Source organism: Nitrosomonas sp. Nm132 (assembly GCF_900100485.1).
Classification (GTDB): Bacteria; Pseudomonadota; Gammaproteobacteria; order Burkholderiales; family Nitrosomonadaceae; genus Nitrosomonas.
The window spans coordinates 1-108,162 of the sequence record NZ_FNDH01000008.1 but is presented as its reverse complement, the minus strand read 5'-3'; the positions used below and the strand labels follow the sequence as shown (position 1 = coordinate 108,162).

At 43.2% G+C, this 108,162-nt stretch carries 104 protein-coding genes, 1 tRNA gene, 5 pseudogenes and 1 riboswitch; of the genes and pseudogenes, 43 read left to right on the top strand and 67 right to left on the bottom strand.

Annotation, left to right across the window (positions count from 1 at the left end; genetic code table 11):
• On the top strand, positions 1 to 277 hold a 277-nt coding region (locus BLP80_RS15590), incomplete at its 5' end, for a hypothetical protein (RefSeq protein WP_218120387.1).
• Positions 278 to 478: 201 nt separating this feature from the next.
• Here BLP80_RS15590 and BLP80_RS05195 read toward each other — a convergent pair.
• The 16 genes from BLP80_RS05195 to BLP80_RS05120 all read right to left on the bottom strand — a co-directional run bounded on the left by BLP80_RS05195 (position 479) and on the right by BLP80_RS05120 (position 18,513).
• Positions 479 to 1,837, bottom strand: a complete 1,359-nt coding sequence (locus BLP80_RS05195; RefSeq protein WP_090540811.1) for a porin — start codon at positions 1,835 to 1,837, stop codon at positions 479 to 481.
• Between the two features lie 443 nt (positions 1,838 to 2,280).
• Positions 2,281 to 2,775, bottom strand: a complete 495-nt coding sequence (locus tag BLP80_RS05190; RefSeq protein ID WP_090540809.1) for a low molecular weight protein-tyrosine-phosphatase — start codon at positions 2,773 to 2,775, stop codon at positions 2,281 to 2,283.
• Positions 2,776 to 2,878: 103 nt separating this feature from the next.
• Entirely contained in the window at positions 2,879 to 3,076 is a 198-nt protein-coding gene (locus BLP80_RS16585) for a hypothetical protein (protein WP_143002228.1), read from the bottom strand.
• Positions 3,077 to 3,184: 108 nt separating this feature from the next.
• A complete protein-coding gene (locus tag BLP80_RS05180) occupies positions 3,185 to 3,949 on the bottom strand; it encodes a hypothetical protein (protein ID WP_371128810.1) in 765 nt (254 codons plus the stop codon).
• Between the two features lie 434 nt (positions 3,950 to 4,383).
• Complete coding sequence (locus BLP80_RS05175) at positions 4,384 to 4,641, bottom strand: class I SAM-dependent methyltransferase (RefSeq protein WP_090540803.1); 258 nt, start codon at positions 4,639 to 4,641, stop codon at positions 4,384 to 4,386.
• A gap of 133 nt (positions 4,642 to 4,774) precedes the next feature.
• The gene (locus tag BLP80_RS05170; protein WP_090540839.1) at positions 4,775 to 6,709 is read right to left on the bottom strand and encodes an XrtA/PEP-CTERM system amidotransferase; all 1,935 of its coding nucleotides are present in this window, start codon (positions 6,707 to 6,709) and stop codon (positions 4,775 to 4,777) included.
• A 66-nt stretch (positions 6,710 to 6,775) separates the two neighbouring features.
• On the bottom strand, positions 6,776 to 7,921 hold the full coding sequence (locus tag BLP80_RS05165) for a TIGR03088 family PEP-CTERM/XrtA system glycosyltransferase (protein ID WP_090540801.1): 1,146 nt from the start codon (positions 7,919 to 7,921) through the stop codon (positions 6,776 to 6,778).
• Positions 7,922 to 8,010: 89 nt separating this feature from the next.
• The gene (xrtA, locus tag BLP80_RS05160) at positions 8,011 to 9,582 is read right to left on the bottom strand and encodes an exosortase A (RefSeq protein ID WP_090540799.1); all 1,572 of its coding nucleotides are present in this window, start codon (positions 9,580 to 9,582) and stop codon (positions 8,011 to 8,013) included.
• Positions 9,583 to 9,621: 39 nt separating this feature from the next.
• Entirely contained in the window at positions 9,622 to 10,854 is a 1,233-nt protein-coding gene (locus BLP80_RS05155) for a TIGR03087 family PEP-CTERM/XrtA system glycosyltransferase (RefSeq protein ID WP_090540797.1), read from the bottom strand.
• 4 nt (positions 10,855 to 10,858) lie between these two features.
• A complete protein-coding gene (locus tag BLP80_RS05150) occupies positions 10,859 to 11,941 on the bottom strand; it encodes a FemAB family XrtA/PEP-CTERM system-associated protein (protein ID WP_090540795.1) in 1,083 nt (360 codons plus the stop codon).
• Positions 11,938 to 12,777 carry an XrtA system polysaccharide deacetylase gene (locus BLP80_RS05145; RefSeq protein ID WP_090540793.1) on the bottom strand — a complete coding sequence of 280 codons (840 nt, stop codon included), beginning with the start codon at positions 12,775 to 12,777 and terminating at the stop codon, positions 11,938 to 11,940. Before BLP80_RS05145 ends, BLP80_RS05150 begins: the two co-directional genes overlap by 4 nt.
• 110 nt (positions 12,778 to 12,887) lie before the next feature.
• Positions 12,888 to 13,754 (bottom strand): XrtA/PEP-CTERM system-associated ATPase, encoded by an 867-nt coding sequence (locus tag BLP80_RS05140; protein ID WP_090540790.1) that lies wholly within the window; start codon positions 13,752 to 13,754, stop codon positions 12,888 to 12,890.
• A 28-nt stretch (positions 13,755 to 13,782) separates the two neighbouring features.
• Positions 13,783 to 15,312 (bottom strand): TIGR03016 family PEP-CTERM system-associated outer membrane protein, encoded by a 1,530-nt coding sequence (locus BLP80_RS05135; RefSeq protein WP_256324966.1) that lies wholly within the window; start codon positions 15,310 to 15,312, stop codon positions 13,783 to 13,785.
• Complete coding sequence (locus BLP80_RS05130) at positions 15,312 to 16,214, bottom strand: XrtA-associated tyrosine autokinase (protein ID WP_090540787.1); 903 nt, start codon at positions 16,212 to 16,214, stop codon at positions 15,312 to 15,314. The genes BLP80_RS05135 and BLP80_RS05130 overlap by 1 nt, the downstream gene beginning before the upstream one ends.
• Positions 16,215 to 16,305: 91 nt before the next feature.
• Positions 16,306 to 17,856: an XrtA system polysaccharide chain length determinant gene (locus BLP80_RS05125; protein ID WP_090540785.1), complete on the bottom strand. Its 1,551-nt coding sequence runs from the start codon at positions 17,854 to 17,856 to the stop codon at positions 16,306 to 16,308.
• Positions 17,857 to 17,910: 54 nt separating this feature from the next.
• A complete protein-coding gene (locus BLP80_RS05120) occupies positions 17,911 to 18,513 on the bottom strand; it encodes an XrtA/PEP-CTERM system exopolysaccharide export protein (RefSeq protein ID WP_371128811.1) in 603 nt (200 codons plus the stop codon).
• A 1,007-nt stretch (positions 18,514 to 19,520) separates the two neighbouring features.
• Here BLP80_RS05120 and BLP80_RS05115 point away from each other — a divergent pair.
• Positions 19,521 to 20,132, top strand: coding sequence for an exopolysaccharide biosynthesis protein (locus BLP80_RS05115; RefSeq protein ID WP_090540782.1), 612 nt, complete (start codon positions 19,521 to 19,523; stop codon positions 20,130 to 20,132).
• A gap of 246 nt (positions 20,133 to 20,378) precedes the next feature.
• Here the strand turns inward: BLP80_RS05115 and BLP80_RS05110 are convergent, their stop codons facing one another.
• Positions 20,379 to 21,533 carry an NAD(P)/FAD-dependent oxidoreductase gene (locus BLP80_RS05110; protein WP_090540780.1) on the bottom strand — a complete coding sequence of 385 codons (1,155 nt, stop codon included), beginning with the start codon at positions 21,531 to 21,533 and terminating at the stop codon, positions 20,379 to 20,381.
• Positions 21,530 to 21,697, bottom strand: coding sequence for a rubredoxin (locus BLP80_RS05105; RefSeq protein ID WP_090540778.1), 168 nt, complete (start codon positions 21,695 to 21,697; stop codon positions 21,530 to 21,532). Before BLP80_RS05105 ends, BLP80_RS05110 begins: the two co-directional genes overlap by 4 nt.
• 238 nt (positions 21,698 to 21,935) lie before the next feature.
• Between BLP80_RS05105 and htpX the strand changes: the two genes are divergently transcribed.
• A complete protein-coding gene (gene htpX, locus BLP80_RS05100; RefSeq protein WP_090540776.1) occupies positions 21,936 to 22,820 on the top strand; it encodes a protease HtpX in 885 nt (294 codons plus the stop codon).
• A gap of 104 nt (positions 22,821 to 22,924) precedes the next feature.
• On the opposite strand, the gene BLP80_RS05095 is transcribed toward htpX, so the two are convergent.
• Positions 22,925 to 23,722: an MlaA family lipoprotein gene (locus tag BLP80_RS05095; RefSeq protein ID WP_176754270.1), complete on the bottom strand. Its 798-nt coding sequence runs from the start codon at positions 23,720 to 23,722 to the stop codon at positions 22,925 to 22,927.
• Positions 23,723 to 23,933: 211 nt separating this feature from the next.
• Positions 23,934 to 24,015, top strand: a riboswitch (cyclic di-GMP riboswitch).
• A 95-nt stretch (positions 24,016 to 24,110) separates the two neighbouring features.
• Between BLP80_RS05095 and BLP80_RS05090 the strand changes: the two genes are divergently transcribed.
• Both BLP80_RS05090 and BLP80_RS05085 read left to right on the top strand, forming a co-directional pair.
• Complete coding sequence (locus BLP80_RS05090; protein WP_090540774.1) at positions 24,111 to 25,955, top strand: S8 family serine peptidase; 1,845 nt, start codon at positions 24,111 to 24,113, stop codon at positions 25,953 to 25,955.
• Between the two features lie 227 nt (positions 25,956 to 26,182).
• Entirely contained in the window at positions 26,183 to 26,773 is a 591-nt protein-coding gene (locus tag BLP80_RS05085; protein ID WP_090540772.1) for a PEP-CTERM sorting domain-containing protein, read from the top strand.
• Positions 26,774 to 26,853: 80 nt separating this feature from the next.
• Here BLP80_RS05085 and BLP80_RS05080 read toward each other — a convergent pair whose 3' ends face one another.
• The 9 genes and pseudogenes from BLP80_RS05080 to BLP80_RS16145 all read right to left on the bottom strand — a co-directional run.
• Positions 26,854 to 28,956: a M3 family metallopeptidase gene (locus BLP80_RS05080; RefSeq protein ID WP_176754269.1), complete on the bottom strand. Its 2,103-nt coding sequence runs from the start codon at positions 28,954 to 28,956 to the stop codon at positions 26,854 to 26,856.
• A 197-nt stretch (positions 28,957 to 29,153) separates the two neighbouring features.
• Entirely contained in the window at positions 29,154 to 30,428 is a 1,275-nt protein-coding gene (locus BLP80_RS05075; RefSeq protein ID WP_090540833.1) for a dihydroorotase, read from the bottom strand.
• A gap of 68 nt (positions 30,429 to 30,496) precedes the next feature.
• Positions 30,497 to 31,447 (bottom strand): aspartate carbamoyltransferase catalytic subunit, encoded by a 951-nt coding sequence (locus BLP80_RS05070; protein WP_090540768.1) that lies wholly within the window; start codon positions 31,445 to 31,447, stop codon positions 30,497 to 30,499.
• Entirely contained in the window at positions 31,444 to 31,953 is a 510-nt protein-coding gene (gene pyrR / locus BLP80_RS05065; RefSeq protein ID WP_090540767.1) for a bifunctional pyr operon transcriptional regulator/uracil phosphoribosyltransferase PyrR, read from the bottom strand. Before pyrR ends, BLP80_RS05070 begins: the two co-directional genes overlap by 4 nt.
• Positions 31,940 to 32,458 carry a Holliday junction resolvase RuvX gene (gene ruvX / locus BLP80_RS05060; protein WP_090540765.1) on the bottom strand — a complete coding sequence of 173 codons (519 nt, stop codon included), beginning with the start codon at positions 32,456 to 32,458 and terminating at the stop codon, positions 31,940 to 31,942. The genes pyrR and ruvX overlap by 14 nt, the downstream gene beginning before the upstream one ends.
• Positions 32,451 to 33,011, bottom strand: coding sequence for a YqgE/AlgH family protein (locus BLP80_RS05055; protein WP_090540763.1), 561 nt, complete (start codon positions 33,009 to 33,011; stop codon positions 32,451 to 32,453). The genes ruvX and BLP80_RS05055 overlap by 8 nt, the downstream gene beginning before the upstream one ends.
• 104 nt (positions 33,012 to 33,115) lie before the next feature.
• Positions 33,116 to 33,742, bottom strand: a complete 627-nt coding sequence (coq7, locus tag BLP80_RS05050; protein WP_090540831.1) for a 2-polyprenyl-3-methyl-6-methoxy-1,4-benzoquinone monooxygenase — start codon at positions 33,740 to 33,742, stop codon at positions 33,116 to 33,118.
• A gap of 41 nt (positions 33,743 to 33,783) precedes the next feature.
• On the bottom strand, positions 33,784 to 34,776 hold the full coding sequence (locus BLP80_RS05045) for a (Fe-S)-binding protein (RefSeq protein ID WP_256324964.1): 993 nt from the start codon (positions 34,774 to 34,776) through the stop codon (positions 33,784 to 33,786).
• Between the two features lie 45 nt (positions 34,777 to 34,821).
• Positions 34,822 to 35,073, bottom strand: a pseudogene (locus tag BLP80_RS16145) (4Fe-4S dicluster domain-containing protein); the annotation flags it as partial.
• A gap of 197 nt (positions 35,074 to 35,270) precedes the next feature.
• Here BLP80_RS16145 and rpsP point away from each other — a divergent pair.
• From rpsP to rplS, 4 genes are read left to right on the top strand one after another with little or no spacing between them, the layout of a single operon-like run.
• Positions 35,271 to 35,540 carry a 30S ribosomal protein S16 gene (rpsP, locus tag BLP80_RS05040; protein WP_090540759.1) on the top strand — a complete coding sequence of 90 codons (270 nt, stop codon included), beginning with the start codon at positions 35,271 to 35,273 and terminating at the stop codon, positions 35,538 to 35,540.
• Entirely contained in the window at positions 35,503 to 36,078 is a 576-nt protein-coding gene (gene rimM, locus BLP80_RS05035) for a ribosome maturation factor RimM (RefSeq protein WP_256324963.1), read from the top strand. Before rpsP ends, rimM begins: the two co-directional genes overlap by 38 nt.
• A 15-nt stretch (positions 36,079 to 36,093) precedes the next feature.
• Complete coding sequence (gene trmD, locus BLP80_RS05030) at positions 36,094 to 36,870, top strand: tRNA (guanosine(37)-N1)-methyltransferase TrmD (protein WP_090540755.1); 777 nt, start codon at positions 36,094 to 36,096, stop codon at positions 36,868 to 36,870.
• 26 nt (positions 36,871 to 36,896) lie between these two features.
• Positions 36,897 to 37,283 (top strand): 50S ribosomal protein L19, encoded by a 387-nt coding sequence (rplS, locus tag BLP80_RS05025; RefSeq protein WP_090540753.1) that lies wholly within the window; start codon positions 36,897 to 36,899, stop codon positions 37,281 to 37,283.
• Positions 37,284 to 37,365: 82 nt separating this feature from the next.
• On the opposite strand, the gene BLP80_RS05020 is transcribed toward rplS, so the two are convergent.
• The 8 genes from BLP80_RS05020 to BLP80_RS04985 all read right to left on the bottom strand — a co-directional run bounded on the left by BLP80_RS05020 (position 37,366) and on the right by BLP80_RS04985 (position 44,258).
• On the bottom strand, positions 37,366 to 37,710 hold the full coding sequence (locus BLP80_RS05020) for an arsenate reductase family protein (protein ID WP_090540752.1): 345 nt from the start codon (positions 37,708 to 37,710) through the stop codon (positions 37,366 to 37,368).
• A gap of 79 nt (positions 37,711 to 37,789) precedes the next feature.
• A complete protein-coding gene (locus BLP80_RS05015; protein ID WP_090540750.1) occupies positions 37,790 to 38,305 on the bottom strand; it encodes an invasion associated locus B family protein in 516 nt (171 codons plus the stop codon).
• Between the two features lie 49 nt (positions 38,306 to 38,354).
• The gene (locus BLP80_RS05010) at positions 38,355 to 38,612 is read right to left on the bottom strand and encodes a DUF2024 family protein (protein ID WP_090540748.1); all 258 of its coding nucleotides are present in this window, start codon (positions 38,610 to 38,612) and stop codon (positions 38,355 to 38,357) included.
• Between the two features lie 101 nt (positions 38,613 to 38,713).
• Positions 38,714 to 39,403, bottom strand: a complete 690-nt coding sequence (locus BLP80_RS05005; RefSeq protein ID WP_090540829.1) for an O-methyltransferase — start codon at positions 39,401 to 39,403, stop codon at positions 38,714 to 38,716.
• A gap of 65 nt (positions 39,404 to 39,468) precedes the next feature.
• Complete coding sequence (locus tag BLP80_RS05000) at positions 39,469 to 40,716, bottom strand: O-antigen ligase family protein (protein ID WP_090540746.1); 1,248 nt, start codon at positions 40,714 to 40,716, stop codon at positions 39,469 to 39,471.
• A 122-nt stretch (positions 40,717 to 40,838) separates the two neighbouring features.
• On the bottom strand, positions 40,839 to 42,107 hold the full coding sequence (locus BLP80_RS04995) for a hypothetical protein (RefSeq protein WP_090540744.1): 1,269 nt from the start codon (positions 42,105 to 42,107) through the stop codon (positions 40,839 to 40,841).
• Between the two features lie 38 nt (positions 42,108 to 42,145).
• Positions 42,146 to 42,961, bottom strand: coding sequence for an FkbM family methyltransferase (locus BLP80_RS04990; RefSeq protein WP_256324962.1), 816 nt, complete (start codon positions 42,959 to 42,961; stop codon positions 42,146 to 42,148).
• 31 nt (positions 42,962 to 42,992) lie between these two features.
• Positions 42,993 to 44,258: a hypothetical protein gene (locus BLP80_RS04985; RefSeq protein WP_090540739.1), complete on the bottom strand. Its 1,266-nt coding sequence runs from the start codon at positions 44,256 to 44,258 to the stop codon at positions 42,993 to 42,995.
• A 295-nt stretch (positions 44,259 to 44,553) separates the two neighbouring features.
• Here BLP80_RS04985 and BLP80_RS04980 point away from each other — a divergent pair, with 295 nt between their 5' ends.
• The 8 genes from BLP80_RS04980 to BLP80_RS04945 all read left to right on the top strand — a co-directional run bounded on the left by BLP80_RS04980 (position 44,554) and on the right by BLP80_RS04945 (position 51,519).
• Positions 44,554 to 45,303, top strand: a complete 750-nt coding sequence (locus tag BLP80_RS04980; RefSeq protein WP_090540737.1) for a 3-deoxy-manno-octulosonate cytidylyltransferase — start codon at positions 44,554 to 44,556, stop codon at positions 45,301 to 45,303.
• A 19-nt stretch (positions 45,304 to 45,322) separates the two neighbouring features.
• Positions 45,323 to 46,084, top strand: a complete 762-nt coding sequence (locus BLP80_RS04975; RefSeq protein WP_090540827.1) for an HpcH/HpaI aldolase family protein — start codon at positions 45,323 to 45,325, stop codon at positions 46,082 to 46,084.
• Entirely contained in the window at positions 46,081 to 47,019 is a 939-nt protein-coding gene (locus BLP80_RS04970) for a phosphoglycerate dehydrogenase (RefSeq protein WP_090540735.1), read from the top strand. The genes BLP80_RS04975 and BLP80_RS04970 overlap by 4 nt, the downstream gene beginning before the upstream one ends.
• The gene (locus BLP80_RS04965; protein WP_090540733.1) at positions 47,009 to 47,953 is read left to right on the top strand and encodes an NAD-dependent epimerase/dehydratase family protein; all 945 of its coding nucleotides are present in this window, start codon (positions 47,009 to 47,011) and stop codon (positions 47,951 to 47,953) included. The genes BLP80_RS04970 and BLP80_RS04965 overlap by 11 nt, the downstream gene beginning before the upstream one ends.
• A 2-nt stretch (positions 47,954 to 47,955) precedes the next feature.
• Entirely contained in the window at positions 47,956 to 48,597 is a 642-nt protein-coding gene (locus BLP80_RS04960; protein ID WP_090540731.1) for an HAD family hydrolase, read from the top strand.
• A complete protein-coding gene (gene pgl, locus BLP80_RS04955; protein ID WP_256324961.1) occupies positions 48,579 to 49,271 on the top strand; it encodes a 6-phosphogluconolactonase in 693 nt (230 codons plus the stop codon). Before BLP80_RS04960 ends, pgl begins: the two co-directional genes overlap by 19 nt.
• Positions 49,272 to 49,283: 12 nt before the next feature.
• Positions 49,284 to 50,456, top strand: coding sequence for an alkaline phosphatase PhoX (locus BLP80_RS04950; RefSeq protein WP_090540728.1), 1,173 nt, complete (start codon positions 49,284 to 49,286; stop codon positions 50,454 to 50,456).
• 145 nt (positions 50,457 to 50,601) lie between these two features.
• A complete protein-coding gene (locus BLP80_RS04945; RefSeq protein WP_090540726.1) occupies positions 50,602 to 51,519 on the top strand; it encodes a restriction endonuclease in 918 nt (305 codons plus the stop codon).
• 151 nt (positions 51,520 to 51,670) lie between these two features.
• On the opposite strand, the gene BLP80_RS04940 is transcribed toward BLP80_RS04945, so the two are convergent.
• Together BLP80_RS04940 and lysS are read right to left on the bottom strand one after the other, a co-directional pair.
• A complete protein-coding gene (locus BLP80_RS04940; RefSeq protein ID WP_176754268.1) occupies positions 51,671 to 52,027 on the bottom strand; it encodes a helix-turn-helix domain-containing protein in 357 nt (118 codons plus the stop codon).
• Between the two features lie 160 nt (positions 52,028 to 52,187).
• Complete coding sequence (lysS, locus tag BLP80_RS04935; protein WP_090540724.1) at positions 52,188 to 53,702, bottom strand: lysine--tRNA ligase; 1,515 nt, start codon at positions 53,700 to 53,702, stop codon at positions 52,188 to 52,190.
• A 175-nt stretch (positions 53,703 to 53,877) separates the two neighbouring features.
• Here lysS and BLP80_RS04930 point away from each other — a divergent pair, with 175 nt between their 5' ends.
• A complete protein-coding gene (locus BLP80_RS04930; protein WP_090540723.1) occupies positions 53,878 to 55,572 on the top strand; it encodes a glutamine--tRNA ligase/YqeY domain fusion protein in 1,695 nt (564 codons plus the stop codon).
• Positions 55,573 to 55,731: 159 nt separating this feature from the next.
• Positions 55,732 to 56,094, top strand: a complete 363-nt coding sequence (locus BLP80_RS04925) for an exosortase system-associated protein, TIGR04073 family (RefSeq protein ID WP_090540721.1) — start codon at positions 55,732 to 55,734, stop codon at positions 56,092 to 56,094.
• A gap of 100 nt (positions 56,095 to 56,194) precedes the next feature.
• On the opposite strand, the gene queG is transcribed toward BLP80_RS04925, so the two are convergent.
• The gene (queG, locus tag BLP80_RS04920) at positions 56,195 to 57,277 is read right to left on the bottom strand and encodes a tRNA epoxyqueuosine(34) reductase QueG (protein ID WP_090540720.1); all 1,083 of its coding nucleotides are present in this window, start codon (positions 57,275 to 57,277) and stop codon (positions 56,195 to 56,197) included.
• Here queG and tsaE point away from each other — a divergent pair.
• A complete protein-coding gene (tsaE, locus tag BLP80_RS04915; protein ID WP_256203609.1) occupies positions 57,272 to 57,760 on the top strand; it encodes a tRNA (adenosine(37)-N6)-threonylcarbamoyltransferase complex ATPase subunit type 1 TsaE in 489 nt (162 codons plus the stop codon). The two genes, queG and tsaE, sit on opposite strands and share 6 nt — an antisense overlap.
• Positions 57,742 to 59,079, top strand: a complete 1,338-nt coding sequence (locus tag BLP80_RS04910; protein WP_090540718.1) for an N-acetylmuramoyl-L-alanine amidase — start codon at positions 57,742 to 57,744, stop codon at positions 59,077 to 59,079. Before tsaE ends, BLP80_RS04910 begins: the two co-directional genes overlap by 19 nt.
• 316 nt (positions 59,080 to 59,395) lie before the next feature.
• On the opposite strand, the gene rpmG is transcribed toward BLP80_RS04910, so the two are convergent.
• The 3 genes from rpmG to radC form a co-directional block, all read right to left on the bottom strand.
• On the bottom strand, positions 59,396 to 59,551 hold the full coding sequence (rpmG, locus tag BLP80_RS04905) for a 50S ribosomal protein L33 (RefSeq protein ID WP_090540716.1): 156 nt from the start codon (positions 59,549 to 59,551) through the stop codon (positions 59,396 to 59,398).
• Positions 59,552 to 59,596: 45 nt separating this feature from the next.
• The gene (gene rpmB / locus BLP80_RS04900; RefSeq protein ID WP_090540713.1) at positions 59,597 to 59,833 is read right to left on the bottom strand and encodes a 50S ribosomal protein L28; all 237 of its coding nucleotides are present in this window, start codon (positions 59,831 to 59,833) and stop codon (positions 59,597 to 59,599) included.
• Positions 59,834 to 59,896: 63 nt separating this feature from the next.
• Positions 59,897 to 60,571 (bottom strand): RadC family protein, encoded by a 675-nt coding sequence (gene radC / locus BLP80_RS04895; RefSeq protein ID WP_090540711.1) that lies wholly within the window; start codon positions 60,569 to 60,571, stop codon positions 59,897 to 59,899.
• A 150-nt stretch (positions 60,572 to 60,721) separates the two neighbouring features.
• Here radC and coaBC point away from each other — a divergent pair, with 150 nt between their 5' ends.
• From coaBC to BLP80_RS04880, 3 genes are read left to right on the top strand one after another with little or no spacing between them, the layout of a single operon-like run.
• Positions 60,722 to 61,927: a bifunctional phosphopantothenoylcysteine decarboxylase/phosphopantothenate--cysteine ligase CoaBC gene (coaBC, locus tag BLP80_RS04890; RefSeq protein ID WP_090540708.1), complete on the top strand. Its 1,206-nt coding sequence runs from the start codon at positions 60,722 to 60,724 to the stop codon at positions 61,925 to 61,927.
• A 10-nt stretch (positions 61,928 to 61,937) separates the two neighbouring features.
• The gene (gene dut, locus BLP80_RS04885; RefSeq protein WP_090540704.1) at positions 61,938 to 62,387 is read left to right on the top strand and encodes a dUTP diphosphatase; all 450 of its coding nucleotides are present in this window, start codon (positions 61,938 to 61,940) and stop codon (positions 62,385 to 62,387) included.
• Positions 62,381 to 62,830 carry a DUF192 domain-containing protein gene (locus tag BLP80_RS04880; RefSeq protein WP_090540702.1) on the top strand — a complete coding sequence of 150 codons (450 nt, stop codon included), beginning with the start codon at positions 62,381 to 62,383 and terminating at the stop codon, positions 62,828 to 62,830. The genes dut and BLP80_RS04880 overlap by 7 nt, the downstream gene beginning before the upstream one ends.
• Before the next feature lie 41 nt (positions 62,831 to 62,871).
• Here the strand turns inward: BLP80_RS04880 and ffh are convergent, their stop codons facing one another.
• Positions 62,872 to 64,221 (bottom strand): signal recognition particle protein, encoded by a 1,350-nt coding sequence (gene ffh / locus BLP80_RS04875; RefSeq protein WP_090540700.1) that lies wholly within the window; start codon positions 64,219 to 64,221, stop codon positions 62,872 to 62,874.
• A gap of 122 nt (positions 64,222 to 64,343) precedes the next feature.
• Here ffh and BLP80_RS04870 point away from each other — a divergent pair, with 122 nt between their 5' ends.
• The 5 genes and pseudogenes from BLP80_RS04870 to BLP80_RS04850 all read left to right on the top strand — a co-directional run bounded on the left by BLP80_RS04870 (position 64,344) and on the right by BLP80_RS04850 (position 69,415).
• Positions 64,344 to 65,189: a cytochrome C assembly family protein gene (locus BLP80_RS04870; RefSeq protein ID WP_090540823.1), complete on the top strand. Its 846-nt coding sequence runs from the start codon at positions 64,344 to 64,346 to the stop codon at positions 65,187 to 65,189.
• A gap of 159 nt (positions 65,190 to 65,348) precedes the next feature.
• Positions 65,349 to 66,063, top strand: a pseudogene (locus BLP80_RS04865) (IS5 family transposase).
• A gap of 576 nt (positions 66,064 to 66,639) precedes the next feature.
• Positions 66,640 to 67,476 (top strand): GNAT family N-acetyltransferase, encoded by an 837-nt coding sequence (locus BLP80_RS04860; protein WP_090540698.1) that lies wholly within the window; start codon positions 66,640 to 66,642, stop codon positions 67,474 to 67,476.
• A 2-nt stretch (positions 67,477 to 67,478) separates the two neighbouring features.
• Entirely contained in the window at positions 67,479 to 68,402 is a 924-nt protein-coding gene (locus BLP80_RS04855; RefSeq protein WP_090540696.1) for a UDP-2,3-diacylglucosamine diphosphatase, read from the top strand.
• Positions 68,399 to 69,415 (top strand): glycosyltransferase family 4 protein, encoded by a 1,017-nt coding sequence (locus BLP80_RS04850; protein ID WP_090540693.1) that lies wholly within the window; start codon positions 68,399 to 68,401, stop codon positions 69,413 to 69,415. The genes BLP80_RS04855 and BLP80_RS04850 overlap by 4 nt, the downstream gene beginning before the upstream one ends.
• Before the next feature lie 64 nt (positions 69,416 to 69,479).
• On the opposite strand, the pseudogene BLP80_RS04845 reads toward BLP80_RS04850, so the two are convergent.
• The 9 genes and pseudogenes from BLP80_RS04845 to BLP80_RS04805 all read right to left on the bottom strand — a co-directional run.
• Positions 69,480 to 69,806 (bottom strand): annotated as a pseudogene (locus tag BLP80_RS04845) (IS5/IS1182 family transposase); the annotation flags it as partial.
• A 381-nt stretch (positions 69,807 to 70,187) separates the two neighbouring features.
• A complete protein-coding gene (locus BLP80_RS04840; protein ID WP_090540690.1) occupies positions 70,188 to 71,789 on the bottom strand; it encodes a hypothetical protein in 1,602 nt (533 codons plus the stop codon).
• 371 nt (positions 71,790 to 72,160) lie between these two features.
• Complete coding sequence (locus BLP80_RS04835) at positions 72,161 to 75,364, bottom strand: TonB-dependent receptor (protein ID WP_256324960.1); 3,204 nt, start codon at positions 75,362 to 75,364, stop codon at positions 72,161 to 72,163.
• Between the two features lie 317 nt (positions 75,365 to 75,681).
• Positions 75,682 to 76,851: a tetratricopeptide repeat protein gene (locus BLP80_RS04830; protein WP_090540688.1), complete on the bottom strand. Its 1,170-nt coding sequence runs from the start codon at positions 76,849 to 76,851 to the stop codon at positions 75,682 to 75,684.
• A gap of 27 nt (positions 76,852 to 76,878) precedes the next feature.
• Positions 76,879 to 77,472: an energy transducer TonB gene (locus BLP80_RS04825; RefSeq protein WP_256324959.1), complete on the bottom strand. Its 594-nt coding sequence runs from the start codon at positions 77,470 to 77,472 to the stop codon at positions 76,879 to 76,881.
• A gap of 52 nt (positions 77,473 to 77,524) precedes the next feature.
• Positions 77,525 to 77,929, bottom strand: coding sequence for an ExbD/TolR family protein (locus tag BLP80_RS04820; RefSeq protein ID WP_090540684.1), 405 nt, complete (start codon positions 77,927 to 77,929; stop codon positions 77,525 to 77,527).
• 6 nt (positions 77,930 to 77,935) lie between these two features.
• Positions 77,936 to 78,553, bottom strand: a complete 618-nt coding sequence (locus BLP80_RS04815; protein ID WP_090540819.1) for a MotA/TolQ/ExbB proton channel family protein — start codon at positions 78,551 to 78,553, stop codon at positions 77,936 to 77,938.
• Between the two features lie 26 nt (positions 78,554 to 78,579).
• Entirely contained in the window at positions 78,580 to 80,097 is a 1,518-nt protein-coding gene (locus BLP80_RS04810) for a MotA/TolQ/ExbB proton channel family protein (RefSeq protein ID WP_090540681.1), read from the bottom strand.
• On the bottom strand, positions 80,094 to 80,861 hold the full coding sequence (locus BLP80_RS04805) for a DUF3450 domain-containing protein (RefSeq protein ID WP_090540817.1): 768 nt from the start codon (positions 80,859 to 80,861) through the stop codon (positions 80,094 to 80,096). Before BLP80_RS04805 ends, BLP80_RS04810 begins: the two co-directional genes overlap by 4 nt.
• Positions 80,862 to 81,130: 269 nt before the next feature.
• On the opposite strand from BLP80_RS04805, the gene BLP80_RS04800 reads away from it, so the two are divergent.
• Together BLP80_RS04800 and BLP80_RS04795 are read left to right on the top strand one after the other, a co-directional pair.
• Complete coding sequence (locus tag BLP80_RS04800) at positions 81,131 to 81,577, top strand: phosphate-starvation-inducible PsiE family protein (protein WP_090540679.1); 447 nt, start codon at positions 81,131 to 81,133, stop codon at positions 81,575 to 81,577.
• Positions 81,578 to 81,660: 83 nt separating this feature from the next.
• A pseudogene (locus BLP80_RS04795) lies at positions 81,661 to 82,143 on the top strand (winged helix-turn-helix domain-containing protein); the annotation flags it as partial.
• A 163-nt stretch (positions 82,144 to 82,306) separates the two neighbouring features.
• Here the strand turns inward: BLP80_RS04795 and BLP80_RS04790 are convergent.
• From BLP80_RS04790 to BLP80_RS04770, 5 genes are all read right to left on the bottom strand, one after another.
• A tRNA-Ser gene (locus tag BLP80_RS04790) sits at positions 82,307 to 82,394 on the bottom strand.
• A gap of 158 nt (positions 82,395 to 82,552) precedes the next feature.
• Positions 82,553 to 83,005 (bottom strand): PAS domain-containing protein, encoded by a 453-nt coding sequence (locus BLP80_RS04785; RefSeq protein ID WP_090540678.1) that lies wholly within the window; start codon positions 83,003 to 83,005, stop codon positions 82,553 to 82,555.
• A 93-nt stretch (positions 83,006 to 83,098) separates the two neighbouring features.
• Positions 83,099 to 83,569, bottom strand: coding sequence for an SRPBCC family protein (locus tag BLP80_RS04780; RefSeq protein ID WP_090540676.1), 471 nt, complete (start codon positions 83,567 to 83,569; stop codon positions 83,099 to 83,101).
• A 26-nt stretch (positions 83,570 to 83,595) separates the two neighbouring features.
• A complete protein-coding gene (locus tag BLP80_RS04775; protein WP_090540674.1) occupies positions 83,596 to 84,756 on the bottom strand; it encodes an NAD(P)/FAD-dependent oxidoreductase in 1,161 nt (386 codons plus the stop codon).
• Between the two features lie 167 nt (positions 84,757 to 84,923).
• Positions 84,924 to 85,130 (bottom strand): glutamate--tRNA ligase family protein, encoded by a 207-nt coding sequence (locus tag BLP80_RS04770; protein ID WP_090540672.1) that lies wholly within the window; start codon positions 85,128 to 85,130, stop codon positions 84,924 to 84,926.
• Positions 85,131 to 85,309: 179 nt separating this feature from the next.
• Between BLP80_RS04770 and mpl the strand changes: the two genes are divergently transcribed.
• From mpl to BLP80_RS04755, 3 genes are all read left to right on the top strand, one after another.
• On the top strand, positions 85,310 to 86,692 hold the full coding sequence (gene mpl, locus BLP80_RS04765; RefSeq protein WP_090540670.1) for a UDP-N-acetylmuramate:L-alanyl-gamma-D-glutamyl-meso-diaminopimelate ligase: 1,383 nt from the start codon (positions 85,310 to 85,312) through the stop codon (positions 86,690 to 86,692).
• A 321-nt stretch (positions 86,693 to 87,013) separates the two neighbouring features.
• The gene (locus BLP80_RS04760) at positions 87,014 to 88,141 is read left to right on the top strand and encodes an ATP-binding protein (protein ID WP_256324958.1); all 1,128 of its coding nucleotides are present in this window, start codon (positions 87,014 to 87,016) and stop codon (positions 88,139 to 88,141) included.
• 44 nt (positions 88,142 to 88,185) lie between these two features.
• A complete protein-coding gene (locus BLP80_RS04755) occupies positions 88,186 to 88,725 on the top strand; it encodes a response regulator transcription factor (protein WP_090540665.1) in 540 nt (179 codons plus the stop codon).
• On the opposite strand, the gene ribD is transcribed toward BLP80_RS04755, so the two are convergent.
• The 5 genes from ribD to clpS form a co-directional block, all read right to left on the bottom strand.
• Entirely contained in the window at positions 88,722 to 89,849 is a 1,128-nt protein-coding gene (gene ribD, locus BLP80_RS04750; RefSeq protein ID WP_371128809.1) for a bifunctional diaminohydroxyphosphoribosylaminopyrimidine deaminase/5-amino-6-(5-phosphoribosylamino)uracil reductase RibD, read from the bottom strand. The genes BLP80_RS04755 and ribD overlap by 4 nt on opposite strands.
• An 87-nt stretch (positions 89,850 to 89,936) precedes the next feature.
• Positions 89,937 to 90,392 carry a transcriptional regulator NrdR gene (gene nrdR / locus BLP80_RS04745; protein ID WP_090540663.1) on the bottom strand — a complete coding sequence of 152 codons (456 nt, stop codon included), beginning with the start codon at positions 90,390 to 90,392 and terminating at the stop codon, positions 89,937 to 89,939.
• A 114-nt stretch (positions 90,393 to 90,506) separates the two neighbouring features.
• The gene (gene glyA, locus BLP80_RS04740) at positions 90,507 to 91,757 is read right to left on the bottom strand and encodes a serine hydroxymethyltransferase (RefSeq protein WP_090540661.1); all 1,251 of its coding nucleotides are present in this window, start codon (positions 91,755 to 91,757) and stop codon (positions 90,507 to 90,509) included.
• Between the two features lie 416 nt (positions 91,758 to 92,173).
• Entirely contained in the window at positions 92,174 to 94,438 is a 2,265-nt protein-coding gene (gene clpA, locus BLP80_RS04735) for an ATP-dependent Clp protease ATP-binding subunit ClpA (protein ID WP_090540659.1), read from the bottom strand.
• Between the two features lies 1 nt (position 94,439).
• On the bottom strand, positions 94,440 to 94,748 hold the full coding sequence (gene clpS / locus BLP80_RS04730) for an ATP-dependent Clp protease adapter ClpS (RefSeq protein ID WP_090540655.1): 309 nt from the start codon (positions 94,746 to 94,748) through the stop codon (positions 94,440 to 94,442).
• A 297-nt stretch (positions 94,749 to 95,045) separates the two neighbouring features.
• On the opposite strand from clpS, the gene BLP80_RS04725 reads away from it, so the two are divergent.
• Positions 95,046 to 95,249, top strand: coding sequence for a cold-shock protein (locus BLP80_RS04725; protein WP_011112285.1), 204 nt, complete (start codon positions 95,046 to 95,048; stop codon positions 95,247 to 95,249).
• A 150-nt stretch (positions 95,250 to 95,399) separates the two neighbouring features.
• Here BLP80_RS04725 and icd read toward each other — a convergent pair whose 3' ends face one another.
• Positions 95,400 to 96,650 carry an NADP-dependent isocitrate dehydrogenase gene (gene icd, locus BLP80_RS04720; protein ID WP_090540652.1) on the bottom strand — a complete coding sequence of 417 codons (1,251 nt, stop codon included), beginning with the start codon at positions 96,648 to 96,650 and terminating at the stop codon, positions 95,400 to 95,402.
• Positions 96,651 to 96,740: 90 nt separating this feature from the next.
• Positions 96,741 to 97,259: a retropepsin-like aspartic protease family protein gene (locus BLP80_RS04715; RefSeq protein WP_256203604.1), complete on the bottom strand. Its 519-nt coding sequence runs from the start codon at positions 97,257 to 97,259 to the stop codon at positions 96,741 to 96,743.
• 361 nt (positions 97,260 to 97,620) lie between these two features.
• Here BLP80_RS04715 and BLP80_RS04710 point away from each other — a divergent pair, with 361 nt between their 5' ends.
• The 7 genes from BLP80_RS04710 (at position 97,621) to BLP80_RS04680 (ending at position 105,378) form a co-directional block, all read left to right on the top strand.
• Positions 97,621 to 98,541 carry a branched-chain amino acid transaminase gene (locus tag BLP80_RS04710; RefSeq protein ID WP_090540650.1) on the top strand — a complete coding sequence of 307 codons (921 nt, stop codon included), beginning with the start codon at positions 97,621 to 97,623 and terminating at the stop codon, positions 98,539 to 98,541.
• Between the two features lie 21 nt (positions 98,542 to 98,562).
• Entirely contained in the window at positions 98,563 to 98,766 is a 204-nt protein-coding gene (locus BLP80_RS04705) for a zinc-finger domain-containing protein (RefSeq protein ID WP_090540648.1), read from the top strand.
• A gap of 120 nt (positions 98,767 to 98,886) precedes the next feature.
• Positions 98,887 to 100,263: a phosphomannomutase/phosphoglucomutase gene (locus BLP80_RS04700; protein WP_090540646.1), complete on the top strand. Its 1,377-nt coding sequence runs from the start codon at positions 98,887 to 98,889 to the stop codon at positions 100,261 to 100,263.
• A gap of 330 nt (positions 100,264 to 100,593) precedes the next feature.
• Entirely contained in the window at positions 100,594 to 102,129 is a 1,536-nt protein-coding gene (locus BLP80_RS04695) for a M48 family metalloprotease (protein ID WP_371128808.1), read from the top strand.
• A 95-nt stretch (positions 102,130 to 102,224) separates the two neighbouring features.
• Positions 102,225 to 103,382: an efflux RND transporter periplasmic adaptor subunit gene (locus BLP80_RS04690; protein WP_090540642.1), complete on the top strand. Its 1,158-nt coding sequence runs from the start codon at positions 102,225 to 102,227 to the stop codon at positions 103,380 to 103,382.
• A complete protein-coding gene (locus BLP80_RS04685) occupies positions 103,382 to 104,116 on the top strand; it encodes an ABC transporter ATP-binding protein (RefSeq protein WP_090540640.1) in 735 nt (244 codons plus the stop codon). Before BLP80_RS04690 ends, BLP80_RS04685 begins: the two co-directional genes overlap by 1 nt.
• A gap of 38 nt (positions 104,117 to 104,154) precedes the next feature.
• Entirely contained in the window at positions 104,155 to 105,378 is a 1,224-nt protein-coding gene (locus tag BLP80_RS04680; protein WP_090540638.1) for an ABC transporter permease, read from the top strand.
• A 282-nt stretch (positions 105,379 to 105,660) separates the two neighbouring features.
• On the opposite strand, the gene BLP80_RS16140 is transcribed toward BLP80_RS04680, so the two are convergent.
• The 3 genes and pseudogenes from BLP80_RS16140 to BLP80_RS04665 form a co-directional block, all read right to left on the bottom strand.
• Positions 105,661 to 106,368: a GIY-YIG nuclease family protein gene (locus BLP80_RS16140; protein ID WP_256324957.1), complete on the bottom strand. Its 708-nt coding sequence runs from the start codon at positions 106,366 to 106,368 to the stop codon at positions 105,661 to 105,663.
• Between the two features lie 61 nt (positions 106,369 to 106,429).
• Positions 106,430 to 106,855 (bottom strand): hypothetical protein, encoded by a 426-nt coding sequence (locus BLP80_RS16135; RefSeq protein WP_256324956.1) that lies wholly within the window; start codon positions 106,853 to 106,855, stop codon positions 106,430 to 106,432.
• A pseudogene (locus tag BLP80_RS04665) lies at positions 106,848 to 107,645 on the bottom strand (DEAD/DEAH box helicase); the annotation flags it as partial. The gene BLP80_RS16135 and the pseudogene BLP80_RS04665, both read right to left, overlap by 8 nt.
• A gap of 105 nt (positions 107,646 to 107,750) precedes the next feature.
• Between BLP80_RS04665 and BLP80_RS04660 the strand changes: the two are divergent.
• Positions 107,751 to 107,990, top strand: coding sequence for a hypothetical protein (locus BLP80_RS04660; protein WP_090540636.1), 240 nt, complete (start codon positions 107,751 to 107,753; stop codon positions 107,988 to 107,990).
• Positions 107,991 to 108,162: the final 172 nt, after the last annotated feature.

Below are 108,162 nucleotides of genomic sequence, written 5' to 3'. Positions count from 1 at the left end.
ACACCGGGTTGACGGCCATCTCTTCATCACGGTCTTAGCTTACCAGTTGGTGCAAATCATTCGTCGGCAATTGCAGGCACAAGGCATCAAGGCGCGCTGGCGCAGTTTGCGTGATATTTTGTCCGTACAACAGCGGGTGACTGCCTCTTTCCGGTGTGCCGATGGCCGCACTTTGCATGTGCGCAAGGCTACACGTACGGAGCCGGAACTGGCCGCTATCTACCAGGCGCTAAACTTAGATCCGCTAGCAGGAGGAGTTATCAAGACATACGTATAAGCTTGATGTAACAGAAAAAATCAAATGTAGTGCCTTACGATCATTTTTTGACTTGTAACATCATGATTGTTATGATTTTTTAAAATATGATGTTAAAGATGGGTTAGGGTATCCCAAAAACAGTAGCGGATAAAAGAAATGCACCTGAAGGTGCATTTCTTGAATATTTTAACAATTCGCTCTCTCCTTAAGACTGCTGATTTAAAAGGGCAATATTGCATCAAGTGACAACAAGACCTGATCGTTATTACCGCCAAATGGTCTATAGGCTGACCCATGAAGTGGGTCTGCCACATCGTAGCGAAAGTTTGGACGAATGTTCAACTGCCGCAGGCTATTGGTAAAATTGAACATGCTTGCCGGCTTCCAATTCAAACCCAGTGTTACTGCATAATAATCAGCAGGTGTGCTCGTAGCAAGTTGGGTTGCGCCGCCCAAAGCGTAGCTCTGGCCCAGGTGATTAGTCGCAGCGGCAACCCTACCTGGTGAAAATACACGGAAGCCATCCCTGTCGCGGAACCACTCACCCCGCACACCCACTGATAAGTTAGATGTCACATCATAATATAAGTGCAGATTAATTCCATACCACTCGGCATTTTTGTTTACATTAGTATAGTGGAGGTTATTGAGCAGGACGTTATCAGCAAAACCATGATCATGTTGCAAAATAAAATGGGTTCTTTCGGTAATCATATGTTTCAGCACGATACTGAACATTCCCCAGAAGCTACTGTTCCGGGTGGAAGTTGTACTCCCAGTACCGCTAATATCAAGAGAGGTATTGCCATCATCGCTCGTCCAACTTACACCACCTATCCCGCCCCAGTTGGCCAATTGTTTATCAAAATTACCATCCCAGCCACCTGTAGCACTCCCCGTAAGCGCTCCAGCCTTCACAGACCAATTATCGGTAATGGCATATTCACTCAATATCCCGGTATGCGTAAAAGGTTCACCATATTGCATGGTGTAAGCGTGGGTATAGAAGAAGTTATTAGGCGCCGGAACCGATTCATAACCAATCGATGTATAAAAGTGACCAACTTTTACGTTCAGACCTTTGCTGTCTGTAATTGGTGCATATACTTCTACAAAGGCTTGTGGAAAAGCGATACCATAGGTACGACTAGAGTTACAACAAATATCAAGATCCCAGTTGCCCCTGTCACTTAAAGGTCTCCCATTATTTACATCAAATGCGGGGCTCCCAAAAGCTTGCGCGAAAATAGCATCCGTACCGAACAGAAAATCAGCCCGGAAACCTATATCCCATGAACTCCCTTCTGACACTACAGGCCGTTCAATGAACAAATTAAGCTGGTTTAACTGGAACCGGTTAGCTTGATCTGCAAAGGTAACAGGACCGTTAAATCCATCGGTCTGATACGGATTAAAAGTTGCTCCGCCATGAATCCAGCCACCAACTTTAAGACCATATTGATCAAGAAAATTCATGACGGTATTTGCTTGAACAGCCGTTGAATTCATACCAAATAATAACAATCCCCCAACCGCAGTAAGGATTATCTGATTCTTGTATTTAGAATTAATCCTCATTCTCCCCCTCTTTCCCTGAATTTATTAGTTAGAAACACAAAAAATAAAAAGTTAATAACCTTATTTCGCGCAAGGATTTGACTTTACACATAACACAAGGTCGGGTCAATGTGGAATCTCTCTGACATAAACCAGCTTGAACTACCGAGGCCCGGAATCAGTAGGATAGACAGCGTAACAGTCAATATAAAGACGAAATTGGAACTTTAATTCTTATGTAAATTGAGAAGCCTTAGGATAAGACAGCAGGAAAAGAAGCGCAAAGAAAGAGAAATTACATCAAAGATGTAATCTTAAAATGCAGAAGTACTTGGTATGATCGATTTTTAAGGAGTAAGTGGGTGAGAAATGTCTTATTTATAGAAAATTATCACTATGCATGATATCAAAATTTTTCTCCGATTGTTACCGGAAAAAAGTTTAAGACTTTGATGCTGGATACATCACCCCTGACCCTGACTAAGAATATGCTTTAGCAGCCCCTCATTAGCATCTTCCACTAAATCAAGCACCATTTCAAATCCATGACTTCCACCATAATAAGGATCCGCTATTTCCTGATAACTGTCCCATTGACTGCTGTATCGCATTAGTAAATCAAGCTTGTGGCTATATTGTTGCGGGCAGCGATCGTGAAGTACAGCAAGATTGTTTTTATCCATTGCCAGGATGTAGTGAAACTCTTCAAAATCATTCGGTTCTACGGTGCGAGCACGCAACTCCCGCATGTTATACCCTCTTGTCAGTGCCACTTTTTGTGCACGCTTATCAGGGGGCTCATCGATATGGTAAGCGTGCGTGCCAGCCGAATCGACGTAAATCTGCTTCTCCAAACCGGCAGCTCTGACTTGATGCTTAAACACCGCATCTGCAGTAGGTGATCTGCAAATATTACCCATACAAACAAAGAGAACTTTAATTTTTTCGTTTTGATTCATTTTTTCTGCTACTTGTTTTAATAATATAAAATCTTTTCTTATTATACTCATCGCACATGAAATTTCTGCACTCAGACGCTACCGATAATTTGGAAATTATCAATTAACAAATACGCGCAATTCTAGTTTGTAATGATCTGATGCTATCCGATGCTGTAAAAAAGCTTCTATTGGTCTGCGTAGGATGTAAACCATAACGGGGATGTAGTTGCGAAACTGTTTCATCTTCACGAATTGCTGCCAGTGCTACTTTTGCCTTGAATTCACTGAAATATTGTTTGCGTTTCTTGCCCATGCTCATCGCTCTCCCCTATGAGTATCACCAAAGTTTGACGGCCTGTCCAGTTTTGGGGTATCACTTCAATCTGCCGTATGTTTTCCCAATTTCTTCTAGACACAACATGATGAATTACTGGTAATCCAAGTTATTGCTACAGAATGCCATGATATCCGCCAAGATTGACATGTAATAACGATTGACAAGAAACTTAGGTTTATGGCTTCTTAGCTCATTCTTCCAATGGGAAAACAGAAAGTAGAGTAACCACCATGTGATTGGGTACTTATTTTTTTGACTAAGATTCCCATAATAAGCTTTTAAAAAAATATCAAAAATATCCGCTATACCTATATCGCGAGTAAGTACCTTTATTTGATGTCGTTTAAGTAACAGGTCAACAACAAACTGAGCGATGTCCATAGCACTGGGATTATTGAATCGAGGACTAAAATCAATTCCATACACTCGTCCATCTGATGTAATGATTAAATTTGATGCTTTAAAATCACCATGAAGTGGCACATGTCTCTCTGTAAGTTTATTGATTTTATTTAAAGTAGATTGCATAAACCCTAATGCTAAAACTACAGTTGGGGTGCTATTGATTAGAAAACCGAGGTCTAATTCCAATTGCCGCAGCATTGTTAAGTAATCGCTTCCCTGACTACACAAATGCGCAATAGGCGCCTCATGCAGGCCTCGCAGCCAAGTCGCCGAGGCACTTAGACAATCCTCAAAAGATTGCCTGTTTTCTGAGCGAAGTAGTCGCTCATCTATAGACTCTCCTTCAACAAATTCTCTAGAGAATGAATAGTTTTCAGCAGAATAATTATAAGCGCGGGGTAGCAAAAAAGGGTACCCAACTCTAATACCCCCATCTAACTTTCTGAGCATTTGATACTCAGATAAAACAGCATTAGACTCAGTCTTAAGTGAACGATTTCTTTTGAGAAACTGTTTAGCATTACACTTTAGACAAATTACATTAGCTATAAATGAATTGCTACGCTTACTGCAGGATAGAATTCGCCATCCTAGACAACTGCCGCACGCGTAGCAAGGGAGGTTCCAGAAAGAATAATTTTTACAGCTCCAACGTAATAACGTTGTTCTCATTTAATCGATTCTCTCAGCAATAAATATAAACTACTTCACATTAAAAGATTGAGACGCTTGCGCGCTCTATTAGTAATGGGAAATAAACAGACTCGGGGTGGCCGAATATTATCTTCTTATCCAGCGCCTAAGATACTGACAGGGTGAACCCAGCAAATGATTAATCACGATTCTTTTTCGTACAACTGACGTGATCTCACGTCAAAATGCCATCAGCTCCTTAGGAGAAAATGCATTAAAACACGCGTACAAATAGCAGCTTTAAATTGTTGATCATTCCTGGTTAATTCGAATACATCCATAACTTCAGTATTACCGCGGCCACCATAACCGAAGAGCCGCTCTTTTGCTACCTCAAGCATCTCTGCAGAAATATCTGCCCCATGAATTCTTAATCCTGATTTTAAAAGTTCTTTAGCTAAACGAGCGGTGCCACAGAGAAAATCCAAAACGACCGCATCACGCAGCAAATCCCGTAAACAATCCGATTAATTCTTACATCTAAGGTTCTGTACTTTGTGCGCTTCTGGCTGCATCCCTCTCATTCATTCTTCATACCTTCTCTAAAAAGAATAGAAAAATTAGCATTTTAAAAAATATTAGTTATACAACCTTAAAAACCAACGCGTCAGAGAATGCTTTTTCTAGATGAAACGTATTACGCAGAAAAGATTCAAACATAAGCAGTGTCCACAACGGCGCACTGTAATCCCTCCTTCCCGATTGATGCTGATCAAGCATTTCCTCAATAAAATTCATATTAAAGATACCTGTTTCTGCCAAAGTTTTACTGAGCAAGGATTTGCGCACCCTCTCGCGTAGCTCGCCCCTGAACCATTTCGCCAGCGGCACTGCAAATCCCATTTTATTACGATAAAGCACGTCATCAGGAAGATAATCTTCCAATGCCTTCTTAAGAATGTATTTTCCTTCATGATTATGTAACTTCAAGGAGGCTGGAATCCCAGAAATCCATTCAACCAGTTTGTGATCTAATAGTGGCACGCGCACCTCTAAAGAATGCGCCATGCTAGCACGATCAACTTTAGTCAGAATGTCACCAACGAGATAGGTTTTCATATCCAGGTACTGGATGAGTGATAGCGGATCCTGCGTCGGGCTTTTATCCGCATAACCACGTAATATTTCAACAGCCCGATAGTCTTGCAGACTATTCTTAAAAGATGGACTGAACAAACGCTGACGCATTTTATCGTCCATAATGGATACACTATGAAAATAGCCTTCTACTGAATCACGCGCCAAGGTTTCAAAAGTAGCCTTGGCACGCAAAAATCTTGGTGCCCAATCTGCCTTGGGATAAAGGTACCCTAACAAGCCAAACAAAGGTTTACGCAACCCAATAGGTAATCTGGATCTCAATTGTTCTTCGTACATATGCCAACGATAACGGCGATATCCAGCGAAATTTTCATCCCCTCCATCACCAGATAACGCAACAGTTACTCGCTTTCTGGCAAGCGCACAGACTCGGTAAGTTGGCATAGCCGAACTATCGGCAAAAGGCTCATCATATAATGACGCCAATTTGTCAATAAGATCAAAGTCATCCTGTTCTACTTGATCAACATAATGGCAAGTATGATAGCGCTCAGCCACTTTCTGGGCATAGTCTGATTCATCGAAGGCTGGATCAGAAAAAGAAATCGAGCAGGTATTAACGGGATCCTTCATTAACCCTCCCATCATGGCGACGACAGCGCTGGAATCCACTCCTCCCGAAAGAAAAGCCCCCAAGGGTACTTCGCTCATGAGATGACTACCGACAGCTTCGCGCAGTCGGATAATCAGCTCATCCTGAATTTCTCGTTCTTCCATCGCGCCATGTAACTGAAATGGAATATCCCAATATTGGCGAGGTTGCAACGACTGCTGGCCACTTTGTAGCGTCAAGATATGACCCGGTAGAAGCTTATGCGCATGCCTAAAAATGGTTTTGGGTTCAGGGATATATCCATAGGCAAAGTAATCTTCAATTGCCCGTGCATCCATTTCTCTTACGAAGTCAGGATGAGCAAGTAGCGCTTTAAGCTCGGATGCGAAAATGAATAATCCGTTGGCTAGTAATGCATAATAGAGCGGCTTGATGCCCAGCCTATCACGGGCCACAAAAAGCGTATCTCGATTACGATCCCACAAACCAAAAGCAAACATACCACGAAATCGATTGACACATTGCTCGCCCCATTCTTCCCAGCCATGCACAATTACCTCAGTATCACAATGTGTGCGAAAATGATGGCCTAGTTCGGCAAGCTCTTTAGCCAGCTCTTGATAATTGTATATTTCACCATTAAAAACCACGACAACACTACCATCTTCGTTAAAAAGAGGTTGCTGCCCACTGGAAACATCCATTATGGATAAGCGACGATGACCCAGACCAATACCCGGCTCGGTATATAATTCTCCCTCATCTGGTCCACGATGAACCTGGGTCTGATTCATGCCATTAAGCAGTTGCCGGCTGATTTCATTTTTACTGTGCGTATCAAATATGCCCACGATTCCGCACATGATCATTTCCCCTTCATATTTATTCTCTCTTTACCGACCCCTTCTACCAGCCAGCAAATCTTTGTTTCATAATCCAAGAACTCTATCATAGACCTTAAGATAACTGTTGGTCATCGCATCCATACTAAAACCACACTCAATCAGCTGACGTGCAGCATATCCATGTCTTGTAAGCAGATCCTGGTTTCTATAATATTCAAATATCGCCTCAGCCAGTATTTCAGGATCTCCTGGCGGTATGAGCTTTCCAGTTTGATCCTCTTTTACCAGCTCGATATTTCCCCCAACTTTGGTTGCTACTACTGGCAGACTGCTAGACATTGCCTCGAGAATAGTATTGGAAATTCCTTCACCCAACGATGGCAGCACAAATAGATCCATAACGCGCATTAATTCAGGGATATCGGTACGCTCGCCAGGAAGCCAGGCTAAATCCTCAGCCTTTGCACTACGTAGCATTGTAATGCATTTTTCTCGCGCTTCTCCCTCCCCCACAATGAGAAGTCGCAACCGCTTGCTTGCTTCTGGAATCCTGTTCAACATTAGCAAGAAGGCCTGAACCAAATTAGGATAGTCCTTTACCTCGGCCATTCTCCCAACACTCCCAATGACAAAAGAATTCTTATTGATAAAGCCATGAGGAGTAGCTATAGGAGGGAGATCGAAGTTTGGGCAGAAGCGTAAGCTATCCACACCGTTATAAATTTGATCAATGTCGCTTGGATTTACTTTTACCGTATTAATTAACCATTTTTCCAGATCTTTACTGACAGCAATAAAATGATTGATAAAAGGACAAATTGCTTTTCTCAATAAATTATATTTACGACTCTTACCCTCAAGATCAAAGATATCCCGACCATGCTCTCCGTGCACACGGGCTTTTACTCCTGCCAAAGCAGCAAGGATCTGCCCTTCCATCGTGGCAAGATTACGAGTATGCACAATATCCGGCTTAAGTTGCTTGAATAACTTAAAAAGATTGGAGTAAACCTTAAAATCACTCCCCTCACGCTTATTCAGCGCAATAATTACCACATCTCTTCTTTTGATTCGCCGATGAAAATCAGAATATCCTTTGAGGCATATAATGGCATGTCGGTAGCGCTCTGGAGGGATAGTATTAATCAGATTCACCAAACCATTTTCTAACCCGCCGACACCGAGATGATGAATAACATGTGCAATAAGAGGCGGATTACTGGTATTCATAAGAATCTAACTAGGCATAAAAACATGGGTATAGTTAGCAATTACTCGTTATTAATGAAATATTATGGTAGTAATACTGACCATTATATTCACTCCTCATTGGAGAGCTGTGCAGTTTGAAGTCCCCTAACTATTACTGGCAGCATGTCATCAAGAAAATCTTGGAGCACTACCGCTGCCTCCTCTAGATGATCATTGTAAGAAGTCGTAATAATGACTTCAGCCCCATCATCGCCATTTCCCAGGAATTTATTCATGGCAAGAATAGCTTTCGCAAAATAGGGATTGGCTGTTTGCTTATTACCCAACCAGTACCATCTCCATACCAATAAATTTGTAGTATACGACTGCAATTGACTCTGATTGATCGTTAACGCATTGGAGTCAAGCGATATATGACGTTTAGTATTGCCAATATTACGCCAGCCTGAATATTTATCAGAGACAAGTACGTTCCCATAATTAATTAGCTCTGCCCCCTGATTCTGTTTATGGTAATAGGTAATATGGACGCTTACTGATTGATCTGCATGCTTAAAATGATAAAGAAATTTACGAGGCTCACCAATATAGCTAGGAGTCCAATCAAAAGACAGATCTTGATTAACCTCCCATTTTCCCAATGGATCTATAATCCCAACCTCAGGAATCAAGTTGTTCTCAGTAGTAGTATTCAGATAACTCGCATAAGCTGGCCAAATTAGTATAGTGACCCCCACCAGGCTTGCTGCAAACCACATGCTGTTAAGTGAAATATTATCAGCTTGAGGATTAGCAACTTGATTCTCATTTTTAGTCTTATTCTCCAACCCGTCTTCCCGCCAAAACGAACCAATCCAGAATAACAGCATCATGACTAAACCAAAGAATACCCAGCCATAGACCAAATGATCAACACCAACAGCCAATTGCATATTACTGAGATGCCCTGTCATCACAATCAAATACGCCCGCATTCCATTGGCAACAATCGGCACAACAATAGAAAGTACAATAAAAAATATGCGTTTTACTAAACTCCGATAAGTAAGATAAGCATAGAGCGTGCCCAGTGTTACCGATGCAATCAAATAACGCAAACCACTACAAGCCTCTACTACAGACCAATTACCACTAGAAAGACTAAAAAAACTCCCTTCACGATAAACAGGAATTCCTGTCATCTGCAATGCAGTGACTGTAAAATCTGCTGTGAAATCGATTAATGGCGGAATGAGCGCTTCACCAAATGGAACAGCAAAAAAAAGATAAGCGAGCGGAAAAGCGATAGCCCAAGCTAATCGATGCCCCATAATGATGCATACTGCGACAGGAATCATCGCTATCAAAGCATACTGTTCAACTACTAGCACACTCGCCAGCGTGGCCAATAGCCAACCAAATCCGAGTATTCCCAGTACGAATAACCATCCAAAACTTGGTTGATATTTCAATAGACTAAGATTATCACGCTGCTTCCAGATCATATAAACGCTAAAAGGAAGAATCAAGAAGCCATGCGCATAAGTATCCGATCTGATCCAGGTTGAAATGATCGACCACGTCACCTCGTGATACACACTCAGTATCAGAATAATCACGAGAGATGTAACAAAAGCAGAGATCTTCTGTTTTTTTACTAAAGTGCTCACTGCAATTTCTGATGGAAGTTGCACGCTCATAGTATTCTGAATATTATTAATATCGATATTAACAAGAAATTAACGAACTAATATCTCATCCCTTAAGTCGTTTCTTCTATTCCCAGTAAACAAAGCATCTATTCTGGCCAAGCTCTCTGCCCAATTATAATCTTTCAATACCCTTGACCTTGCAGCTCCACCAGTATCTTTACTCACGTTATTTTGGAATAGCAGAATAATCTGATCAATAAATTGACCTGCATCACTAGCGACGAATAACTCTATCTCAGGAACAGCATAGATACCTTCCATTGCTTGAGGAGAAACAATGACAATTTTCTCCATTGCCATTGCTTCTAGCACTTTATTCTGGATGCCCCGCGCTACACGTAAAGGCGCTACCGCCATCGACGCATAAGCCATATAAGGTCGAATATCCTCTACAGCACCCGTTACAGTAATGCCAGGTAAGCTAGCCAGCGCCATAACCTCTCGGGATGGTCTGGCACCCACAACATAAAATTCCACTTGAGGCAACTGCGCGCGAACTGCAGGAAAAACAGCATGTGAAAACCAGCTTACAGCGTCAACATTTGGCCAATAATCCATGGCGCCAGTAAATACAAGTACTCTCGCTCCTTCTGAGTATGGATTGTCATAACGAAGATAAGGTGAAAAAAAGTCAGTATCTACTCCATTATTAAAGAAGACTGTTTTATCAGTGACTTCCGGCACAAGTTGCTTGAATAAATCCGCCTCTTTCTCAGAAACAAAAGTGACATAATCACAATCTTTGGCAACCTGCTTCTCGTAAGCAAGTAATAATTTAGCTTCTCGTCGGTAGATCCAGTTCTGAGGCCAAGATTTAGCTGATGCATACTGACGCCATTTATCTGAATCAACATCAACGAAATCAACGATGTGATCACAATCTTTAGCGTGATCAATATATTGCGCCATTGCCGAAGAAAAAATTAAGATATGATCAATGGATTCTTTACTAAGCCGCTCATTTACCCAAGCCTGGAGATGCTGATTATAATAATAAGTTAAGGTAAGGGGTGTATTTGAAAACAAGGTGAAGAGGCTGCGTATACGAGCAGTAAATGGGTCAAGTTTAATAAAGCAGGTATCTTCACAGAAAGATTTGACCTGATCTACATATTGCCAGTCCTGCTCATCATCTATAAATGTCCCTAAGTAAACTCGGTAACGTTCACTGAGATGCTGCAACAGATGATAGGAACGTATTTTATCTCCCTTGTTTGGTGGATAAGGAATTCGGTGTGTTAGATAAAGCAATGCTTGCATTAATCTAGCCCAAGTTCCTCACGATATACGGCCCAATCAGATTCGCTAATGATAAAGGAAGCTTTTGCCAAGCTTTAATGAAAAGGTGATATTTGGGATTTAATGGATTATGGTTAGGCAGCGCTTTTGTCTGATGAAGCTGGCACTCGTAATAAAGTGATTGTGGCTCAAACCCCCAATTTTTCTTAAAGCTGAAAGAACCTGTGCCACGCTTACTGCGTCCGAAATCGAAAATCTTATAACCATGTTCACAAGCACGTCGCATTAACTCCCAATACATAAAGTCATTTGCTGCCAAATCTCGTGCTTCATCAGTTCCTCCTCCGTAATAGGGCAAAACCTCATCACGAAAATAAAAGCTCATGACAGCGCTCACTACTTTATTCTCATGGGTGATAATCATTAATTCACAATCTTCAGCAAAAATTGCTTTGAGTAAGCGAAAATAATTCTTTGAGAATACTGGCGTTCCCAACCGATGCACACTCACAGAATAAGCATGAAAAAATTGTTCGATATCCTCATCAATGCAACTTTGTAATCCATTTTTAGCACCCTTTCGTACCATTGCACGCTGCTTACGAGGAATAGCCAGCATGTTTTTTTCCACGTCAGGATCAATTTCTTTACGGAAAGTTACGTAAAGATCTTTGGCTGGCCAATCTGTGTGAAATGGCTTGAGATTTCTATACTCGAGATAATCTACCTTCAATCGGGCAGCTAGCCTTTGAGCAGTCTGATCAAGCACCAGTCTCGCTGCTTCGGAGCTAGCCGCTATTCCACCATAAACACAAAATGGTAATGAACTAAGCGAATGCCCAAAAAGGTAGCTATTAATTTCTACCAAAGGTAGTACGCCATCTATTTCTCCGTTGATTTCCGCATAGAGGAACCACGTCTTATGCCCAAAAGCTTTTTCAATAACCTGTTGCCAGCCCGCTCGATGAAAGAAAGTGGCCTCTGAACAGGTTATTACGAATGTATCCCATGCTATTACAACATCTGCCTGTAATAAATAGACACTGGGAATATCAGCAAATAATGGGGCTTTAATCTGTTGAGGAAATACAACATCCGCTGTACTCATTCTGCCTCATCCAGAAAAATTTGATCCATACGTCCCCAGTTAAAATCATTGATTAGCAATTTGATCCGCTTTTCCATGCAATCAAGATTCAGATAATGACGAAAACGGGTTTTGGCACTAATACCCTTCTGACGGGGTTGCTCAGGATCCATCTCCCATGGATGAAAATAAAAGATCGCAGGGCGATGATCATGATTGTTCACTTTATGAATAAACCAGCGTGAAACAGAATAAGGCCATAATCGGAAATACCCCCCACCCCCCGCAGGAAAGTTACGTCCGAACAGACTAACAGTCGTCACTGGTAACTCCAGTAATTTCTTGGTTGGACTAGGATAAAAGGCAAAACGGGGTGCATCTGGCATACCATAGTGATCATGATACACGGGATAGATACTGGAGCTATATCGATAGCCCGCTTCTTCAAGTAAATCAAATGCCCAGAGATTTTGGCTATTTATTGAGAAACTAGGTGCGCGATAGCCCCATACTGGGCTACCTCCAATATCCTCGAGCAATTTTTTACTATGAATAATATCCTTACGAAATTGAGCAAATCCTAGTTCTGAAACCCGATGATGCTCACAACCATGGCTAGCAAGCTCATGGCCATTCTCAGTGATGCGCCTAACCATGCTCACATAGCGTTTGGCAATCCAACCCAAAGTAAAGAAAGTAGCTTTTATTTGTTTTTCATCCAATAGCATGAGAATACAGTCAATATTCCTCTCTACCCTGCACGGCAAATTTTCCCAGGCTTCTCTCGGTATATGAGAAGCAAATGCAGAAACATGGAAATAATCTTCCACATCGATTGTCATGGCATTACGTATCATTCTAATTTGCCACCCTATGAGACCCGAAACCAAGAAAAACCAAATTAGTAAAAATAATAATAGCTTACTGAAATAGATTTAGCGTTATTTGCTGATATCTTTATCTTTTGTCATGCAGTAGCGGGTTTAAACTCATCTGATTCATCATCAGAGAGAATTGACAGATCAAACTCTTGCTGAATGTCACGAATAACTTCATTTACTTCCACACTACTCAAGGTATGTAATTCTTCTAAGCAACCCATTATCAATAAACGATCACAAAGTGTATTGATTCTGCGGGGAATACCCTTTGTGAAGTTGTAAATTGCGTTAAAAGCATCATCGCGTAGAAAAGGATCGCCAGACCAACCCGCTGTAGTCAAACGATGTTCAATATAAGATTTGGTTTCATCAGTATCCAAAGGACCGAGATGATAGGTCGCGATAACTCTTTGGCGTAATTGCTGCATACTGTTACCAAGCAGAATCTTTCTAAATTCAGGTTGCCCAAGTAAAAATGTTTGCAACAAGAGCTTATCGTCTGTCTGAAAGTTTGAGAGCATTCTCAATTCCTCGAGTGCGCTAGGAGAAAGATTTTGTGCTTCATCTACAAGCAGCAATACTCGTTTTCCCTCTCTATCAGACTGCCGAAAAAATTGCTCAAGTTCAAGCAGAAGAGTCGCTTTAGTAGAATTCAAGTGCGCCAATCCAAAAGCAGCCGCCACCATTCTTAAGATATCTTCCGAGTCCAGATGTGTATTCACTAATTGCACAGCAATAAATTTTTCCCGCTCTAGCTTCTGGAAAAGATGGCGCATCAAAGTTGTTTTACCCGCACCTATCTCGCCTGTAACAATAATAAAGCCATCTTCTTGCGATAACCCATATTCAAGATAGGCCATTGCCCGTTTATGCCCTTTACTGCTGAAAAAGAAATTTGGATCGGGCTTCAGTTGAAATGGCTTGATCTTAAGACCGTAATAAGATAAATACATATAATTTAGATTTGCTTTATGCTATTGATTAGAAATTCATATTCAATGAAGCTGTAACATTATTTGAATTAAAATCGCTATTGCTCTGATTAGAGTTACGCCAATTATGAAAATAGCTAATCATTCCGTTCATATTAGGAGTGATTCGCTTATTCAGGCTAAACATGATGAGTTGATTATCATCTATTCGATCAGATACAAGAAAATCAATTCTAGTAAAGCTATAGTTAATATTGGCACTGGTTTGAGGAGTTAACCTATGGTTCCAGGAGATATTACCGCCTGTTTGGTCTGTATCTCTTGTTAATAGCGCATTTCCTAATCCGATTAATGATACATCCTCCAGAGCTGCTGTGTATGCCCGCCGCTGCAAATTAAATCCCCTCAACAGAAGAGTATTTTTACTGCCCTTGATAGCTAAGAATGCTTGCAGACGTCTCTGTAGAAATAGGCGATTGGTAAGAAAATTATTCGGATCAGAAAAAGTAAAAGGAACACCTTGATTAAGCAAAGCCTCACTATTCTGCGTACTCGAAAGAAGCTGATCCAGCGCACTTGCTGTAGTAATCGCCGACCCAAACAAAGATTGTTGACCAAAAGTAGTAATGTCTTGGTTATAACTCAGGTTCCAGGTAGTTAATCGCGTTCGATGATTCACTGTAGCCAAATAGGTATCACCAAAGAATCTTTGCCCTCCTGAAAGATTAATCTCTGTTCTTTCAGTAGGCGCCCATGCAAAACCAACTGTCCAGGTTGGACCAGATGATTTTCCCCGGACAGAAACAAAACTATTTCGTTCGTAACCACCTGTTGCAATAAGATCAAATTGTGGTGTAACAACATACCTGAGAAGTGCTATAGATCGCTCTAAATCAATTGTTCGAAGCTGATCTCGACGTATTTCTGTATGATTATAGTTAAGCCCCCATTTTAATACCCTAAAATCAGCTCCACTAGCTAAGCGAGCAATCCCGGAATCTGACGAACTACTAAAAGAACCTTGCCCACTTGTATTGACTTCACCATGCACATAACGCAATTCCGCTGATGCGAAATCCTTAAACCGGTGTTTAAAATAAGGACTAACACTATAAGAATTAACATTTCTTCTATTAACCGGATTGGCGTTATCAACTGATTGTGGTCCAAATAAAAAAGCATTTTGCTGAGTCATCCTAGCGAATCCATCAACAAAAAAGCGATCCTCAATTAACTCAGCAGTCGCATTAGCATTGAGTTGATGTCTTATCCTGGAAAACTCACCATGCTCTGCGTAGATGAGGTTATTCATCATGTAGTTAATATTGGTATTAAAGCGACGCCCCTCACCAGTCAATAGAATACCCGGATTAATTTGAGTAATGAAATCACCACCACCCCCTCCTCCTCCCCCCCCTAAGCCTAATCTCAAATTATCAGTGTAGGTCTCCCTCAAATTTAATCGTGGTTTGACCTCCCAGTCAGCTGCAACTGCATGAGAAACCAATAGACTCGCTATAATTAAGTAGATGATCCAGTAAAAAATTCTACAAAAATAGCTATTACTACTGAATAACATCATGAATAATAATAACCATAATAGCCAGTACCAGCCCCGGAAAATGCTCTAGCTTTGTTATAGATTAGATTAACGACATCGCATGATTCGATCTGTCGTAAAGCTTCTTTAACCGTTTGCTGCGTTGTTCTCTCAGCTTCTACCACTAGTACAATTTGACCCATCTGACTCGCGAGAACCCGTGCCTCACTGGTCAATAACAACGGTGGAGAGTCAAAGATAACAATACGGTCTCGATATCGCTGCGCGAGCTCTGTCAAGATGTTTCTCATATTTTGGCTAGCCAATAATTCAGTCGCATGAGGATGTCGTGTGCCTGCAGAAATAATTGTTAGCTTCTCAATGCTCGTTTTTATTAAAATATCTGATACATCGAGATAATCATCGAGAATAATATCCAGTAATCCTTTTTTCTCCGGACTAAAATCCAGTATTCTGGGAATAGAAGGACGTGCCACATCAGCATCTATCAATAAAACTCTGTGATCCCTTTCCATTGCGATGCTCATTGCTAAATTAATGGAGCAAAAACTTTTTCCTTCTCCAGCAAGAGAGCTGGTAACCATGATCAGGTTGCCATTTTTTATTCCGGTATTTTGATTGAAAGCATTTATTAATAATGGTCGCTTGATAAGACGAAACTGCTCAGCAATCTGAGTTTTCCCATGCTGAGGTGTTACAATCCCTAATTGATGTAGTCTATCAAGATTAATAGATATTTGTTTTTGAACGGCCGACACAGCATGAAAATTAACTGGCTCATTCTCATTTCCAGGCATATTTTCATCAGCCTTAGCCGAGCTGTTCGCCTGATCGAGATGAGCACTTGCTGGTGTTTGCGGCGCACGCTCTGTTACAGTCTTCTTTCCAAGCCTATCTGCAGCTCTTTCAATGATGCTCATATTTCCCTCCGTTCACCTCTGTTCTAAGCATAATTCTGTCTCAAAATATATGCTTCACAAGTCCTGATACTACTATTCAAAATTAAAAGAGTTACATGCGTGAAAAGAATGAAAATTTCACATACACCATCAATGCCGTGTATAACACCATCAACAACAATAAGAAAAAGCCAAAAGCGTAGAGGCGATTTCTGCGCTTTAATTTTTCCTGATCTGTCCAGATCATAGGAACAGTTCCTAGTATTGCCAGACCAGTAACCTGTCGCAAATCAGTTTGACTATGAAAAGTAGGGCGAATTTGGCTTACTACAAAAGAAATTCCTATACCAGCAAGTAATGATCCAATAAAAACAAAGGAAAATAGTTTTCTGCGATCAGGACCTGAGGGTGTTTCAGGAACAGTAGGTGGATCAATAATCCTAAATGACATCAAACCTGTAGCAGAGGTCAGTTCACCAGATATCTCAGCAGATGCTCGACGTTCAAGAAGCTTCTCATAATTGGCCTTGTTGACATTGTAGTCACGATTTAGCTGTGTTAATTCTGCTTCAACCGCGGGAACCATTGTACTCATTGATTTAAGCCGCTCAAAACGTCCAGTATATTCAGCAACACGCGCCTCCATTGAAGCAACTACAGCCTCAGCCTCTGTCAATGCAATATTCAGTTGCTGCAACATTGGACTATAGTTTCGACCATGATCACCTCCAGCTCCCATTAGCTCCGCTTCCTCCTTTTTACGTTCTTCAAGTTGAGCGATCAAGCGCTGAGTTGAGACAACATCAGGATGTAGCTCAGTAAAACTTAATCTTAAATTATCCAAATTAAGATGAAGCGCCTGGATTCGCGCATCGATTTCTGGATTTATTATTTTTTCAGATACCACATTATCCGTTTCCAGCAAAAGTACCGTCTCATCCCCACTAATCTGTTTTCTAACAGCATCTCGTGCGCGTTCAGCTTCTTTTAAAGCAAGCTTTGCTTTTTCAAGATCTTCTAAAGCTATCGTTAGTTGTGAATAATAATCTCCACCCTGCCCAGGTAATAATCCAATATTTCTTTGCTTAAAGGCTGTCAATGCGTTTTCTGAAGTGATCAATTTCTCTTCAAATGCCGCAATCTGCTGATCAATAAAGCGTAGCGCCGAAGTGGAATCTTGTTTTTTACCTTCGAGACCACCTTCCACAAAGATAGTGAGAAGTGATTGCACAATTTCCTTTGCGAGTTTTGGATCTTTATTGCTATACGAAATAGTAAAAATATTATCCCGCCCAGCCGCAGCAAGTGTAATTTCCTTCATCAACGCAGTAACGAGTTTGTCATACGCAGCATCATCTGTAATTTTTATGTCAAGATCAACCATACGTGTGATTCTTTCTACATTCGGACGGCTTATAAGAGTACGACTCATTATCGACACTTGTTGCTCTGGATTGGGAGAAACAGTCATACCCGCCATTAGTGGCCTAAGAATATTCTGCGTATCAACGTAAATTCGAGCTGAAGCTTCATAATTATCAGGTAACTGATAGACAACAATCCAACCAAGAATGGCAATAGTCCAAGCAACTGCAATAGAAACCCAACGGTACTTCCATGTCCCTTTAATATAAACTAACAACTGAGCAATTAACTCATCCATGCTGGATCACACTCCATTTTGTACGATTCAATTGAGTCAGAATTTCCTTGGCAATCAAAAGAAACTTTCCGGTATGACTAAGACATCACCTTGATATACAGGAACATTTGCAGTGATATCCCCATCCCGGATTAAATCATTTAACCGAACTCTAAACTGTTGCTGTTTTCCATCAATCATTCGAATGATTCTGGCCCTGTTTCCATCAGCAAAATCGGTAATTCCTCCGACCGCAATGAGAACATCCATTAGCGACATATGTTCACGATAGGGAAGTGATTGTGGATTAGCAGCTTCACCTATCACTCGAATTTGTTCGCTAAAGGGGCCAACAAACCCAGTTATTACAACTGTTACAACAGGCTGTTGAAGATATTTAGATAAAGTTACCTCAATATCGCGAGCCAATTGCGTGGATGTTTTTCCACTTGCAGGCAAATCTTCCACTAATGGTGTAGTAATTTTCCCATCAGGGCGAACTGGAATAGACATAGAAATTTCAGGATTACGCCATACGATAATATCCAAGGTATCACCTGGTCCTATCAGATAATCATGAGGCACCTTCTCTCCTTGAGTACTGAGAAGTGGGTAGGTAGTACAGCCAGTAAGTATAAGTATCGAAAGTAACCCCAAAAAACTAGCTAACCAACTCACAATACAAGTATGCAGAGTATTCACTTGAATTCCTCGTTCTAAAAAATTAAAGACATGCAGATATACAAAATTTTATCGAATATTAATATATAAAATTAAATTCATATCTTATAAATTAAGCATATATACGGAAGTATTTAAAGAAATAAGTATTAATGCTTTTTCCATCTACAGGATATTCTTCAAAATTTTTTATATACATTTAAATCAAACACAAACACTATTTCGCATTCAATAAAATTCAAGAGAATATTGAAAAAAACACTTAAATGCTATATACGTCGGTAATAACATAATGAGCAATTTTTGTCTCATCGCCTAGTAGATTTGAGTTACCTCTCATGTTTCTTCTCTGATCCGATGTATTTTTCCTATCTTTCCATGAATTTCAGGGGATTATGAAAGCAATCATCTATCTTCTGCGGAAACATTGTCATCCAAATAAATTAGATGTTGTAAAAACATAGGCATCGTTTAGGCTTAGCGAACCTGGATAGTATCGAAGTCTACTCTACACAGAATAATTGAGCTTAACCCGAATATTTCATAAATTGGCACGTGCCCTCACTTGCCTTTTGATTAATAAGAAAGATTTTGCTCAGTCGGGTGTATGAATCACTACACCCCTCCTTCTCAAAACTTCCCTATTAATCAAAATCCTGCGTGATCATCACGCGAATTTATGAAATATTCGGATTAAGCCTATCATTTATCACAACTATGCTTTTTTAACTATACCAGATGCTTGCGCAAGAAGTACATTCTGAGCCTCTCTCTTTCAACATGAAACCAATCCGAAGAGGTTTATGGCGCCCTTCTTCACTTTCCTGGAAGAAAAATTCCTTCTTCTGTCTTTGAATACCTATTGTTTATAAAGCGGGTTATAACCGAATTAGGGAATCGGTTACCTACTCAAGCCTATTTGCTTTACGGAAAATACTAAAATCCTTCCTGCAACATCGCTTATCTATATAAAATTACCCTGGTTTCATCATAAGGAAACATTAATGGAGAACAAAGAACGCAACACATCTGAATTGCTCCAGTTAGTAGTCGTACAAACTACTAATGACAAAATGAGCATCGGTGAAATCAAAAATTCTCTCCGTGAGAGAGGATTTGGTATTTTACTTGCCATTGCCGCTTCACCCATTTGCCTTCCTATTCCTGTCCCACCTGGCTATACTACTTTTTTTTCTATTCCACTTTTTATTTTCTCAGTACAAATGATGTGGGGAATGAAATCCCCTTGGCTGCCTGAATGGATAAGTAAAAAGGAGATTAACAAAAAAAATCTGGAAAAATTAATTGAAAAAGCAACACCGTGGCTACGTAAGATTGAAAGTTATCTGCATCCAAGACTTACCTATATCAGCGTACATGCCTGGGAACGAATCATAGGTATATTCTCCTTTATATTTACCATTTCTATCGCTCTTCCCATTCCTTTGGCAAATTTCCCTCCTGGGTGGGGAATTCTTATCATGTCACTAGGTTTACTTAATAAAGATGGATTAACTATTATTGTAGGTATGATAGTTGGCACTATCGGTATAGGAATAACACTTGTGGTTCTTGCACTTATATGGATGGGAGTGTCATTGCCATCTTTTTATTAGCTGTCAATTAATACGTACCGAACGCAAATTTCAAATATGAAGAATCCCTAAAAGCATATTCAGCTTAACCTCCTAATACTATCAGCCACAAATAGCTAATGCGCAAGCTATTTCACGGGATGCGTTCGGTTCTAGTCAAGTAATTGATGTATGGCAGGTATTTTTATTTTCTCCCTATCCAAAACAAAACCCAGTAGTTGCTCTTACAAAATTCACTACTTGAATCTGTTACGATAATGGCCAAGCTCACGCTAGCACAGGTAATAATCGAGAAGTAATTGCGTTTTTCTCCTTTGTTGCTGCACCCAATAAAGCAAAACCATGAAGATTGCCTGTCATATCCTGAAATAAAGCTTTAATACCATCTTGATTGGCCTCAATCTGCCACTCGCCTATCACAGCAGGATCTGGCGGGGATACCACGGAGGGACAGGCCGGTGTTTTAACCAATACTGGCATAGGAGGATAGTGAACAGCTGTTGGAGTACCTGTCACAGTTGCTGCCAAGGCGCGAGCTGCGTGAGTAATAGGCATCACGAATGGCAATACCTTACCTTCTACCTCAGCACAGTCACCCAGTGCGAAGATATTTGTATTCTGAGTCTGTAAATATCGATTCGTTATCACACCACGATTAACATGAATGCCCGCCGCTTCGGCCAGCTTTGTACGTGAACGCAGACCTACTGCTGACAAGACAAGATCCGCTTCGACTGTTCGATTTTCATCAAAGACCAAACGATAACCACTTCCGGTTCGTTCAATTCGCTGTATCTTGGTACTTAAATGAAACCTAATCCCTACCGCTGTTAGCTTATCCTGTAGAAACTTCCCTCCCTCCTCGGGAAGTAATCTACCTAGAGGTCGCGAATTGATATCAATTACATGCACCTGATAACCAGCCACAGCAAGATCATTGGCAAATTCACAGCCGATCAATCCTGCACCTAAAATTGCAATTTCTTTTTTACCATCCAGCGCATCACGGAAGCGGCGGTAATCATCGAAATCATTCACAGATAAAACTTCATCTACCGCGTCACCTGACAACGGCAAGCGGATCGGATCAGCCCCCACAGCCAGCACAAGCCGGCCATAAGACAAATTCTCTCCATTTTCAAGGAACACGGCACCGCCGGATTGATCAATGGTATTGACGCGAGTATACGGCCGTATCGTTATATTTAGCTGACTGGACATCTGTACTACATCCGAGTTCAAGAGCGATGCAGGTGTTTTACCTGTCGCCAGCGCGTTGGACAACATCGGCTTGGAATAAAACCCTCCATGATCGGCAGATAACATAGTAATTGGAATTTCTGCATTCAGTTTGCGCAGCTCTCTTGCTACCGCGTAACCTGCCAGACCACTACCGATGATCACGACTGATTGCTGATTCATATGATTTCTACCATTTCAAAATCAGCCTTGACGACCCCACAATCAGGGCATACCCAGCTTTCTGGAATATCTTCCCAGCGCGTACCCGCCTGAATGCCATGCTCCGGATCGCCTATTGATTCGTCATAAATAAAACCACACACCTTGCACTGAAATTTCCTCATTGTCCTCATTGTTTTATCTAACTCCAATTTTCTGCCCCTATTCTATTCTCTGGATGTTACCAAATAACTTTTAATTGTACCTCAACGAGAAGCTATTTTTGATATTGCTACTGCCTCCCATTCCTTTTCCATGCTTGATAAAATATAGTCTCCATTTAAACTATACAGGTAGAAATTGAACCATTGTCTTGTAGGTTATTCAAATTATTCGTTAACAAAACCTGATAGGTAGCTATTTATGAAACGTATTCTTTTATTCATTGCAACCAACCTAGCCATTTTATTGGTACTAAGTATCACACTGAGGGTATTGGGCATTGATCGTATACTGGATGCAGAAGGCGGTGGATTAAATTACAATTCCTTACTTGTGTTTGCAGCAGTCATTGGCTTTGGAGGCTCACTCATTTCGCTTGCCATGTCTAAATGGAGTGCAAAACATATGACAGGAGCCATCGTTATCGACATCCCTTCCAATGCCACGGAAGGCTGGCTAGTTGAAACTGTGCGCCGACAAGCTAAGGCTTCTGGTATCGGCATGCCGGAAATAGCCATCTATGATTCACCTGATGTCAATGCTTTTGCTACTGGCATGAATCGAAATGAGGCGCTGGTGGCAGTGAGCACGGGGTTGCTGCAAAAGATGCAACAAGACGAAATCGAAGCCGTTCTTGCACACGAAGTAAGCCACATAGCCAATGGGGATATGGTAACGCTTGCTCTAATTCAAGGAGTGGTAAATACCTTTGTAATTTTCTTGTCTCGAATTATTGGTCATGCAGTAGATCGCATTGTCTTCAAAACAGAAGAAGAACACGGACCCGCGTACATGATCACGAGTATCATTGCAGAAATCATGCTGGGTATTCTAGCGAGCATCATCGTAATGTGGTTTAGCAGACAGCGTGAATTTCGTGCAGATGCAGGGAGCGCAAAGTTGGTCGGACGCAACAAAATGATTGCCGCACTGGAGCGCTTGAAACAGCAGTATGAACCCTCTCATTTACCAGACAAAATGGCAGCATTCGGGATCTCAGGTCGGAAAAGTCAAATTGGCCGCCTATTTATGTCACATCCTCCACTGGAGGAGCGAATTGCGGCATTACGTGAAGCAACACATTAAAGCTACAAGGTAGGATGCATATATCGCATCCTACCGTTTATTACTCTGAACATAATCTCACAAACAATTCTCCATTTGCACCAACTCATCTTTTTTGCTGAGAATTATTTGATCACCTCACCTTCCCCGTTCTCATCCTCCTCAACCTCTCCATTCTCATTAGCCTCAAAGCTCTCATCTGGAGGTGGATTACCATCATAGACCAGACTTCTCCGTCGTTGCAGATAGGCGTCGCGTACAAACTCATATTTATCTAGCGCTGCTTCTTCAAGGGTTTTATCCGTGTCCAGCATCTGAGCACGCGCATCAACAGCCCATCCCATCGAAGTTGGGAAACGAACGGTCAGAAAATCAAAGTCAGGGTATATCGACCAAATCGGATGAAAAAAAGAACTATCCACTGCAATTCCCACAGTATCACGTATTGAACTGGGACCTAAGAAAGGCAATACGAGATAAGGACCAGGTCCAATTCCGTAACGACCGAGCGTCTGACCAAAATCCTCATTACGCTTATTAATATTAATATCACTGACTGCACTAATGTCGCTGGCGATATCTATGATTCCAAATACACCGAATGTTGTGTTGACCAGTACCCGAGCTGCACTGGCTGCCGCAGTATCAAACTTCAATTGTAGTAACGCATTGGCTGTAATCACCACATCGCTGAAATTTGAAAAAACATTCCCGATAATCATCTCAAGAGGATCTGGAGTAACTGCTCGATAACCTCGTGCAACGGGATCGAATATAATTTCTTCAAACTTTTCATTAAATGCAAATACTGCCCGGTTCATTGATTCCAGTGGATCTCGTTTATTATTCTCAACCGAGGCGCACCCAATCAGCATATACCCCAATAACATCAAAACCAGAAATTTATAACGATACAAGGTCATTTTTTACATTCGTTTTTATTTGTGAGCAGGCCATCTTGCCATAATTATGTAATCGCGACAACATCCTCGCCGGCAGCCCTCTCACCTTCTCTTAATTAATTTAGTCATGTTCAAAATGGGCACAGCTATTAACACCCCCTCATTCAACAAAGAGTTTCTCAGCCAAATACCAGAACTAAAGTTCAACGGATTGCTACCGTAATTCAGTAGTAACCGACAAAGGCTAACCCATCGCGAGGTAGCAACTCCAAGCTTCCAGTCTTTATATAAATAAAGATAGTGAGGCTACCAAAATTTTGAGAACGGCATCACTTCTCTTTAATTAAGCGCTTACTCCGTTACCTGAGTCAGTATTTTGATTTTATTTTGACCATCAAGGAGCATCTCTATGCAGAATCCTGAAAATCATCGCTACACTCCCGGCAGCATTTCTTTCATTACTCGATCAATCATCTTAACTGCCCTTCTTCTAGCAAGCTTTATCGATATAGGTCATGCAGAAGTAATCGAAGAAAAAAAATCAGTTGCAGCTCAAACAGTCGACACCGAACCTGTAACTAGCTGGGCAAAGGGACGTTTATTGGTGCTGCCTCGCGCGGGCCTACCCGAGCAGGAATCCGACAATGCATTCAAGCCACATGGCGGAATCAAAGCCAAACATCGGCTAGAAGGACTGAACGTTCTCATATATGATCTGCCAGATGGTGTTGATGAAGTCAAAGTCCTTAACAAACTCAAGAAGGATCGGAGATTTAAGAATGTTGAACTGGATATGCTGGTTGCTGCCGATCAGACCGTAACAGATCCTACATTCAGCAGCAGTTGGGCGCTGCCAAAAATTGGCGCTCCCACTGCTTGGGATATTTCCAACGCAGATGGAATCACCATCGCTATACTCGATACCGGAGTAGACAGCAACCACCCTGATCTGGCCGCCAATATGGTACCCGGATGGAATATCTACAACAACAATGCTGATACTACTGATGTACATGGCCATGGCACCAAAACTGCCGGGGTTGCAGCAGCCTCGGCCAATAATGGCACAGGTAGCGCAGGCGTAGCCTGGAGCGCTTCAATCATGCCGATACGTATCGCAGATGCCAATGCTTATGCCTATTTTAGTGCAATGGCAAGCGGTATCCGCTGGGCAGCCGATAATGGCGCCAAAGTTGCCAACATCAGTTATTCTGGTGCTGCTGGCAGCTTAACAGTGCAATCGGCTGCGAATTACATGCGTAGTAAAGGTGGGGTCGTCATCGTTTCTGCTGGCAATACCGGCGGCTATCTCAACTATGCAGCCAGCGACTCATTGCTAGCCATTGCCGCCACCAGCAGCAGCGACGTACGCGCCAGCTGGTCAAGCTATGGACCTTTCGTAGATTTTACAGCCCCCGGTGTCAGTATTTATACCACTACTCGAGGCGGTGGTTACGGCTATGTATCGGGCACTTCCTTTTCCAGTCCGATTGTTGCCGCCACAGCAGCACTGATGCTGTCAGCCAACAGCAATCTAATGCCTGCAGATATCGATCAAATTCTCAAATCCACTGCGATTGATCTAGGCACAATCAGCTATGATCAGTACTACGGTTATGGACGTATTGATGCCGCCAAAGCAGTTAAGGCCGCCTGGACGAAGATCAGCGTGGATAGCCAAGCACCGATTATCAGCATTACCTCGCCAACCGGCGGGCAACAGGTATCGGGTATCGTTGCGATTGATGTCAATTATTCCGACAACCAAGGTGTCGTCCGGGTTGATTTATATGTCAATGGCCAGAAAATCATTACCGACAATCAAGCACCCTATTCCTTTGCATGGGATACCACAAAACTTACCGATGGCACCTATAATCTTACCGCACGCGCTTATGATGCCGCTGGAAATGAAGGTACCTCAACCAACGTCTCGGTAACCGTTAAAAATGCCGTGTCATCAACCTCACAAGACAATCCGGACGGACCAGTTATTACGTCCTTCAACTTGGCTGATGGCATGAAAGTCTCCCACAAACAGAAAGTGAGTGCAACAGCGAACGATGACCAAGCAATCACCCGAATCAGTTTGCTCATTAACGGTAGTGAAGTCGCTGTGAGCTATAGTAGCTCACTCAGCTACACTTGGGATACCTGGCGAAGTGCGCCGCGAGGTTCTTGGTTGCCCGTAACGGTGGAAGCGGCTGATTCAGACGGAAATAAAACGAGCCAGACAGTTAATGTGCAAAATTAAGAATTAAGAAGCCTCATTTTTCATTTGAACAATAAAAAACGCCCCTCGGGGCGTTTTTTATTGTTGTCGGAAATATTTACACCAAGAATCGTGTCGATTCCAAGCAACAGCAATAATACTCTTAAATTCATACTATTACATATCAGGCATGGTTCATGCTTTATATTTTATATAAGGAGGATTCCTTAAATAATCTGCTTTCAAATATAAGGGAATAAGAATAAATAATGAAATCAAAATTAGTAATCGGTGTAATGGGATCAATTATCGCAGTGTCGCTAAGCATAGCGACTGCTCATGCCTTCACAATTGACACATTTTTAGATTCAGCCAAACAGGGTTCACTGGAATTGCCTAGCTCTGGTGACGCAGATGAACTTGCTTTTATCAGAAATGCAACTGGCGACAACACTTTAACTCTGGACTTTAAGATTGATACAATTAATCCTAGTCTGGTTGCTCTGTCCAATGGGACTGATTCTTGGTATATCGATGTTGCTCCGGAAGAGCCCGGTTTCTTTCTGCTGAAATTTGGAGTACCTAATAATTCATCACTAGATACTCACTATGTTTTTCAAAACATAGGCGAATTGACAAAGCTCGTCTGGTCAAATGGTCAAGTAAATAATTTAACTGGAGGCGATTGTGGCATCAATGGAAGTCCAAATAGTTGCAATATTGGAAGATTGAGTCACTATGTTGGCACAAATGGCGGTGGCGGTGGTGGTGGCAGTGAAGTGCCAGAGCCTGCCAGCCTATTGTTATTGGGTGCTGGGTTGATGAGCATGGTTTTTGCCCGTCGCCGTAATTGGGTTTAATCAAAAAACTAAATAAAACTGGAAGCTTCCTTTAAAAGCGCCAAGCAATTGGCGCTTTTTTTATGAAAGTTGATGGGTTATCAGACCGCCATGCCACTGTGGCGTAATAGTGCATCTATTTTCGGCTCACGACCGCGAAAAGCAATAAAGGACTCCAGTGCAGGACGACTTCCCCCTACCGCCAGAATCTCATTCCGGAATCGTTCCCCTGTTTTAGCATTAACCACCTGATCCGCGCCATTTTCTTCAAACAGACTGTAGGCATCAGCAGACAAAACTTCCGCCCATTTATAGCTGTAATAACCGGCCGCATAGCCACCCGCAAAAATATGCGAAAAGCTGCTCGGGAAACGATTGAATGCAGGCGGAATAACTACGGCAACTTGGCTACGAATTTCCTCAAGCAATTGCAGCACCGTTTTTTCACCATGGGAGTCAAAGTCATAATGCAGATGCATGTCGAACAAAGCAAATTCAATCTGACGCAGCGTCTGCAAACCACCTTGGAAGTTCTTGGCAGCCAGCATTTTATCGAATAGCTCCCGAGGTAATGGCACACCGCTATCGACATGCGCAGTCATATGGCTCAGTACATCCCATTCCCAGCAGAAATTTTCCATGAATTGACTTGGCAACTCGACTGCATCCCATTCCACGCCATTGATTCCTGAAACCCCGAGATCCTCAACCTGGGTTAATAAATGATGCAAGCCATGACCAAACTCATGGAACAATACAATCGCTTCGTCGTGAGTAAACAAAACTGGGCGTAACTGCCCATCAACCGTCACTGGTGCGGAGAAATTGCAAGTCAGATAGGCAACAGGCGTCTGTATCGCTGATTTTTCGGTTCCTGTCAATTCAATCCGGCGCCGGGTAATGGCATCATCCATCCATGCTCCCCCTCGCTTACTTGGGCGCGCATAGAGATCGATATAGAATTGACCAATCAGATCACCTTTGGCATCACGAATGTCGAAAAATTTTACATCCGGATGCCAACATTGAATATCAGATGATGGCGCTACCTGAGTAATGCTAATGCCATAGAGCGCTTCCACTAGTTTGAACATACCCGGTAAGACTTTATTTTCAGGAAAATATTGTTTGACTTCCTGATCAGAAAAAGCATAACGCTCCATCCGCAGCTTTTCACTGGCATAGGCCAGATCCCACGATTCTAATTTCTCCAGTCCCAGTTTGGCTGCAGCAAACTGCTTCAACTCAGCCAGATCACGCTCTGCGTAGGGCCGAGCTTTAGCTGCAAGCTCTCCAAGGAAATTCAGCACTTGCCTGGGTGATTCGGCCATTTTAGGCGTCAGGGAAACCTCTGCATAGCAATCAAACCCCAGCATTTTGGCTTCTTCATGACGCAACTGAAGGATCTTATTAATCAGCGGCATGTTGTCCCAGTTGGATGCCCCGTGAGCAAGGCTGTCAATTTCGCTCGCCCGGGTCACATAGGCACGATACATATTCTCACGTAATGCCCGGTCATCGGCATACTGCATAACGGGCAAATAGGAAGGTGCATGCAAAGTGAACTTCCAGCCGGGTATGGAAATAGCCGGATCTTTCTCGGCAGCCTCTTTGGCAGCATGCAGTGCATCACCAGGAATGCCCGAGAGCTCATTTTCATTTTCTATTAATAAGAAAAAATCATTGGTCGCATCAAGCAAATTATCGCTAAATTTTGCAGAAAGCGCTGATAATTCCTCCTGAATACGCATGAAACGTGTTTTCTTTTCGGAAGCCAGCTCGGCCCCCCCCAGACGAAAATCACGTAACTGATTTTCAACAATCTTTTTCCGAGCACGACTGAGCCCCCCAAACTCGTCACTATTCCGTAATTGCTTGAATTTCTCGAATAATGCCTGATCTTGCGACAGTCCGGCATAATACTGAGTAATACTTGGCAAATTGGCATTGTAAGCTTCACGCAACTCAGGGCTATTCATTACGGCATTCAAATGCAATATTTGCCCCCATGCACGTGACAATCGTTCATTTGTATCAATCATGGGTTGCACGAAATCCTGCCAAGTAGGCAGCGCTGTCGCGGCACGCACCCTGGCAATCACCTCCCGGCAATCATGCAGCAATTCTTCCACTGCGGGCGTGATATGCTCCGGCTTAATATCTGCAAAACGAGGCAGTCCAGAAAAATCGAGTAAAGGATTCATGATGATATTCGTTTAAGATAATTATTTTTTGGATGCCAACACAATATGATTGGCAGCACCCTTTGTTAGGTTAAAAAAGTATTAAAAACTATGTAAAAAATCATGGCAGTGCGTCGCGGTCACTTCTCTATATACCCATGTACTGTTATCCGCCGCACTTTATCCCGTTTGCCGATTTTTATCATCTCTCCAGAAAATTAACTTTCATACACAATATTGCCATCGGTCAGCGTAAATTTTACCCGTCCGGGTAATTCCCTGCCCAAGAATGGCGTATTCTTACCCTGACTTTGAATCGTCGAGGCAGTCACTTTCCAATATTCTTCCGGATCGAAAATGCATATATCAGCTGGCGCACCAGGAGTTAGATGGCCCCCATCTATGCCTAGCACCCTGGCAGGTGCTAGCGTAACCGTATTTAACGCCTTGATCAGCGGGATATTCATGGTCGTTGCCCACTTAAATGTTAGCGACAGTAATAATTCCAGTCCCGTAGCACCTGCCTCAGTTTGCCCAAAAGGCAATAACTTGGCATCATCATCCACAGGCGCATGATCCGAGCAAATGGCATCAATGGTGCCATCAATGAGCCCCCCACAAAGGGCATCTCGATCATGCAAATTTCGTAATGGTGGAACAAGATGGCAATTGGTATCAAAGAAACCGATATCCATCTCCGTAAGATGGACATGATTGATTGCTATATCACAAGTGATAGGCAATCCTTGTTGCTTGGCAGCACGTACCATGGCCACCCCTTCCGCACTGGAAATTCGGCATAAATGGACTTTCACACCCGTTTCCCGGGTTAGCAAAATGATATTCGACAAAGCAATTGTTTCTGCGCAAACCGGAATGGGCGGTAAGCCAAGTCGGGTTGCAATCTCACCAGCATGCGCCACACCATTGTTGGCGAGACTGACTTCTTGGGGACGTAACCAAACACTAAAACCAAAAGTCGACGCATATTGCATCGCTTGCATCAAGACATGCAAATTAGCCAGAGGTGCATCGGCATGACTGAAGGCAACGCATCCCGCATCACGCAATTCAGCCATTTCCGTTAAACGCTCACCTTTAAGCTTTTGTGTCAGTGCCCCCACCGGATAGACATGCACTTGATCTAGACTCTTGGTTCGATGCTTGAGCATTTCAACCAACCCTGGTTCATCCAGCGGTGGATCGGTATCAGGCGGGCAAGCTAGACTAGTGACACCCCCAGCCACGGCTGCTTTCAATTCTGATTCCAAGGTAGCTTTGTATTCAAGCCCGGGTTCACGTAAGCGTGCAGACAAATCGACCAAACCTGGACACACAATCAATCCAGCAGCATCGATCACCCGGCAGTCTTGGAAACCCGCAGGAATAGCTCCTAGCGAAGCAACTTTACCCCTGACAATATAAAGATCGCTGACAGTATCAATACCATTTTTTGGATCAATAAGGCGTCCATTTTTGATGTGAATATTAATATTCATAGGTAACTGCAATCTGTTATGCGTGAATAGCCCGAAATCAAGATATCAGCTCAAGGAACTCATCAATTTCCGGCAAGAATCGACATGACCGCCATTCGTACCGCAATACCAAATGTCACTTGCGGCAAAATGACTGACTGCTTCCCATCAGCTACCGCCGAATCAATCTCGACACCGCGATTCATTGGCCCAGGATGCATGACTATCGCATCCTGCTTGGCCAGCGATAATTTCTCCTGAGTAAGCCCATAATATTTAAAATATTCTTCAGGGCTCGGTAAGCTTGCTCCCAACATACGCTCATTTTGCAGGCGCAACATTATCAATACATCGATATCTTTCAATCCCTGAGCTATATCGTGATAAACATGCACACCCAGGCGCTCAACCTTGCTAGGCAATAAAGTCTTGGGTGCAATGACGCGAACCTCGGGCACGCCCAACGTAGTCAGCGCGTGGATTTGCGAGCGCGCCACCCTTGAATGCAAAATATCTCCAACGATCGCTACCCGAAGGTTATGAAAATCTTTTTTGTAACGGCGAATGGTAAACATGTCCAACAATGCTTGTGTCGGATGAGCATGACGCCCATCGCCAGCATTGATGACATGAATCTCTGAGCGCACATGATTCGCTATCATGTGCGCCGCGCCACTCTGCGAATGCCGAACTACAAACATGTCTGCATGCATGGCCGAAAGGTTATTGACTGTATCCAGCAACGTCTCACCCTTGGATTGCGCAGAAACTGCGATATTGAGATTAATCACATCCGCTGACAGTCTCTTGGCAGCGATCTCAAAGGTTGTCCGGGTTCGGGTACTGGATTCAAAAAAAAGATTGAAAACTGATTTTCCACGCAGTAATGGAATTTTTTTGACTTCCCGCTCAGTAACACCAGCAAAAGATTCCGCTGTATCCAAAATATGCAGCAAAATGGAAACAGGCAATCCTTCGGTAGTCAATAAGTGTTGCAACTCACCGTGCTTGTTTAGCTGCGGGTTTCTGTTCATTTTTCTGGAAGACGAATTTCGCGCAAGCCAAGACTCATTTTGCCATCAGTTTCCTGTCTTAATTCCAGCATTTTATCTGCTGGCAAGGGCAATACCGCCCCCACATATTGAGCCGCAATAGGAAGCTCTCTACCTCCCCGGTCAATCAATGTAACCAAATGAATGCAGGCAGGCCGCCCATAATCAAATATCTCATTCACGGCAGCTCGAATTGTCCTTCCCGTATAAAGCACATCATCAACTAGAATTATACGACTCCCTTCAACTTCAAAGGGCAAATCTGACGGCTTGACTTGAGGATGCAAACCAATCTTACTGTAATCATCCCGATAAAAAGAAATATCCAATACACCAAGCGGTATACTGATTCCCAATGCTTGATGCAATCGTTTTGCCACCCATACACCCCCCGTATGGATGCCTATCATTGCGACAGCCTCATCAACATCAGGGCGTAGCTGTTCCGTTAAATCAGCCAGTAATTGCTCAGCATCAGGTAGTTGCATAGTCGCAATCAAAAAAGGATTGCAGGATATGTTGTGCTGCAATCTGGTCCAGCATGGTTTTTTGTTTCTTTCCTTTAATACCCAATTCCCCCAGTGCAGATCTGGCAGTAATGGTCGTATAGCGTTCATCTACCAGGACCGATTTAATCCCAAAACGCCCCTCCAAACGCCGCGCAAATCGTTGACTTAATCGGGTGAGTTCATGCTCCATCCCGTCAGCATGGGTTGGTAATCCAACCACCAGTAACACGGGCTGCCAGGCTTCAATCAATTTGGCAACCGCTTCAAAGCGTTGCTTGGTCATCTCGCAATGAATGGTGGTAAGCGGGTGGGCTAACCGCAGCCCATGTTCTCCCACTGCGACCCCAATGCGCTTCTTTCCAAAATCAAAAGCCAGCACTGTACCACTTGGCAATCTTTCCACAATTCCCGATCCATTTTCATATCTATCTGTGAAGCTACCAATTCTTAATGTCGTTTGAATACTGCTATCCGAGTTATGCATGCCCGACTTCATTCGATAAATTAGAGAAATCGATTCCCAGCAACCGTGCTGCAGCAGACAATTTTTCTTCAAAAGACATTCCAAAAATAATACTGGAAGAAGCCGGAACAGTCAGCCAGGCATTCTGGATCAATTCTTGCTCGATCTGTCCAGGTGCCCATCCTGAATAACCCAATGCAACCAGCATTTGTTCAGGGCCCTCGCAACTTGCAATAGCCTCTAAAATATCAACAGAAGACGTCAACCCTACTGTCTGGTTGACCGCTAGCGTAGATTTCCACTTCCCCACAGGCTGGTGCAGCACAAATCCACTGTCGATCTGTACTGGCCCCCCAAACATTACAGATCGCCCTGCTGGCAATGAGTCAGCAAAGGGGATACCAAGTTGCTCGAATAATTTCTCCAAAGTAAATTCTGTAGGGCGATTAATAACGAGCCCTACCGCCCCGTCTTCATTGTGCTCACAAATATAAGTAAGGGTTTTAGCAAAAAAAGGATCGGACATATTAGGCATAGCAATCAGAAAATGATCTGTCAGGTTGATATTTTTCATAATAAAGACCTCTTTACTACTTATGCGAAATCGCAAATCACACTATATGATCAATCTGAAACATAAAACTATTATTAATTCCCACTTCTTCCTAATATTTCTCATCAAACCCAGTATGCCGTTTGCGTCATAACTTTTGAACTCATTTTCATAGCCAGTTTCACCGGTAATGGCAACTCCATGCCGCCATGTGATATTGCCATCGTTGCATGACAAGCTTCATCAATTTTCATTTGCGCAACAATAGCGCGACTTTTCAAATCCTGATGAGGTAACCGCTGCAAATGCTCTGCGAGATGCGCCTCGACTTGATGCTCTGTTTCCGCGAGAAAACCGAGATTCCATTTATCACCGAGTACCCCCGCCACCAAGCCAATTGCAAAAGATCCTCCATACCATAATGGGTTAAGCAAGCTTTTACGACCACCTAATTCAGCAATACGACGTTCTGTCCAGGCCAGATGCTCAGTTTCCTCACGTGCAGCCTGTACCAATGCATTTTGAACCTCTTGATTTCGTGCGGTCATCGCCTGTCCTTGATAAAGAGCCTGCGCACATATTTCTCCAACATGATCAACGCGCATCAATGCACATGATTCCTTTCTTTCCTCATCAGTTAATTCATTTTCTGGCAGATTCTTTCCTGGTACAGCGCGTAATGTTTGGGCTGGCACCATCAGTGTACGTAATGCGTTATCAAAACCAATAATGAACTTATCTATATTCAGCACGACATCAATTCCAATAATGTATAAGCAAACCATTTATTTTATCATTGTATACCTATTTGCCGAGCTAGCAACGTTACCGGATGCAATGCCTCTAATTTTTTCTCTTGATCCCTTAAACCACTAGTGAAATGTAATAAACAGCCAATATTTGATGTCACTAGATAGTTCGCTTCTGCTCTGTCTAATGCTGCCATTTTATCGCTCAGTAATGATTCTGCGATTTCTGGCTGATCAAGAAAGTAGGTGCCCGCCGCACCACAACAGAAGTTATTGCCGGCAAGCTCCATAATTTCAATACCTGGGATATGCGCCAGCAGTCGATAAGGGTAACTTGAAGCACGCAATACATTACGCATACTACATGGATCATGTACAACTACTTTTTTTGGCAAAGCTGTAATTTTGACTTCGCTCCAATCCTGTTCCACCAGAAATTTGTTGATATCAACTATCGGGGCAGAAAAATTTTCTGCCTGATACTGAGAGTAAAACTCTGTCAGATGCGCACCACACCCGGACGCTGTACTGATAATCGCTTTTATGTTCAAACCAGAGAATGCTTTCTTGTTGCGCTGAATTAAATCTGCTGCTTCAGCTATTCGACCGCTATGCTGGTACAACGCTCCACAACAAGTTTGTGAGTTGGGTACATGCACTGTATAACCCAGGTTGTTAAGCACATAAATTGTTGAAATATTCGTTTCGATATCGACTAATCGTGCTACACAACCCAGGAATAAGGCCACTTCTCCACACTCCCTTCCAATTGCTGGATAAGTTTCTTGCCATCTATGAAGAGGAAAGTGAATCAATGGCAATTTTGACAGTAACAGCCCAAGTCTAGTCCCTTTTACAATACTTAATTGCTGTAACTTCTCCTGCAAGCCAATTCTCTGGAATAAATACATAAGTGGACGCACAACATCAAAACGCTTTGATTTATCAACAAACACTCTCTCTAACAAGCTCCTGAACCAGTTTCTTTTTCTTGCTACTCCCCCCTTCATTAAGCCTGATGGCGGTATTGTCATCATGACGCGCGCCTCATCAATTAGCCGGCCATAGGCTACATGATTGGGACAAACCACCTCACAAGCACGACAGGTCAAACACCGATCTATATGTAAAGTGAAACGTGCATTCATTGGAATACGCCGGCTTGCAGCCCCACTGATCATGGCAATACGTCCTCGCGGAGAATCAGCTTCCGACAATGTTAAACGATATGTTGGACAATGCGGCAGACAAAGCCCGCAAGAAACACATCGATTTGCTTCCGCCAGTAAGTCAGATCGAGAAGGTTTAACCAGGAAATCATCTTTAGTGTGCACGCCCACTCCCTCTAAATAATCTTGTTATTAAATTTCTTCTATAAAGATCAAAAATGAAAAATAAACAGAAATACATCTCTCAGACCATGTTAATCAAATAAGTTTTTCATTTTTTATTTTTTTAACTTGCTAAGCCACAGAAAATTGCCATAGAATTGCATGTTTTTAAGTTCAATTTGTTAATACGCGATCAAAATATGGTTATTATTCGACTGGCGCGCGGCGGCGCCAAAAAAAGGCCTTTTTTTAATATGGTAGTTGCAGATTCTCGTTGCAGGCGCGATGGCAGATTCATTGAACGCGTCGGTTTTTATAATCCACGAGCAACTGGAGATGAAGAAGCACTGCGTATCCAGATGGACCGGCTAGCGCACTGGCAATCCAAAGGGGCTCAATTATCCAATACTGTAACAAGACTGGTAAAGCAGTTTGGCACGCAACAAGAAGTTACTACACAAGAAAGCTAATATCAATCAATACGCAACTGAATGCATGGTACCTATGGGCCACGTTATAGGCCCTTTTGGCATTCTAGGCTGGGTTAAGATATCGCACTATACTGAGCATATCGAAAGCCTACTTGCTCATCCCGTATGGTGGCTAAGCAAAGGTGATGACACTTGGTCCGCAATAAATATTGCGTCATACCGTGTTTATAACGACAAATTGGTCGTTGTATTTGAAGGATGTCATGATCGAATCCAGGCAACACAATTAAAAGGAATGCAAATTGCAGTTCCTCGTGACCAATTGCCACACCTAGCCGAGAATGGCAAAGATGGTTACTACTGGTCGGATTTAATAGGAACAAGTGTGTTTAATTTACAGAACGAAGAATTTGGAAACGTTATTGGCTTATTAAGAACGGGAGCCAACGATGTATTGCAGGTTCAATCTGTGAGAGGAGACCAGAAAGAGAGATTGATACCTTTTATTGATCAGGTTATTGTCGATATAGATTTAGAAGCTCGCAAAATAACAGTTGATTGGGGACTAGACTACTGACAGGGAACGAGAATCTTGTCATTTGAAATCGATGTCATCACACTATTTCCCGAAATGTTTGATGCCATTACAAAATATGGCATAACAGGTAGAGCAAGCAAGAACGAAATTTTTCGATTGCATACCTGGAATCCACGCAGTTTCGCGAGAGATAACTACCGCACAGTAGATGATAGCCCTTATGGTGGCGGACCAGGCATGATAATGCTCGCCCCCCCTCTGGATGAGGCCATAACTCGAGCCAAGATAAGGCAGCTATCAGAAGGAATAAACGAAACAAAAGTAATTTATCTTTCTCCCCAAGGCAAGCTTCTTGATCATGAAAAAGTTTTACAATTAACTAAATTAGAAGGAATGATATTACTTTGTGGCCGCTATGAAGGAATTGATGAGCGAATAATCATGCGTCAGGTAGACGAAGAGATTTCAATTGGGAACTACGTCATTTCAGGCGGAGAACTGGCAGCAATGGTTTTAGTTGATAGCATAGTACGGCACATTCCTGGCGCACTCGGTAGCCCCAATTCAGCTAGGGAGGATTCATTTTCCAATCACTTATTAGAGTTTCCTCAATATACACGGCCAGAAATATATCGCGGGGATTCCGTGCCCAGTATTTTACTCTCAGGAGATCATGCAAAAATAGATCGCTGGCGATTGCAGCAATCCCTTGGTAAAACATGGTTAAGACGACCCGATTTATTGGAACTCAAATACAAACAAGGTATCTCCAAGGAAGAAGAAGAATTATTAGAAGAATTCAAACGAACACCAAATTTTAGAATAAACTAACCTCATAAAAATACTAGGAGAAAAAAATGAATCTAATCGAACAATTAGAGCGAGAAGAAATAGCACGCCTTGGTAAAGTTATCCCGAATTTCTCCCCTGGCGACACAGTTATAGTCAACGTCAATGTAGTAGAAGGTGATCGCAAGCGTATTCAGGCCTATGAAGGTGTTGTCATCGCCAAACGTAATCGTGGCCTTAATTCATCTTTCATTGTACGCAAAATATCCAGTGGAGAGGGTGTCGAGCGTACTTTTCAGACTTATTCACCGATGATTTCCGGTATCGAAGTCAAACGTCGTGGTGATGTGCGTCGTGCAAAACTTTATTATTTGAGAAATCGTTCTGGTAAATCAGCGAGAATCCGCGAGAAACTTCCTGCTCGTAGCGGAGCAACCAGCGTTACGGGAGCATAGACTTTATTTTTTGCAGTTATTTGTAAAGGCGGCACCAAGCTTTCACCGCCTTTTTTATTTGACAAACAAGTATTACTTTTTATTACTCCAAAATTTTTTTCACATTCTCTGGTGGTCGGCCTAATATCGCCCTATCACCTCGCACTACAATAGGACGTTGAATCAGATCCGGATTCTCCACCATCAACTGTAACAATTCCTCATCAGTTGCAGACCCTGTACTACGGGCCATAGGCTCGTCTGTACGCAAAATATCACGTACTGACATATTCAACTTACGAGTGAGTTCGCGCAACAACTCTATTGTCATAGATTTTTCGTAATAATTGATGCTATCAAACTCTTTTCCGCTCTCATTCAGTAGTGTCAGTGCCGCTCTACATTTACTACAAGTAGGTTTCTGATAAATAGTTATTTTGTCATTCATATTATTTTTTCTGTTTGTAAACAGCAATTCAGTAGAAGAACATAATAACTACCCTAAATTTTATTAATTAGAGTAATGTTTACTTGATACCACATTCTTTAGAAATAGCGCCATAGGCAGAAGATGATCCTTTTAATCCAAAAGTATCCGTCGTTGCTGTATCTCGTACAGACACCCCTTTGATAACTAATGAACTACCATTACGAATCGCATTGGTTATTTTATTGTCAGTTGCTTCATCAGGTGCCCAGGCTGTTTCATTCTGAGTAAAAAGCTTGAAATTCTGATTACCTATACCCACCGTTACTTCGCTACCTTGTTTGAATGGATATCCAGCAACAAAACTAAAGACATTTTTACTTTTTTCTGCAGGCCGGTGAGTAACAAGAACGAAAACATCACCTCGCTTGGTATAGCTTCCTTCTTCTTTTTTAGGCTTACTAACCATATAACAAACCTTGTTATTACCTTCCATATAGACATAAGCAGTCCAGTCATTAAATTCACCAATCACTTTTGGATCAGCTGCATATGCCCATCCGCTCGTTATGAGCGTAATCAGAAAAGTAAATCGCTTTATAAAAGTCAGTCTCATTATATAAAAATCCTAAAAATTATCGGTTATCCCCTTCGCACTGCCCTGATTAATTACAGCCTTCCATTTTATATATGAAATAACCATCTTTGTTGATTGCCTCAATAACATCAGCAGGTGCACCCTGGCTATGACAGAATCTGCATTCCTTGCTAGTAACAACTGCATCTCCTTCCCCGATCGAAGCCAGCCATTGTTTAGCATATTCAATCGCCTTCTTCTCATCTCTTACTGAAGTAAATACATCAAAATGCATGATATGCCCATCTTTAGCTTTCACATAAGTATCGTAAACATGAATTTCCATAAACACTCCCTTCTGAACAAATTAAATAAGTTAGTTAGTTAATTAATTACTATAGAATGACTTCAAATGACTTCACTTTGATCTTTTATTCACACTTTTTATTATGCCATTTTTCGTCGTGCCACAATAACACCATCACGCGTTGGATTGATAAAAGCATCAAACTCAGGATCATTGAAAATCAGCTGATTATGCGTGAGGATTGCTTCTGTCCATCCCGAAACAATGTCAGTAAAATTTTCTACCGCAACTCGTCCATGCCAAAGCACATTATCTGCTATATATAACCCCCCCGGGCGAATTCGATCTTTTGCCATTTGCCATACTTTAGGATACTCACCTTTGTCGACATCGTTGTAGCAGATATCAAACAAACCTTCAGTCTGCAAGAAGACTTCCTGAGCATAGCCAACCTGGAAATCTATCCTATCCCATAAACCGACTGCAGATAGATATTGCTCTGCTTTCACCTTATTATCAGCATTACCATCAGTACAGATCACCTCTCCCCCAGGGCCCACTGCTCTAGCAAACCAGTAAGCAGAATAACCATAACCACTTCCAAACTCAAACACACGTTTAGCGCTAATCATTTTTGTCAGTACTTCCAAAGAAATTCCCACCAAACGATCAACAATTGGAAAATTTTTCTGTTGTGCCAAGGCTTCCATTTCAATCAATACCGGATGATCAGTTTGTCTTACCAGGCTACGCATATATTTTTCAATCGCAGGATTTACCGGAAGCAAAATTTCTGGATTTTCAACTGTTGGAGGCTGTATATTGGCCATCATCTCCCCTTCCTTAAGCACAAAGAATCTAAATTTAAACTAAAATTAGATCACTCTGCGTATTTTTATATTTTTAGCTGATTGTGTGTTCCGGTTATTGGTCGTTGCCAGCAAATCACAATCGCCGTGACGATTAACAGTATGATCGGTATCCTATTGTAAAGCAGAAATGTATCTGCCAATCCTGCCAGAAATATATAACAAATCAATACGGCTCCTAGCACTCTCAATTTGTGGGTCTTTAATGTTTGGAACCAACTCCACAGCAGAAAGATTAGCGCAAAAATACCTAGCCCCCCTACATGCATACCGATCTCAATCCAGTCATTATGGTAATGCGAAGTTCTTTGAAACTCCGGCAAATTTTTATATATCCCATTCTTGTAGGTTGGTATGGTCTTTTCAAAATATATTTCCGGCATGCCTGTTCCGTGCCCTAAAAAAGGTCGCTCCGCGATACCATGCATTCCGACATCCCATATTGCGAGACGATATCCCAAGCTAGTTGTATAGTTGCCTTGCAAGATCGAATTCAGATCTCTTTCTACGAGCTCTAATCTTTCCTGAAAAACATTACTACTCATAGCAAACAAGAGAATCGCAGTCATTATTAAAGCTAAAACACCAAGAAATACTTTCCCTTGCGATCGATAACGTAGAAAAATTAAAAGCAAAAGAGCCAATACCGTAGCTAACAGTAACCCTCTTGCACTCTGATTAAACTGGAGAAAAAGCAATAAAAATGCAATAGACCAACATAATATTGCTACCCCCCTTACCCGGCAGGTACTCCCGATGAAAGCCATCAATATGATTCCAACTCCCAACATTGCTGAAAAAGCAAGGTATGAGAGCTCAAAAAACGGCACCCCCTGCCCCCCTAAAATTGCCCACTGGTAGATACCTGTTAATAGCACACCAAAGCATCCGGTCAGAAAAGCCGCTATCACCCACGGCAATCGTTCTTTATTCAACAAGGAAAGAAAAGGAATAAATGTTAGAAGAATGAAATATTTTTTCCATTTATTCTGGGCCGTATCAGAATAGTCGCCCCAGAATAACCCCAGAGCCATTACGCCACAAAATATTAGTATGCCCAGAACCAAAGGCTCCTTCATCAGTCCGCTGAATTTCTGGAATCCTCCATCAATTATCCAAGCAAATGCCAGAACAAAGAAGGCATAAAAAAGCGACCACTTTTGCCATAGCGCCATACAGAAGAAGATGAGTGCGCCTCTTGCAAAGAGGTCACGCCAACCATTCGTATATATTCTCCCCTCCAGAGAAAAAAGACCGATTCTATTTTCACGCATTTGCAATATCAGTCATTAATAAATCAGCTTCTCCAGAGAATAAAACTTCGATACTTTGGAAATTTGCTTTCTCAAAGAAATTGAAAATGCGACACAAGCTTAATCAATAAAACGTAAAGGATTTATTTTCTTTCAGCCAGTGATTCCAACAATGCCACATAATGAGATAACACCTCAGCACCTGAGACATCCAGCATTTCCTTTATGAATCGTTGCCGATGTAATTCAACATAATAAGATTGGCAACCGCTTGTAAGAAACTCATTAATTTTTTCATATACATCATCACGGCAACGCAACTCAGTTTCTGGCATATACATCGCTGCGGCAGAACGGCCCGCATGCAAATAATCGGCAGCCAATACAGGCTTGCCTCCTCTAATGGCTTCATATGCGACCGAAGTAGCCAGATCAATGATAACGTCAGCCCACTGCAATAAATGCACGGAATGAATGCTATCTTCTATCATGACTACATTCGCCAAACGCCGCAATGCAGTGTCTTTGGTCAAAGATTGTTTCCAGCCACCGCGAGTATGAGGTTTAATCGCCAATTCTACACCTGGAAATGCTGCGATCATCTGCACTACTTCACTTACTTCTTCCCAGAAAGTTGTGAAATTGGCTTTTCTCAAGAAAATCACAATCTTGAGCTGACTATCAGAGCGCACCAACGGTGAAGAAGGCATAAGCGTAGCTAATTTAGCCAACCACTCTTCACTGTATCGCGGTGAACCTAATACAATGAGCTTCTGATCATCCATAAAAGGACGAAAACGCTTGGCACACAACTCATTGGGCACAACGACTTTATCAAACATCCCCGCTGCTGAAAATGACGTATCTGGCTTTAGCTGCCATTCGCCACGTCGTATCAATTGGCTAGCATGAGGACTATCACCGTGCGGAAGCGATATGGTTCCAAGCCCTTGGTTACGCGCTATTCCGATCAGAATCTCTACCCATTCGACGCAGATTTCTGAATTCCTCTCAATCCAGTCAAATACGACAACCCCCTTCCCAACATCTGAAAAGCTTCTTTCCAGTAAATATCGAGTAGTGCGCAACCAAGTCGCTTCACGTCGCTTAGCGTTATAAACTTGAGCCAATACTTTAACCAGCGGGCCCAAAAAAGAACTATATGAACTTCTAACCAGCAATAACGTTTGCAAGCGCCATTTCGTAAATTCTGGAAATGATAATAAGTCCTGAAGATGGGCAAGCCTTACACCATCCAGTTTTTTCAGAAACTCGATGCGATAATCCCCATCGAACCGCTTCTTACCAATCATGACAATATCGCAAATATGGCCACGTTCAACCCATTTAGCAATAACCGGTGTAATGTGATCGATATCGTTATAGTGGCGAAGGAAAAAAAGGGCTTTCATGATCACAAATCAAGTTAATAGATTTTTTAAGAAGAGATTCAAGAAATTTTATTTTTCTCAAAGATAAAACAGGTCTCACCCCAGTTTTTAGTTGATTTCTGTTTCAACTCTAGCCCTGCCTGTTTCATGATTGCGACCGCTTCTTGTTGCTCTGCAGGTGTACCCAGTTCAATGATCACTGATTTAAGATTGGGGTGATTTAATACTTTCTCTGCCGCCTTAAGGATAGATATTTCTATCCCATCGACGTCAATCTTCATATAGTTTGGATAAGGAAATCCCCACTTGTCGCATAAATCATCCAATGTAACACCGAACATGCCTTGAACATGTGAAGCAGGCACCTTCATGGTATCAAGGGACTCCTCTCCAAATTGAGAACGATTTCCACCGGGAATAAATTTGGGCACATACAACTTGGAAAATTCGCTCTTGCCTGACACTGCAATACAATAGGCAATAATGTGATCTTTAAGGTTGTTATAAAAGATATTTTTATTAAGCGCATAATAATTATTGCTTTGTGGCTCGAATGCATATATCTCAACTTGACGACCATATTTTTTGGCAGGATAAAGCGAATACTGGCCTATATTGGCACCGATATCGAAATAACACGACCCTGGTTCAAAACCATCGAGCCAGTCCAAGGTATCAGGTTCTTTTATATTATAAGTCTTTGCCCGTTTAAGAACCCGCCAGTGATCTACTGCGATCAGAATGGACTGCCCTCTGACGCTTGTACGGGTATAGCCGCCTTTAACCCAGTAAGCAGCTACTACCAGGTTTTTCAGAAAATTAACCGAAAAAATATATTTTATTGCAGTCCATAAGGATCGCATAAGTACATTCACCCCATCAAAAAAATCCTACTAATCACTTCAGTCATACCCCCGCAGCTGTCTCGAGCAACGCTACGTAACGCGGCAATACATCTGGTCCAGATACATCGAGCATTTCTCTCAAGAAGCATTGGCGGTGTTCCTCAATATAAAAATCATGACAACCCTCTGAAAGAAATTTATCTATTTTTTCATATACATCATCACGGCAGCGCAGCTCAGTTTCGGGCATATAGACGGCAATGGCAGAACGACCAGCATGCAGATAATCCGCAGCCAATACTGGTTTCTTAAGTCTGACCGCTTCAAATACCACCGAGGTAGCCAGATCAATACAAATATCCGCCCAGTTCATCAAATGAATAGAATGCACATCATCTCCTGCTATGGTTACATTCGGTAATTGCTTCAGGGCTCTGTCTTTGGTTAAAGACTGCTTCCATCCGCTGCGCGTGTGAGGTTTAATTGCGAGCTCCACACCTGGAAACGCGGCAATCATATGCACGACTTCATTTACTTCTTCCCAGAATGTCGTGAAGTTCGCCTTCCTCAGAAACATGACTATCTTGAGGCGACTATCCGTACGCGTTAAGGGTGAAGGCGGCATCAACTTGGCCAGTTTGGCTAACCATTCCTCACAATAGCGTGGTGAACCCAATATGGCGATCGAACGTTCCTCCAGAAAAGGTCGAAAGCGTTTAGCGCAAAGTTCATTGGGAACCACCAGCTTATCGAAGATCTGTGCCGTTGAGAATAGAGGATCGGGCCCAATACGCCATTCCCCTCGGCGGATCAGTTGATTGGCATGCGGGCTATCGCCGTGTGGCAACGAAACCGTGCCTAACCCCCTATCCCGTGCCATAGCAATGACAGTTTCAACCCATTCCACAGCAATCACAGAGTTTCTTTCAATCCAGTCAAAAGCGACCACTCCCTTGTCGGCACTCTCAAAGCTACGCAATAGTAAATATTCTGCAGTAGTTCGCCACAACGGCGCACGCCGCTTAGCATCATAAATATCTGCTAACAAGCGGATGAAAGGCCCAATAAACAAGCGACGTAGATTGCCCGTCAACAATAACATCTGCAATCGCCACTTGAGAAATTGGAAAGGTGAGAATAATTCACGAATATGCGCGACTCTGACACCTGCAAGTTTACTCAAAAATGCAATACGAAAATCATTGCGAAACCGCGTAGCGCCAATCAGAATCACATCACAGCTATGACCCGAATCGATCCACTTGGAGATGACGGGAGTAATATGATCAATGTCGTTATAATGACGAAGAAAAAAGAGAGCTTTCATACCTGTGTTATGATTAGCAGCATTTAAAATGAGCAGTATGCCTATAGTTTTATGAATCAGATTAGAAATAAAGCAAATTAGACAATGGAAATTATGCGAAAAATTTGGGTGAATAATTCTACACGCGCAGCTCCTTATTTACCAAAAAAGCAGTTAACTTGCTTTATTTTTTTCCGGGCATTCGGCACGGCATCAATGAACCCTTTTGGGCAAACGAAATAGTTTTATAACCTAGATTCGACCAGCCCTGCCTATTAACCACAATAAATAGATCATTATCCATCACTCTTTTGTTATGAAAACGATCGCAATCATCCCTGCACGTATGGGATCATCACGCTTCCCGGGAAAACCTATTGCTCAGTTGCTTGGGCGAACCATGTTAGAACATGTTTATAAACGCGTGGCTTTGAGTAACGCACTCAATGCTACTTATATTGCTACCTGTGATGAAGAAATTCGACAAGCTGCAGAAGCTTTTGGTGCACCGGTCATCATGACTTCAGACAAGCATGAGCGCGCGAGTGATCGCGTCGCAGAAGCTGCCGCTGGCACAGATGCACAGCTCATCGTGATGGTACAGGGCGATGAGCCCATGACACACCCTCGTATGATCGACACCGCAGTTGCTCCTTTTCATGATGATCCACAATTAGGTTGTGTCAACCTTGTTCGGCGCATTGAAAACGAAGCTGATTTCTATGACGTCAATACCATCAAGGTCGTTATGAATCAACGAGGGGATGCACTCTATATGTCGCGCCAGCCGATTCCTACATTAGCCAAATCGGGTTTTGCCTCAACCTCTGCCTATAAACAAGTTTGCATCATTCCATTTAGACGCGCCACCCTGCTCGATTATGCCCAATTACCGACGACTCCACTGGAGCAACTTGAGTCAATCGACATGTTGCGACTGCTGGAACATGGTTCCCGAGTCAAGATGGTAGAGACTGAATTCAACAGCCAGGCCGTCGATACGGAAGCAGATCTAGCCCGTGTCGCCAAACTAATGGAATCAGATCCATTGCTTGCCAGTTATTAACGATTTTCAAGGATTTTTCATGCAACTGAAAGCAAAGCTTGCACGCTCGGAATTGACTATAGGCTCATGGATTACGCTCGGACATCCCGCCATTGCCGAAATCATGGCTTCAGCCGGCTTTGACTGGTTGGTACTGGATATGGAGCATAGTGTTCTGGAATTGAGCGAAGTACAGATAATTATGCAGGTGCTCGATGGACTGCACTGTCCCGCAATTGTCAGGCTCACCTCCAATCATCCAGATCAAATTAAGCGCGTGATGGATGCAGGCGCAACGGGCATCATGGTGCCCATGATTAAATCCGCCGCAGATGCGCAGGCAGCAGTAGAATCCGTTTATTATCCTCCAGAAGGAAGACGTGGCGTGGGACTGGCACGTGCGCAAGGCTATGGCGCCCACTTTCACGAATACCGGCAATGGTTGAAAGATAATGCAGTTATCATCGTCATGATCGAGCATGTAGATGCGGTGCATCAGATCGATTCGATTCTTTCGGTTCCAGGGGTTGATGCTTATATCATTGGCCCTTATGACTTGTCTGGATCAATGGGGCGGCCAGGTGAACTCGATCATCCGCAAGTACAAAATGCTATCGAGCAGATATTGGATGCGGGACGTCGCCTACACAAACCCGGGGGTATCCATGTCATTGAGCCTGATCCGTCTGCGCTGCAACACCGAATTAACGCAGGTTTCAATTTCCTGGGTTACAGCCTCGATATCCGCATTCTCGATACGCTGTGCCGCAATCATATGCAAACCATAAAATCCCATCTATGAGTAAAGTCGTTATCTCCACTTCTTCATTTGATATTCATAACAATCCGTTTATTCAGCGCATGATCAAAGCGGGGGTAGCTGTCATAACCAATCCTCACAAACGAAAACTCAGTGAAGAAGAAATCATCGCCTTATTGAATGAAGATACGGTTGGCCTGTTAGCAGGCATTGAACCCCTTACTGAACGTGTTTTTGCATCTGCTCACAGCCTCAAGGTCATCTCGCGTTGCGGAACTGGACTGGATAGTGTTGATTTGGCCGCCGCCAAACGACACAACATTGCCGTTTCTAATACCCCTGAAGCGCCAGCCCAGGCAGTAGCCGAACTGACACTCGGACTGATGCTGACTACCCTCAGGCAGATAAGTCAAACAGATCGAATGCTGCGCAGTGGCGAATGGCCGCGTATGCAAGGGCATTTGCTCGCCGCTCAATCAGTGGGCATTATCGGCATGGGACATATCGGTCGACGCGTTGCACGGCTATGTCAGGCTTTTGAGGCAACCGTAATCGCACATGATCCCTTTTTGCAACAAACCCTGCAAGATGTCACTCTCATGCCCCTGGAACAACTGTTAACAGAAGCAGATATTATCAGCCTTCACTTACCTTATTCTGCTGATACACATCATTTATTGAATGAAAATGCTTTTTCACGTATGAAAACCGGCGCTATTGTTATCAATGCTGCGCGTGGAGGCTTGGTTGATGAAATAGCCCTTTATGACGCGCTAGCCTCAGGGCATTTAGGCGGTGCAGCACTCGATGTATTCGAACAGGAACCATATCACGGTCCGCTGCTCAAATGCGACAATATCACGTTAACATCGCATATCGGTTCACTTGCCAAAGAATCCCGCCACCGCATGGAAATCGAAGCAGCGGATAATTTATTACGAGAATTAGTCAACATAGGTTTAATGGATGAAAAATAAATCAGCATCGGATGAAATTGCGGTCGTATTTGGCGCCAGTGGGTTTCTGGGTAGCCATGTAGCCGATGCCCTATCGGAGGCAGGCTATCGGGTTCGCCTGTTTGACCGCACCCCCTCCCCTCACCAAAGACCTGATCAGGAAATGATCGTTGGCGATATGATGGATATCAACCAAGCCATCGAAGCGGCCCAAGGTGCTTCGGTTGTCTACAATTTTGCTGCCATCGCCGATATTGACGAAGCCCATGACAAGCCACTGGCTACGGCAACCATTAACGTATTAGGAAACATGCATGTGCTGGAAGCAGCACGTTTAGCTGGCGCACGCCGCTTCATCTTTGCCAGCAGCGTGTATGTTTATTCTGAGTCTGGCTCATTTTACCGAGCCAGTAAACAGGCTGCTGAACGCTTCACCGAAACCTATCATGAGCGTTATGGATTGGAATATACCATTCTGCGTTACGGCTCACTGTATGGTCGGCGCGCTGATCTGCGTAATGGGATTTATCGAATGCTGCATGAAGCTATTCAAAAACATACTATTACTTACCATGGCAGCGGCAATGCCATCCGCGAATACATTCACGTCGAAGATGCCGCACGTATGAGCGTGCAAGTACTGGCCCCAGAATTTGCCAACCGGCATTTGATCCTGACGGGCCAGGAAAAACTGCGTATTCGGGATGTGATGACCATGATCTCGGAAATTATGCCATGGTCGGTGGAATTGCATTTTGAGGATGCTAACGCCATACACCATTATGAGATCACTCCTTATGCATTTCAGCCACGCATCGGCCGCAAGCTGGTGCTCAATGAGCACGTCGATCTGGGTCAGGGGTTACTTGATTGTCTGAGAGAAATTCACCAGTACATCCATCATGCAGAGGAAGATGACGACGCCACACCTTCCACCTCTGACAATAGAGCCTGACTATGGATACTAAAGATTGGCAAGCGATTATTTTTGATTTCGATGGAGTCATCGTCGAATCCGGCGATATCAAGACCCAGGCTTTTGCCGAACTGTACCGTTCCTATGGTGAGCATATCGTGGCGGAAGTCGTGCGTTATCATCGACAAAATGGAGGCATGTCCCGTTACCAGAAGTTCCGTTATTTTCAGCAGCATTTGTTGAGCAAGCCCCCCCTGACAATAGCAGAAGAGCACATGCTTGATCAGCGTTTTTCTGAGCTTGTCATTGAAGCCGTCATCGCAAGCCAGGCTGTAGCAGGCGCTGAAATGTTGCTTCAAAAAGCAGCCGCAAGAATTCCTTTGTTTGTCGCTTCTGGCACACCAGAAAATGAACTGAGAACAATCGTTAAACGCCGTGGCCTGTCGCCCTACTTTACTGAGGTACGTGGCTCTCCGCTATCCAAACAGACATTGATTGCCGATATATTGGCGAGCTATGCGCTCATTCCCGAGCGAGTCCTGATGATTGGCGATGCCATGGCTGACTATCATGGCGCGACCCTGAACAGAACCGCGTTCCTAGGCCGCGTCCGGCCAGGTGACGAGAATCCTTTTCCCGAGCATGTCAAGATAGTTCCTGATTTATGCTCGCTGACGACATGATTGAGCGTCGCTCCTATGAAAGCATGCATGCTCTAGCTGCTGCTTTCGCTGACTTTGCTGCTTCGATTCTGCGCAATGCGCTGATGCGAAACAATACAGCCAGCTTGGTCGTGCCGGGTGGACAAACCCCGCGTAACTACCTGCCAGCACTAAGCCGCCAAACATTACCATGGGAAAATATCTACATTACATTGAGCGATGAACGTTGGGTGGAAATCCAGGCAGATGCCTCCAATGAACGGCTCGTACGTAACTGCTTTTTAAAAGAGATGGCGGAGAAAACGCACTTTATTGGATTGAAGACAATGCATTCCCACCCATCTCAGGCATTGGCTACGGTTCATGAACGACTTTCCCAACTACCTTGGCCGTTCAGTCTAACGGTACTGGGGTTGGGAGAAGATGGGCATATTGCATCCTTGTTCCCGGGCGCAGCACCTAATCAAGTTACGCAGTATTTATGCCAGGCGGTCGAGCCACCGATCGCGCCCAGCCTGCGCATCAGCCTGACACTGCAAGCGCTGGCCCGCAGCCGCCATATTGCCCTCGTCGTTACCGGTATAGCCAAAAGGCAGCTACTTGATCAGTTAATCAAAAATCCTGATCCATCCATTCCATTTGTTCAGCTTGTGCAACAGAGTCAGTCTCCCATCACTATTTTTGAAATGGATTAAACAGGATTTCTCATGGAAAATAGCCCTGTCGATTTCCAGCGTCGTAGACTACTCCGATATGGCTGCATAGGGTTAGGCGCTGCTCTGTCGCATAATCTGCTAGTTCTCAGCGCCAGTAAAGCAGCCATGTCAAACCTCACCTCAATTGGCCCCCTTCAGGCACCTGATATGAACGGAGTTCGTCTGCCCAAAGGCTATACCTCTCGAATCGTTGCCTATTCAGGACAAAACCTGTTTGGTTATATTTGGCACGCGGCACCTGATGGCGGTGCTACCTTTGCTACTGATGAAGATGGCTGGATTTATGTATCCAATAGCGAAATGAAAAATAACGCTGGAGGGGTGGGGGCGCTTCGCTTCGATCATAAAGGAGAACTGATCGATACCTATCCTATTCTGAAGAATACTAATCTTAATTGCGCAGGTGGCTCCACTCCTTGGCAAACATGGTTGTCGTGTGAAGAAACCGAACGGGGTCGTGTCTGGGAGTGCGATCCCTTTGGAAAAAAACCAGCTCAAGTCAGAAAAGCACTCGGATGTTTCAAACATGAAGCCGTGGCCGTCGATACAAAAAACAAACGACTTTACCTCACCGAAGATGAGCCTGATGGTTGTCTGTATCGTTATACCCCCAATTTACTTAATGCAGCAGGTCACCCTGATCTGGAAGATGGCTTTCTTGAGGTAGCAGAAATCCTAGGTGATCAACAGAAAACAATACGCTGGCATCGCCTGCCTGACCCGGATGCAGCAACTATCGTCACACGCAAACAAGTCAAGCAAAGCAGTCATTTTAATGGCGGTGAAGGAATCTGGTATCACCAGGGAATCATATACTTCACAACCAAAGGGGATGACAAGGTATGGGCGTATGATACCCATCATAACCACCTTGATATTATTTACGACGCAGCACGCTATACCTCGCCCATACTGACCGGTGTTGACAATATTATTACCAATACTGCGGGCGAGTTACTTGTCGCTGAGGATAACGGAGATATGCAGATTGTTATTCTATCCGACGGAACAATCAAACCTTTGCTCCAGCTTGTCGGTCATGACCGCTCCGAAATAGCAGGACTGGCTTTCAGTCCAGATGGATCACGCTTGTATTTCAGTTCCCCAAGAGGAAAAACCGGGCGTCATGAAAATGGAATTATCTTTGAGATAATAGCGAAGTAATCGGTCGGATGCCCGATGTGTCAGGATACCTTTCGCCTCAGTTGAAACCTAAAAACTTGAAGGGCGAAGCGCGAGCGTTACGCCAGCGGCAGGTCAGTGACTTGATTGAACAACTTCTTGCCCGGCTCGCGAGGGGGAGCACCGCATGAGTTTTCCCGCGGACATCAAGGGCTGCATGAAGGACTGCATCCTTTCGCTCTTTTGGCCTCGCAAGGACATCGTGGGCTTCTTCGAGAAGCACGGATGCACCAAAACAGAGATCGCGCCTCTTCAGCTTGAGGGTGAGAACGCGCTCAAGCGATCCGAAATTGTCGATGCTCTGTTCACAGCACTCGCAGCGCGCTCCGACCACGGCCTCGGTCCTTTCCGCGCGATGTTGCAGTCGCTGCTGAACTGGTCGCACTTTGACCCGTACTATTTCGACAAGCTGCGCAAGCTCGACCGGGGCACTGCCAACAAAAATCTCGAGCATCTGCGCCAACTACAGGAAATTCGAGACGCGAAGATCAAAGCAGATCGTGAGCGCAGGGCCGCGCAAGAGACCGCACGCCAGCAACCAACGGCATCGCTGGATCAACTACGTGCCGAGTACCTCGATCTGCTCGCCAACAAGACTTCGCGGCAACAGCGCGGGTACGCACTGGAGCGCATCCTGACCGAACTCTCGCGCCTCTCGAATCTGGAGGCCACCGAAGCATTTCGGGTTCACGGGGAACAGATCGATGGCGCAGTCAAGTTCGAGGGAGAACACTATCTCATCGAAGCGAAGTGGCAAGAACGTTCGGCGAGTAATGAACCCGTGTACCAGTTTGCCGGCAAGGTCGCAGGAAAACTGTACGGACGCGGCTTGTTCATTTCCGTGAATGACTTCAGCCCCGAGGTCATCCGCAGCCTCGTGATGGGCAAGGAAATCCAGACTCTTTTTATCGACGGAGAAGATCTGGTCCTTGTCCGGGAGGGACATTTGAGTCTTCGAAAAATGATCGATCGGAAGGTCAAGGCGGCGCAAACCAAGGGGCTCATCTATGTTCACCCGATCTCCGGCGTCGAGAAAAAATTCTGAGGACGATCAGACATGGCGCAATTCAACGATTGGTGCTTGGCGGTCGATGCTCCGGTAGGCAACCACTTCAGCAGGGTTATGACGGGACAAGCGGAGCGCCTGCCGGTGGGTATCCAGGCTACCGCAGCCATTGTGTCGTGATGTGGCTACACTAAACTGGACACATCAAGGTCCATCGGCTATGGCCCTCCGGCGCATCGCTACAGACTAACGCTACTAAATGGGCTTCGATTTCGCCATCAATCACCCGCCCTCGAACACGGTTGGGTTTCGCTCGCTCTAAGGCCGACTCTAAGCCTTCTTCAACTAGCCGCGTTCTGACGCGTTCAACCGTCCGGGTCGAAATGCCGAAAGCCTTGCTGATTTGGCTATCTTGCCACGATTCACCTAAAGCGTTCTCATCCGCCTTAAGCAAGATCTGGGCATGAAGCCTTTTGTACGCCGCCACTTTTCCTTTGTGCACCAAACTTTCTAAATAAGCTTGTTCTTCTTCGGTTAGCCTCACCATGTATTTCTTTGCCATTGGCCCACTTCCATTCTACGTTGAAGCTCGAGAGTATGGGGAGCTTTAGCCGACATTTCAAGAATGACTGAGTACTAGCCTCCTATATGCAAAACTTGGACAAAGTCTCCTTGTTGCATCTGTTACCCTGAGAAGAACATAACACTCACTCTTCCTGCTCTTGCCGTAATTGAGGAAACAGGATGACATCACGAATACTGGGACTATCTGTAAGTAACATGATCAACCTATCGATACCAATCCCCTCTCCTGCTGTTGGAGGTAGGCCATATTCCAGTGCACGAATGTAATCAGCATCATAATGCATGGCCTCTGCATCGCCCGCTTCCTTAGCTTTAGCCTGCTCCAGAAAACGCGCAGCCTGATCTTCTGGATCATTCAATTCTGAGAAACCATTTGCAATTTCACGTCCGGCGATATAAAGCTCAAAACGATCTGTGATTTCTGGATTATGATCATTCCGACGCGCTAAAGGTGATACTTCTGCCGGATAATCAATAATGAAAGTTGGTTGGAATAATAGATGCTCAGTCGTTTCATCAAATAGGGAAAGCTGCAATCCACCTATCCCATCCCCTGCGTTATACGCAATATTCAGTTCCTGCAGTTTACTCATCAGAAAATTGCGATCATTAAGCTGTGCAGTCGTATATTCTGGGTAATGCCTTTGAATAGCCTGCATAATAGTCATTCTTGCAAACGATTGTGATAAATCGATCTGACGCTCCTGGTAGGTGATTTGGGTCGTTCCCAGCACTTTTACCGCGACTTCTCGTAGCATGGCTTCAGTGAAATCCATCAGGTAAGCATAATCCTGATAGGCTTCATAAAATTCTAGCATGGTAAATTCAGGATTGTGCCGGGTAGAAATCCCCTCATTCCTGAAATTCCTATTAATTTCAAAAACTTTCTCCATTCCTCCGACCACCAATCGTTTCAAGTAGAGTTCAGGTGCGATGCGCAAGTAGAGCGCCATATCCAGTGCGTTATGATGCGTAGCGAAAGGTCGCGCCGTTGCGCCACCCGGAATTGTATGCATCATGGGCGTTTCTACTTCGAGATAATTCCTCGCCACAAAAAACTCGCGAATAGCCTGAATCACCTTGGAACGTATGGAAAAAACCCTGCGGGCCTCTTCATTGGTAATTAAATCGAGATAACGCTGGCGGTATTTCTGCTCTTGATCAGCTAAGCCATGAAATTTTTCCGGAAGCGGCCGCAAGGATTTCGTCAGTAACTGCAAATGGCTCACTCGCACGGACAACTCGCCAGTTTTGGTTTTGAATAAAATACCCTCAGCACCCAAAATATCGCCCAGATCATAATGCTTGAAAGCTTCATGAACAGCTTGACCGGTATGGTCATTGGATACATAAAGCTGGATGCGCCCACTCATATCCTGAATGGTGGCAAAGCTTGCTTTACCCATGATGCGCTTGAACATCATACGTCCCGCAACCTTTACGACAACCTGTTCTGTCTCCAACACTTCTTTGGTAAACGAGTTATAGTGATGGTGTAATTCTGAAGCCAGGCTATCGCGACGAAAGTCGTTGGGAAAAGCATTACGGATTTTGCGTAGCTCGGTCAGCTTAGTACGCCGTTCTGCAATGATATGGTTTTCGTCTTGGGAAATAGCAGATTGAGTTTCTTGAGTCATAAAAATTTAATTTGCTTAATAAATATTAGGTTCGGGGCTTTTTATGTATTTCGCGCTGCATTTACTTCATTTATTTATTCTGGTCTTGGCTGGCAAAACACACTCTATAATATTGCTAGCTGTATTATAGTTGTTTTGATGATCGCATTCCCAACCCAATTAGAAAGACAAACTTGTGAGCACATTACCTATTTCTTCAAATTTCATTCGCAACATTATTGATGAGGATAACCGTACAGGTAAATGGCATGGGCGAGTAGAAACACGTTTTCCACCCGAACCCAATGGCCACTTACACATCGGTCATGCTAAAAGCATCTGCCTCAATTTTGGTCTTGCACGCGATTATGGCGGTATATGCCACCTACGTTTTGACGATACTAATCCAGAAAAAGAAGCGCAAGAATACGTAGATGCCATCTGTGACTCAGTCAAGTGGTTAGGTTTTGAGTGGGGGACGCATATTTACTATGCATCTGATTACTTTGAGAAATTATATGAGTTTGCTGAATATCTGATAAAAGAAGGAAAAGCGTATGTGGATAGCCTGTCCGCCGATGAAATTCGTCAATTACGCGGCACCTTGAATCAGCCCGGTGAAAACAGTCCCTACCGCGATCGCTCCGCAGCAGAAAACCTGGACTGGTTCCGGCGCATGCGCGCTGGTGAATTTCCAGATGGTACCCATGTATTACGCGCCAAGATTGACATGGCCTCTCCCAATATCAATATGCGCGATCCAGTCATTTATCGTATTCGCCATATTCATCATCAGCGTACAGGCGATAAGTGGTGCATCTATCCGATGTATGATTTTACGCACTGCATATCGGATGCACTTGAGCACATTACCCATTCTCTGTGTACCTTAGAATTTGAAGACCACCGGCCACTGTATGACTGGGTGCTAGATCAATTAGATGGCCAAATTCCCTGTCATCCACAGCAAATCGAGTTTGCTCGATTAAATCTCACTTATTGCGTGATGAGCAAACGCAAATTGATTGAATTAGTAGAAGGTCATTTTGTAGATGGCTGGGATGATCCGCGCATGAATACCTTGGCAGGCGTACGTCGTCGTGGATACACCCCCGAATCCATTCGCCTATTTACTGAGCGCATCGGTATCAGCAAAGCAGATTCGTGGATAGACATGACTATTTTGGAAGATTGCCTGAGAGAAGATCTCAATGAGCATGCTTTACGGCGGATTGCAGTATTAAAACCCTTAAAGCTTGTGATCGATAATTTTCCTGAAGATCAGGAAGAAGAATGTTATGCGCCTAATCATCCGCAAAAACCAGAGTGGGGAAAACGAATGTTACCCCTTACTAAAACTGTTTATATCGAGCAGGACGATTTTATGGAAATTCCCAGCAAAGGCTATTTCCGCCTCTCGCCCGGTGCAGAAGTTCGTTTACGCTATGCTTACATCATAAAATGTGTCTCTGTTGTGAAGAACGATCACGGTGAAATAGAAGAAATCCACTGTATTTACGATCCTGCTACCAAAAGTGGCACCGCTGGCGCCGACACACGCAAGGTCAAGGGAAATATTCATTGGCTATCTGCCAGACATGCCCAACCAGCAGAAATAAGAATATACGATCGCTTGTTTAACCATCCCTATCCCGACACGGGTAACAAAGACTTTAAATCCCACTTGAATCCGCATTCAAAACAAATCATAGCCGCTTATCTCGAACCTTCTCTTCTTGATACACAAGCTGAACAACGATTCCAATTTGAACGTCATGGCTACTTCGTAGCAGATCGCATCGACACAAAACCAGGAAAACCGATATTTAATCGGGCTGTTACCTTGCGCGACACATGGGAAAAAATAATAAAGGAAGCGCGGATTAGCTAATCAGATTGGCGATAATTGAAATCTACGATTCAAGCAATAACAACTAATTTAAGAAATGACGATAACTTGTGATATTGTCATGTTTGATGGTGTTACTTGAGCAGTACACCCGAATTGAGTAGATGCACTTATTGTATTATTCTGATTTAGGAGAACTTAATGAAAAAATCGATCTCATCGCTGTTAGTGCTATTCGCACTAGCTTTCTTTTTCCCAACTATAGCAATGGCAACTGATTACCCCATTAAAGTTGGAGAAAAACTAGCGAATGGTGTGGCCAACGCAGTGACTGGAGTGGTAGAAATTCCAAAAACCATGATGATTACCGGTCGTAATAAAGGGGCTACCTATGGCATGACCGCTGGATTCTTTATTGGTATTGTCCATACACTAGGCCGGTCCTTAACCGGAGCACTCGATATCGCCACTTTTCTGGTTCCAACTACCCCCATAGTAAATCCCGCCTATATCTGGGATGATTTCAACAGGGAAACGACTTATACTGCTTGGCGCATGCGCTAGGATAAATCGAATTTTTCCAGAATCGTCCACGCTTGGTGATTCTGGAGGAATCTTCCAGTTACAATATTTTTATAACGAATATCAATGGAAGCGCAACAAACTATTTATCATGTTGCTGCAGCGCCCATTGCACATGCTCGCGTACCAATAATGAAGGATCATTGCTGCGTGCTTGCAGCGCCTCAATGATCGCTGGAGATGAAGGAGCATTACCCAAACCAACTGCAAGATTACGCAACCATTGCTCATAACCGATTCGGCGTATAGGGCTACCTGCAAGCTTTAATTCGAACTCTTCCTTACTCCAGCGAAACAATTCCACTAGCGATACGTCATCCAATCCATTGCGTACGGCAAAATCGGCTTCTTGTGTTACTTTGGCAAATTTATTCCAAGGGCAGATCAATTGGCAATCATCACAACCATAAACTCGATTACCGATCAGAGGCCGCAAAACCTCAGGAATGCTGCCCTTCAGCTCAATAGTAAGATAAGAAATACATCGTCTGGCATCCAATTGGTAAGGCCCAATAATTGCCTGAGTAGGACAGATATCAATACATCGAGTACAGCTTCCGCAATAACTCCCGATGGGATCATCTACAGGTAGCGGCAAATCAGTATACATTTCCCCAAGAAAAAAGTATGAGCCTGCTTCTCTGGATAACAGTAAAGTATGCTTGCCACGCCATCCAAGGCCAGATTCTTTTGCCCACTCTACTTCCATGACAGGCGCGCTATCGGTAAAAACACGATAATTAAAATGGCCTATCTTCTCGGAAATATTGTCTGCCAGTTTCTGCAGTCGCGCACGCAGTACTTTATGGTAATCGCGCCCAACTGCATAGCGTGAAATAAATGCCTTATTACTATCATGGATAATACTCCAACTTTCCTTTGCTGCTGGTGGTGTATAATTCATTCGCACGGAAATCACTCGCAATACCCCAGGTACAAGCTCTGCAGGGCGAGTACGTTTAGTACCATGTTTTGCCATATAATCCATGTCACCATGAAAGCCTTTATCCAGCCAGGCGGATAGTCCTGCTTCAACTAAAGACATGTCAGCATTAGCATCAGCGATACGGATATCTTGAAAACCAAGCTGTTTACCCCAATTCTTGATAGATTGTTTTAACAGGACAACATCTAGTGATGAATTTATGGAGATCTCTTCTTGCATAATCCTTTTCTTTTTGACTCTTGCGCAGAGCAACCTCTCATTTTACAGCTTGCTGATGAAACAGCAACGCTAGCGCTGGGTAAGAAAATTGCGAACATCTTGCATCCTGGCTTAATTGTTTTTCTCAATGGTGATCTAGGTGCAGGGAAAACCACATTAACTCGCGGCATTTTGCGTGCGATGGGATATCAAGGAAAAGTGAAAAGCCCAACATATAATCTGGTTGAGATCTATAAATTTTCTGGGTTATACTTGTATCACTTTGATTTTTATCGTTTCAATGATCCCATTGAATGGGAGGAAGCGGGTTTTCGTGATTACTTTAATGCAGAAACAATTTGCCTGATCGAATGGCCAGAAAAAGCTGACAAACTATTGCCAGATGCAGATATAAAGATTCTTTTTCGGTTCAATGAGTTAGGTCGAAAAATCAAGATTCAAGCCGGAACAAGGACAGGAAAAAAATGCTTAAAATACTGGTAAAACATGAGGTTACTTTAAACATCATTGCAGCTAAGAACTATCAGACTCTATTTCTGGCTTTTTTCTCATTAATCTCCATACTCATTTCCTTATTCAGCAATAGTGTCATCGCAAGTACACAGATTACATCTACGCGTCTCTGGGCAGGCCCAGAATATACTCGGCTAACACTCGAATCTAATATACCAATCAACTATACTCTCGACACCCCAGATAATCCTCGAAAAATCATTATGAATTTCGAGGGAGTTGCACTAACCCCAGCACTTAAAAACCTGCCAGGGAAAGTTAATACCAAAGATCCCTTCATTCGTGCGGCGCATATAGAACGCCTTACACCACATGGGGTACGCCTTGTTTTAGGACTAAAAAGCAATGCTGTGCCTCGGATGTTTACCCTCGAGCCAATGGATGGATTTGGCCACCGCCTCGTATTGGATATCTACCCTCCTGAACAGACTACTATATCCCATAAAAAGGAAGATCCATTAATGGCGCTTGTGCAAGAATTTGAAAGCAGGGCACCCACGAAAAGCGGCAGTCACAAGCAGTCAGGAGAATTGCTAACAACTTTTGATCGTAAGCCCACCAATAAGTCATCAAAAACTCACATCGTTGCAATTGATGCAGGACATGGAGGAAAAGATCCTGGCGCAATTGGGCCCAGCGGGACCCACGAAAAAGATGTAACCCTGGCCATCGCAAAAAGGCTCAAAGCTAGAATAGACAAAGAACCCAATATACGTGCTGTACTAATTCGTGATGATGATTATTTCTTACCTCTTGAAGTAAGGCGCACAAAAGCACGCAAGGCAAATGCCGATTTGTTTATATCTATTCATGCAGATGCTGTTCCCAGACTTCAGGCACGTGGCTCTTCTGTATATGCATTGTCGGAAAATGGCGCAACTTCCACGACAGCAAGTTGGCTAGCAAAAAAAGAAAATGAATCCGATTTAATCGGGGGGGTTAGGCTTGATAACAAAGATCATTATCTTAAAAAGACTTTAATAGATTTATCATTAAATGCGACTATTAACGACAGCATTAAGCTCGCCGGTAACGTACTATCAGCAATTGGCAACATAAATCATTTACATAAGAGGAATATAGAACAAGCAGGATTTGCTGTTCTCAAATCACCCGACATTCCATCTATCTTGGTAGAAACCGCATTCATTAGTAATCCAACTGAAGAAGAAAAGCTAAGAAGTCAAGCGTATCAGGATAAGATGGCTAATGCTATTACCATTGGGATTAAACGCTACTTTGCTGTCAGTCCAATACCAACTCATACTGAGTTAGCTCAGTCTGAGTAAATTCTTCCCCACACGAGATTTTTTTATTAATCGCTGCTTCTATATAGAAATATAGATGCAAAAAAGGTAACGGAAAACCCCAATAGATCTTCAAGATGAGCGATGGAAGATAGCTCGCGAGGCTAGTATTATTTTAAAGACGACATAGTCTATTTTAGGTTATTTATGCCTCGCAGATTCCCCTCGCCAAGAGACAAAAGGAATCCATTCAACGATGCTGGTTTATGGTCTTTGATTACACTCTTGGCAGAGTAGAAAAATAGCTTTCGTTTATGAATTAGGCCAAAATAGTAGAGTGTTACTTAATATTTTTTCGCTATTTTAATTTCGTTTCTTTATATTTGACATGCTTTCTTACTACTGGATCATATTTCATGATCTCAATTTTCTCCGGCTTAGCGCGCTTGTTTTTAGTTGTTGTATAAAAATGGCCAGTCCCTGCTGAAGATTCAAGTTTGATTTTTTCACGCATAACTACATTCCCATCCTATTTAAAGTAAAATCTTTGCCTTATATGCTAAACGCTCACCCCACGCGAACGCATTTTGGCAAGTACAGCATCAATCCCATTTTTATCGATAGTACGCAATGCTGCATTGGTTAAGCGTAAGCTAATCCATCGTTTCTCACTTTCCACCCAGAATCGACGATGCTGTAAATTTGGTAGGAAACGACGTTTTGTTTTGTTGTTTGCATGGGAAACATGATGACCAGTCATAGGTTTCTTACCAGTCACTTCACATACTCGCGCCATGTTTACGCACTCCTAGGTTTATAAAACTAGCGATTATATCCTGATTTGAATGGATTCTTCAATTCAAATCAGACCATGTTCAGCAAACGAAAGCGTGTCTCTATCACCAATAATGAAGTGATCCAGCACCTTTATATCTACAAGTGCGAGTGCTTGTTTCAGGGATTGAGTCAGAATTTCATCGGCCTTGCTTGGCTCTGCGACGCCAGATGGATGATTATGAGCAAAAATCATGGCTGCCGCATTATGATATAATGCGCGCTTGACTATTTCACGTGGATAAACACTAGCCTGAGTCAGTGTACCCGTAAATAATTCCTCAGTAGCAATGGTGCGGTTTCTAGCATCTAGGAAAATACCGACAAAAATCTCGTGCTCCTTGCCAACCAGTTTAAGGCGTAAGTAATCGCGTACTGATTGAGGTGAATCCATGACATCACCACTTTTCAGTTCTTCTCCGAGTGCGCGCTGCGCCATTTCCAGAACAGCCTGTAACTGTGTATACTTGGCTACTCCTATGCCGGGTAATTGACAAAATGTGTCTTGGTCGGCGAGAAATAATTCTGTCAGACCTCCAAAATGCTTTAATAACTCTCTGGCGAGATCCACAGCACTTTTACCTGCAATACCGGTACGCAAGAAAATAGCTAATAGCTCAGCATCTGAAAGGCTTCTTGCCCCTTTTCTTAGAAGTTTCTCACGCGGACGCTCCGACTCAGGCCAATCTGTAATTGCCATTATTTAATGAATCATGTAAAAAATCATCATATTCAAATTAACGGCTATTTTTTGTAACAATCCAGTAAATTGATTATGTTCATCAATATTATCTGTTTTGGCATAACCTAAATCTTTTATTTCACGTTTTTAGCTAATAAGCGCGCATCTATGGCAGCCATAAATTTTCGGAATAGTAGACGTTTGTTACTTGGAATAACTGGCGGTATCGCAGCATATAAGGTTGCTGAACTCGCACGCCTACTCGTACAAGGCGGCATTGAAGTACAAACTGTTATGACTGAGTCAGCTCGTCATTTTTTAGGACCAACCACTTTACAAGCATTAACCAGCAAACCGGTATACACACAACTTTGGGATGATAGTGTTAATAACAGCATGGCGCATATCGATCTATCGCGTGCTGTCGATGCCATTTTAGTCGCGCCCGCAAGCGCTGATTTCATCGCAAAAATTGCGCATGGTTTAGCGGATGATCTGCTTTCAACACTATGCCTTGCTCGTAATTGTCCATTAATGATTGCACCCGCCATGAATCAGCAAATGCTGGGAAATCCCGCAACACAGCGTAACCTGACTACGCTAAAAAAAGATAATATAACTATTCTTGGCCCTGCTTATGGCATTCAGGCCTGTGGTGAAACAGGAATGGGGCGTATGTTAGAGCCACACGAACTTTTTGAGGTTGTACAGAATTTCTTTCAGCCCAGATTGTTGCAAGGAAAACGGGTCCTCATTACGGCCGGCCCTACTTTTGAGGCGATTGACGCAGTACGCGGAATCATCAATTTAAGTTCTGGAAAAATGGGTTTTGCAATCGCGAATGCTGCGCTTGAGGCGGGTGCAGAAGTCACGCTAATCTCGGGCCCGGTCTGCTTGACTTATCCTGCCGTTAAAAAGCTTATTCCCATAACAAGTGCAAACGATATGCTGGCTGCAGTCAAAAATGAAGTGACCCTTAACGACATTTTTATAAGCGTCGCCGCCGTTGCAGACTATCGCCCTGCCATTAGTCACACACAAAAAATAAAAAAAACCGATAACAATATGGTGCTTGATCTCGTTCCTAATCCGGATATTTTGCAATACGTAGTCAATTTGCCAAATCCACCCTTCTGTGTTGGTTTTGCCGCTGAAACAGAGGATATTGATAAAAATGCAGAAATCAAACGCCACAAAAAAAACCTCCCCTTGCTCATCGCAAATTTTGCTCAGGAAGCAATGGGTTCAGATGACAGTACATTGATGCTGTTTGATGATAATGGCAAACATACGCTAGCTAAAGCACCTAAAATTGATCAGGCACGCCGCTTAATCGAGCATATTGCTACATTATATAAAAAACATCATTCCTAACTCTTTTCGTATGAAAAAAATTGACATCAAAATTCTTGATTTACGTCTAAAGGATCAGCTTCCAGCTTACGCCACACGAGGATCAGCAGGATTAGATCTGCGCGCCTGTACTGAGCACCCCATTCAAGTACAACCTGGAGAAACACAGTTAATCCCAACTGGTATTGCAATTCATTTGAATGATCCGGGCTTGGCTGCAATGGTATTGCCTCGTTCTGGTCTTGGTCACAAACACGGAATCGTACTGGGAAACCTGGTTGGATTGATCGATTCGGATTATCAGGGGCAGATTTTTGTTTCTTGTTGGAATCGTGGACAGACAGGCTTCCTGCTAAGCCCACTAGAGCGGATTGCACAACTGGTTATCGTTCCTGTCCTGCAAGCTCATTTCAATGTAGTCGAAAGCTTCCAACCGACTGACCGCGGTGAAGGCGGTTTTGGAAGTACAGGTAAATGTTAAGATACTTATTCTTAGCGATCATTATTTTTCTGCTGCCAGCAACGGTAAGCTCAGATACATCGACTGCACCCACAGTGATTCCTCTTAAAATTTTAGAGCATACACTATACACAGAAATAGCTCATACCCCGACCGCGCGCGCGCAAGGACTAATGTATCGCTCGCAATTAGATGGAAACAGCGGCATGCTGTTTGTGTTTCCCAAAACAAACATTTACGGTATGTGGATGCTCAATACCTCTATCCCCCTCAGCGTGGCGTTTCTTGACGAGAAAGGAGTGATTCTCAATATTGCCGACATGACCCCGCACTCAGTCACCCCACATTATTCAGCCAAACCAGCAAAATATGCGCTTGAAATGAATCTTGGCTGGTTTGCTAAAAAAGATATCAAAACAGGAGTTCAGGTACGGGGACTCGAACAAGCACCCGAAGCAGAATAATCAAACCACAAAGAGATTTTTCTTTAACATCATCCTTGATTCTAGCGCATCTGTGGCAGCATTCCTTTTACTGCTCGCATCATCTTGGCCATTCCACCTTTATTGACCATTTTCATCATCTTGCGAGCCTGCTCAAATTGCGCAAGTAAACGATTCACTTCCTGAACAGAAACACCTGATCCTGCAGCAATGCGTCGCTTACGTGACGCCTTAATAATTTCTGGTTTAACGCGTTCTTGTCGCGTCATGGCATTAATAATCCCTTCAGTGCGATTAATTATTTTATCGTCCACCTTCATATTCTGAGCAGCCTGAGTCAATTGATGAGGCAGTTTTTCCAGCATTGCACTCATCCCCCCCATCTTTTTCATCTGCTGGAATTGCATCTTGAAATCATCAAGGTCGAATCCCTTGCCTGATTTCATTTTTTTCATTAGCTTTTCAGCTTCTTTCTGATCTGCGCTACGCTGCGCTTCTTCAATCAGTCCCAGTACGTCACCCATACCCAGGATACGAGAAGCCATACGATCAGGATAAAATGGCTCCAGGCCAGTCAATTTTTCAGCAACGCCTGTAAACTTAATCGGTTTACCCGTTACATGCCGCACTGATAAGGCTGCCCCACCACGCGCATCTCCATCAAGCTTGGTCAGGATAACGCCTGTCAAAGGAAGCGCATCAGCAAATGCTTTTGCAGTATTTACCGCGTCTTGCCCTTGCATTGCGTCAACGACAAAAAGTGTCTCGATAGGCTTAAGTAGCGCTTCAAGTTCAGTAATCTCGTCCATCATCGCTTTATCAATACCCAAGCGACCCGCGGTGTCGACGATCATTACGTCATGATGATGTTTTCGGGTATAATCCAACGCAGCGGTACAGATTTCTGCTGGTCGTTGACCTGCTTGTACCGGAAAAAAATCAGCGCCCACTTGATTGGACAACAGCTTTAATTGATCAATAGCGGCAGGCCGGTAGATATCACAAGAGACCAGCATTACTTTCTTCTTTCTATTATCTATCAACCATTTGGCTAATTTTCCACTACTCGTGGTTTTTCCCGCACCTTGCAAACCAGCCATGAGAATAACAGCAGGCGGTACAGTGCTAAGGTTAAGATCTGCTTTCTCCCCTCCCATGATGGCCATTAGCTCTTGATGAACAACCCCTACTAATGCCTGCCCAGGGGAAAGACTTTCCATTACCTCCCGCCCGATCGCCTTTTGTTTTACCCGCTCAATAAAATCCTTAATGACAGGTAAAGCAACATCGGCTTCAAGTAATGCCATGCGCACTTCACGCATGGCAGCTTGTATGTTACTCTCAGTTAATCTTGCTTCTCCACGCAGCGTTTTAATGACGTTGGAAAGGCGATGAGTTAGATTGTCAAACATATTTATTCCTCAAAAAATTCAGTGCTAATGACATAGCACCCTAAAATTATAATAATAGCGCTTTGAATTTATACAAGTGCAAGGTAGACTGAACAAATCCGTTTTTTAGATCTGCTATGTTAATGCTCAGCATTCTAGTTTATATCTCAGCTTTTCTGTTTTATGCATTAGTTGGATGGCATTTCTGGCGTACCAGATGGAACAATCAACCCATTCCTCCCAGTGCTGACAGAAACACTTCATCAATTACCAAGTGGGAGCGTTTTGTCATGCTTGCCCCACTCACACTCCATGGTTTCATACTTTATGAATCTATATTTATAGATACTGGGCTCAGCTTTGGTGTGGGTAATGCAATCTCATCTATTGTATGGCTGACCGTCTTGATTTACTGGTTCTCAGGCTTTTTTTCACGGCTGAAAGAATTACAGAATTTGATTGCACCCATTGCAATTGTGGCAGCAATTGCAGTGTTACTGCCCTTAATACTTCCCTCACTCCATCCCCTTAGCAATACTGAATTACCTGCATTCAAGGCGCACCTGCTGGTTGCCCTGCTTGCATATAGCCTATTTACCATCGCTGCACTCCACGCGATCCTCATGGCGATATTAGAGTATCGCTTACATCACCCAGTCATGTCACCGCTGCTGATAAATCTGCCTCCGCTTCTAGTCATGGAAAAAATGCTTTTCCGCATTATATGGGCAGGTTTCATACTCCTCACTATGACTCTTCTGAGCGGAATAATATTCTCACAAGAAGTTTTTGGTCAATCTGTTACATTTTCACATAAAACGCTTTTCAGTTTTATATCTTGGGGTGTATTCGCAGCACTGCTTATAGGAAGGCAATTTTATGGTTGGCGAGGACGTACTGCTATTCGTTGGACTTTGACCGGTTTTATAATTCTCCTACTTGCCTATATTGGCAGTAAATTTGTTCTGGAGATTATACTGGATCGGTGAAGAGAAACTCGATTCAATCACTCCGAAATAATACTTAAGCCATTGTTAATTCAGAGCATAGATCTCTAAAGCTCTCATATTATATATACCATAAATTTTGTTGCATATTGTTTTCTTAAAAGCCTGTTCACGATCATGTGAATGTCGTAGGCTCTGGGGATGAGGAAGAGATACCCAAGCATATTAGCCGAGAGGCATTTGAAGATATCCGGCCTCTGTTGAAGAGCGTGCGCAAGCAGACGAAGCCAAGGACGGTTGATTTATAAGAAGTATTTTGCGGCGTGCTGTATTTGCTGAAAAGCGGGTGCCAATGGCGGATGCTACCGAGTGAGTTTCCCAAGTGGCGAACGGTACATGCGTACTTTTCCAAGTAGAGTGAGCTGGGTCCAGACGGCGCAAGCGCTCTGGAACGGCCTTAAAAAAAATGTAGTTGGCGTGATCCATACAAAACAGGGGCGTAAATCCTCGACGAGCTTTTTGATCGTCGACGCACACAGTGTAAAAAAAAACACGGATAGCACTCATGCGAAGGGCTACGATGCAGGAAAGAAAGTCTCGGGGATCAAGCGCCACATCGCGGTCGATACACAAGGACTTCCCCATGCGATTGCCGTCACAACTGCTGAGGTAACGGATCGTAAGAGCGCTTTCCTTTCGCCAAGGCGGTAGAGGCGCTACTCGGAACCAAGGTGCAGATTGCCAAGCGGAGCAAACTTCACACTTTCACCGTCATACCGCAACGCTGGGTTGTCGAACGCTCTTTTGCCTAGTTAGAAAAATGCCGGCGACTATGGAAAAACTACGAGCGAAAACCAACACCAGTTTGCAGTTCATACATCTAGCCTTCTTGGCTCTCCTGCTTAAAAGATCGTGAACATGAACAGGCTCTTAGAATGAGATGAAAAGGCTTGCTTGGTACTTGTCATGGCAGCTCTCCTTATCTGAAGTAACAAATCTTTGCAATAGGGGCCAAGATCCAAAGATTGATACTAGCTTTTCAATAAGACTAAATAAATACGTTATAAACCCTTATTGCTAATGAAGAAAGGTACTTGAACCCTTCTCTTTGCATCTTGCCAATCAATCCGAGAACGACGACAGTGCTAACTGCAACCATTGGTTAGCCATCACCGGCACAAAAAATAACGTTTTATTAGAATGGCAAAGATCGGAAACTGTTCCTTAATTTGAAGGAACTCTCATCAACTGTGGAAACGACTCTAACTCCGCCTTGAGTCGCTTCCACCCAGGCTTGATCAAGAATTCGCACTTCCTGTCAAATTAAAAATTAATAGAAGATCTGCGTTAGCAATTGAGCAGACTCAGAATGAATGGAACTTTCATAGTAATTTCATAAAAGCGACACAGTAAGTTCATGAGATTTCCCGAGAATAATAGGTAGCTAATGCGTCAAGCAGCTCAATAACCTAACAATAATAAGGAGTTAGACATGAATACGTCACTTAATATGCAATTAAATATTTTCCCGCAAAAAATAATTCAAATACTAGAGCCTGCTTCGTACTTTTCTGCTGATTGGGTGAAGAAATCAAATATCGTGACCACCTGGGCAAAAAATAAAAGTGAGGCTCGTGAAGCTCAGAAGCTGAGATATGAAGTTTTTGCTGATGAAATGGGCGCGACTCTCCCAACCCATATTCCTGGGTATGATATCGATGTTTTTGATGATTTTTGTGAGCACTTGTTAGTGCGCGATCGTAAAACCTGGCAGGTCATTGGAACTTATCGTGTGCTGACCCCGGCACAAGCCAGGCTTGCTGGGAGAACTTACAGCGAAGGTGAATTCGATCTAACTTCCTTGCAGTCGTTACGAGAGAATATGGCTGAATTAGGTCGAAGTTGTGTGCATAAGGATTATCGTGATGGAGTTGTCATCAAAGCATTGTGGAAAGAATTGATTAGCTTTATGGCGCGTAAGCAGTTAAGTCATATGATGGGCTGTGTTAGCATACCGATGAATATGGGTTCAAGTGACAGCAATCGAATCGGTGCAGGACATGCTGCCGCAAGTATTTGGCGTCAAATTCGGGATCAGTATGGGGTGGATATTCATTATCAAGTTAGACCACACTTACCTCTGCCAGTCGACCATCTGGATCAATCATTAAAAATTGCTCCCCCTCCACTACTTAAAGGTTATTTACGCTTGGGTGCTAAGGTATTAGGGGCGCCTGCATGGGATCCTAACTTTAATACTGCTGATTTGCCCATGTTGATGCGAATGGATGATCTATCTAGCCGCTACCGCAAACATTTTCTGGGGTAGTCATGAATAAGTTCAAAGGTTATTTTTATGCTAATCCTGATCTTAGCGCTTCTATTTCAGAAGACGAAGATTCCTCAGAAAAAGTGACTAACCCAAGAGTCCGGACTGTTTTTATTTCTGATATCCATCTCGGTACCCCGGGTTGCCAGGCACAAGCCTTAGTGGAATTTCTAAAAGCTTACCCCAGCGAACAGCTTTATCTGATTGGGGATATTATCGATGGCTGGCAGTTACGCCGGCGCTGGTATTGGCCGCAAGCTCATAATGATGTGATACAGAAGTTACTGCGCCGCGTCCGGAAAGGCTGCAAGGTGGTGTATGTTCCGGGTAATCACGATGAGTTTGCCCGTGAGTTTTTAGGCCACTCCTTTGGTGGTATAGAAGTAGCGGATGAAGTTATCTATGAGACTGTTGATGGTCGTAGATTCTGGATAATACACGGTGATTATTTTGATGGAGTCGTGCAGTGTGCTAAATGGCTTGCTTACGTCGGAGATAACCTTTACGAATTAACTCTAAAGCTAAATCGTTATTTGAGTTCCCTCCGTGCCCGATTAGGTATGCCTTATTGGTCGCTTTCACAGTATCTGAAATACAAAGTTAAAACAGCAGTCAGCTATGTCACTTCATTTGAGCAGGCCGTTGCTATGGAAGCACGTCGTCGTGGACTCGATGGTGTCATCTGCGGGCATATACACCATGCTGAGATGCGTGATATCGATGGTATTGTGTACTGTAATGATGGAGACTGGGTCGAGAGCCTTACTGCATTAGTAGAACACATTGACGGGCGAATGGAATTGATCCATTGGCCTCAATTTCAAAGAGAAACAGACAGCTATTATCAAATTGTAACTGTAGATACTTCGGCTGATGGCGTTCCAGCTACGGCAAAGATCGAAAAAAAAGATGAGGTTCCAGCGTGAAAATTGCACTGATTAGTGATGCATGGCACCCGCAAGTTAATGGCGTGGTAACGACGTTGATAGAACTGGTTAAAGAACTCAGAAAGCTCGATCATTATGTAGAAATCATTCACCCGGGTCTTTTCAGTACTCGCCCTTGTCCGGGTTATCCAGGAATTGATCTGGCAATTCGGCCTAAAAAGAATTTGTCACAATTTCTGAAGAAGCTTAAGCCCGATGCGATACATATTGCTACTGAAGGTCCGCTAGGCTGGGCAGCGCGTTCTTTGTGCTTGCAATCAGGCTGGTCTTTTACCTCTGCATTTCACACAAAATTCCCAGAGATCTTTAATGCATCAGCTAAAGTTCCTGTTTCGTGGGGGTATGCACTGCTTAGACGTTTTCATCAACCTTCAGCAAGTGTGATGGTTCCTACACAATCTGTTTTATCCGGCTTGCAAAGACGAGGTTTCCAGAATCTCAAACCTTGGACGCATGGAGTTGATATTGATCTTTTTAGATACCATGATCAACCCATTTTATTTCCAACTTTAGGTGCTTTACCAAGGCCCGTGGCATTATTTGTGGGTCGTATTTCATATGAAAAGAATATTGAAGCATTTTTGGAAATGGATTTCCCCGGTAGTAAGGTAGTTTGCGGTGTAGGGCCAATGGAAAAACAACTCAGGCAACGCTTTCCTGCGGCATATTGGCTCGGAATATTGCCTCGCAGCGAGTTAGTTACGTTATATGCCAGCGCTGATGTTTTTGTATTTCCAAGCAAATCAGATACCTTTGGATTGGTTTTACTTGAGGCCATGGCAACAGGCACGCCCGTAGCTTGTTATCCTGTTGACGGTCCCTTGGAGGTCATCGGTAGGAGTGGAGGAGGGGTTATGTCACATGATCTGAATGATGCCGTTTTAAAAGCCCTGCAAATTTCCCGGCAGGAAGCGCGCGCAAGAGCTGAGGCCTTTAGCTGGGGTACTGCTGCAAAGAGTTTTACTGATTATTTAGTACCTATCCGGCAATAACTATAACTAGATGTAAGAATTTTTAGAAGCTGTGTCAATCGCCAACAGAACTGAGCCAGCATTGGCTGATGTGGCGCTTGATCCCCGAGACTTTCTTTCCTGCATCGTAGTCCTTCGCATGAGCACTATCCGTGTTTTTTACACTGTGTGCGTCGACGATCAAAAGCTCGTCGAGGATTTGCGCCCCTGTTTTGTACGGGTCACGCCAACTACATTTTTTTAAAGCCCGTTCCAGAGCACTTGCGCCGTCTGGACTAAGCTCACTCCACTTTACTTCATATAAATCAACTGTCCTTGGCTTCGTCTGCTTGCGCACGCTCTCCAACAGAGGCCGGACATCTTCAAATGCCTCTCGGCTAATGTCGCTTGGGTATCTCTTCTTCCTCCCCAGAGTCTACGACATTCACATGATCGTGAACAGGCTCTTAGGAAATTCAGCACATATCAAGGTATGCAAGCTTACTGAGACCTAATTGTAGCTTTATGATTACAGCCAGATAGATGTAATGGTATCGCAGTTTTTAAGTGGCATCTCTCACCAGACCATCACTTGCCTCTCATAACGGAATCCCGGAATCGATCTTTTTCGCAGACATTCATCAGGTAATTCGGATTATGGCGCTTTAACACACCTGGCATACTCCACCGGAAACAAGCCTCTTTTGAAACCCCAAAATAATAACCCCGGCATAGCCGGGGATTATCTTATACTTTTATCAGAGACTTCTTTACTCAGACCCAAATAAAAAGAAGCCTTTTAAATCACAACCACTTAGAAAAACTTGTGTATCCATTCTGAAACCCAGTCATCATTCGCATCCTTGAATGCACCGACATAGTCTACAGAATCAAAGAAAGGATCGTTTACCGCAGCTCCTCCTCCTATCAGCGGTGATCCGGCTGCAGGAAAAACACTATTCAGGAGAGGATTCTCTGCCCTGTTTCCAGACTGGGACAAGAACCAATCAGCTACAGTAAACGTGGCACCCGTGCCATCTATAAAGTTATTGGCACACTGAACAAAGGAATTGACCATGGTTAATTCACCACTCAAGCTCCCTGGAAAACCAGCATTCTCATAAGTAGCTGCCCCATCTATGGTTATACAAGTAGGAAAACCAGTGATTACTGAGTTCCAGATATTCGCACCGGTACCACGACGCAGCAGAATACCTTCAGTGGCAACCGGAGAGCCTATAAAGGTCATATTAGACAGAATCGGTTTGGCGCGAGGAAGAAGATTATTATTTTTTTCGTTGTTGTCGGCCTCAATACCCCGGTCACCATCGTTAGGAGACTGAAAAACCACAACAAACTGTGCACGTCCAGTCCAACCACTTCCCCAATCCAAACTATCATCGCCTATATGAGTCAATACCAGATGTTTCATCTGAGCAGTACCGCCAAACATCTCTATACCATCATCCAGACCCGCATGAACATGCACGAAATCAATGACCGTTCCTGAGCCGACCCCATTCAATGTCAGTCCATTGAGCTCCTCATCTGGACGCACGGCGAAGCCAGCAAAAAGAATCTGAACATATTTTATTATCCCACTGTTGTCAGCTGGATTGTTACCACCAAAAAACTCAGAAGGAATGGCCTCGTTAGGAATTTCACAAATAGCCACACCTTCATTACAACCATTCACCGGTGCATTCCCAGAAATGACCAGACCACCCCATTCGCCAGCCGCCAATTGTCCTGAGCCAGACATTACAATCGGATTATCGGGTGTGCCCTCCGCCATAATTTTTGAACCACGTCTTATCCACAGATAGTCAGCACCTTGCTGCCCAAAAATTTTGGTTCCTGGATTAATAGTAATTGTTGCACTTTCAGTATTATCGCCACCGATATAAACACCGCCCGATAAAATCCAGTTGATATTCTTTGTCAGCGTAATATCAGTTTTAATTTCACCGCTTAAGAGACAGGATCCTGGCGTAGATCCTGGGACTGCAAAACTTGGGCAACCTTGGAATTCATTACTGACGAGTTGTTCAAGTGTAAAGCTCAGCGGGCCTGAACCCGGCACTAATCTCAATTTAGCGTAAAAATTATCTGATCCCACAGCGATCGAAGGGACATGTACTGCAGCAGTGCTAGAATCAAAAACGTTACGCTGTCCTTGTATTGCTGAGACAGGATCAGCTGCGATTAATTTCAACTGATTTCCATTAACTAATTGTAATTTAGCACTATAGAATGAAGACGATGCGCCATTCAAAACTTCTACAACCGGAAGATCTACAATACGTGATGCTGGATCAAAGGTCGCTGTTGCTGCATATCCATTCATTGCGACAGCGCTCAACAGAACTGCTGATGTCGTTATTAGTTTTCTTTTTATATGGTCTAATTTAAGCATGATTCACCCACCTCCAAGTTTTTATTTAAGGTAGCGCAAATCTAACAAGCCAACATTACAAGCGTATTACTATTACATTAAAATATAAAAATACCACTACTTATCAAACCGCTTCTCATCACGACCGCGGATACTTGGACAGCAGGGCCTAGTAGACCGTTCCAGCATAACGGTTACAGAAAACGCCGTTCGGCCTGAGCCTGTCGAGGGCCGATGTCAGTTGCTTAGCGGTTTGACAAGCTCACCACGAACGGTAATGGTTTTACTGGAACGATCCACTAGATATCAGAAAGTTAGAAGTTTATGTCTTATGATGGCGCACTATGAAGGCATAAACGAGGATCAGATGAACAACTACTTCCCATCCTTCATCAGTAAGCAAAACGGAAGTTTAGTTTAAACGTACGCCCGCGGCGGAACTGGCGTGTCACTTCATCGCCTTGCTTAATGAGCACGTCATCATCCAGTAAATTCTGCATTGTGGCTTGCATTGACAACCCTTTATATAAATTCTGGCTAATAACAAAGTCCAGTTGATGAAAAGGCTGTTCATATTTATCCGGCGCACCAAGCACGCCAGCTGCCACGATCCGTTTACTGGCAATATTGTATAGCAGGGTAGCTTGCGTCTTCCAAGCTGGATTGTCATACCCTATCTGAAAATTAAAAATTTGTGAAGAATGCCCTTGCAAGCGTCTTTCGGACGTGGTTTGCGCTTCAAGATTCTTGGCGTTGAGCTCAACATTTGAATCTGACCAGGTGTAATTGCCACCGACATAAAAATTCTGCAGATGACGATGTATAACACCCAGCCCCTTTAACCATTCAAACTCAAACCCATAAATAGTCGCTTTATCGGTATTCTGAAATGTATTAAGCCCAGCTGTTCCCGGCAAAGCGACTAATTCGATTGGATTGGTCAGATCTTTCCAGAAGAAACTGGCCAGTATGTTTTCATTGGGTGATAGGTAATATTCCCACCGTACATCATAATTTGTAATATCCGTTTGCTTTAAGTCTGGATTTCCAATGGTTTCTTGATTCGTACTGATATCTGTAAAGGGTGCGGGAGATAATTCCCTAAAATCAGGTCTTGATAGCGTTTGACTAAAACCCGCACGTAACTGCTGTCTATCAGAAATGAACCAGGTTGCCGTTGCAGAAGGTAACGTATCAATTCTTTTGATTTTGGTAATAATGGGTTGATTTGCGTTAGCTACATTCTGGAAAGTTTCAACAAACTGGTCATTGTCTTCCCAGCGTAACCCTCCCGTTAAATTAACTTTGTCATATAACGACAGATCCATTTTCCCATAATAGGACAGAAGATCCTGGGAAGCGTTATAACTATCCGTAGGTCGCGTTACATCGCGTAATTGAAATCCATTCGTACCAATGAAGGCTGGCTGAAGAATGTCTTCCAGAGAAGGTTGTGACAGTACTGCCGGCCTTCTGGCATCCGGCCCAGCCGGAAAATAATTAAAGCGCTGTATGCTCGATTCTCTGTTTTTTTTCTGGGTAATAAAACCACTACCGAGTGAGAGTTTGTAATCTGTAAAAAATTGAAAGGGCAGTTTTGCATCCATACGCCAACTTTGGTCTTTATCTTCCAGATCGGCATATAAAACCTGGTTACTGTCCGCCCTGCGAGAGAAGGAAAAGTTACCTTGCGCATCCGCATCATAACGATAGTCCCTCGTTTTAGGCTCGTCTCTGTTTGCAGTTGCATGCGTATATAACCAATTAATGGATAAATCTTTCAACCAATCAAAACGATGGTCACCCCCCACTTGTTGCATTAACAATTGGTTTGAAAAAAATTTAAGTTTCGTTCTTCGAATATCAGCTGTTTCGGCATCGGTAAAACCTTGATCAATTCTAGCTTCATCAAATGATTGACGCAGAAACATGGTCTTGGTAAACAATCGATGATTATCTTTGTACTGAGCTTCCGTTGCTAAATAACCATTTAACTGCACCTCCTGCAGGGATCGGCGCACATCAAAATCTCGAGTCAACCTTAAGCTGTTATCACTATTACCGCTAGCGGCAAACTCTCGATTGATCTCATTTTGAGTCCTGAATTCCTGTTTCCATCCTCCTGCAGCCATATAACCCAGCCTAAAATTGCCCAATGCAAAACTGTCACCCACTGAAGTCTGAAAGCCGGCATCAGGTCCTCGTTTATTTTTAGTTACATCCCATACACCTGATAAATCTTCACCAAACGTTTCAATCTCGGCAGGTGAAAATCCATCCGGATTAAAAACAGTTGCAGGCTGGATGGTTTTACCGTTCTCTGTGGCATCTCCAATGGAATCAGGTAATGCACGCGCGCCGTCGTCATAACTTAAAAAATCAGTTCCCCCTCCCTTGTAAGTCAAGCCATTAAGGAAAGTTGCATTATCATTAAAACCTATTTGCGCATTAAAATTGAAGAAGAATGCATCCGGAATACCGTGCGTGCGCATTTCCAGCGTACCACCAGCAAATTCTCCCTGGCGATCTGCCGAATATGTTTTTTGCACCATAACGCTCTCAAGAATACTGGTGGGAAAAAGATCCAAGGGTACAACGCGTCGCGTCGCATCCGGGCTGGGTATCGCAGCGCCATTGACAAGTGTTGTAGAAAAACGCTCACCCAGTCCACGGATAAAAACAAATTGTCCTCCTACCAGCGTTAGCCCGGAAGCTCTTTTTAACGCACTGGCAACATCACTGTCGCCACTACGACTAAACTGCTCGGCACCCAGAATGGTTGTTACTGCTGAGGAAGTTTTTTGTTCTTCAATAACAGAAGCGATGGTTCCTGCCAAAAAAGGCTCCAGAACCACGTACTCTGCCAGTTCAATCCCTGCGGGCGTTAATTTGAAGGTTAAATGGGTATCCTTACCCTTATCAATCTTCACATCATCCTGTGTTTGACTGCTATAAGCGCTATGCAATAATGAAACGCTGTAACCGCCTACAGGAATAGCTGCTGTTACCTGCCCTTTCTCATCGGTTCTCAGTTTCTGCCTTGATCCACTCAGAAAGACTTGCACATCTTTAATCGGCTTTTCTGTTTCTGCAGATAAAACTTGTACAGTGATCGTTCCTTCACCCTCATCACGAATCTCTTCAACAGGCATATCTGATCCTGCAATTGTACCTGCGACTGAACTCTCAATATTCAATAACGGTTTCTTTTTATTCGCATAAAAAGTGATAAGAATCTGTGCATTTTCTGCCGGTCGTAGCGGCAAATCAAAGGCAAATTTCTGATCTTTTGTCTTGATTGTCATGTGATAAGTCCCGGGCGGTAATTTCCCGGCTACACTGCCATTTGAATTGGTCTTAATTGAGGAATCCTCATCCACTCGCCAGCTAAAAGTGGATGGCATGGAATCGAAAATCATTTTCGGACTCGTTTTCTCAAAAGAATCGCTACTAATAAACAACTCAGCGTCAGCAACCGGCAATCCATTCTGGAACAGGTGAATTGAGAAATCAGCCTTTTCAGTGTCTCCCCAGGCGGAAGGGCTTAGCAGAACAACAGCCATCAGCGCCAGTAAAGAAAGAACACATGGTTTCAATCTATTTTTATGCAGTATTTTGCAAAAAAGATCATAAAAATATCGATCACTCATGATTGTCGACAAAACACAAGACCAGAAAAATTTGTTAGATTCACTGTTCATTTGGCGTATAAAGACCCCTCTCCACCTGCAATTCAATTGCTCGTGAAGATAAAGTTTCAGTTGGTAAGTTAAGGAAATAGTCTTAGGTAGGCACTAAGGGGGCATAAATACGAAGGATGACGTTTCCTGGTCCGGATTGACTGTCAGCTTACTGATAGCAGATCGTGATTCCAGGCAGCCATCGCAGGATTCCTGAATTGCACGAAATAGAACTACGTACATTGCCATGGCTCGGTTTTGCAAACTTCCATTAAGCGGCGAAGTTCGGTCCCTTTTCTGAAAAGCTCAGCATTCTTTAGATGATCCAGATGTTTATTAGCCTCTGGAAAGCGGCGGCTTGAAAACAAGGCATACGCCAGCGCATAGCGGACCTCTTGATCCTCCAATAATCCAGACCGGTATAAACTGGATTCCATATTGGCGGCACGCTCAAACTGCTTTAATGCAAGAAGAATGGATAATCTTTGTTTAAATTTTACTTTTTGATCTCTGATACTTTCATTGAGCGTCAATGCCTTATGAAAACGCCCCGCACGCCGGTAGATTTCGGCTGCTTCAGCTTGCAAGGCTGGATTCAGTAAAGCGGCTTGCTCAAGAATAAATGCCGCCGAATTCAGTTTTCCTTGATCCAGATAAGTATGCGCAAGCAGTTTTGCAACCCTGTCATCATGAGGAAACTGCAAGCGCGCAATTTCCAGAATATTCAATGCTTCTTGATATTCCTTGCTGAGCCTTAATGCATTCCCGATCGCAATATAATCGGTGGCGGCAGCTTTTGATCGCTTAAGGTATTCTTTGCCAAGCTTGGCTGCTTCCTGATATAACCCAAGTTCGGCAAAATAAAAAACTTTACGCTTAAGGAAACGGAAATCGCCTGAAAAGATTTTCTGCCCTTCATTTAAGGCATTAATGGACGCATCAGTTTCTTTCAGGAGCCAATAGGATTCCGCTTTTAAGCTGATTAAAGAAGCATCCTTATTGACCTGATCACCCGCTTTAACAATGGCCTGAATCGTTTGCTGATAATCTTTGAGCCCGAAATAGACTTGGGCCAAATAGATAAAGATTACCTGATCCTTCTGCCCATTCTTAACAGCCTGCTGCAAGCTGTCCTTGGCGGCTACGAGATCATTCAGATTCATGTAAGCCAGACCCTGCAGCGTGTAAAATCTTGCCAGATCTGTTTTCTTGTCCTCCAGATCAACGTTTTGCAACGCCAATAAAGCACGATCACTATGGCCGTCTTTTAGCATGACCGCCGCAAGCTCCATAAAATCTGTTGGCTGTGCTTTATTCTCGGTTGCGCACACAACGCTGGCGTAATAGCCCAAGATAAAAATAATCACGAAATAATGAGCTAGCCTGGCTATCTGGTATTTCATTTTATTTATTGAGTTCAGACTGGAGAATCAGGATAAATCGAAGCGAATCTTTTGTTTTGCCCATACCTTGACAGTTTCCCCCTTATATTTTGCTGGCTCGAATTGCCAGTCGCGGATACCTTGCAAAGCAGCCGAATCAAAAATTCCCGATGGATTTGACTCCAGCACTTGTACCTGGTTGACCGAACCATCCACATCGACAAGCACCGACAAGAGAACATAGCCTTTAATACCCTTCTTTTTTGCTGCTGGCGGATACTTGAAAGTCCCTCTTGTAATGGGTTTCGGCGGAACATCCACTAACTCTGCAGTCATCACCGAATTACCTGTTTTACCTAATAAGCTATTATCCAACTCCCTCCCCTGCCCATCATCCAACCCAAGCATTCCCAGATCAATGCCAGAAAGCGCGGTATCAAACCCTTTAAAAGGCGCTGGCGCTTGATGTCGAGTCACTTGTTTCTTCGGCTCTACTTTCTTGATCTCCTTTTTAGGTTCTTGCTTGATCTGTTTGGTCATACTAATCTCTGTTACTTCTTGCGGCGGTGCTTTCTCCATCTGCCCCATATAATGATTCATCACCAATATCAGACCGAAAACCAAAATCAGTCCAAATAACATCGATACAAATCCTGCCAGGTGCTGATTAAACTTATTCGTTTCCATATTGGCATCACCCCGCTTCTTTTTTAGTTGCCACGCCCACACTTTCTGCTCCCGCCAGGCGTGCCTGATCTACTACCTCGACCAGTTTTCCTGCAGGAACACCTTCATCGGTAACGACCAGAATCACTTTGCTGGAAGAGGTGCTCAATAAATCGCGCAACTTACTTTGTATCGACCACAAGCGTACCAATTCACCATCCATGTAAGTATCGCCATTACGGTCAATAAACAAGCGGATTGCCTTACTCGAAGCGGTGACAGAGCTACTTGCCTTAGGCCGCTCCAGCTCCAGTTTCATATCTTTGACGAAAGTCGTCGTTACCATGAAGAAAATCAATAAAATAAAAACGATATCGATCAAGGGAGCCATATCAATCGTGGCTTCAGCTTCATTGGATTCTTTGCATCTCATAGTTGATTACTTCCCATTAAGTTTTTTGGCGGGGATTTGATGACACAACAGATCTTTGATTTGAGAAAGATCCTGCTCAATCTGTTGTTGTTTCCTATTGAGGATGCTATGTGCTAATAAACCCGGAATCGCTACAGTTAAACCCATTTGAGTAGTAAACAAGGCTTGCGCAATGCCGCCTGCAATACCGCCAGATTGAGAGAACAGCGTCATCGTCGCCAAAGAATCGAAGGTTTCGATCATGCCAATCACGGTTCCCAGTAAACCCAGCAGAGGGGAGATGAGAACAACCACACGAATGAGAACAGAAAATTTCCCAATTTCTCTCTCATACTCATAGAAAGCGGCATCCAAGTGACGACGAAGATTCCTGACTCCGCGTTTCCTTAATTCAATGCCTTGCTGCATCGCTCGGGCAACAATATTTTTGGCAGGCTTATCAGTGTGTTCCTGATAGTACTTGAACATATCGCGCACACTCATCCATTTAGGTTCTTTCATGACCCAGAATCGATAGCCCACCCCATACCAAAGTAATAAAGTGCAAAGCACCAATGGAGGCATAACAATTCCGCCAGCAACAAATAATTCCTTAATTAACAGTATGTATTCAGAAATATTCATCGGTATCATACTTTCAGCAATTCTCTTTAAGCTGGCTGACTACTCAGCACCAAAGAATTGTTGCGAATGCTCTGCGTACTCGAAACACTCAAATCGTCCAGACTTGATCCGCTACCGAGAAAAACGTTGGTAACTCTGAGCGCGACATGCTCCATGTCACGTTTAATATTCCTCGCCCAGGAAGACAATACCGAACCCAGTAACAACGCTGGAATGGCAACAATCAAGCCCAGCTCTGTCGTCACCAGCGCTATCGCGATACCTTCTGATAACAATTTCGGATCACCAGTGCCAAACTCGGTAATCATGTCAAAAGTTTCAATCATTCCGGTTACGGTTCCCAGCAAACCAAGCAGCGGCGCCACCGAAGCAATCACGAGAATGGCCGGCCCGAAGCGGTCCAGCGGCCCAGATTCTTGCAGAATCGCTTCGTAAACAATGCTTTCCATATGATTTCTATCATCTTTCAAATGGCGCAATGTGTACGATAAAACCCGGCTGATTGCAGACGAATTATCTTCACAGCTCTTTCTGGCAATATCCAAATCGCCTTCTACAAGCTGATGGATGATCTGATCAGAAAGCTGTTTCGTATTGGCGCTGTTGGATTGCAGCAAATAAACACGAATCAGGATAAGAAATCCAGCAATGATTCCGAGCATCACGATGACCCAGCCAATGGGGCCACCTGAATCAATAATGCTCATGACTGTTTTTTCGGGGGGTTCTTCAACCGTATTAGTGCGTGATTCAAACAAAAACAACTGCAATAGATCAGGTTGCTGATTTTTGCTAAAAGTAACTGCGCTTTCTGCACCCGCGCCCTTCCATACCTTGAAATCACCGCCACCAGCAGGCACCAAGCTGCCACTACCTCCTTCACTGACACCATAGGCCGCGATATTGCCTAAATGAATAAGGGTTCCCTGGGCCTGTTTACCATTCTCCAAGAAGAAATTGCCTGATTTTGTCTGGACTGCACCCAGCCCCTGAATTAAAGATAGTGCTTGTTTAAACACATAGCCTATTCTGATCAGATCGTTACCTTGCGTATCTTGAATGGATGCAGGGATTTCAACGCCATGATTTTTAAGGGTCACTTCTGCTTGCGCGTAGGTTATTTCCAGGGTATCACTACGCTCAGTGACAGCAGCTTCTTTACGTTCAGCTTCTGATAATTGCGCGTTGAGCTGATCAATTCTGGCTGAGCGTTCAACCGAGCCTCGCTCAAGCGCGCTGATCTTGTGACTGAGCGTCTGCTCTTCGCGGCTTGCACTGGCTTGATAGTTTTTTAGACGCTCAGACAGCTCCCGTTTCTGGGTTTCCAGGAAAGCATATTCGCGCTTATACGCGGTTTCTAAATTAACGATTTCCTGATTTGCCGCCTTTTTCTGCGATTTGCCTGTATCTGAAGAGCTGCTCTGCTTAACGGCAGGCTCAGAAACAACGGTAGCCTGGGAAGCAGTTGTGTTTTTATCTTCAGCAGCATAAACAGAACTTCCCAGTGCATTTAGCAGCAACAACAAAAATAGCTTTCTTTTCATATTTTCAGAGGATTAGGTAATTCAAAATAACCTTGACGTATTTGCTTCTTTAATGAATCAAATAACTTTGTGATGCGCTCAATGTCACCAGTGTCACCTGCTGTCTCAAATTTCCAGCCACTATTGGTCAATTTCTTGGCCATCCCAACCCGGCTATCTCTGGTTTGAAAGAAAAGGAAAACCGTACCCAGTTTTGCAATATCGACCAATACTTTTTCTCCATCCAACAAAATGGTCTGCTGGTAGATTCCATTTTCCTTACTCAGGCGGATTTCATCTTCTATTAAGGACCATGCCTGATTGACCGCTTTATTAGGATCAATTAGCTGATTAACAATATTATTCTCCAGATCGTTGATAACCTTAATGCGATCCTCCATCTTGAATGGGAAACCCGTTTCAAGATGGCGTTTATAATCATTCAGTATCTCCATTAATACAGGCTCCAGTTTTTTACCTGATTGCTCCGCCTGTTTAGCGTCCTTGTTCATTTTCTCTATTGAATGCTGCAGTTTCTCGATACTCACCTTTTGCCTTCTCTCCTCAACACTCAAATCAACCAATTGTGAATTCAGTGCAGATATTTTGCTCCCATGCTTCTCCTTTTCAGTATCAAGTTGCGTCTGGAGTGTCTCGACTTCACCCCTAATCTTGGCCAGTGCCTTTGCCAAATTCTCCAAACTACTTCCTATCGCAGGAGCAGAAAGCAATATCATCATCAATCCAATAGATGAAATTATTTTTCTAAAAAAATGTTTATGCATAAATTCCAATGAGTTAAATAAATTGAGTAAGCGAAATTGACAGCATTCAATCTGGAATCGATTCCTCATCAGCGAGGTCTGCATATTACAAGTTGAATATTTCATTTTCTTGACAATCAGGTTACATCGCGCTTCAAACAATAACTGCTAGAAGTATCTAAAAGAACCTGTATGTATTTCGAAGATGGGGAGCTACTTGGTTGTCATGAAACCTTTATATTGAGTCGCTAAGATAAAAATCCTGTCAATTCAATAATTGGAGTAAAACAATGATTAATGAAGTTATATCTAAAAGAAAGGAAGTATTTCTGTTAACTGATACCGATTGGCACACCCGTACCATTCAATTTATTGTCGGCATCTTGATGTTAGCGCTCTACGTATGGATAGGCGCAGGTATTCTCAGCTTAATATTAAATCTGTCCCAGGTTCTCAAGAATGGATGGGCAAACGTTGCCGAGCATATCATTATTGATATCGTATTGATCCTGGCAGTGCTTGAACTCATTCGTATATTACAATCCTATCTGGCAGTAGGGCGTGTAAAGGTAACTTTCATTCTGGATGTGGCATTGGTAGTGCTGATCGGAGAATTAATCGGCCTGTGGTATAAAGAGTACACATTGATGGAAGTTGGATTAAACATTACCGTAATTACAGTGCTTACATTACTACGTATTGTTTCTATACGTTTTTCGCCCGATGCTATTGATTAACTCTATCTGGAATTCAGACATAGCAATTAAATCATCTACACAGATCCAGTAGGCTCAGAACTGCATTGAGATAATTCTCTTTCATCATGTTAACTGCTCAAGTTCAGGAAAGTGACAAAACTGCTGGGCTGGAAGCTGGAGCGGATGATTATCTTACAAAACCCTTTTCATCCCGTGAGTCGATTGCCCGAATCAAAGCTGTGCTAAGTCGACACTTACCAGAAATGTCGGATGAAATTATTGAGATGAGGAATTGAAATTTGATCCGACTACACACAGAGTACATGCGTATGCCAGTGATGAACCACCAAAACCGACAGAAATTACACTGGGACCCACTGAATCTCGCCTCCTACATTTTCTGATAGCGTATAAAGAGCGTGCGCACGCAATTGCTCGATCGAGTCTGGGGTAACCATATTTTTATCGAGGATCGTACGGTCGATGTGCACATTCGCAGGCTGAGAAAAATTCTTGAGGCTGTAGATAAAGAAAATCTAATACAAACAGTGCGAGGAACTAGCTATCGGCTTTCAATTGAGTGCAATGGGAAAAGTGTAGAGTAAGAGCGCTCAACTTCCAGCCAACCTCACAGACTTTCCTCTTTCAGCTTAGAATGGAATAGGAAAGGTAGAAAATGCATACTGATTTCTCATGTTAATAAACATGGATATCCACTACTCTAAACGCCATAAGCGCTAAAGTAGCAACTTGGCAACGCTTGCATAATGGCGGAAGCGGTGAGATTCGAACTCACGGACGGTTGCCCGTCGCCGGTTTTCAAGACCGGTGCCTTAAACCGCTCGGCCACGCTTCCAGCAATTAGTTACGACAGACTCAGGGACAAATGATCGCAGCTAAAAAATCATTTCTCTTCTGCATCATTTGATGATGCAGTAATACTACAAATCAGACCGCTTGGAATGATACCTTTTTAAGGTCGGTTTTACTAGCATAACCCGCAACATATGCTAACTATTTTGTCAAAGCAGCAAGTTTCTCAGTCAGCCGTTTGATTTCTTCTTCAGCGTTTCGCAGTTGTGTTACGTCATATTGCACACCCAGGTAGTAAAGTATATTGCCGTGGGGATCAAACAGAGGGGTAATAACTAAGTGGTTATAAAACATTTCACCATTTTTTCTGTAATTTCTGAGTGTGATTTCAATTGGCTGTTTATTCATAATGGCTTCTCTCAACTGATAGCGCTCTTTCTGGTCACGATCAGTACCCTGCAGGAAACGGCAATTTTTCCCTATCGTTTCTTGTTGCGTGTAACCTGTTATTTTCTCAAACGCTTTATTGACATAAACGAGCGGCAAATCTTCCAGATCAGGATCGGCCAATGTGACCCCATTAACACATGAATCAAGAATTTTGGACAATACTTGTGGAATCAATCCAGGGTCTTTCTCAACGATAAAATCCATTTTTTTTCTCCAAAATTTTTCCAGTAATGAATTAAAAATTTATCCAGACGAAGGTTATCAGAAATTGCGACTGGGTAGCCCACACAGGGTTAATCAAATCAATTCGGCCTCTATTAATCTCTTGATGTTTCTGACTGTTCTCTCTGCACCATCCTGAACAGCTATGCGAATAAGCTTCTCAAAGGGTCTCATGTGCAACTCGAGGCTGAGCAGCTCGAAAGTGAACGTGATTTGAGTAACCGCCGGATCGGCTGATTCCAATACATAATCACAGCGAAAGGGATTCGATACCCCATCAAAACGGATGCGCATACAAGGTTCAAAGATGACCACCTTAAAGGTGGATTCTGATCGGTTCCCTTGATCAATACGTATCTGACGGCATAAAGTTCCCAATCCCAGAGGGCCATCAGTCAATTTCTCCAGCTCTCGGACTTCCGGTGACCACCTTGGATAGTTAGCAAGCAAGTCAGTGCCAATAAAGTTGAATACGCTCTCCTCAGACTCACGAATCACTGTACTTGCCTTTCCTACGACCGGCTTATCGTTAAATAAATTAAACATACAGCAGCCTCCTGCGTATCGATGCCTCAAATCAGATAGGTATCTATTCCTGTCAACAGTAAATCATATTGCGCCTCTACAATTTCTTTAATGACATAAGCCGCAATACCCGTTACCACATTATGTTCAAGCGCCAACCAGCCGACTGCATCCGCGGAACCAAGGCTGACTACATAACCTATATCATGATGCATATAAGGCTCAAGTATTCTAAGCAGACCTGAATGCCGTAAAATATTCCGGGCCGCGAGCTTTCCTTTACGCACCGCTGATTGCGCTGTCATCGCATTAGAGCCAAAAGACTGGTAAATTGAACAATCACCTGCAACGAATATATGCGGTAATGATCTATGGTTAACAATCATTTGCCCGAAAGCATTGGCAGCAAACTGATTTTGCTGCTGCTTGCCAGCAAATAGTATAGACAGGCTGGAAGGAAGTTCATACTGTCTCCCGGTGTTCTTTTCTTCCAGCAAAATTACGTTATCCTGCTGCCCCCGAAAATACGTATCTGGACAAAAATCGATTTCAAGATCAACCATACGGGATTGTGCATAGTCAGCAAACCTGTCAGGAAACTGTTTGAGCACTCGATTCCCGCTCTCAATCAAGCGCACTCTGTTTTCAAATTTGTGACGTCGTAGAAAATGTACGATCTCAAACAGAAATTGTATCCCAGTAGCCCCCCCTCCAATAATAGAAATAGGATCTTTCCTGCTACCTTCCCCAGCCAAATATTTGCCTAGCAGCTCTGAGCCAGCAGTTACCATAAAATCATTCAACCCAAAGATACAATCCGTATTACGATCCATATCCCTTGCGGGTGCGCCAGAAGCAACCAGAAGATAATCAAATGGCAGTGAAAGATCATCAAATGCTATACATTTATCGTTCTGCCATTGCTGCAGAGTCGCTTCCTCAAGCAAGAGTTCGGCACAAATATGGCGGCAGCCAAATCGTTGCTCAAGTTCCGTAAAGGGTACGATCAAATCAGATAAAGGATACCGGAACGTTTCGTGAAGATGGGTAATCTTGAGGTGATGCGTTCTGGGATCGACAATCGTCACTTCGGCATCTGGCATGTATCGTACAAGCGTTGTCAGTGCTGCGAGTCCAGCATAACCTCCGCCTATGATAATAATCTTTAACTGTTTACGACCGGGCACATAAAATGGCAGAAAAGCCACGCATTCTCCTTATTTTCCCTGAAATGATGTTATTACCGACATTGGAACACAATGAAAAAGGCTTAAATCACCTACCGATATTTTGTGGTTTATATCACACTTAGGTAGCGTAGCATGAAATAATCATGACCATGATGTATTCTGAATGCGCTTTTCTCCTTGCTTATTCATAACCACAGGCAAGGGTAGATAGCGAGGGCTGCATATTCCAGCAACTTCTGGAGATAAATCTGATGTGGAGCCGAATAGAGTAAATCAGCATCCCGCACGATATAAGTAATCCTTTTCCAGGCATCATCCACCACTACAGCTAATTGATAGCTATAAACACCCTCGGCTCGACGTAAGACAAAATCACCGATTTCGCTTTCCACACATTGACGAATATTTCATTGCTTTCAAAAATATGTTTTATAAAAACTTTCTTAGCTATTAGAAAGCAATCCGCTAAAATCTTTTCTACTTAGGTTAGCAAGTATAATTTAAGCATCAAGACAATGAACTAGTCATTCAAACCAATCAATCCATCAATATTTCTTCAAGAAGGTACACGGTGCATATTCATATCCTCGGTATTTGCGGTACATTCATGGGCGGCCTCGCTGTGCTGGCGCGCGCATCTGGCCATAGAGTCACAGGTTGCGATGCCAATGTTTATCCGCCCATGAGTACGCAGCTTGTTTCTCAGGGAATCGAATTGATTGAGGGGTATTCTCCACAGCAGATACAACTCAATCCAGACATATTTGTGATCGGCAATGCCATTTCCCGTGGCAACCCTTTAATGGAGGAAATTCTAAATAGGAATCTGCCCTATACTTCCGGTCCACAATGGCTTTCAGAATATATTTTGAGAAACAAGTGGGTGCTAGCCGTCGCAGGCACTCATGGCAAAACAACGACAAGTTCGATGTTGGCATGGATATTGGAGTACGGAGGATTGACCCCTGGCTTCCTCATTGGAGGGATACCAGAAAATTTTGGGATCTCCGCACGATTAGGCGGGAAATATAAACATAAAACAGATTATCATGAACCTTCTTCATTTTTTGTGATAGAAGCTGATGAGTACGATACGGCATTTTTCGACAAGCGCTCTAAATTCATCCATTATCACCCCAGAACTGCGGTATTGAATAATCTTGAATTTGATCATGCTGATATCTTTCCCGATCTGGCCGCAATTCAACGGCAATTTCATCATTTGGTGAGAACCATTCCTGAGAATGGATTGATTGTTTCCAATGATCTTGAGAAAAACTTGCGGCAGGTACTTTCTCAGGGCTGCTGGACACCCGTTGAGAAATTTGGCGTAAGTGAGGGTTGGCAGGCTAGAATGTTAACTGAGCAAAACATCGAAATTTTTTTCCAAGAAAAATCTCATGGAATACTGCAATGGGATTTATTGGGAGAACATAATCTCATGAATGCTCTTGCAGCAATTGCAGCAGCGCGCCATGCCGGCATCCCTCCTGATATCGCAATTACCGCATTGTCACAGTTTAGAAATGTCAAGAGAAGAATGGAAATACGCGGCATAGTCAATGGCATCACAGTGTATGATGACTTTGCCCATCACCCCACTGCGATTAAAACAACATTGAGCGGCTTACGCCATAAAGTAGGTAATGCACGGATCATCGCTGTCTTGGAACCACGTTCCAACACGATGAAAATGGGCATTTGGAAAGATAGCCTGGCAGCGAGTCTTGAAATCGCAGATCAAACTTTTGGTTATGCCAATCACGCGGAATGGGATTTACAAACGGCGCTCAGCCCCTTAGGAAAAAGGGTCAGTGTACATTATGAGTTGGCGCAGTTGATCAACGCCATTGTGATCACTTCTCGCCCCGGCGATCATATCCTCATTATGAGCAACGGGGGCTTTGGAGGAATACACGAGAAATTAATGAAATCTTTGGCTAATCATCATTGACAGATGCTTTTCGAAATAAGCATTAATCACAGCGTGTTCTCCTGTCTCAATTTTTGAGCAATCTGCAGCATAAATAGTCAAAGGTGTGACAATTTGTCACCTAGCCTAAATTTTTAATTTGCGCTAGTGTTATATAGGAATACGTGAAATACAAGATGAGCCATCTTCATGTTTAACATTCTCCATCAGTCACCACTTAGCAAAAACCTGCAGCGACTAGTTCTTTTAAGAAGTATTACGATTGTCATGCAATGTACTCTATTTGCTTTTGCATATTCAGTCATTGAACTGGACGTCCCTTGGGCTAAGATGATAATCGTCGTGGCAATACTTACCCTACTCAATTTTTTTACCTGGATTCGTCTTCATCATACGTTTCCCGTTACGAATCTTGAGTTTTTTGCACAATTGCTCATTGATATTTTTGCCTTAACTGCATTACTTTATTTCAGCGGCGGCTCAACTAATCCATTTATTTCGCTTTACCTGCTGCCTCTTACCATTGTTGCAGCCATCCTTCCTTGGCGTTACACCTGGGCAATCGCAGGAATCACAATTACTTGCTACACCATTCTTCTTTTTGAATACATACCGTTGCCACATAACCATTCGGATGATCATAGCGCTCATCTCATGGAGTTTAATCTCCATATTTCCGGCATGTGGTTAACCTTCGTGTTGAGTACTATCTTGATTGCCTGGTTTGTCGTCAAAATGAGTATTTCCATTCGTGATCGTGATAAGGATCTTGCGCAAGCACGAGAACAAGCATTACGCAATGAACAAATCATCGCGCTAGGCACCCTAGCTGCAGGTGCAGCCCATGAATTAGGTACCCCCCTGTCGACGATGGCGGTCATCGCTGGAGAGCTGCAACAAGAATATCCTCAGAACGAAGAGTTCCAGAATAATATCCGTATCTTGCGTAATCAAATCACTCACTGCAAGCAGATCTTGACGCAACTGCTTGTTAACGCAGGACAGGCACGAACAGAAGATGGAAATAGTCAGTCCGTTGATTATTTTCTAAAGCAGGTGCTGGACAAATGGCAGCTCATTCGCCCTTCAACCAAGTTCAGCTATCAGTGGCATGGCGCGCAACCTGCACCTCTTATCATGAATACACAATTACTGAGCCAATCTATTCTGAATTTACTGAATAATGCTGCGGATGCTTCTACCGATCAAGTCAAAATCAAAAGTAATTGGGATCAATACACTCTGAATCTAGAAATCCACGATGATGGTGAAGGCCTGACTGGAGAAGCTGCCCAACGGGCAGGAGAAGCATTTTTTACTAATAAAGCACCTGGTCAAGGATTTGGAATCGGCTTATTCCTCGCAAACGCAAATATTGAACGTTTTGGGGGGAATGTACGTTTGTTTAATCATCCAGATGGCGGCGCTTGCATAAATGTTACACTCCCTTTGATATCAAAAGCTATCTAGTTATATATAACTTACGCTTGCTCAGAAAAAAAGATGAATCTCTCATGAATGAATGTATAGAACATCCAAGTTTACTCATTGTCGATGATGATCCCATTTTCTGCGATGTACTCGCCAAGGCAATGACAAAACGAGGATTTGATGTCGCTTGCACCCACACCATCGCATCCGCCTTGGAAAAATCTGAATCTCTAATGCCTGAATATGCGATTATTGATCTCAAACTATCAGATGAGTCGGGGTTAATACTCGTTAATAAAATAAAAAAATTAGATCCTGGAACTCGTATCGTCATGCTGACTGGTTATGCCAGTATCGCTACAGCAGTCGAAGCAATCAAGCTTGGTGCAACGCATTATCTAGCCAAACCAGTCGACGTTAATGACATCATGGCGGCTTTTGAACGTATCACAGGTGATATTGACGTCCCGATAAGCGCACATCCACTATCAGTTGGACGATTGGAATGGGAATATATTCATCGTATCCTGGCTGAAAATAATAATAATATTTCAGTTACTGCAAGAATTTTAAACATGCACCGCAGAACACTGCAACGTAAGCTCGCCAAGAAGCCTGTTTAGGGGTTGGTCATGCTATTCATACTTGAAAATCTGGCGGTTACCCGAATGTCTTCTCCAATCACACGAAGGTCGGTTACTTCGAGTTTACGCTTATGGGATAGCGTGGTTAGCATTGGTAAACTCAGCATTCCCTGTGCTTTATCACCAAGTACATAAGGCGCAAGATAGATAACTAGCTCATCGACTAGTCCTTCTTGCACCATGGCACCGCCTAAAGTGCTCCCTGACTCTACAAGCACTTCGTTGATCTCAAAATCGGTTAATTTAACCATCATTTGAGTCAGATCTACTTTGCCGCCAGCACCCGGCATAATGATTATATCCGCCCCCTTTTCTTCCAGAGACTTTATTCTGCTTTCATCTCGCTGGGCTGAAAAAATCAATATCTTTTCATCCTGCAATAGCCTTGCATTGACTGATATTTCGAGCCGGCTATCAATTACGACACGCAATGGTTGCCGAGATGTCTCGATATAGCGAACCGTCAATTGCGGATCATCCTTCTTTACTGTACCAATGCCTGTTAAAATTGCACAAGAAGTAGCGCGTAATCGATGTCCGTCCAAACGGGCTGCTTCGCTGGTAATCCATTGGCTCTCACCATTCTCCAACGCTGTCTTTCCATCCAGACTTGCAGCAATTTTCAATCTCACCCAAGGTCGATGGCGAATCATGCGAGAAATAAAGCCAATGTTGAGCATCCTTGCTTGCTCCTCTAACAAACCGGCCTGCACTATAATTCCCGCCTGCCTTAACATTGTTGCACCACTTCCCGCTACCAAAGGATTAGGATCCAGCATTGCTATAATGACCTTAGCCACACCCGCATTGATTAGAGCCTGGGCACAAGGAGGAGTACGCCCATAATGACTGCACGGCTCCAATGTCACATAAACAGTAGCATTTTTTGTTTCAACGCCCGCAGAATTCAGCGCATTGATTTCAGCATGAGGCTGACCGGCGCGTTCATGCCACCCACTGCCTATTACTCGATTATTTTTAACAATGACACAACCTACACGGGGATTTGGACTCGTTGTATATAAACCCTTTTCCGCAAGCTTTAATGCTTGAGACATAAAGGTGTAATCAGTTGATGAAAAAATTGGGGAATCTTCGAGCACAAACAGGCCCTGAATATGTATGCTGCTTTAATAGCACTAGCGTGCTTGATCTTTGAAGAATTAAATTTGCATTTCTCAAGATTAGTTTTAAGGTAAATTCTGAACTTCCCTGATTACTTCCTGAAAGTCGCCAACATCCTTGAAACTCTTGTATACAGATGCAAAACGTATATAAGCTACCTTATCAAGCTTATAAAGCTCCTGCATGACTAGCTCACCAATACTACGCGAAGATATTTCCCGCACTCCCAAACTCAGCAGCTTCTGAACAATACGATCAATGGCTGCATCCACATATTCAGTTGGAACGGGGCGTTTATGCAGCGCACGCAAGAAACTTGTGAGAAGCTTATTTCGATTGAACTCTACACGATTACCATTTTTCTTGACTACTTGCGGCAAACGTAGCTCTACTGTTTCATAGGTAGTGAAGCGCTTGCCACAAGCTGTACAATGCCGCCGTCGACGAACACGCCCCCCCTCTTCACTGACGCGAGAATTAATTACACTGGTATCTTCAGCGTTACAGAAAGGACATCTCATTATTTAACACCAGCTAACCTGGTTAACTAAATTAGCTTCTTTTACTATCCCAAAACAAATCTATATAGATATTATCAAGCAGCAGTCCAATAGATCTATAACTACTCGAACATATCAGTTTACATATACTGGATATTTTGCACACAATATCTTCGCATCTTGAGCGACGCGGGCCAGAACCGCCGAATCATTCGGAGAGTCCAACACATCCGCAACTAAATTTGCCAATTGCTCAGATTCAATTTCTTTGAAACCACGTGTTGTTACTGCTGGCGTGCCAATTCGTATGCCACTCGTTACAAAGGGTTTCTGAGGATCGTTTGGAATAGCATTCTTGTTAACAGTTATATGAGCGGCTTCCAAGGCTTCTTCAGCCTCCCTGCCTGTCAAATTTTTGGCGCGAACATCCACCAAGAACATATGACAATCAGTGTGTCCAGAAACGATGCGCAAGCCACGATTTTGCAGCACCTTTGCCATGACTCGCGCATTCTCGATAACTCGCTGCTGATAGTCTCTGAACTCCTTACTAGCTGCCTCTTTAAAAGCCACTGCCTTGGCTGCTATGACGTGCATGAGCGGGCCACCCTGGGTTTGTGGAAAAACTGCTGAATTAAGCGCTTTCTCAAACTCCTGCTTGGCCATAATAACGCCGCCTCGTGGACCGCGCAGTGTTTTATGGGTAGTACTGGTGACAAAATCAGCAACACCTACTGGATTGGGATAAAAGCCAGCAGCAATTAGTCCTGCATAATGCGCCATATCTACAAATAAATAGGCGCCGACCTCGTCTGCTATTTTACGGAAATGTTTCCAATTTATGACTCGCGCATAAGAGGAAGCGCCAGCAACAATCATTCTCGGTCGATGTTCATGCGCCAATCGTTCCACTTCATGGTAATTAATTTCTTCAGTTTCAGGGTCAAGTCCATAAGCCACAGAATTGAAAATCTTACCACTCAGATTAACTGAAGCGCCGTGAGTTAAATGCCCGCCATGTGCAAGAGACATCCCTAAAAGGGTATCACCAGGTTTTAGTGCAGATAAATATACTGCCGCATTAGCCTGGGAACCAGAATGTGGCTGCACATTGACATATTCAGCATTAAATAACGCTTTTAAACGATCAATAGCAAGTTGCTCCACTTTATCGACATACTTACAACCACCATAATAACGTTTGCCGGGATAGCCCTCTGCATATTTATTAGTAAGAACTGATCCTTGTGCTTGGAGGACTGCGGGACTCGCATAGTTCTCAGAAGCAATCAATTCAATATGATCTTCCTGTCGTTGCATCTCACCTTTAATTGCTTGCCACAAATCTGGATCGACACTTTCTATCGTTTTTTTATAGGAAAACATGACAGCATTTACTCTTTGGAAAATTTAGATATTTAAATTATGCATTCTACCATTTAGAATGGTAGCAGCATACAAAGTGAAACTACATAAAGGTAATGAGCATAAACTGAGGGTACCTGCAATACTCTAGTCATCAGGCAAAATTACTAGGAAAGAAGACCATAAGATCTTAAGTACACCAAAAAAGTATTTGTAATACCATCAAACAAATACATTAAAAATGTAATTAAGACCTTATATAAAAATCAGTGTAGCTCCAAATAATCTTTATCGGTAATATTGCATCAGACTTTTGTTACAACAAGAGATTCCTGTTGACTCTCAGTAATTTCTCTAACAACAAGTAATTTAGCTGAAACAGTTCCGCGTCACATTTATTCTCCAGAAATATTTAACACATCTTCCAGGAAAATCCTTCAGCAAAGAACTTTGCTCTCATTATCATTGAATTGAAGCATGACCTTTCCATCACTATTGATATCTACTGTCACCTTCCCTCCATTGCAGAGTCGTCCAAAAAGTAATTCATCTGCTAAAGCACTACGAATCGTATCCTGTATAAGACGTGCCATTGGTCGTGCACCCATAAGTGGATCAAATCCATGTTCAGCTAGGTAGTTACGTAAATTATCAGTAAAGGCAGCTTCTACTTTTTTCTCCTGTAATTGTGCCTCCAATTGCATTAAGAACTTATCAGTAACACGCAGAATGATTTCTTTGCTCAATGGTGCAAAAGAAATCATTGCATCTAATCGGTTACGAAACTCAGGAGTGAACATGCGTTTAATTTCAATCATTTCATCACCTGTTCTGACAGACTTGGCAAATCCAATAGTGGATTTAGTCAATGACTCAGCCCCTGCGTTTGTCGTCATAATGATAATCACATTGCGGAAATCTGCCTTACGCCCGTTATTATCTGTCAATGTACCATGATCCATTACTTGCAATAGAACATTGAATATATCTGTATGCGCTTTCTCTATTTCATCAAGCAGCAAGACTGAGTGAGGTTGCTTTATAATCGTCTCAGTCAGTAGCCCTCCTTGCTCAAAACCAACATACCCAGGAGGGGCTCCAATCAACCTTGATACCGCATGGCGTTCCATATACTCAGACATATCAAAACGATGCAAAGGCACGCCCAGAGTATAGGCAAGTTGACGCGCCACCTCAGTTTTCCCTACCCCTGTTGGACCAGAAAAGAGGAAAGAGCCAATAGGTTTTTGCGAATTTCCCAAGCCACTTCTGGACATCTTAATAGCCGCTGCAAGCGCATCAACTGCTGCATCTTGCCCGAAAACAATAGATTTCAAATCGCGGTCGAGCGTTTTCAGTTTATTACGATCATCACTTGAAATACTTTGTGAAGGCACCCGAGCGATCTTAGCAATAATATCTTCGATCTCATGTTTACCGATAACTCTACGCTGTTTCGATTTTGGCAAAATACGTTGTGCCGCACCCGCTTCGTCAATTACATCAATTGCTTTGTCCGGCAAATGCCGATCACCAATGAAGCGAGCTGACAATTCTGCAGCAGCTGTTAACGCTACCGCAGTATATTTGACATTATGATGCTTTTCATAACGAGATTTCAGGCCACGCAGAATAGCCACTGTCTCATCAATACTCGGCTCAGAAACTTCAATCTTCTGGAAGCGCCGCGATAATGCATGGTCTTTCTCGAAAATTCCTCTATATTCGTTATAAGTAGTAGCTCCAATACACTTTAAGCGACCGGCACTTAGCATGGGTTTTAGTAAATTGGAAGCATCCAATGTGCCACCTGATGCGGCACCTGCACCGATCAAAGTATGAATTTCATCTATAAATAGGATAGCTTTTGGATTATCAACCAACTGTTTTAGTACTGCCTTGAAACGCTGCTCAAAATCCCCCCGATACTTCGTGCCAGCTAACAATGCACCCATATCTAGAGCATAAACCTGATGATGTGTCAGAACTTCTGGCACGTCACCTTCAGTAATCCGCCTTGCCAACCCCTCTGCAATAGCTGTTTTACCAACACCAGCCTCACCCACCAGCAATGGATTGTTCTTTCTGCGACGACATAACGTTTGTATGACTCGCTCCACCTCTCTCTCACGTCCAATCAGAGGATCAATTCGATTTGCAATTGCTAAATTGTTAAGATTAATAGTATAACTCTCTAGCGAATTACCAGAATTTTGTTGTTGCTCGCTATCATTTTCATCTTCAATCTTATTAGAGTCATTATTCTGTGACGCTTTACAGATCTTATGCGAAATATAGTTCACTACATCTAATCGTGTTACACCCTTCTGCTGTAGGAAATACACTGCGTGAGAGTCTTTTTCACCAAAAATTGCTACTAAAACATTGGCACCGGTAACTTCTTTTTTTCCGGATGATTGAACATGTAGTATTGCGCGCTGAATCACACGTTGAAAACCGAGCGTAGGTTGAGTGTCTACTTCTCCATTACCACTTACAATAGGAGTATGGCGGTTAATATGATCCTGAAGTAAAACTCGCAAATCCTCAATATCAATCGCGCAAGCAATCAACACTTCTGCTGCACTAGGATTATCAAGCAAGGCGAGCAGTAAATGTTCTATTGTGATGAATTCATGACGCTTCTGTCGTGATTCCACAAATGCCATATGTAAACTTACTTCTAATTCTTGTGCGATCATGTTAGCTTTTCTCCATAACACACATTAATGGGTGCTGGTTTTGTCTAGAAAATTCATTTACCTGCTGAACTTTGGTCATTGCTATATCACTGGGATAAATACCACAAACACCCATCCCTTCAGTATGAATCTTAAGCATAATTTGAGTTGCTTTTTCTTGATCCATAAAGAAAAAAGTTTGTAGCACCATCACTACAAAATCCATAGGAGTAAAATCATCATTTAATAACATAACTTTATATAAGGGGGGTAACTTAATCTTACTTTTACTTTCCTCTAGCACTCCATTTTCACGATTCTTTGTTACCATGACTCACCTAATATAATTTAAAAAAAGAAAAGCACGAGCAACAAAACAAATTATTTCTTCTTTATCATATTTGACGATTACGACAAAATTTTCAAGCGCCTTAAACGAATCATTTTACTTCACAGCAAAAAAACTATCTTAAAATTTACACGATGGCTTGACTTAAGCCAAAAATTTGCGTAAAACACCAACTGGCGTTTGGCTTCAAGTTCTCTGCAGTACTGGTTAGAGCCGTTTGCGGTCTTGAAATTCAAATAGTTTTAGGGTTTCCGGCCCAGTTTTTTATAGGAAGTAAAAATGGCAACAGGTACAGTAAAATGGTTCAATGATTCCAAAGGGTTTGGTTTTATAACACCTGATGATGGTAGCGAAGATTTATTTGCACATTTCTCAGCAATCAATATGACCGGTTTTAAAACTCTCAAGGAAGGCCAGAAAGTGAGCTTTGAAGTTACTCAAGGGCCCAAAGGAAAGCAAGCATCAAACATTCAGTCTGCCTAAGACATTGCAATACACAAGGACTATCCTTTTAAAGAGGCAGTTGGCAATATAGAAGTTAGCTGTTTACTTTAATCGTTGAAAATACCCATCGCCAGCCTCAAGTTGACGATGGGAGAAAGATATTTGAATACAACTCACTGTTTCGTTCTTCTAGCTCATTCTTTCTATAATTGCATCTCCAAATTTTGAGCACGTAACCTCAGTTGCTTCTTTCATTTGCCGCGCAAAATCATAAGTTACTATCTTATCTTTGATAGTTCTCTCCATTGATTTAATAATCATATCAGCAGCCTCATTCCAGCCAATATGCCTTAACATCATTTCGGCTGAAAGAATAATTGACCCTGGATTAACTTGATCTTTACCAGCATATTTAGGAGCTGTACCATGCGTCGCTTCAAATATCGCAACTGAATCACTTAAATTCGCTCCAGGCGCGATGCCAATGCCTCCAACCTGCGCGGCTAGAGCATCGGAAATGTAATCACCGTTTAAATTTAGCGTAGCAATCACATCATACTCAGCAGGGCGCAATAAAATTTGCTGCAGAAAAGCATCGGCAATAACGTCTTTTATTACAATCCCACCCTTATCTTCGGGTAATTTCATCCATGGCCCTTCATTTAGCAATTCAGCACCGAATTCTTTCATAGCCACGTTATAACCCCAATTTTTAAAAGCTCCTTCGGTAAATTTCATAATGTTACCCTTATGCACTAAGGTTACCGATGTACGTTTATTGTCGATCGCATACTGTATCGCTTTTCGCACCAATCGCTCAGTTCCTTCCTTTGATACAGGCTTGACACCAATACCAGAGGATTGAGGAAAGCGAATGCTTTTTACTTGCATATCTTTTACCAGGAAGTCGATCACTTTCTTCGCAGATGCAGATTCAGCTTCCCATTCTATCCCAGCGTAAATATCTTCTGAATTCTCACGAAAAATAACCATATCGACTTTCTCCGGATTTTTTACCGGACTAGGCACACCCTCGAAATAACGAACAGGACGCAAGCAGACATATAAATCAAGCAATTGGCGTAGTGCTACATTAATAGAGCGGATTCCGCCGCTTACCGGTGTTGTCAAAGGGCCCTTGATAGAAACCACATATTCTCTTGCGGCCTGTAATGTCTCATCTGGCAACCAAACATTCTCACCATACAGTTTGGTTGATTTTTCTCCAGCATAGATCTCCATCCAGAAAATCTTGCGCTTATCGCCATACGCTTTATTTATTGCCGCATCGACAACTTTTATCATCACAGGTGTAATATCGATTCCTATCCCATCTCCCTCAATAAATGGAATAATTGGGTGATCAGGTATAACTAACGAGAGATCACTATTGACAAGAATCTTCTTGCCGTTAGGGGGCACTTTTATATGTTGAAACATAGAATCTCCAATAAACTAGTGAGTTATAAAATATATTGTAATTTAACCTTGAATGGTCGAGTAAATTCATGACAGATACTCATTTAATTGCTATTCATTCAATCCAATCCTTGCCTGATTAATCCTAACTCGCAGTACCATTCTGTCCCCAGACTGAACAACTTCCACTCTGCGCAAGAAATTCTGCCCAAGCAAACCCATTTCTCCTTGCATACCTACACTTATACTTAGCCCCTTTGCCAAAATACCGCCTATCTTGATATCTTGTCCCGATACAATCTCACCCATAAATTTACCCCCAGCGGTCGAGAAACTTGCGGGCCTGCCAGTTGGTAAATTTGCAGCGCGCGCCAAATCATAGCTAATAGAAACCATACTTGCCCCTGTATCTACCATAAAATCGACAGGATAACCATTGATTTCTCCTCGAACATAATAATGTCCATCCCATGATCTAGAGATCACAACTTCACTGCCCGCTCGATTATCTTGAATCACAGCAATTTTGGGTTCTAGCCAGTTCTCAAAAAATAAATAGGCTATGCTAAAAAGGATTACCCAGATCACCAACGCAGTAACATAGCCCCAAGGAATATAATTGCGCATCATTAAATCATGTACTTCCTGAAAATAGTCCGGCTAAACAAAAAAACCATAAAAAATAAGCAGATCCCTATTCCTAATTAATTTCCTGTGTACTCACTCATCAGATACATTACATTTTAAATCAAAATCTATTACTTTCTTTTTTACTTAGGTATTCGTCTCTTCAGAATTCTCCTTGATTTCTATAATGAAAATTGAGTTAGATGATTTATTCATAATTAATAATGAAATCTGTAATACTTATCAAATAGAGTTTTAATGACTTATATGAAGTAAGAAATGCCAGTTAATCAGCCCAAGCTTTCATAGCTTGCTAAAAAATACGCTAGAATGTAGTTTTTGAACTTTTATCGGGAGCCCTTTAATGTCAATGGCAAACCGCGATGGTGTAATCTGGTACGATGGAAAAATGGTTCCTTGGCGAGATGCTACCACGCATGTACTTACTCATACGCTACATTATGGAATGGGCATATTCGAAGGCTTACGTGCTTATCTAACAAGTAAGGGACCGGCCATTTTCCGTTTAACTGAACATACTGACCGCTTGTTTAATTCAGCGCATATTTTCAGAATGGCTATACCTTTTGACAAAGCCACACTGATGCAAGCGCAAAAAGAAGTAGTTAAACAGAATCATCTTGAATCGGGTTATATTCGCCCTATCGTTTTTTATGGCCCAGAAGCAATGGGATTATCTGCTAAAAATCTATCTGTTCATGTCGCAATTGCCGCCTGGCCATGGGGCACCTATTTAGGAGCAGATAGTTTAGAAAATGGTATTCGTGTTAAAACATCCTCATTTTGCCGCCATCACGTGAACATTAATATGTGTCGTGCGAAATCAGTGTCTACCTACACCAATTCCATCTTAGCGCACCAGGAAGTTGCACAGGATGGCTATCATGAAGCATTACTCCTGGATGTAGATGGGTATGTTGCTGAGGGCTCTGGAGAAAATATTTTTATCATCAAACAAGGTAAGCTTTACACACCTGATTTGACCTCTTGCCTTGAAGGCATCACACGCAGTTCAGTAATCGAGCTAGCACAAGAAATAAATATTCCTGTAATTGAAAAACGCATTACCAGAGATGAAGTTTATTGTGCGGACGAAGCATTCTTTACAGGAACAGCGGCAGAGGTCACTCCTATTCGAGAACTCGATAATCGTATCATTGGCAATGGTAAACGTGGTCCAATTACTCAGCGACTACAAGCTTTGTTTTTCGATTGTGTCAACGGTAAAGCAACCAATCATGCCGATTGGCTACACCATGTTTGACCTAGTTTAATGGAGCATTTCATGAATAACCCAACCACCCTCAATCAGCGACAAATTGAAATCACCGATGACGATTTACCTTTGCATTGCCCCATATCGTCTATGCGCCTATGGAATAGTCATCCACGTGTTTTTTTACCCATCGAAGCCACCGGTGAAGCACTATGCCCTTATTGTGGCACGCGTTACATCTTGAAAGGTGGCGCAAAAGCAGAACATCATTGAATCAATCAACAAGCCTATTTCTGATCAATTAACAATTAAAATACTGAGCGCGGTCAATTCGAATAGATAATTTCATTCTGATCTGCTTTTAAATATCCCGAGCCATCAAGTTATTACGTCATGAATAAAGTTCCACGCGAAATTTTTAAAGCGTACGATATCCGAGGTATCGTAGACACCGTGCTAACCAATGACGTAGCTGAAAAGATTGGTCACGCCATTGGTTCTGAAGCGCGTGAGCGCAAACTCGATTCTATTGCGATAGGCCGGGATGGCAGACTATCTAGTCCTTCCCTGACACAAGCATTGACAAAAGGATTGCAAAAAAGTGGTCTTCAAGTCATAGATGTAGGCGCGGTACCCACACCGATGCTTTATTTCGCAGCACATCAGCTATGCAACTATACTGGCGTAATGATCACAGGTAGTCATAACCCACCGGATTACAATGGCCTGAAAATAGTTTTGGGTGGCGAAACGTTAGCAGCTGAGACAATTCAGGCATTACGTATTCGCATAGAAAACAACAACCTGATGTATGGCGAGGGTAATTACAAAACACACGTTATTACTCCAACCTATTTCCAGCGTATTATCAGCGATGTCAAATTGACTCGCCCAATAAAGATCGTTGTCGATTGCGGTAATGGGGTAACTGGAGCTTTTGCGCCAACACTCTATCGGAATATGGGCTGTGAAGTGATCGAACTATTTTGTGAAGTCGATGGAACATTTCCCAATCACCACCCTGATCCATCAGTACCCAAGAATCTGCAGGACGTCATTTATGCTCTAAAAACTACTGATGCAGAAATTGGTTTTGCCTTCGATGGTGATGGCGATCGACTTGGCCTGGTAACCAAAGATGGGAGTATTATTTATCCCGATCGCCAGCTGATGTTATTTGCTGCCGATATATTGACCAGAAACCCAGGAGGGCAAATTATCTTCGATGTTAAATGCACGCGCAATTTAGCTACATGGATCGAGCAACATGGCGGTAAGCCGGTCATGTGGAAAACCGGGCATTCATTCATTAAAGGCAAACTGAAAGAAACAGGTGCGCTATTAGCAGGAGAAATGAGCGGCCACATCTTCTTCAAGGAACGCTGGTATGGCTTTGACGATGCCCTTTATGCCGCAGCACGATTATTAGAGTTATTAAGCAATCAAGATGACATTAATGCTACATTGCATGCTCTCCCAGATGCTCTTAATACATCAGAATTACAAATCAAACTAAAAGAAGGCGAAAATCACGCATTGATAAAACAGCTTCAGAAAAATGCACACTTCGATAACCCAGAACGAGTGATCACCACTGATGGATTAAGGGTCGAATACAAGGATGGATTCGGTCTGATACGCGCATCGAATACAACCCCTGTCGTAGTTTTACGCTTTGAAGCAGATGATACGATAGCACTGCAACGCATACAACAAGACTTTCGTAATATCATCCTGCAGTTCAAACCAGACGCTATATTACCTTTCTAAGAATCTGATTAGGCGTATTGTGATATACCTACTGCAAATTACTACCACAAAAGGTAGTGGCTGCTGGTAATTTCAAATAAAAATGTAGCAGCTCTTAAGCTGATGCCTGAGTAGAATTTTTTTACAAGCTACCAGTAAAACCATTTGTCATTACATTCACTCACCAGAGAAGCTGTTCCTATTTCAATCATACAGCAAGGATAATTCTTTAGATTGTCCTCCAACCCAACCGATCAGACTGGTAAATCATGCTATAACCCAGGTGCAACTAAAGGAAATCATTTTCCCCTGAACAATCATACGTTACTACATAATAGGGGAACTTGATTTGTGAACAATCATCAAATTGGCATGAAACTTTACTACTCGATTATCGTATTATCATTACTATTTCCTGCAAATATTTTCGCAAACGAACTTCCAGATCTTGGCGATATATCACAAGCCACAATTACAACCCACCAAGAACGACAGATCGGTTTGCAGATTATGCGCCAAATTCGCGCAGATCCCAGTTATCTGAATGATGCTGAAATAGCAGGTTACCTCAATAATTTAGGTAATAGGCTCATTTCATCATCAAATGAAGCAAAACCCGATCAATCATTTGAGTTCTTTGCCCTGCAGGATCCTTCCATCAATGCATTTGCTTTACCGGGCGGATTTATGGGATTCAACAGCGGTCTGATCATTGCCGCACAAAGTGAATCTGAATTAGCGGGGGTTATGGCGCATGAAATTGCTCACGTCACTCAGAAACATCTGGCAAGAATGCTTTCTGGACCGCAATATATTGGCCTTTTCGCTTCCATCGCTGCACTTGCTTTAGCTATTCTCGCGTCTCGTTCGAATCCTCAAGCAGGACAAGCAGTGCTTGCGACTGCACAAGCCGGCGCCATTCAATCCCAGCTGAACTTTACACGTAAACATGAAAAGGAAGCGGATCGAATCGGTTTTAATATTTTGAATAAAGCAGGATTCGATCCTCATGGAATGTCAGCCTTCTTTGAGCGTTTACAAAATGCTGGGCGATATTATGAAAATGGAGCCCCCTCTTATCTGAGAACGCACCCGCTTACTTATGAGCGCATAGCAGATATTGAGAATCGCACACGAGAATTATCTTATCGCCAAGTTCCTGACAGCATCGATTTCCACCTAGTTCGAGCTAAGCTAAAAGCCCTCCAGGGAAACTCTACAGATAGAGTAATGGAATTTGATTCACGCCTACAAGATAAACGTTACGCCAATGAAATTGCGGAGCGCTATGGCCTAACTTATGCGCTATTGCGCGATAAGCAGTACAAACGTGCAGATAAGGAATTAAACGAACTATACCGAGTAATGCAATCTGATCATTCTATCAGCCTACTCAAGAATCACAGTTTGGGCAACCCCGTCTTGGTTGAGAGCGAATATTTACAATCAGGTGCTATGATCGAAGCACTTGCCGCACGAGTTAAACTGGCCAACAAACAAATTCAAGATGCATTTAAAATTTACCAAACTGCATTAAATACATACCCCCAACACCGTGCACTGATTTACGATTATATAACAGCCTTACTAAACCACCAAAATGCGAAGGCTGCTCTTGAATTCATCAATAAACAGTCACAAATTATTCACGATGACATCAATCTTTATCGGCTGGAAGCACAATGTCACTCTGCGCTTGGGAACCACATGCTCCAACATCGTGCTCAGGCAGAGGTCTATGTCCAAGAAGGAAAATATCGCGCTGCAATAGAGCAGCTAGAGATTGCTTTACGTAAAGATAATGGTAATTTTTATCAATTGTCCAGTATAGAAGCACGCCTGAGACAGCTCAAGGAATTTGTTGCTGCTAGTGAGAAAAAGCAGTGATTTCAGTTAAACCCTGCTGTAATACTTAAAATCAGTCATCTAAATGATGGCACCTTAATAACTTCATGTTTAAATAAGACTTGGTCCACCTCCAGATGTCACGCCTTAATCTCAAAAATAAATCGATTATTTTGCTAATCATTCTGGTATTTGGGGCAATTTATGGATATACCAATCAAAAACTAGCATCTGAAAAAGAAGAGTATCGAACCAGAATAGTTGATCGTGGAGACATTGCTCAAATTATTTCGGCAAATGGAACGCTGACCCCACTTGAGCTTGTCAATGTAGGGACGCAAGTGTCAGGTACCGTCTCCAAAATATATGTGGACTTCAATGATCAGGTAAAAACAAGTCAAATATTAGCTGAACTTGATCCAGCGCTTCTCAAAGCGCAATTACAACAATCTGAGGCTAATTTTAAGAGCGCCCAGGCAACTTTAAAAAATGTGACCAGTAAGGTTACTCGTAGTCGTATCCTTTTACAAAAAGGATTCATTTCCAATGAAGCTCTGGATGAAATCGAACAACAACTGGATATTGCACATGCTCAGGTAGCTATCAGCAAAGCTAATGTTGAACGTGATCGCGCTAATCTGAATTACAGTGTTATCCGGTCACCGATTTCCGGGATAGTCGTCGCACGCGATGTGAATGTTGGTCAAACTGTTGCGGCTAGTTTCCAGACACCCACCTTGTTCCAGATCGCCCGTGATTTACGGCAAATGCAAATTAATATCAGCGTTGCCGAGGCCGATATTGGTCAGATACACGCTGATCAGGAACTCTCTTTTACGGTAGATGCATTTAAGGAACGAGAATTCACTGCTTTTGTTAAACAAATACGCATGAATCCTACTATCCAGGAAAATGTAGTTACCTACAACGTGGTTGCAACTGTCATCAATGACGACGGAACTCTATTACCGGGCATGACAGCGAATGTTCGTTTCATCGTCAGCCAAAAAAGCGCTGTCCTTCGGATACCTAATGCAGCGCTTCGTTATAAGCCAAGTAACGAAATATCTGTATCCATCAGATCCTCTGCCAGACAATCCCACCAGTCCCTCCTCTACCGCCTTGGAAACAAGGCAGCCATACCGATAAATGTTGTCACCGGGATCACAGATGGAAATTTCACTGAAATGATTTCAGGTGATCTAAAAGAAGGGGATGAGTTGATTATCAGTGATACTGCAAGTAAAAAACAAAATGAATCATCTACGAGCAATTTTAGATTCAGGATGTTCTAATGCCGGGCATAGACAACATTCCAAATCAACCATTGATTCGAGTGGAAGATTTGTGCAAGGCTTATCGCCTAGATCGCCATGCAAATCAGCCGGTTTTCCATCAGGTGCTATTTGATATCAACCTTGAAATTTATTCTGGAGAATTCATTGCCATTATGGGGCAATCTGGCTCAGGTAAATCTACTTTAATGAATATTCTGGGTTGTCTTGATACACCTACGAGTGGCAATTATTGGTTAGCTGGCCGCAATGTAGCATATCTATCTAATGATGAACTGGCACGCGTACGAAATCACGGCATAGGCTTCGTATTTCAGGGTTTTAATTTGCTTAAGCGCATGACAGCCTTGGATAATGTGGCGATACCATTACTGTATGCCGGTATGAGCCGCAACGAAAGCCGTGAACATGCGCTGACATTATTACAACAAACAGGCCTGGGGCAATTTACGCTACATTATCCTAATCAACTTTCTGGAGGACAGCAACAGCGAGTCGCAATCAGCCGGGCATTGGTTAATCAACCCCAGCTTATTCTGGCTGATGAACCAACTGGCAATCTTGATACACAAACCAGCCATGAAATCATGACATTATTCAAACAACTTAATGGCGGTCAGGGCATAACGATTATCCTGGTAACTCATGAAGATGATATCGCCTCCTATGCCAACCGCACGATTCGATTAAAAGATGGCCGCATCATCCAAGATAAAAACAAAGGCCCTCTTTAATTTATGTCATCTCATAATAATAAAATTACAACTTAATCATGAATCTGCTGATCATTATCGATGAAGCCTTTCGCGCCCTGCGACTCAATCGCCTACGCACTGGACTGACTATGCTCGGTATGATCATTGGTGTTGCAGCTGTGGTATTAATGCTATCAATCGGTCAAGGCGCTCAAGCCCATATTAGTAGCACAATAACTTCTATGGGAAGTCACCTATTGCTCGTGGTGCCGGGTGCAACCTCCTCAGGGGGACTACGGTTTGGGAGTGGCAGCGTAAAAACATTGACTGCAGGTGATGCGCAAGCCGTTGCAGAATTACCCTCAGTTGAAGCGACTGCACCTGTTGTCTCCGGAATTGCCCAGTTTAGTTATGGCGCTAATAACTGGAGCACAACGATAACAGGTGTCACTCCTGATTATTTCTCTGTCGGTAATTGGGAAATAGAGGATGGTTCGATATTTTCTGAAGCAGACTTACGCTCTGCTACACGCCTTGCTGTCCTGGGAAAGATAACTGCTGAGAATCTATTTGGGAAAGAAGATCCCACTGGAAAAACGCTTCGTATCGCCAATAGACCATTTCTGGTAGTCGGTGTTCTTGCAGTCAAGGGTCAAAGTCTTAGCGGACGCGATCAGGATGACAATGTATTTATCCCCCTCACCACTGCCCAACGTCAAATTCTTGGCAATCAATTTCCTGGATCGATCAACTATATGATGGTCCAAGGAAAATCAGCGGATATGATGGAAGAAGCAGAAATGGAAATTACTCGCCTGCTCCGCCAACGCCACCGTCTTTCTGACAGGATGGAAAATGATTTTACCGTCCGTAACCTGACAGCACTAGCAGCCGTTGCAAGCACTACTGCCAAAATAATGGCATGGATGCTAGGAGCCATTGCCTCGATCTCATTGCTGGTTGGTGGCATCGGGATCATGAATATCATGCTGGTATCAGTTACAGAACGTACTCGAGAAATTGGGATTCGCATGGCCATAGGCGCCAGTCGGCGTGCAATTCTTACACAATTTTTACTAGAAGCTTTAATGATTTGTATTTTAGGTGGATTAACGGGTGTAGTGCTGGGAATCAGCGGAGCATGGACGATAAGTCAGATTGCAGACATGCCAGTCGTCATTACACTCGGTATGATTGGCTTAGCTTTTACTTTTGTATCTGTCATCGGCATATCTTTCGGCTTCTATCCTGCCAAAAAAGCAGCCTCATTAAAACCAGTAGAAGCCTTACGCTATGAATAAAATTACCCGATATTGTGTGAAAATTCTTCTGTCCTAGATAGATAGCCCAGACAAGTGTCAATGGTTGCCGCCACGAAAAGGCTACTGGTGCGAGTATGGCAAACGCTGGGAGCACATCAAGAATAAATATCGGTTGTGGTACAGTAACCAGGAGCGAAAAACTTTGGGATCGTTAGCTGAGACCTGCCAATAATCTGGCGATTTCAAATCCTATTGATGTACCAGTGACAATTTAGGAATTCAGTTAATAAAGCTGCCGCAAGAGACTGATTTCAATTCTGTTCATCCTATTATTTTTCCAGTATTTGAATCCACGTATCTATAATTCACAATTGGCCCACCTCTGATTTTCTCAATTGATTCATCAATAATAAACAGAGGAACTAAGAACCATTCGCGCGGCACTATAGGATTCCCAAATCTATCCATAATTTCAATATCAAGTTTTGCTGGTTCAAAAAACCTGTGAATCAGGTTCTCCAGCTTCGTGCGATTGATGTTCGAAAGTCCATAGGTAGCCACAATCTCAACATCAGCCATGAGGAAAGTGGGATCTAGCTTGGCATTGATAATGCGTTTTTCAATACTACCGCTGGTCACACCGATTTTATGAATAACATCGCGGTGTTCCTTAATTAAAGGATGATCAGATTTGCTGCGGAGCACATAAATTGTGCCAACTTCCATATCTCCCTCTTCAATTTCATCGGAAAATAGCGGGCCGGGAGAAGGATCGGTAATCCTGCGGCTGGCTTCATCTTTGTTTAGTGCCCGTTGCAGTGATCTCATTAAAATATCGCTTTCGGTACCATTGTCGTATATCACACGCAGCCTACGGTCTGATCGTCCATACTCTGCAATGAATTCAACACTCATTTCTGCAACATAGACTTTCTGGCCGCCGAGGATGAAGAAATCCCCTTGTCTGATCTGCGCATCGTCTTTGAATTTACGGGTTAGGCGAATACCGGACGCCAATTCTTCTTGCACCTTGACAAATAATGGCTTGAATTTATCAAAATCCAGGCATGAATTACGTTTGGCGATCTCTTCAGCAGCTTTGATTTCTGCGCGGGATTGTTATATACGTTAACTTAGTGATGTCATTTTCACCTGTATCCAAAACACCTAACTCAGACAGCAACACATCATCGTCCAGATTATCCAAATCACTCACAACAGCGGTCGGTTCACCGGTAAGGAGGCCATGTTTATCTTTATCCGCTAGAACGGCCCGGCATTCTTCGGAAGCACGGATTTTATCGAGTCTTACCGCATACAGCCGTTCGAATATATCGCGATCCTCGCCGTGTGCGGGTGCTCGACCAAGCTGTTCATAGAACCATTCAATATCTTCAAAACCGGCAATGATGCGTTCTTCGCGTGGCGTGCGGCTTCCCGTATTTTTAACCTCCACCTCAACACCAAGCTCAGCGAGAAGCGCATCATCTTCATCTGTAAAACTTACTTTAGCCATTTGCTGCCTCCGCTTTCATTCGTGCCAGAAAGGCAATACTCTCGGCCATTCGTTTTTTCCATGGGTCTTGTGATGTCAGCGATGGAAGCCTTCCGCGCTCTTGCTTGAATTTCAGTGCACGCTGGGCCAGTTCGCGTGCTTCCTCAATGGTGAGATTCACTTTCTTACCGGCAATCACCAATGCCACCTGCTTCAGACTATCTTCATTCATGGCCTTGGCCAGGATTGCATAGGCTTCACCAAAAGGGTTGATACGATCAATCAAATCAATATCAAGATCATGCACATCCATCGCAAACTTGCGAACCCCGTCAATCAGAGCGGCATTGCCAGCTTTCAATGCATCGCCAGCGGAATTGAGGATTTTCTTTGCCTGCTGAGTAAGGTTCAAGGCAGCAATCGCGTGCTGACGCACAGCTTCTTGATCATTTTCATCCAGTTCCGGGTATTTATCTTTAATAATTTTACCTATACGCACTTGCGTGAATTCCTCTGGCACCATCTCGGAATCAAATAAGCCCCGTTCCAACGATATTTTATCCTGCACAAATGCTGCAATGACCTCGTTCAAATCTTCTTGGCAAATGCGCGTAGCTTCTTTACTCTTTGGCTTCACCAACCCTTTAATCTCTATCTGAAACTGTCCGGTCTGTTGGTTAAAGCCAACATTCTCTTTTTTAGGATCGTAACCGCCTTCACCGTAGTCGAAGCCATCTACTGGAACGCTTTGGCTGTTCTTGGGCGTGAAATTGAACTTAGGAGCAAGTACCTGTTCCATCCCAAGATCCGCGATTCAAGGATTGAAAAGTAACGGAATGTCCTACCACACAAGCGATCCGGTAGAATTAAGGCTGTCGAAGCTTTCACCTATGGGGTGATAAAAGGAGGTAGGGCAATGAGGGCTTTGGCACAAATGGTGCTTCCGTTCAAGATAGAGGCAACGGACGAGATATTAACAGCGAACGCTGGATTAGTGCTATTTGGCGAATTTGTCCATGGTCTAGGATTTAAGCGGTGGTTACTGCAAGAGATGCCAAAGCCTGGAAGCGGACACAGCTATGAGGCGACGGCCTATGTAACCCCACTGGTGCTCATGCTCAATGCTCAATGCTCAATGGTGGTGGCCGGTCGCTGAAGGATATGCGCACCCTCAAGAGCGACTCTGCATTATCCAATTTACTGAAACTGGGTGTGCTGCCGAGCACAGATGCGGTGGGCGACTGGTTGCGCCGCACGGGTGCTGGCAAAGGACTGGCGGGTCTTTCTCGTATCAATCGGCGGATCGTTGCCGCGCGGATTCGTCAATC

Excerpts from the sequence above, each read along its gene's own strand:
- BLP80_RS05195 (WP_090540811.1), bottom strand. The coding sequence starts at position 1,837 with ATGAGGATTAATTCTAAATACAAGAATCAGATAATCCTTACTGCGGTT.
- BLP80_RS05190 (WP_090540809.1), bottom strand. The coding sequence starts at position 2,775 with ATGAATCAAAACGAAAAAATTAAAGTTCTCTTTGTTTGTATGGGTAAT.
- BLP80_RS16585 (WP_143002228.1), bottom strand. The coding sequence starts at position 3,076 with ATGAGCATGGGCAAGAAACGCAAACAATATTTCAGTGAATTCAAGGCA.
- BLP80_RS05180 (WP_371128810.1), bottom strand. The coding sequence starts at position 3,949 with ATGCTCAGAAAGTTAGATGGGGGTATTAGAGTTGGGTACCCTTTTTTG.
- BLP80_RS05170 (WP_090540839.1), bottom strand. The coding sequence starts at position 6,709 with ATGTGCGGAATCGTGGGCATATTTGATACGCACAGTAAAAATGAAATC.
- BLP80_RS05165 (WP_090540801.1), bottom strand. The coding sequence starts at position 7,921 with ATGAATACCAGTAATCCGCCTCTTATTGCACATGTTATTCATCATCTC.
- xrtA (WP_090540799.1), bottom strand. The coding sequence starts at position 9,582 with ATGAGCGTGCAACTTCCATCAGAAATTGCAGTGAGCACTTTAGTAAAA.
- BLP80_RS05155 (WP_090540797.1), bottom strand. The coding sequence starts at position 10,854 with ATGCAAGCATTGCTTTATCTAACACACCGAATTCCTTATCCACCAAAC.
- BLP80_RS05150 (WP_090540795.1), bottom strand. The coding sequence starts at position 11,941 with ATGAGTACAGCGGATGTTGTATTTCCTCAACAGATTAAAGCCCCATTA.
- BLP80_RS05145 (WP_090540793.1), bottom strand. The coding sequence starts at position 12,777 with ATGATACGTAATGCCATGACAATCGATGTGGAAGATTATTTCCATGTT.
- BLP80_RS05140 (WP_090540790.1), bottom strand. The coding sequence starts at position 13,754 with ATGTATTTATCTTATTACGGTCTTAAGATCAAGCCATTTCAACTGAAG.
- BLP80_RS05135 (WP_256324966.1), bottom strand. The coding sequence starts at position 15,312 with ATGTTATTCAGTAGTAATAGCTATTTTTGTAGAATTTTTTACTGGATC.
- BLP80_RS05130 (WP_090540787.1), bottom strand. The coding sequence starts at position 16,214 with ATGAGCATCATTGAAAGAGCTGCAGATAGGCTTGGAAAGAAGACTGTA.
- BLP80_RS05125 (WP_090540785.1), bottom strand. The coding sequence starts at position 17,856 with ATGGATGAGTTAATTGCTCAGTTGTTAGTTTATATTAAAGGGACATGG.
- BLP80_RS05115 (WP_090540782.1), top strand. The coding sequence starts at position 19,521 with ATGGAGAACAAAGAACGCAACACATCTGAATTGCTCCAGTTAGTAGTC.
- BLP80_RS05110 (WP_090540780.1), bottom strand. The coding sequence starts at position 21,533 with ATGAATCAGCAATCAGTCGTGATCATCGGTAGTGGTCTGGCAGGTTAC.
- BLP80_RS05105 (WP_090540778.1), bottom strand. The coding sequence starts at position 21,697 with ATGAGGAAATTTCAGTGCAAGGTGTGTGGTTTTATTTATGACGAATCA.
- htpX (WP_090540776.1), top strand. The coding sequence starts at position 21,936 with ATGAAACGTATTCTTTTATTCATTGCAACCAACCTAGCCATTTTATTG.
- BLP80_RS05095 (WP_176754270.1), bottom strand. The coding sequence starts at position 23,722 with ATGACCTTGTATCGTTATAAATTTCTGGTTTTGATGTTATTGGGGTAT.
- BLP80_RS05090 (WP_090540774.1), top strand. The coding sequence starts at position 24,111 with ATGCAGAATCCTGAAAATCATCGCTACACTCCCGGCAGCATTTCTTTC.
- BLP80_RS05085 (WP_090540772.1), top strand. The coding sequence starts at position 26,183 with ATGAAATCAAAATTAGTAATCGGTGTAATGGGATCAATTATCGCAGTG.
- BLP80_RS05080 (WP_176754269.1), bottom strand. The coding sequence starts at position 28,956 with ATGAATCCTTTACTCGATTTTTCTGGACTGCCTCGTTTTGCAGATATT.
- BLP80_RS05070 (WP_090540768.1), bottom strand. The coding sequence starts at position 31,447 with ATGAACAGAAACCCGCAGCTAAACAAGCACGGTGAGTTGCAACACTTA.
- pyrR (WP_090540767.1), bottom strand. The coding sequence starts at position 31,953 with ATGCAACTACCTGATGCTGAGCAATTACTGGCTGATTTAACGGAACAG.
- ruvX (WP_090540765.1), bottom strand. The coding sequence starts at position 32,458 with ATGCATAACTCGGATAGCAGTATTCAAACGACATTAAGAATTGGTAGC.
- BLP80_RS05055 (WP_090540763.1), bottom strand. The coding sequence starts at position 33,011 with ATGAAAAATATCAACCTGACAGATCATTTTCTGATTGCTATGCCTAAT.
- BLP80_RS05045 (WP_256324964.1), bottom strand. The coding sequence starts at position 34,776 with ATGATGACAATACCGCCATCAGGCTTAATGAAGGGGGGAGTAGCAAGA.
- rpsP (WP_090540759.1), top strand. The coding sequence starts at position 35,271 with ATGGTTATTATTCGACTGGCGCGCGGCGGCGCCAAAAAAAGGCCTTTT.
- rplS (WP_090540753.1), top strand. The coding sequence starts at position 36,897 with ATGAATCTAATCGAACAATTAGAGCGAGAAGAAATAGCACGCCTTGGT.
- BLP80_RS05020 (WP_090540752.1), bottom strand. The coding sequence starts at position 37,710 with ATGAATGACAAAATAACTATTTATCAGAAACCTACTTGTAGTAAATGT.
- BLP80_RS05015 (WP_090540750.1), bottom strand. The coding sequence starts at position 38,305 with ATGAGACTGACTTTTATAAAGCGATTTACTTTTCTGATTACGCTCATA.
- BLP80_RS05010 (WP_090540748.1), bottom strand. The coding sequence starts at position 38,612 with ATGGAAATTCATGTTTACGATACTTATGTGAAAGCTAAAGATGGGCAT.
- BLP80_RS05005 (WP_090540829.1), bottom strand. The coding sequence starts at position 39,403 with ATGGCCAATATACAGCCTCCAACAGTTGAAAATCCAGAAATTTTGCTT.
- BLP80_RS05000 (WP_090540746.1), bottom strand. The coding sequence starts at position 40,716 with ATGCGTGAAAATAGAATCGGTCTTTTTTCTCTGGAGGGGAGAATATAT.
- BLP80_RS04995 (WP_090540744.1), bottom strand. The coding sequence starts at position 42,107 with ATGAAAGCCCTTTTTTTCCTTCGCCACTATAACGATATCGATCACATT.
- BLP80_RS04985 (WP_090540739.1), bottom strand. The coding sequence starts at position 44,258 with ATGAAAGCTCTCTTTTTTCTTCGTCATTATAACGACATTGATCATATT.
- BLP80_RS04980 (WP_090540737.1), top strand. The coding sequence starts at position 44,554 with ATGAAAACGATCGCAATCATCCCTGCACGTATGGGATCATCACGCTTC.
- BLP80_RS04975 (WP_090540827.1), top strand. The coding sequence starts at position 45,323 with ATGCAACTGAAAGCAAAGCTTGCACGCTCGGAATTGACTATAGGCTCA.
- BLP80_RS04970 (WP_090540735.1), top strand. The coding sequence starts at position 46,081 with ATGAGTAAAGTCGTTATCTCCACTTCTTCATTTGATATTCATAACAAT.
- BLP80_RS04965 (WP_090540733.1), top strand. The coding sequence starts at position 47,009 with ATGAAAAATAAATCAGCATCGGATGAAATTGCGGTCGTATTTGGCGCC.
- BLP80_RS04960 (WP_090540731.1), top strand. The coding sequence starts at position 47,956 with ATGGATACTAAAGATTGGCAAGCGATTATTTTTGATTTCGATGGAGTC.
- pgl (WP_256324961.1), top strand. The coding sequence starts at position 48,579 with ATGCTCGCTGACGACATGATTGAGCGTCGCTCCTATGAAAGCATGCAT.
- BLP80_RS04950 (WP_090540728.1), top strand. The coding sequence starts at position 49,284 with ATGGAAAATAGCCCTGTCGATTTCCAGCGTCGTAGACTACTCCGATAT.
- BLP80_RS04945 (WP_090540726.1), top strand. The coding sequence starts at position 50,602 with ATGAGTTTTCCCGCGGACATCAAGGGCTGCATGAAGGACTGCATCCTT.
- BLP80_RS04940 (WP_176754268.1), bottom strand. The coding sequence starts at position 52,027 with ATGGTGAGGCTAACCGAAGAAGAACAAGCTTATTTAGAAAGTTTGGTG.
- lysS (WP_090540724.1), bottom strand. The coding sequence starts at position 53,702 with ATGACTCAAGAAACTCAATCTGCTATTTCCCAAGACGAAAACCATATC.
- BLP80_RS04925 (WP_090540721.1), top strand. The coding sequence starts at position 55,732 with ATGAAAAAATCGATCTCATCGCTGTTAGTGCTATTCGCACTAGCTTTC.
- queG (WP_090540720.1), bottom strand. The coding sequence starts at position 57,277 with ATGCAAGAAGAGATCTCCATAAATTCATCACTAGATGTTGTCCTGTTA.
- BLP80_RS04910 (WP_090540718.1), top strand. The coding sequence starts at position 57,742 with ATGCTTAAAATACTGGTAAAACATGAGGTTACTTTAAACATCATTGCA.
- rpmG (WP_090540716.1), bottom strand. The coding sequence starts at position 59,551 with ATGCGTGAAAAAATCAAACTTGAATCTTCAGCAGGGACTGGCCATTTT.
- rpmB (WP_090540713.1), bottom strand. The coding sequence starts at position 59,833 with ATGGCGCGAGTATGTGAAGTGACTGGTAAGAAACCTATGACTGGTCAT.
- radC (WP_090540711.1), bottom strand. The coding sequence starts at position 60,571 with ATGGCAATTACAGATTGGCCTGAGTCGGAGCGTCCGCGTGAGAAACTT.
- coaBC (WP_090540708.1), top strand. The coding sequence starts at position 60,722 with ATGGCAGCCATAAATTTTCGGAATAGTAGACGTTTGTTACTTGGAATA.
- dut (WP_090540704.1), top strand. The coding sequence starts at position 61,938 with ATGAAAAAAATTGACATCAAAATTCTTGATTTACGTCTAAAGGATCAG.
- BLP80_RS04880 (WP_090540702.1), top strand. The coding sequence starts at position 62,381 with ATGTTAAGATACTTATTCTTAGCGATCATTATTTTTCTGCTGCCAGCA.
- ffh (WP_090540700.1), bottom strand. The coding sequence starts at position 64,221 with ATGTTTGACAATCTAACTCATCGCCTTTCCAACGTCATTAAAACGCTG.
- BLP80_RS04870 (WP_090540823.1), top strand. The coding sequence starts at position 64,344 with ATGCTCAGCATTCTAGTTTATATCTCAGCTTTTCTGTTTTATGCATTA.
- BLP80_RS04860 (WP_090540698.1), top strand. The coding sequence starts at position 66,640 with ATGAATACGTCACTTAATATGCAATTAAATATTTTCCCGCAAAAAATA.
- BLP80_RS04855 (WP_090540696.1), top strand. The coding sequence starts at position 67,479 with ATGAATAAGTTCAAAGGTTATTTTTATGCTAATCCTGATCTTAGCGCT.
- BLP80_RS04840 (WP_090540690.1), bottom strand. The coding sequence starts at position 71,789 with ATGCTTAAATTAGACCATATAAAAAGAAAACTAATAACGACATCAGCA.
- BLP80_RS04830 (WP_090540688.1), bottom strand. The coding sequence starts at position 76,851 with ATGAAATACCAGATAGCCAGGCTAGCTCATTATTTCGTGATTATTTTT.
- BLP80_RS04825 (WP_256324959.1), bottom strand. The coding sequence starts at position 77,472 with ATGTTATTTGGACTGATTTTGGTTTTCGGTCTGATATTGGTGATGAAT.
- BLP80_RS04820 (WP_090540684.1), bottom strand. The coding sequence starts at position 77,929 with ATGAGATGCAAAGAATCCAATGAAGCTGAAGCCACGATTGATATGGCT.
- BLP80_RS04815 (WP_090540819.1), bottom strand. The coding sequence starts at position 78,553 with ATGAATATTTCTGAATACATACTGTTAATTAAGGAATTATTTGTTGCT.
- BLP80_RS04810 (WP_090540681.1), bottom strand. The coding sequence starts at position 80,097 with ATGAAAAGAAAGCTATTTTTGTTGTTGCTGCTAAATGCACTGGGAAGT.
- BLP80_RS04805 (WP_090540817.1), bottom strand. The coding sequence starts at position 80,861 with ATGCATAAACATTTTTTTAGAAAAATAATTTCATCTATTGGATTGATG.
- BLP80_RS04800 (WP_090540679.1), top strand. The coding sequence starts at position 81,131 with ATGATTAATGAAGTTATATCTAAAAGAAAGGAAGTATTTCTGTTAACT.
- BLP80_RS04785 (WP_090540678.1), bottom strand. The coding sequence starts at position 83,005 with ATGGATTTTATCGTTGAGAAAGACCCTGGATTGATTCCACAAGTATTG.
- BLP80_RS04780 (WP_090540676.1), bottom strand. The coding sequence starts at position 83,569 with ATGTTTAATTTATTTAACGATAAGCCGGTCGTAGGAAAGGCAAGTACA.
- BLP80_RS04755 (WP_090540665.1), top strand. The coding sequence starts at position 88,186 with ATGAATGAATGTATAGAACATCCAAGTTTACTCATTGTCGATGATGAT.
- nrdR (WP_090540663.1), bottom strand. The coding sequence starts at position 90,392 with ATGAGATGTCCTTTCTGTAACGCTGAAGATACCAGTGTAATTAATTCT.
- glyA (WP_090540661.1), bottom strand. The coding sequence starts at position 91,757 with ATGTTTTCCTATAAAAAAACGATAGAAAGTGTCGATCCAGATTTGTGG.
- clpA (WP_090540659.1), bottom strand. The coding sequence starts at position 94,438 with ATGATCGCACAAGAATTAGAAGTAAGTTTACATATGGCATTTGTGGAA.
- clpS (WP_090540655.1), bottom strand. The coding sequence starts at position 94,748 with ATGGTAACAAAGAATCGTGAAAATGGAGTGCTAGAGGAAAGTAAAAGT.
- BLP80_RS04725 (WP_011112285.1), top strand. The coding sequence starts at position 95,046 with ATGGCAACAGGTACAGTAAAATGGTTCAATGATTCCAAAGGGTTTGGT.
- icd (WP_090540652.1), bottom strand. The coding sequence starts at position 96,650 with ATGTTTCAACATATAAAAGTGCCCCCTAACGGCAAGAAGATTCTTGTC.
- BLP80_RS04715 (WP_256203604.1), bottom strand. The coding sequence starts at position 97,259 with ATGATGCGCAATTATATTCCTTGGGGCTATGTTACTGCGTTGGTGATC.
- BLP80_RS04710 (WP_090540650.1), top strand. The coding sequence starts at position 97,621 with ATGTCAATGGCAAACCGCGATGGTGTAATCTGGTACGATGGAAAAATG.
- BLP80_RS04705 (WP_090540648.1), top strand. The coding sequence starts at position 98,563 with ATGAATAACCCAACCACCCTCAATCAGCGACAAATTGAAATCACCGAT.
- BLP80_RS04700 (WP_090540646.1), top strand. The coding sequence starts at position 98,887 with ATGAATAAAGTTCCACGCGAAATTTTTAAAGCGTACGATATCCGAGGT.
- BLP80_RS04690 (WP_090540642.1), top strand. The coding sequence starts at position 102,225 with ATGTCACGCCTTAATCTCAAAAATAAATCGATTATTTTGCTAATCATT.
- BLP80_RS04685 (WP_090540640.1), top strand. The coding sequence starts at position 103,382 with ATGCCGGGCATAGACAACATTCCAAATCAACCATTGATTCGAGTGGAA.
- BLP80_RS04680 (WP_090540638.1), top strand. The coding sequence starts at position 104,155 with ATGAATCTGCTGATCATTATCGATGAAGCCTTTCGCGCCCTGCGACTC.
- BLP80_RS16135 (WP_256324956.1), bottom strand. The coding sequence starts at position 106,855 with ATGGCTAAAGTAAGTTTTACAGATGAAGATGATGCGCTTCTCGCTGAG.
- BLP80_RS04660 (WP_090540636.1), top strand. The coding sequence starts at position 107,751 with ATGAGGGCTTTGGCACAAATGGTGCTTCCGTTCAAGATAGAGGCAACG.